This is a genomic window from Niveispirillum sp. (assembly GCF_017996735.1).
Taxonomy (GTDB): Bacteria; Pseudomonadota; Alphaproteobacteria; order Azospirillales; family Azospirillaceae; genus Niveispirillum.
The window spans coordinates 115,343-230,685 of record NZ_JAGOGJ010000001.1; the positions used below are offsets into that span (position 1 = coordinate 115,343).

Annotated in this window: 97 protein-coding genes (2 of these 97 running past the window's edge); 62 read left to right on the forward strand and 35 right to left on the reverse strand. The window is 65.2% G+C overall.

Going from position 1 to position 115,343, the window contains the following annotated elements; translation table 11 throughout:
* The 5 genes from KBA48_RS00490 to KBA48_RS00510 all read left to right on the forward strand — a co-directional run.
* Positions 1-22: the final stretch of an MFS transporter gene (locus KBA48_RS00490; RefSeq protein ID WP_292902653.1), read on the forward strand. The gene continues 1,364 nt to the left of window position 1, outside the view; only the last 22 of its 1,386 coding nucleotides appear in the window; its start codon lies beyond the left edge, outside the window; its stop codon occupies positions 20-22.
* Between the two features lie 270 nt (positions 23-292).
* Positions 293-2,023 (forward strand): IlvD/Edd family dehydratase, encoded by a 1,731-nt coding sequence (locus KBA48_RS00495; RefSeq protein ID WP_292902655.1) that lies wholly within the window; start codon positions 293-295, stop codon positions 2,021-2,023.
* 21 nt (positions 2,024-2,044) lie between these two features.
* Positions 2,045-5,551 (forward strand): indolepyruvate ferredoxin oxidoreductase family protein, encoded by a 3,507-nt coding sequence (locus KBA48_RS00500; RefSeq protein ID WP_292902657.1) that lies wholly within the window; start codon positions 2,045-2,047, stop codon positions 5,549-5,551.
* 83 nt (positions 5,552-5,634) lie between these two features.
* A complete protein-coding gene (locus KBA48_RS00505) occupies positions 5,635-7,434 on the forward strand; it encodes an acyclic terpene utilization AtuA family protein (protein ID WP_292902659.1) in 1,800 nt (599 codons plus the stop codon).
* 104 nt (positions 7,435-7,538) lie between these two features.
* Positions 7,539-9,917, forward strand: coding sequence for a TonB-dependent receptor (locus KBA48_RS00510; RefSeq protein ID WP_292902661.1), 2,379 nt, complete (start codon positions 7,539-7,541; stop codon positions 9,915-9,917).
* A gap of 183 nt (positions 9,918-10,100) precedes the next feature.
* On the opposite strand, the gene KBA48_RS00515 is transcribed toward KBA48_RS00510, so the two are convergent.
* Positions 10,101-10,874 (reverse strand): alpha/beta fold hydrolase, encoded by a 774-nt coding sequence (locus KBA48_RS00515; protein WP_292902663.1) that lies wholly within the window; start codon positions 10,872-10,874, stop codon positions 10,101-10,103.
* A 130-nt stretch (positions 10,875-11,004) separates the two neighbouring features.
* Positions 11,005-11,919 (reverse strand): LysR family transcriptional regulator, encoded by a 915-nt coding sequence (locus tag KBA48_RS00520; protein ID WP_292902665.1) that lies wholly within the window; start codon positions 11,917-11,919, stop codon positions 11,005-11,007.
* Between the two features lie 312 nt (positions 11,920-12,231).
* Here KBA48_RS00520 and KBA48_RS00525 point away from each other — a divergent pair, with 312 nt between their 5' ends.
* The gene (locus tag KBA48_RS00525; protein WP_292902667.1) at positions 12,232-13,974 is read left to right on the forward strand and encodes a gamma-glutamyltransferase family protein; all 1,743 of its coding nucleotides are present in this window, start codon (positions 12,232-12,234) and stop codon (positions 13,972-13,974) included.
* A 15-nt stretch (positions 13,975-13,989) separates the two neighbouring features.
* On the opposite strand, the gene KBA48_RS00530 is transcribed toward KBA48_RS00525, so the two are convergent.
* From KBA48_RS00530 to KBA48_RS00545, 4 genes are all read right to left on the reverse strand, one after another.
* Positions 13,990-14,766, reverse strand: coding sequence for an enoyl-CoA hydratase-related protein (locus tag KBA48_RS00530; protein WP_292902669.1), 777 nt, complete (start codon positions 14,764-14,766; stop codon positions 13,990-13,992).
* A gap of 130 nt (positions 14,767-14,896) precedes the next feature.
* Positions 14,897-15,895 carry an ornithine cyclodeaminase family protein gene (locus KBA48_RS00535; protein WP_292902671.1) on the reverse strand — a complete coding sequence of 333 codons (999 nt, stop codon included), beginning with the start codon at positions 15,893-15,895 and terminating at the stop codon, positions 14,897-14,899.
* On the reverse strand, positions 15,892-16,839 hold the full coding sequence (locus tag KBA48_RS00540; RefSeq protein ID WP_292902673.1) for a threonine/serine dehydratase: 948 nt from the start codon (positions 16,837-16,839) through the stop codon (positions 15,892-15,894). Before KBA48_RS00540 ends, KBA48_RS00535 begins: the two co-directional genes overlap by 4 nt.
* 3 nt (positions 16,840-16,842) lie before the next feature.
* Positions 16,843-18,072, reverse strand: coding sequence for an FAD-dependent monooxygenase (locus KBA48_RS00545; RefSeq protein ID WP_292902675.1), 1,230 nt, complete (start codon positions 18,070-18,072; stop codon positions 16,843-16,845).
* Between the two features lie 247 nt (positions 18,073-18,319).
* On the opposite strand from KBA48_RS00545, the gene KBA48_RS00550 reads away from it, so the two are divergent.
* From KBA48_RS00550 to KBA48_RS00600, 11 genes are all read left to right on the forward strand, one after another.
* Positions 18,320-19,612 (forward strand): MFS transporter, encoded by a 1,293-nt coding sequence (locus KBA48_RS00550; protein WP_292902677.1) that lies wholly within the window; start codon positions 18,320-18,322, stop codon positions 19,610-19,612.
* A 298-nt stretch (positions 19,613-19,910) separates the two neighbouring features.
* On the forward strand, positions 19,911-22,118 hold the full coding sequence (locus KBA48_RS00555; protein ID WP_292902679.1) for a TonB-dependent receptor: 2,208 nt from the start codon (positions 19,911-19,913) through the stop codon (positions 22,116-22,118).
* Positions 22,119-22,179: 61 nt separating this feature from the next.
* Entirely contained in the window at positions 22,180-22,608 is a 429-nt protein-coding gene (locus KBA48_RS00560; protein WP_292902681.1) for a VOC family protein, read from the forward strand.
* A gap of 304 nt (positions 22,609-22,912) precedes the next feature.
* Positions 22,913-23,311 carry a nuclear transport factor 2 family protein gene (locus KBA48_RS00565; protein ID WP_292902683.1) on the forward strand — a complete coding sequence of 133 codons (399 nt, stop codon included), beginning with the start codon at positions 22,913-22,915 and terminating at the stop codon, positions 23,309-23,311.
* Between the two features lie 100 nt (positions 23,312-23,411).
* Positions 23,412-24,599, forward strand: a complete 1,188-nt coding sequence (locus tag KBA48_RS00570) for a lipid-transfer protein (protein ID WP_292902685.1) — start codon at positions 23,412-23,414, stop codon at positions 24,597-24,599.
* Between the two features lie 10 nt (positions 24,600-24,609).
* Complete coding sequence (locus KBA48_RS00575; RefSeq protein WP_292902687.1) at positions 24,610-25,050, forward strand: MaoC family dehydratase N-terminal domain-containing protein; 441 nt, start codon at positions 24,610-24,612, stop codon at positions 25,048-25,050.
* Between the two features lie 19 nt (positions 25,051-25,069).
* Positions 25,070-25,489, forward strand: coding sequence for a MaoC/PaaZ C-terminal domain-containing protein (locus tag KBA48_RS00580; protein WP_292902689.1), 420 nt, complete (start codon positions 25,070-25,072; stop codon positions 25,487-25,489).
* A gap of 32 nt (positions 25,490-25,521) precedes the next feature.
* On the forward strand, positions 25,522-26,355 hold the full coding sequence (locus KBA48_RS00585; RefSeq protein WP_292902690.1) for an SDR family oxidoreductase: 834 nt from the start codon (positions 25,522-25,524) through the stop codon (positions 26,353-26,355).
* Between the two features lie 37 nt (positions 26,356-26,392).
* On the forward strand, positions 26,393-27,952 hold the full coding sequence (locus tag KBA48_RS00590) for a long-chain-fatty-acid--CoA ligase (protein ID WP_292902692.1): 1,560 nt from the start codon (positions 26,393-26,395) through the stop codon (positions 27,950-27,952).
* Between the two features lie 50 nt (positions 27,953-28,002).
* Entirely contained in the window at positions 28,003-29,148 is a 1,146-nt protein-coding gene (locus KBA48_RS00595; protein ID WP_292902694.1) for an acyl-CoA dehydrogenase family protein, read from the forward strand.
* A gap of 51 nt (positions 29,149-29,199) precedes the next feature.
* Complete coding sequence (locus tag KBA48_RS00600; protein ID WP_367273797.1) at positions 29,200-30,186, forward strand: bile acid:sodium symporter family protein; 987 nt, start codon at positions 29,200-29,202, stop codon at positions 30,184-30,186.
* Positions 30,187-30,930: 744 nt separating this feature from the next.
* Here KBA48_RS00600 and KBA48_RS00605 read toward each other — a convergent pair.
* Positions 30,931-31,842: a LysR substrate-binding domain-containing protein gene (locus KBA48_RS00605; protein ID WP_292902698.1), complete on the reverse strand. Its 912-nt coding sequence runs from the start codon at positions 31,840-31,842 to the stop codon at positions 30,931-30,933.
* Between the two features lie 334 nt (positions 31,843-32,176).
* Here KBA48_RS00605 and metC point away from each other — a divergent pair, with 334 nt between their 5' ends.
* From metC to KBA48_RS00645, 8 genes are all read left to right on the forward strand, one after another.
* Entirely contained in the window at positions 32,177-33,358 is a 1,182-nt protein-coding gene (gene metC, locus KBA48_RS00610) for a cystathionine beta-lyase (RefSeq protein WP_292902700.1), read from the forward strand.
* 26 nt (positions 33,359-33,384) lie between these two features.
* The gene (locus KBA48_RS00615) at positions 33,385-34,464 is read left to right on the forward strand and encodes an amino acid ABC transporter substrate-binding protein (protein WP_292902702.1); all 1,080 of its coding nucleotides are present in this window, start codon (positions 33,385-33,387) and stop codon (positions 34,462-34,464) included.
* Between the two features lie 11 nt (positions 34,465-34,475).
* On the forward strand, positions 34,476-35,636 hold the full coding sequence (locus tag KBA48_RS00620; protein WP_292902704.1) for an ABC transporter permease subunit: 1,161 nt from the start codon (positions 34,476-34,478) through the stop codon (positions 35,634-35,636).
* A complete protein-coding gene (locus tag KBA48_RS00625) occupies positions 35,633-36,742 on the forward strand; it encodes an amino acid ABC transporter permease (RefSeq protein ID WP_292902706.1) in 1,110 nt (369 codons plus the stop codon). Before KBA48_RS00620 ends, KBA48_RS00625 begins: the two co-directional genes overlap by 4 nt.
* Entirely contained in the window at positions 36,739-37,470 is a 732-nt protein-coding gene (locus KBA48_RS00630) for an amino acid ABC transporter ATP-binding protein (RefSeq protein WP_292902708.1), read from the forward strand. Before KBA48_RS00625 ends, KBA48_RS00630 begins: the two co-directional genes overlap by 4 nt.
* A 203-nt stretch (positions 37,471-37,673) precedes the next feature.
* Positions 37,674-40,274 carry a TonB-dependent receptor gene (locus KBA48_RS00635; RefSeq protein ID WP_292902709.1) on the forward strand — a complete coding sequence of 867 codons (2,601 nt, stop codon included), beginning with the start codon at positions 37,674-37,676 and terminating at the stop codon, positions 40,272-40,274.
* Between the two features lie 44 nt (positions 40,275-40,318).
* Positions 40,319-40,666, forward strand: coding sequence for a copper resistance protein CopC (locus tag KBA48_RS00640; RefSeq protein WP_292902711.1), 348 nt, complete (start codon positions 40,319-40,321; stop codon positions 40,664-40,666).
* A 14-nt stretch (positions 40,667-40,680) separates the two neighbouring features.
* Complete coding sequence (locus KBA48_RS00645; protein ID WP_292902713.1) at positions 40,681-42,141, forward strand: M20/M25/M40 family metallo-hydrolase; 1,461 nt, start codon at positions 40,681-40,683, stop codon at positions 42,139-42,141.
* A 110-nt stretch (positions 42,142-42,251) separates the two neighbouring features.
* Here KBA48_RS00645 and KBA48_RS00650 read toward each other — a convergent pair whose 3' ends face one another.
* Entirely contained in the window at positions 42,252-43,091 is an 840-nt protein-coding gene (locus KBA48_RS00650; protein ID WP_292902715.1) for a helix-turn-helix domain-containing protein, read from the reverse strand.
* A gap of 138 nt (positions 43,092-43,229) precedes the next feature.
* On the opposite strand from KBA48_RS00650, the gene KBA48_RS00655 reads away from it, so the two are divergent.
* Positions 43,230-44,513, forward strand: a complete 1,284-nt coding sequence (locus tag KBA48_RS00655; RefSeq protein ID WP_292902717.1) for an aromatic ring-hydroxylating dioxygenase subunit alpha — start codon at positions 43,230-43,232, stop codon at positions 44,511-44,513.
* Here KBA48_RS00655 and KBA48_RS00660 read toward each other — a convergent pair.
* Positions 44,510-44,959, reverse strand: a complete 450-nt coding sequence (locus KBA48_RS00660; protein ID WP_292902719.1) for a MarR family transcriptional regulator — start codon at positions 44,957-44,959, stop codon at positions 44,510-44,512. The two genes, KBA48_RS00655 and KBA48_RS00660, sit on opposite strands and share 4 nt — an antisense overlap.
* A 111-nt stretch (positions 44,960-45,070) precedes the next feature.
* On the opposite strand from KBA48_RS00660, the gene KBA48_RS00665 reads away from it, so the two are divergent.
* From KBA48_RS00665 to KBA48_RS00675, 3 genes are all read left to right on the forward strand, one after another.
* Positions 45,071-46,033: a fumarylacetoacetate hydrolase family protein gene (locus KBA48_RS00665; protein WP_292902721.1), complete on the forward strand. Its 963-nt coding sequence runs from the start codon at positions 45,071-45,073 to the stop codon at positions 46,031-46,033.
* 10 nt (positions 46,034-46,043) lie between these two features.
* A complete protein-coding gene (locus KBA48_RS00670; protein ID WP_292902723.1) occupies positions 46,044-47,030 on the forward strand; it encodes an amidohydrolase family protein in 987 nt (328 codons plus the stop codon).
* A 158-nt stretch (positions 47,031-47,188) separates the two neighbouring features.
* Positions 47,189-48,601 carry an aldehyde dehydrogenase family protein gene (locus tag KBA48_RS00675; RefSeq protein ID WP_292902725.1) on the forward strand — a complete coding sequence of 471 codons (1,413 nt, stop codon included), beginning with the start codon at positions 47,189-47,191 and terminating at the stop codon, positions 48,599-48,601.
* A 10-nt stretch (positions 48,602-48,611) separates the two neighbouring features.
* On the opposite strand, the gene KBA48_RS00680 is transcribed toward KBA48_RS00675, so the two are convergent.
* Positions 48,612-49,577: a fumarylacetoacetate hydrolase family protein gene (locus KBA48_RS00680; RefSeq protein WP_292902727.1), complete on the reverse strand. Its 966-nt coding sequence runs from the start codon at positions 49,575-49,577 to the stop codon at positions 48,612-48,614.
* A 78-nt stretch (positions 49,578-49,655) separates the two neighbouring features.
* Here KBA48_RS00680 and KBA48_RS00685 point away from each other — a divergent pair, with 78 nt between their 5' ends.
* The 4 genes from KBA48_RS00685 to KBA48_RS00700 all read left to right on the forward strand — a co-directional run bounded on the left by KBA48_RS00685 (position 49,656) and on the right by KBA48_RS00700 (position 54,899).
* Positions 49,656-50,684, forward strand: coding sequence for a hypothetical protein (locus KBA48_RS00685; RefSeq protein WP_292902729.1), 1,029 nt, complete (start codon positions 49,656-49,658; stop codon positions 50,682-50,684).
* A 114-nt stretch (positions 50,685-50,798) separates the two neighbouring features.
* Entirely contained in the window at positions 50,799-51,551 is a 753-nt protein-coding gene (locus tag KBA48_RS00690) for a helix-turn-helix domain-containing protein (RefSeq protein WP_292902731.1), read from the forward strand.
* A gap of 253 nt (positions 51,552-51,804) precedes the next feature.
* Positions 51,805-53,982 (forward strand): TonB-dependent receptor, encoded by a 2,178-nt coding sequence (locus tag KBA48_RS00695; protein WP_292902733.1) that lies wholly within the window; start codon positions 51,805-51,807, stop codon positions 53,980-53,982.
* A gap of 65 nt (positions 53,983-54,047) precedes the next feature.
* Positions 54,048-54,899, forward strand: coding sequence for a DJ-1/PfpI family protein (locus KBA48_RS00700; RefSeq protein WP_292902735.1), 852 nt, complete (start codon positions 54,048-54,050; stop codon positions 54,897-54,899).
* A 71-nt stretch (positions 54,900-54,970) separates the two neighbouring features.
* Here the strand turns inward: KBA48_RS00700 and argE are convergent, their stop codons facing one another.
* The 4 genes from argE to KBA48_RS00720 all read right to left on the reverse strand — a co-directional run bounded on the left by argE (position 54,971) and on the right by KBA48_RS00720 (position 59,721).
* Entirely contained in the window at positions 54,971-56,158 is a 1,188-nt protein-coding gene (gene argE, locus KBA48_RS00705; protein ID WP_292902737.1) for an acetylornithine deacetylase, read from the reverse strand.
* A gap of 4 nt (positions 56,159-56,162) precedes the next feature.
* A complete protein-coding gene (locus tag KBA48_RS00710; RefSeq protein ID WP_292902739.1) occupies positions 56,163-57,824 on the reverse strand; it encodes a thiamine pyrophosphate-binding protein in 1,662 nt (553 codons plus the stop codon).
* A gap of 138 nt (positions 57,825-57,962) precedes the next feature.
* The gene (locus tag KBA48_RS00715) at positions 57,963-58,469 is read right to left on the reverse strand and encodes a RidA family protein (RefSeq protein WP_292902741.1); all 507 of its coding nucleotides are present in this window, start codon (positions 58,467-58,469) and stop codon (positions 57,963-57,965) included.
* 7 nt (positions 58,470-58,476) lie between these two features.
* Entirely contained in the window at positions 58,477-59,721 is a 1,245-nt protein-coding gene (locus tag KBA48_RS00720; protein ID WP_292902743.1) for an MFS transporter, read from the reverse strand.
* A gap of 151 nt (positions 59,722-59,872) precedes the next feature.
* Here KBA48_RS00720 and KBA48_RS00725 point away from each other — a divergent pair, with 151 nt between their 5' ends.
* From KBA48_RS00725 to KBA48_RS00740, 4 genes are all read left to right on the forward strand, one after another.
* Positions 59,873-61,060 (forward strand): amino acid aminotransferase, encoded by a 1,188-nt coding sequence (locus KBA48_RS00725; RefSeq protein WP_292902745.1) that lies wholly within the window; start codon positions 59,873-59,875, stop codon positions 61,058-61,060.
* 136 nt (positions 61,061-61,196) lie between these two features.
* Positions 61,197-61,331 carry a hypothetical protein gene (locus tag KBA48_RS00730; protein WP_292902747.1) on the forward strand — a complete coding sequence of 45 codons (135 nt, stop codon included), beginning with the start codon at positions 61,197-61,199 and terminating at the stop codon, positions 61,329-61,331.
* On the forward strand, positions 61,328-61,648 hold the full coding sequence (locus tag KBA48_RS00735) for a 2Fe-2S iron-sulfur cluster-binding protein (protein WP_292902749.1): 321 nt from the start codon (positions 61,328-61,330) through the stop codon (positions 61,646-61,648). Before KBA48_RS00730 ends, KBA48_RS00735 begins: the two co-directional genes overlap by 4 nt.
* Positions 61,649-61,741: 93 nt before the next feature.
* Positions 61,742-62,680, forward strand: coding sequence for a DJ-1/PfpI family protein (locus KBA48_RS00740; RefSeq protein ID WP_292902751.1), 939 nt, complete (start codon positions 61,742-61,744; stop codon positions 62,678-62,680).
* Positions 62,681-62,738: 58 nt separating this feature from the next.
* On the opposite strand, the gene KBA48_RS00745 is transcribed toward KBA48_RS00740, so the two are convergent.
* Complete coding sequence (locus tag KBA48_RS00745; protein WP_292902753.1) at positions 62,739-65,120, reverse strand: TonB-dependent receptor; 2,382 nt, start codon at positions 65,118-65,120, stop codon at positions 62,739-62,741.
* Between the two features lie 471 nt (positions 65,121-65,591).
* Between KBA48_RS00745 and KBA48_RS00750 the strand changes: the two genes are divergently transcribed.
* From KBA48_RS00750 to KBA48_RS00780, 7 genes are all read left to right on the forward strand, one after another.
* Positions 65,592-66,869, forward strand: a complete 1,278-nt coding sequence (locus KBA48_RS00750) for an aspartate aminotransferase family protein (protein WP_292902755.1) — start codon at positions 65,592-65,594, stop codon at positions 66,867-66,869.
* An 11-nt stretch (positions 66,870-66,880) separates the two neighbouring features.
* Positions 66,881-67,882 (forward strand): phosphotransferase, encoded by a 1,002-nt coding sequence (locus KBA48_RS00755; protein WP_292902757.1) that lies wholly within the window; start codon positions 66,881-66,883, stop codon positions 67,880-67,882.
* On the forward strand, positions 67,879-68,418 hold the full coding sequence (gene def, locus KBA48_RS00760) for a peptide deformylase (RefSeq protein WP_292902758.1): 540 nt from the start codon (positions 67,879-67,881) through the stop codon (positions 68,416-68,418). The genes KBA48_RS00755 and def overlap by 4 nt, the downstream gene beginning before the upstream one ends.
* A gap of 110 nt (positions 68,419-68,528) precedes the next feature.
* The gene (locus KBA48_RS00765) at positions 68,529-69,941 is read left to right on the forward strand and encodes an aldehyde dehydrogenase family protein (RefSeq protein WP_292902760.1); all 1,413 of its coding nucleotides are present in this window, start codon (positions 68,529-68,531) and stop codon (positions 69,939-69,941) included.
* 98 nt (positions 69,942-70,039) lie between these two features.
* Positions 70,040-71,347 carry an MFS transporter gene (locus KBA48_RS00770; protein ID WP_292902762.1) on the forward strand — a complete coding sequence of 436 codons (1,308 nt, stop codon included), beginning with the start codon at positions 70,040-70,042 and terminating at the stop codon, positions 71,345-71,347.
* A complete protein-coding gene (locus KBA48_RS00775) occupies positions 71,344-71,817 on the forward strand; it encodes a nuclear transport factor 2 family protein (RefSeq protein WP_292902764.1) in 474 nt (157 codons plus the stop codon). The genes KBA48_RS00770 and KBA48_RS00775 overlap by 4 nt, the downstream gene beginning before the upstream one ends.
* Positions 71,818-71,846: 29 nt before the next feature.
* Complete coding sequence (locus tag KBA48_RS00780; RefSeq protein WP_292902766.1) at positions 71,847-72,599, forward strand: DJ-1/PfpI family protein; 753 nt, start codon at positions 71,847-71,849, stop codon at positions 72,597-72,599.
* Positions 72,600-72,646: 47 nt separating this feature from the next.
* Here KBA48_RS00780 and KBA48_RS00785 read toward each other — a convergent pair whose 3' ends face one another.
* The 9 genes from KBA48_RS00785 to KBA48_RS00825 all read right to left on the reverse strand — a co-directional run bounded on the left by KBA48_RS00785 (position 72,647) and on the right by KBA48_RS00825 (position 83,321).
* The gene (locus KBA48_RS00785) at positions 72,647-73,414 is read right to left on the reverse strand and encodes a crotonase/enoyl-CoA hydratase family protein (RefSeq protein WP_292902768.1); all 768 of its coding nucleotides are present in this window, start codon (positions 73,412-73,414) and stop codon (positions 72,647-72,649) included.
* 3 nt (positions 73,415-73,417) lie between these two features.
* Entirely contained in the window at positions 73,418-74,212 is a 795-nt protein-coding gene (locus tag KBA48_RS00790) for an SDR family oxidoreductase (protein ID WP_292902770.1), read from the reverse strand.
* Positions 74,190-75,677, reverse strand: coding sequence for an aldehyde dehydrogenase family protein (locus KBA48_RS00795; RefSeq protein WP_292902772.1), 1,488 nt, complete (start codon positions 75,675-75,677; stop codon positions 74,190-74,192). Before KBA48_RS00795 ends, KBA48_RS00790 begins: the two co-directional genes overlap by 23 nt.
* On the reverse strand, positions 75,677-77,911 hold the full coding sequence (locus tag KBA48_RS00800; protein ID WP_292902774.1) for a TonB-dependent receptor: 2,235 nt from the start codon (positions 77,909-77,911) through the stop codon (positions 75,677-75,679). Before KBA48_RS00800 ends, KBA48_RS00795 begins: the two co-directional genes overlap by 1 nt.
* Before the next feature lie 32 nt (positions 77,912-77,943).
* Positions 77,944-78,984: an NAD(P)-dependent alcohol dehydrogenase gene (locus tag KBA48_RS00805; RefSeq protein WP_292902776.1), complete on the reverse strand. Its 1,041-nt coding sequence runs from the start codon at positions 78,982-78,984 to the stop codon at positions 77,944-77,946.
* Positions 78,981-80,285 (reverse strand): cytochrome P450, encoded by a 1,305-nt coding sequence (locus KBA48_RS00810; protein WP_292902778.1) that lies wholly within the window; start codon positions 80,283-80,285, stop codon positions 78,981-78,983. The genes KBA48_RS00805 and KBA48_RS00810 overlap by 4 nt, the downstream gene beginning before the upstream one ends.
* Positions 80,286-80,547: 262 nt before the next feature.
* Complete coding sequence (locus tag KBA48_RS00815) at positions 80,548-81,408, reverse strand: succinate--CoA ligase subunit alpha (protein WP_292902780.1); 861 nt, start codon at positions 81,406-81,408, stop codon at positions 80,548-80,550.
* The gene (locus tag KBA48_RS00820; protein ID WP_292902782.1) at positions 81,401-82,552 is read right to left on the reverse strand and encodes an ATP-grasp domain-containing protein; all 1,152 of its coding nucleotides are present in this window, start codon (positions 82,550-82,552) and stop codon (positions 81,401-81,403) included. Before KBA48_RS00820 ends, KBA48_RS00815 begins: the two co-directional genes overlap by 8 nt.
* A gap of 13 nt (positions 82,553-82,565) precedes the next feature.
* Complete coding sequence (locus KBA48_RS00825; protein ID WP_292902784.1) at positions 82,566-83,321, reverse strand: SDR family NAD(P)-dependent oxidoreductase; 756 nt, start codon at positions 83,319-83,321, stop codon at positions 82,566-82,568.
* Between the two features lie 192 nt (positions 83,322-83,513).
* On the opposite strand from KBA48_RS00825, the gene KBA48_RS00830 reads away from it, so the two are divergent.
* From KBA48_RS00830 to KBA48_RS00870, 9 genes are all read left to right on the forward strand, one after another.
* Positions 83,514-84,593, forward strand: a complete 1,080-nt coding sequence (locus KBA48_RS00830) for an amidohydrolase (RefSeq protein ID WP_292902786.1) — start codon at positions 83,514-83,516, stop codon at positions 84,591-84,593.
* Between the two features lie 165 nt (positions 84,594-84,758).
* The gene (locus KBA48_RS00835; protein ID WP_292902788.1) at positions 84,759-87,134 is read left to right on the forward strand and encodes a TonB-dependent receptor; all 2,376 of its coding nucleotides are present in this window, start codon (positions 84,759-84,761) and stop codon (positions 87,132-87,134) included.
* A gap of 188 nt (positions 87,135-87,322) precedes the next feature.
* A complete protein-coding gene (locus KBA48_RS00840) occupies positions 87,323-88,159 on the forward strand; it encodes an enoyl-CoA hydratase-related protein (protein ID WP_292902790.1) in 837 nt (278 codons plus the stop codon).
* A gap of 54 nt (positions 88,160-88,213) precedes the next feature.
* Positions 88,214-89,833 (forward strand): acyl-CoA dehydrogenase family protein, encoded by a 1,620-nt coding sequence (locus tag KBA48_RS00845; RefSeq protein ID WP_292902878.1) that lies wholly within the window; start codon positions 88,214-88,216, stop codon positions 89,831-89,833.
* Between the two features lie 11 nt (positions 89,834-89,844).
* Positions 89,845-90,627 (forward strand): enoyl-CoA hydratase-related protein, encoded by a 783-nt coding sequence (locus tag KBA48_RS00850; RefSeq protein ID WP_292902792.1) that lies wholly within the window; start codon positions 89,845-89,847, stop codon positions 90,625-90,627.
* A gap of 2 nt (positions 90,628-90,629) precedes the next feature.
* Complete coding sequence (locus KBA48_RS00855; RefSeq protein ID WP_292902794.1) at positions 90,630-92,120, forward strand: 3-hydroxyacyl-CoA dehydrogenase; 1,491 nt, start codon at positions 90,630-90,632, stop codon at positions 92,118-92,120.
* 3 nt (positions 92,121-92,123) lie between these two features.
* Positions 92,124-92,876, forward strand: coding sequence for an enoyl-CoA hydratase/isomerase family protein (locus KBA48_RS00860; protein ID WP_292902796.1), 753 nt, complete (start codon positions 92,124-92,126; stop codon positions 92,874-92,876).
* Positions 92,877-92,924: 48 nt separating this feature from the next.
* Entirely contained in the window at positions 92,925-93,344 is a 420-nt protein-coding gene (locus KBA48_RS00865; protein ID WP_292902798.1) for a putative toxin-antitoxin system toxin component, PIN family, read from the forward strand.
* A gap of 3 nt (positions 93,345-93,347) precedes the next feature.
* Positions 93,348-93,602 carry a YlcI/YnfO family protein gene (locus tag KBA48_RS00870; RefSeq protein ID WP_292902800.1) on the forward strand — a complete coding sequence of 85 codons (255 nt, stop codon included), beginning with the start codon at positions 93,348-93,350 and terminating at the stop codon, positions 93,600-93,602.
* 7 nt (positions 93,603-93,609) lie between these two features.
* On the opposite strand, the gene KBA48_RS00875 is transcribed toward KBA48_RS00870, so the two are convergent.
* Positions 93,610-95,043, reverse strand: a complete 1,434-nt coding sequence (locus KBA48_RS00875; protein ID WP_292902801.1) for an NAD-dependent succinate-semialdehyde dehydrogenase — start codon at positions 95,041-95,043, stop codon at positions 93,610-93,612.
* 299 nt (positions 95,044-95,342) lie between these two features.
* Between KBA48_RS00875 and KBA48_RS00880 the strand changes: the two genes are divergently transcribed.
* Genes KBA48_RS00880 through KBA48_RS00895 form a run of 4 tightly spaced genes read left to right on the forward strand, consistent with a single transcriptional unit; the run spans position 95,343 to position 100,753 of the window.
* Entirely contained in the window at positions 95,343-96,443 is a 1,101-nt protein-coding gene (locus KBA48_RS00880; protein ID WP_292902802.1) for an acyl-CoA dehydrogenase family protein, read from the forward strand.
* A gap of 9 nt (positions 96,444-96,452) precedes the next feature.
* Positions 96,453-97,685: an acyl-CoA dehydrogenase family protein gene (locus KBA48_RS00885; RefSeq protein WP_292902803.1), complete on the forward strand. Its 1,233-nt coding sequence runs from the start codon at positions 96,453-96,455 to the stop codon at positions 97,683-97,685.
* Complete coding sequence (locus KBA48_RS00890) at positions 97,682-99,835, forward strand: acetate--CoA ligase family protein (RefSeq protein ID WP_292902804.1); 2,154 nt, start codon at positions 97,682-97,684, stop codon at positions 99,833-99,835. The genes KBA48_RS00885 and KBA48_RS00890 overlap by 4 nt, the downstream gene beginning before the upstream one ends.
* 24 nt (positions 99,836-99,859) lie before the next feature.
* A complete protein-coding gene (locus KBA48_RS00895; RefSeq protein WP_292902806.1) occupies positions 99,860-100,753 on the forward strand; it encodes a crotonase/enoyl-CoA hydratase family protein in 894 nt (297 codons plus the stop codon).
* Here the strand turns inward: KBA48_RS00895 and KBA48_RS00900 are convergent.
* Positions 100,750-101,661, reverse strand: a complete 912-nt coding sequence (locus tag KBA48_RS00900; protein WP_292902808.1) for an alpha/beta hydrolase — start codon at positions 101,659-101,661, stop codon at positions 100,750-100,752. The genes KBA48_RS00895 and KBA48_RS00900 overlap by 4 nt on opposite strands.
* Before the next feature lie 164 nt (positions 101,662-101,825).
* Between KBA48_RS00900 and KBA48_RS00905 the strand changes: the two genes are divergently transcribed.
* Together KBA48_RS00905 and KBA48_RS00910 are read left to right on the forward strand one after the other, a co-directional pair.
* A complete protein-coding gene (locus tag KBA48_RS00905; RefSeq protein WP_292902810.1) occupies positions 101,826-103,043 on the forward strand; it encodes a CoA transferase in 1,218 nt (405 codons plus the stop codon).
* 142 nt (positions 103,044-103,185) lie between these two features.
* Positions 103,186-104,382 carry an LLM class flavin-dependent oxidoreductase gene (locus KBA48_RS00910; RefSeq protein ID WP_292902812.1) on the forward strand — a complete coding sequence of 399 codons (1,197 nt, stop codon included), beginning with the start codon at positions 103,186-103,188 and terminating at the stop codon, positions 104,380-104,382.
* A 167-nt stretch (positions 104,383-104,549) separates the two neighbouring features.
* Here the strand turns inward: KBA48_RS00910 and KBA48_RS00915 are convergent, their stop codons facing one another.
* From KBA48_RS00915 to KBA48_RS00940, 6 genes are all read right to left on the reverse strand, one after another.
* Complete coding sequence (locus tag KBA48_RS00915) at positions 104,550-105,725, reverse strand: LLM class flavin-dependent oxidoreductase (RefSeq protein ID WP_292902814.1); 1,176 nt, start codon at positions 105,723-105,725, stop codon at positions 104,550-104,552.
* A gap of 51 nt (positions 105,726-105,776) precedes the next feature.
* Entirely contained in the window at positions 105,777-106,577 is an 801-nt protein-coding gene (locus tag KBA48_RS00920) for an alpha/beta hydrolase (RefSeq protein ID WP_292902846.1), read from the reverse strand.
* Between the two features lie 44 nt (positions 106,578-106,621).
* Positions 106,622-107,302, reverse strand: a complete 681-nt coding sequence (ribB, locus tag KBA48_RS00925; protein ID WP_292902848.1) for a 3,4-dihydroxy-2-butanone-4-phosphate synthase — start codon at positions 107,300-107,302, stop codon at positions 106,622-106,624.
* Between the two features lie 116 nt (positions 107,303-107,418).
* Positions 107,419-108,627, reverse strand: a complete 1,209-nt coding sequence (locus KBA48_RS00930; RefSeq protein ID WP_292902850.1) for an acetyl-CoA C-acetyltransferase — start codon at positions 108,625-108,627, stop codon at positions 107,419-107,421.
* Between the two features lie 11 nt (positions 108,628-108,638).
* Positions 108,639-109,466, reverse strand: coding sequence for a CoA ester lyase (locus tag KBA48_RS00935; protein ID WP_292902852.1), 828 nt, complete (start codon positions 109,464-109,466; stop codon positions 108,639-108,641).
* Positions 109,463-110,281, reverse strand: a complete 819-nt coding sequence (locus KBA48_RS00940) for an acyl-CoA dehydrogenase (protein WP_292902854.1) — start codon at positions 110,279-110,281, stop codon at positions 109,463-109,465. The genes KBA48_RS00935 and KBA48_RS00940 overlap by 4 nt, the downstream gene beginning before the upstream one ends.
* Between KBA48_RS00940 and KBA48_RS00945 the strand changes: the two genes are divergently transcribed.
* Positions 110,271-110,414 (forward strand): hypothetical protein, encoded by a 144-nt coding sequence (locus KBA48_RS00945; protein WP_292902856.1) that lies wholly within the window; start codon positions 110,271-110,273, stop codon positions 110,412-110,414. The two genes, KBA48_RS00940 and KBA48_RS00945, sit on opposite strands and share 11 nt — an antisense overlap.
* A gap of 93 nt (positions 110,415-110,507) precedes the next feature.
* Positions 110,508-111,533 (forward strand): LysR substrate-binding domain-containing protein, encoded by a 1,026-nt coding sequence (locus KBA48_RS00950; RefSeq protein ID WP_292902858.1) that lies wholly within the window; start codon positions 110,508-110,510, stop codon positions 111,531-111,533.
* Here the strand turns inward: KBA48_RS00950 and KBA48_RS00955 are convergent.
* The 3 genes from KBA48_RS00955 to KBA48_RS00965 form a co-directional block, all read right to left on the reverse strand.
* Complete coding sequence (locus KBA48_RS00955) at positions 111,434-112,804, reverse strand: MFS transporter (protein ID WP_292902860.1); 1,371 nt, start codon at positions 112,802-112,804, stop codon at positions 111,434-111,436. The two genes, KBA48_RS00950 and KBA48_RS00955, sit on opposite strands and share 100 nt — an antisense overlap.
* 5 nt (positions 112,805-112,809) lie before the next feature.
* The gene (locus KBA48_RS00960; protein WP_292902862.1) at positions 112,810-113,394 is read right to left on the reverse strand and encodes an NADPH-dependent FMN reductase; all 585 of its coding nucleotides are present in this window, start codon (positions 113,392-113,394) and stop codon (positions 112,810-112,812) included.
* Positions 113,395-113,498: 104 nt separating this feature from the next.
* Entirely contained in the window at positions 113,499-114,410 is a 912-nt protein-coding gene (locus tag KBA48_RS00965) for a LysR family transcriptional regulator (protein ID WP_292902864.1), read from the reverse strand.
* A 125-nt stretch (positions 114,411-114,535) separates the two neighbouring features.
* Between KBA48_RS00965 and KBA48_RS00970 the strand changes: the two genes are divergently transcribed.
* A protein-coding gene (locus tag KBA48_RS00970; RefSeq protein ID WP_292902866.1) for a phytanoyl-CoA dioxygenase family protein crosses the window boundary here: on the forward strand, positions 114,536-115,343 show its 5' portion. The gene runs 119 nt beyond the window's last position; only the first 808 of its 927 coding nucleotides appear in the window; its start codon is at positions 114,536-114,538; the stop codon falls past the right edge of the window.

Below are 115,343 nucleotides of genomic sequence, written 5' to 3' on the forward strand. Positions count from 1 at the left end.
CGGCGCCAAGCCGTCGCCCTGACCCAGTTCCCGGACGCTTCACGGGATCGCCCGCGCACGCACAGGCAGCCTGGCGGGCGGGACAGGGGGCGCATTGCCTTCGCCCAGAACCACGGGTGATCGAGATCAGCCAGTAATCGCAAGTCGCCCTGATAAGGAAGGCGTAGAATTCGCCGAGGACAGACAGATCATCCCGGCAATTCACTCCATAAAAAGGACCGGGCCAAGTGACCTCATGCCGCCTGAGCTGCCAGGCTGGTTGCCACGTGATCGATAGAGGAGGGCCAAGCGTATGTCCGACGATAAGAAGCGCATGCTGCGGTCGCAGGCCTGGTTCGAGGGAAGGGGCGCAAAGAATTTCGCGCATCGTAGCTGGGTCCGCAGCCGTGGCGTGCCGACCGATCATTTCGACGGACGGCCCGTGATCGGTATCTGCAATACCTGGTCGGAACTGACCCCCTGCAATTCGCATTTCCGGGACCTGGCGCAGCATGTGCGGGAAGGCATCCTGGAAGCCGGGGGCGTGCCGATGGAGTTTCCGGTCATCTCGCCCGGCGAGATGCTGACCCGGCCCACGGCGATGCTGCTGCGCAACCTGTGCAGCATGGATGTCGAAGAGACATTGCGCGCCAACCCGCTGGATGGCGTGGTGCTGATGATGGGCTGCGACAAGACCACGCCGGCGCTGCTGATGGGAGCGGCCAGCGTCAACCTGCCAACCATCGGCCTGTCGGCCGGTCCCATGTTCAATGGCAGCTTCCGGGGCAGGTCGTTCGGGATCAAGGATGCCTGGAACCTGGCGGCGGATCTGCGGGCGGGCCGGGCAACGAATGCGGATTTCGAGGAGGCGGAAACCTGCCTCACCCGCTCGGTCGGTGTGTGCAATGTCATGGGCACCGCGTCCACCATGGCGTCCATGGTGGAAGCCATGGGCGTCGGGCTGCCCGACAACGCTGCCATTCCAGCCCAGGATGCAAGGCGCCGGGTGCTGGCCCGCATGGTTGGCCGCCGTATCGTGGAGATGGTGCGCGAGGATCTGACGCTGGACAAGCTGCTGACGCGCAAGGCGTTCGAGAATGCCATCAAGGTCAATGCGGCCATCGGCGGTTCGACCAATGCCGTCATCCACCTGACGGCGGTGGCGCGACGCATGGGCGTGGAACTGACCATCGAGGATTGGCACCAGATCGGGCGCGAGGTGCCCACACTGCTCAATCTCCAGCCCTCTGGCCGCTACATGATGCAGGATTTCCATGAGGCTGGCGGTCTGCCGGTGATCATCCGCGACATGTGCGAGGCAGGCCTGCTGCATGGCGACGCGCTGACCGCTGCCGGCATCACGCTGGCCGAGGCCAATGAAGGTGCGGTGTGCCTCAACCCGGACGTGATCCACAGCGTGGCGCAGCCTTTCATGGCCAATTCGGGCGTCGCCATCCTGCGCGGCAATCTGTGCCCGGACGGTGCCGTCATCAAGCCATCGGCGGCCGCCCCGCGCCTGCTGAAACACAAGGGGCGGGCGGTGGTGTTTGAGAACCAGCAGGACCTGCATCGGCGTGTCGATGACCCCGCATTGGACATCGATGCCGATTCAATCATGGTACTGAGGAATTGCGGCCCCAAGGGGTTTCCAGGCATGCCGGAACTGGGCATGCTGCCGATCCCGGCCAAGCTGTTGAAGCAGGGGGTGACGGACATGGTCCGCATCTCCGACGCAAGGATGAGCGGCACGGCCTTTGGGGCCGTGGTGCTGCATATCTCGCCCGAGGCCGCGGTGGGCGGCGCGCTGGCCGTGGTCCGCGATGGCGACCTGATCGAACTCGACGTCGCCGAGCGGCGGCTCGACCTGCTGATCGCCGAACAGGAGCTGCAGCAGCGGCTGGCCGCATGGACACCGCCGCCCGCGCCAGCCAGCCGGGGCTACGCCAAATTATATGTCGATACCGTCAATCAGGCCCATGACGGCTGCGACCTGGAATTCCTTGTGGGCACGAGCGGCCATGACGTGCCGCCAGCCCAACACTGACACCCGATTGGGAGACAGACTTTGAATACCGCACTGGTCCGCGATGTCGCGACGCTGGATGACCGTTATCGCGTCAATGACGGCTGGGTCTACATGACCGGCATACAGGCCCTGGTGCGTCTGCCTTTGCAGCAGCGGGCGCGCGACGCGGCGGCCGGATGGAACACGGGCGGCTACATTTCGGGATATCGCGGCTCCCCCTTGGGTCGCTACGACATGGAACTGTGGGCGGCGCAGAAGGAGCTGAAGGACGCAAACGTGGTGTTCCGCGCCGGCCTGAACGAGGATCTGGCGGCCACGGCCATCTGGGGCTCGCAATATGTCGGCACATTTCCGGGTGCGCAGGTGGATGGCGTTTTCGGCATCTGGTACGGCAAGGGGCCGGGCGTGGACCGTTCGGGTGACGTGCTGCGCCATGCCAACCATGCCGGTACCTCGCCCAAGGGCGGCGTGCTGTGTCTGGCCGGTGATGATCATGGCGCCAAAAGCTCCTCGGTCGCGAATTTCTCCGATCCGATCTTCATGGCGGTGGGCATGCCGGTGCTCTATCCGTCCACCACGCAAGAACTGCTGGAATACGGTCTGCATGGCATTGCCATGAGCCGCTTCTCCGGCTGCTGGGTCGGCATGAAGGTCGTGACCGATGTCGTCGAAGGCGGCGGGTCGGTCTATGTCGGGGCCGATGCGCCTTCCATCATTCTGCCTGAGGTGCCAAGCCAGCCCAAGGACATGTTTGGCACAGGCTATCACATCCGTGGCTTCGACCTGCCGCTGCCCCAGGAAGACCGGCTGTATAACCACAAGCATGGTGCCGTGATGGCCTATGCGCGGGCCAACCGGATCAACCAGATCGTGGCGGCACCGGAGGGTGCCGGTGTTGGGATCATCGCGGCGGGCAAGGCCTGGCAGGACGTGCTGCAGGCACTGGGGCGCGACCGGGAGGCGGTCGGCGGAGGGCAGGCACGCTTTACCGACTTGAAGCTGTTGAAGATCGGCATGGTCTGGCCGCTGGACCCCGAGATCATCCGGGAATTCGCCAAGGGCCTGCACACCATCGTCGTGGTGGAGGAGAAGCGGCCGGTCCTGGAGGATCAGGTGCGCACCATCCTCTATGGTCAGGCGAACGCACCGCGTCTGGTAGGCAAGCTGTTCGCGGGCGGCCTGTTCGAAGCGGGGCCGGCCGACATCGCCTTTCCCAATGCAAACGAGATATCGCCCACGCGGGTCGCCACTGTGCTGGCGCGGGTGCTGGGTCGCGATATGCTGGCACCTGCACAGGCAGCCTCCACGCTGGCAAAGGCGCCCATCCCGTCACGCCAACCGGGCTTCTGCTCCGGCTGTCCGCATAACCGCTCGACCAAGGTGCCCGATGGCAGCCGGGCGCTGGCCGGGATCGGATGCCATGGCATGGCCATGCTGACCAACCCGAAGCAGACCACCACCATATCGCATATGGGGGCCGAAGGGGTGATGTGGCTGGGTCAGCAGCCTTTCACCGCCGAACGCCACGTCTTCGCCAATATCGGCGATGGCACGCTGGCGCATTCGGGCTATCTGGCCATCCGCCAGGCGGTGGCGGCGAAAGTGCCGATCACCTACAAGGTTCTCTATAACGGCTTTGTCTCCATGACCGGGGGACAGCAGGTTGAGGGCAATCTCAGCCCGCCGCAAATCCTGGCCGGTTTCGCCGCCGAAGGCATCGCCAAGATGGCGGTGGTCACGGATGAGCCGGAACGCTATGCAGGCGTAACCCTGCCGACGGGGGTCACCGTGCACCATCGCACGGCCCTGGATGCCGTGCAGCGCGAGTTCCGCGAATATCCCGACGTCTCGGTGATCCTCTATGATCAGGCCTGCGCGACGGAGCGGCGACGCCTGCGCAAGCGGGGCAAGCTGCCCGATCCTGATCGGCGCCTGTTCATCAATGCGGCCGTCTGCGAAGGCTGTGGGGATTGCGGTGTGGCGTCGAACTGCATGTCGGTCGAACCGCTGGAAACCGAACTGGGCCGAAAGCGGCGCATCAACCAGGGTTCCTGCAACAAGGACTTTTCCTGTGTGGAGGGCTTCTGCCCCAGCTTCGTAACGGTTGAGGGCGGCAGACCACGGCGGGGGAGCACGGCCGGCACCGTTGCGGCGTCAAAGCCCGAATATTCCAAACCTTTGCCCGAACCCGTCATCCTGCCGCTGCGGCAAACCCACAGCGTGCTGATCTGTGGCATCGGCGGTACGGGGGTGGTGACCATCGGCCAGACCCTGGCCATGGCGGCCCATATCGAGGGTCTGTATAGCTCCAACCTGGACGTGACCGGGCTCTCGCAGAAATATGGCGCCGTGACGTCGCATGTGCGCTTCGCACCCCAAGCCCAGATGCTGCACGCAACGCGCATCGCTGAGGGGGAGGCCGATGCCTTGATCGGCTGCGACCTGATCGTGGCGGCCTCCGACGATGCGCTTTCACGCCTGCCGCCCGGTCATGGACGCGCGGTGGTGAGCACGGACCTTGTGCCCACCAATGATTTCGCCCGCAACCCAGACTGGCAGATCGACCCCAAGGCGCTGATCGTGCGGATCGAGACGGCGGTCGGTAATGTCGGTCTGGTGCTGGTCGATGCCCAGCGGCTGGCGGCGGCCCTGGTCGGCGACCCGATCGGGGTGAACATGTTCCTGCTGGGTCTGGCCTGGCAGCGCGGGCTGATCCCGTTGAGCGCGGCGGCGATCGAGCGGGCCATAGAGTTGAACGGCGCCGCCGTGCCCATGAACAAGCAGGCCTTCTTGTGGGGGCGCCGCGCCGCCCACGACCTGCCGGCGGTTGAGCGTTACATTCAGGCCCAGCAGCCCGGTCAGGTCGTGACGCCGCTGCCGCCGCAAAGCCGGAGCCTCGACCAGATCATCGCGCATCGCGTCGAGCATCTGCGTGCGCATAGCGGCGAGGCGCATGTGGCCAAATACCTGGCCCTGGTGGAAAAGGTGCGCAAGCTGGAAGCCGGCGTCACGGATGCTGACGCGCTGGCCCGGGCGGTGGCGCATAATTATCATCGCCTGCTGGCGACCAAGGATGAGTGGGAGGTTGCGCGTCTCTACACGCATCCTGACTTCCGTTCCGCGTTGGAGAAGGAGTTCGAGGGGCCGATCCGGCTCCGCTTCCACCTGGGGGCCTGGCCCTTCGCAAAGCGTGATCCCCATACCGGCAAGCCGATCAAGGGCGAGGCGGGGCCCTGGGTCCTGCAGGCCATGAAAATCATGGCGTGTCTGCGGGGCCTGCGGGGAAGCTGGCTGGATCCATTCCGCAACAATGCGGAGCGCGTGCTCGACCGCCAGATTCTGACGCAGTACGAGGCCGACATGGATGCGGCGGTGACCGACCTCAACCCGTCGACGCTGGGGATCGTCACCCAGATCGCGTCGCTGCCGCAATCGATCCGGGGTTATGGACATGTCCGGCAGGCGCAGGCCGACATTGCGGCGGCGAAGCGTGAAAAGCTGCTGGGCCAGTTGGATGAGGCGCGCCGGCAACGAACCGCAGCGTGAGCTTGCCTGCGGGCCTCCCTTCGGTTTCGGGGGGCATACCGGTAACCAATATCAATCAAAATAATCAAAGGGGAGTTCTGATCATGACCGGCAAGATCGTCAGGATCGGTGGGGCTTCCGGCTTCTGGGGCGACAGCATGGTCGGTGCGCCTCAGTTGGTGGCGTCCGGGATGATCGATTATCTGGTGTTCGATTATCTGGCGGAGACCACCATGGCCATCCTGGCCGCCATGCGTGCGAAGAAGCCGGACATGGGCTATGCCACCGACTTCGTCGATACCGCGATGCGCCTGGTGTTACCGGACGTGATGAAGCGCGGGATCAAGGTCATCGCCAATGCCGGGGGCATCAACCCGCAAGGCTGCGCAGATGCTCTGGCCGCGCTCGCCGCATCAATGGGCCTGTCGCCCCGGATCGCCGTTGTAGAGGGCGATGACGTAAGCGGCCTCATGGCCACGCTGCGCGAAGAGGGCGTGCGCGACATGTTCACCGGCGAGGCCTTGCCACCGCGTGTGTTGAGCGCCAATGCTTATCTAGGGGCCTTCCCGGTGGCGCATGCGCTGGCGGCGGGTGCCGACATCGTTATCACCGGTCGCGGCGTGGACAGTGCCGTGACGGTGGGGGCATTGATCCATGAATTCGGATGGACCCCGGCGGATTATGATCGGCTGGCCGGTGGCAGCTTGGCGGGACACATCATCGAATGCGGCTGTCAGGCTACCGGTGGTCTGTTCACCGATTGGCAGCGCGTTCCCGACTGGTCCCGGATCGGCTATCCGATCATCGCGTGCGCTGAGGATGGCAGCTTCGAGCTGACCAAGGCCGAGGAGACAGGCGGGTTGATCGACCGGGCCTGCGTGATCGAACAGATGCTCTATGAGATCGGCGATCCCGGCGCCTATCTGCTGCCCGATGTTAGCTGCGACTTCCGCCATGTCGCTGTTGAACAGGTAGCGCCCGACCGCGTGCGCGTCAGCGGTGCGCGGGGCCGCATGCCGACCAGCACCTATAAGGTTTCCGCCACCCAGCTTGACGGTTATCGCTGTGCCGGAATGACGGCGATCGTGGGCATCGACGCACAGGCCAAGGCGCAACGTACCGCCGACGCGATTGTCGAGCGCACACGGGAAATTTTCCGGCAGAGCGGTCTACCCGACTACACCAATGTCCAGATCGAGTTCTTCGGCTGCGAATGGCTGTATGGGGCCAATTCGCGCGCGCGCGATGCCCGCGAAGTGATGGTGCGCATCGTCGTCGATCATGCCGACAAGAAGGCGCTTGAGATTTTTGCCCGCGAGATTGCGGCGGCGGGCACCTCCTGGTCGCCCGGCACGACGATGCCAGCCGGCGGACGGCCGTCACCGTCCCCGCTCATCAAACCGCTATCCTTCCTGCTGGACAAGGGCCGTGTGCCGGTGGGCGTCCGTCTGGATGGCGTCACGACCCTGATCAACATCCCGGCTGCTGCCGCCCCGGTCTTCGCGGCCGAGGATGTGCCCGGCGGCCCTGACGCCTGGATTGATCCCCCCGGCGAGTCACAGGTGGATATCCCGCTGGTCCGTCTGGCCTGGGCGCGCAGTGGCGACAAGGGCAATATCGCCAATATCGGTGTCATCGCGCGCCGGCCGGAATGGCTCCCGCTGCTTTGGTCCCGGCTGACACCCGACGCGGTGGGGGCCTGTTTCGCCCATATGGTGAAGGGGCCTGTCGAGCGCTTTTATCTGCCGGGCACGGCGTCGCTGAACCTGGTGATGCATGATGCGCTGGGCGGCGGCGGGCCCGCGTCGGCGCGGTTCGACCCGCTGGGCAAGGGCAATGCGCAAATCCTTCTCGATATGCCTATCCGCGTTCCGTCGTCATTGGCGGCCGAAATTAGCCAGTAATCGCAAGCCATCGCGACCGGCATGACCTACCGTCGGTAAATCAGAAGAAATCACACAATCGTCCACAGGCTGGACGAAAAGTGTCAAGTTTTGGGGAGGAATAAATGATCCGACATAAGAAGAACGCCGTTCTGCTGACCTGTTCGGCCCTGGCGCTCACCATGACATCGCAGGTCAGTGCCCAGGAGGCGCGGCCGGCCTCGGCTGCCGTAGAGCCGGTGGTGCTTGAGGAAATTGTGGTCACCGCACAGAAGCGCTCCGAGCGCCTGAGCGACGTCGGTATGGCCATTACCGCCGTGACGGGCGATCAGTTGCACCTCCAGAATATCCGTGACGTGAACGGGCTGGTGAAGATCGACCCCAGCTTCGTCGTGACCGAGAGCAATTACGGGGCACCGGTCTATTCGATCCGCGGGATCAATTATAATGACTATTCGCTGTCGGCCAGCCCGACCGTCAGCGTCTACCAGGACGAGGTGCCATACTCCTATCCGGCGCTGACCAAGAGCGCCACGCTCGACATGCAGCGGGTCGAGGTCCTGAAAGGTCCGCAAGGAACATTGTACGGGCAGAACGCGACCGGCGGCGCCATCAATTATATCGCGGCGAAACCCACTACCAGTTTGAAGGCGGGCGTCAATGCCACCTATCAGTCCTATAACGAGGTCAATCTTGCCGGCTTCGTCAGCGGTCCCCTGACCGACACGGTCGGTGCCCGCGTCGCCTTTGAAGCCAATCGGGGCGGGGCTTACCAGCACAGCTACAAGCGCGACGATACGCTGGGCGACAAGGAACTCTACAAGGCCCGCGCCATTTTCCAATTCGAGCCGTCTGACGACCTCCAGGCAACCCTCACGCTTAACGGGTTTCGCGACAAGTCGGAGAACCGCACCGGTCAGGTCTTCGCGTTCATTCCGACCCGCCCGCAGAATATCGCCAACGTACCGGGCCTGGGCGCGGTGACGCTCGCCCCGCACAGTAATCGGGCCACCGATTGGTTTACGGGGGTTCGGCCGCGACTGGACCAGAAGTTCGGCCAGGTTTCCGGACGCGTCGAATATGGTTTGAGCGACACCGTCCGGCTGACATATCTGGGTTCGTATGAAAACTACAAGCAGCGCGATATTGCGGAACCGATTGGCGCGAATGTCGAACAGATCATCTACAATAATGGCGATGTCGAATCCGTGTTCCAGGAAGCCCGTCTGGGCGGGGAATTGGCCGATGACCGGCTGAAATGGCTTGTCGGCGCCAATTATGCGCGCGATCTGGTTCACGAGGACCAGATTCAGAATTCAAAGGGGACAACGGCCGTCTATGCCTTCTATGCAGCGACCGGCAAGATCCAGACGGCCTTTGCCAATACCGGGCGCAACCTGTCTGTCAGCAAGGCGGGCTATGCCAATGTCGATTTCGATCTGTCGGATACGGTGAGTGTTCATGCCGGTGGCCGCTATACCTGGACCGACATCGACCATGGCGGCTGTACACGCGATGTCAACGGCGAGGCATATGCCGTCACCAATTTTCTTCAGCAATCCCTTCAGAGCCGGGCGGGTATCAACAACTTCGTGCCGGCCGTGCCAGGTGGCTGCCTGACGCTGGGTCCGGGCCTGACCCCGATCTATCTTGAGCAGGAACTTGACCAGGGGAATTTTTCCTGGCGGGCGGGGCTGGATTTCAAGCCGCAAGCGGGCACCTTGCTCTATGCCACGATCAGCAAAGGGTATAAGGCCGGCAGCTTCCCCAATATCACCGCCAACACATTCAGCCAGCTTCGGCCGGTTGAACAGGAATCCCTGCTTGCGTATGAAGCGGGCGTCAAATCGCGGGTGTTCGGCAATCTGGCTGAGATCGATGGAAGCGTATTCTATTACGACTACAAAAATAAGCAGCTTGCCGGGCGTGCGGTCGATCCGTTCGGATTGTTCGGCGTCTTCAATCTGCTGGTCAATGTTCCCAAATCCCGCGTCTATGGCGCGGAGATGGGGTTGAAGGTGCGCCCGGCAACGGGACTGGTGGTCAAGGCGCAAGGCACCTACCTGAACTCACGGGTGCAGGGCGACACGCCCGGTTATGATGGTTTCGGTGTCGCAACCAATCTGGAGGGTTCATCCTTCCCGGACGCACCAAAATATTCGCTGTTGATCGATGCCCAGCAGGATTTCGCGATTACGGGTGATCTGTCCGGCTTTGTCGGCGCCAACTACCGCTATCGTTCGGGTGCCCTGTCCGCGATGGCAACCTATACCGGGTTCACGTCGGGTGCGTACAGTTCGCCTTCGACCAGAGTGCCGGCCTATGGTCTGCTGGGCTTCCGTGTCGGCGTTGAATCGGGTGACGGCCGGTGGACTGCCCAGGTGTTCGGTGAGAATGTGACCAACAAATATTACATCACCAAAGCGCAGAAATTCAGCGACTTCGTCACCCGGTTCACCGGTGCTCCCGCCACCTACGGTGTGTCTGTCGGATACCGTTTTTGATAGGGACGAACGCCAATGCGATGGAAGTGGTGCTCGTGCATGTCCGTCGTCGACACAATGCAACGGCGCCGCTTTCATCGCTGGGAGGTGGCTATCGATGAACACAGTCCTCTCAACCGGAAACTATTCCGGTGACACAAACACCCAACACCACACAAGTTGGTACAAGGTCCAAACCGACGGTTAGGCCGGGGCCAGGACATGATCTCGGATCAGACGGGCGATATGAACAATTCGTTCCATCGAAATGCCGTGCCGCACCCCTGGCAGGATGGAAAGCCACGCGCCAGGGATCGCCCGAGCCAGAGACCGGCTGACCTCCAGCGAGATGATCGGGTCGAATTCACCCTGCAGTACCAGGGTCGGCGCGCGGATATACGACAGCCGGTCCCGCAGGTCATGTCCCCTCAACGCCGCCATGCGCCGGTTTCCCGCCTCCGGTGACCGTTCGCAGAAACTGTCGGCCACCGCCTGCATCAGCGCCCGATCATGGTCGATGGCGTCGGGCGTGAAGAAATGTTCCATCACGAAGCGCCGGACCGCATCCGGGCCCCGATCCGCGACCGACGCCATGTCCGGTGCCTTGAACTGGTCGAAACAGGGAGCGGCAGCGCCAAGCGTCAGGGTCTTCACCCGTTTCGGATGCCGGATGGCCAGCGTCATTGCGACGGCGCCGCCATACGACGTGCCGAAAACATGGGCAGCACCATCACAGAGCTGTGCGATCAGGTCGGCCGCGTCGTCGGCATGGTCGACCATTGCATAGGGGGCGTCGAACGGGCTGTCCGGCCCATCCCGCTGATCAGGGGCGATGGCGCGGATGCCGTCGCCCAGATGCGGCCGGAAGCAGTCGAACTGCCGGCGATCGGCATTGAAACCGTGCAGCAGCACCAGGGGTTCACCCGCGCCGCTTTCATCATAGCGCAGCGACACACCATTCACTTCGACCTGCGCCATCGCACCGGCCCCCTTCAATCGTTCCCACGATGCGTGACCCTATCGCGGCGGGCTGCGGCGCGTCCAAAAGCTTCGGGCAATGCATGCCATGAGCGTCCGGCATTGCCGGCAGCGTCCGATCCCCAGGTGCCTATAGAGGCGGCTGCGCCGTCGGCCAGCTACCCTGGGCCAACTGCGCTTTCACGCTCTCGATCAGCATGGCCTCCACCTGTTGGACGGCCCGCAAACCCCGGCGCTGCCAGTTGGTCGCAATCACCCAGGCAACCCCCAGATTCTCGACGGGAACAAAGGAGAGGCCGGTGGGGGACTGTGCCACCACACAGCAGGGGGCGACACCGAACCCGACCCCCCTCAGGACCAGATCGACCAGGGAGGTGGAACTGTTGACCTCGCTCCTGAATTTCAACCGGTCGGCAAGGTGCGGCGCCTGACGCTCCAGGAACAGCCGCAAACTGTCGGGATAGCCGGTCAGGATCAAGGGAAGGGTTAGCAACTCCTCCACTGCGACCACGGGACCGAAGGCGGACCGGTCCTCTACCCGGCAGATCAGGCAGATCTTCTCGCGCACCAGCGGCGTCAGATGCATGCCCGCATCGATGCTGTGGGGCAGGACAGCCAGGTCCAGGGTACCTTCAAGCACCTGCTCCTTCAGGCGCGCACCTGAATTCTCCACCAGATCCAACTGGCAACCGGCATGCGCCCGCAGGAAATCCGCAGCGACGGGCATGACCAACTGGGCAAGGATGGAACGCGGCGCGCCCAGCTTCACCATGCCGCTCAGCTCCGTCTCCTCGGCGGTGACACCGTCCATGAGGTCGCGCACGCTGGCCAGCACGCGTTCCGCATGCTCATAGACCCGCCTTCCGACATCGGTCAGCGTCACGCCCGCGCTGTGACGGATGAACAGGCTGCGCTGCACCTCGTCCTCCAGCTTGGCAATGGAACGGCTCAGCGCGGGCTGCGCCACCCGGAGTTGCTGCGCACCGGCCGCGAAGCTGCCCGCATCGGCGATTACCTTGAAATAGCGAAGCTGGCGTAGCTCCAACGCATCTTCTCCCGATCATCGCTTTCCAGCATCCCAGGCCGCGGGGCGGCCGGCGATCATGGCCATGATGCTCGCGGGTAGCCGCATCACGCAACAGGTCTTGGGCAATTCCTTCGCTATTACAATGCTGAATGACGTCGATGAGGAAGAGGTCTTGGCGCTGCCGAAACCTCTTGAGGATACTCGCCCCTATTCATGCAAACAAATCCAGACAGGGGTTTAGACTAGATGAAGCGGTTCACGGCCCGGCCTGAGCTCAGTGGAACTTTCGGCGCGGTCGCTTCGACCCACTGGATCGCATCGGCGGTCGGAATGCGCATCCTGGAAGCGGGCGGCAATGCCTTCGATGCCGCAGCGGCAGCCGGCTTCACCCTGCAGGTGGTGGAACCGCACCTGAACGGCCCCGGCGGCGACGCCCCCATCATCGTGGCCCGCGCGGATGACGAAGCACCCACGGTGATCTGCGGGCAGGGCGTGGCGCCTGCCGCCGCAACGATCGAGCATTTCCAATCCCTGGGCCTCGACCTCATCCCGGCGACCGGTCTGCTGGCGGCCTGCGTCCCTGGTGCCTTCGGGGCCTGGCTGACGATGCTGCGCGACTGGGGCACGGTTCCGCTCCGCCAGGTTCTGGAACCGGCCATCCATTATGCACGGCACGGGCACCCGCTTCTGTCCAATACCGCCAGCACCATCGCGTCCGTGCGGGACCTGTTCGTCGATGAATGGCGCAGTTCCGCCGCCATCTTCCTGCGCAACGACGCGACGCCACAGGCCGGCAGTCTGTTCGCCAATCCGGCGCTGGCCGATTTCTATCAGCGCCTGCTGCGGCAGGCGGAAAGCGCCTCCTCCTCGCGCGAGGGGCAGATCGATGCCGCGCTGCGCTACTGGTACGAAGGCGGGGTGGCAGAAATCATGGATGATTTTTGCCGCACCACGGAGGCCATGGATGTCAGCGGCCGCCGCCATGGCGGGTTGCTGCGCGCCACGGATATGGCTGGCTGGCGCCCCCCGATCGAACAGGCATGCGGCGTCGATCAGGGCGATTACACCGTCTACAAATGCGGGGCCTGGAGCCAGGGGCCGTCGCTTCTACAGGCGCTGCGCATCCTGGACGGGTTCGATATCGGGCAATATGCGCCAACCAGCCCGGACTTCGTCCATCTTGTCACCGAAACCCTGAAGCTGGTCATGGCGGACCGCGATGCATTTTATGGCGACGATCCGGATGTGCCGCTGGAGACCCTGCTGAGCCGCGGCTATGCCGATGAACGCCGGGCTTTGATCTCCGATCAGGCCAGCACGGCATTGCGACCAGGGGCGATCGCCGGCCGCCAGTTCCCTTTCCCTCCCGTGGTGTTGCCTGGCGGCCGCCGACCGTCGGCCGCCGCCGGCGGCGGGGAACCGACCATGGCCCGCACCGCCGACATGGACAGGACCCCGGCCGAGGACGGCCCCAGACTGACGGGCGATACCTGCCATCTGGATGTGGTCGATCGCTGGGGCAACATGGTTTCGGCCACACCGTCGGGCGGCTGGCTCCAGTCCAGCCCCGTGGTTCCGGCGCTGGGATTTCCGCTGGGCACCCGCATGCAGATGTTCTGGCTGCAACCGGGTCTGGCCAGCAGCCTGCGCCCGGGCCGGCGCCCGCGTACCACGCTCACCCCCTCAATGGCCTTCCGGCAGGGGCGGCCCTATCTCTCCTTCGGAACGCCCGGTGGCGATCAGCAGGACCAATGGTCGCTGCTGCTCTGGCTCTATCATCGTCAATGCGGCTTACCCCTGCAGGCGGCGATCGAGACCCCGGCCTTCCACACCGACCATATGCTGGCCAGCTTCTGGCCGCGCGAGGCGGCATTGGGAACGCTGACCGTTGAAGGACGCTATCCGCAGCAGACGATTCAGGAACTGCGGCGCCGGGGACATGCGGTCACGGTCGGCGGCGACTGGTCGGAAGGCCGGCTTTCCGCTTGCGCCTTTGATCGCGACGGCGGCGATCCGATCATCCGCGCCGCCGCCAACCCGCGCGGCATGCAGGGCTATGCCGTCGCCCGCTGACAGGGGACGCAGACATCAGGCGCAAAAGCTGGGCCGCCGCTTCTCCCGGAACGCGGCGATGCCCTCGGCGGCGTCCGGCTCTCCGGCGCACGCAGTCAGCGCCTGCACCTCGCGGTCCAGATGGGTCTCCAGATCGGCCAGGGGTGCGTCCAGCAGCAAGGCCCGCGTCCGCTGGAGGGCCGGCAAGGAGGCGTGGGCAAGACGCCCGGCCGCCGCCATGGCAGTGGCCATCAACTGGTCGTCCGGGACCATCCGCGTCACCAGGCCGATCCGTTCGGCCTCCACCGCATCGATCCTCTCGCCCAGCAGCAGCAGGCGTTGCGCCTGACGCAGACCGATCAGCCGGGGCAGCCACCAACTGGCCCCCACGTCCGGCGACAGCCCGATGGCGCCATAGGCGCCCACGAAGGTCGCCGACGCAGCAGCGATGGCTACGTCTCCCATGACGGCCAGGCCCAGACCCGCCCCGGCGGCGGCACCGTTGATCGCCGTCACCAGCGGCTTGCGCATCCGGGCCAGCCGCACCTGTGCGGCATGGACCGGCCCGGTCAGCCGTTGCATCAGCCCGGGCGCTTCCGCCCCGGCCTGGGCAAAGGCGTCAATATCGCCGCCTGCGCAGAACAGGGCTCCGGCACCGGTCAGTACCACGGCGCGAATGGCAGCATCGGCCTCGCACGCCGTCACGGCGGCCAGCAGCGCATCCGCCAGCTCGATGTTGATTGCGTTGCCCTTGTCGGGCCGGGCCAGCGTGATCATTGCGATCGCGTCCGTCCGTTTCAAGTCGAGGCACATGGGTGGGCTCCGGATATACCAACAGTCGAAATATTCGACCGTTGGTTCGGGGGCGACCGCCGCCGCGCGCCACGTGGCGCGTAGCCAAGCCCACGGATGTGGGCGCCGGCGATTGAGGGGGGAAAAATTTTTACAGTTCGGCTTTAAGGCCCAGATTCCCTGCCTGTGCGGCGGCGAGCACGGCGGTGCAGGCGGCCAGATCCTGGGCGGCGATGCCCAGCGACTTGTAAATGGTGATGTCGCCGCCGTCGGCCCGGCCTGGATGGCGGCCAAGATGGACCTCGCCGATCTCGGCAGCGATATGGTCCCAGCCGACCTGTCCAGCCTGCACCGCGCGGGCCAGTTCCCCCGCCTGCGCCAGTGCCGACGGGCGGTAATCCACGAAATAGCGGGCCCGGCGGACACCATCGACATCGATTTCGGCGGCGGACTGGACGCTGGCCCCCACCAGGCTGACATGCGCGCCGGCGCTGATCCACCGGCCCTGCAGGATGGGCTCCGCAGAGGCGGTGGCCGTGCAGATCAGGTCGGCCCCGTCGACTGCCGCCTCGACCGACCCGCAGACGGTGATGGGCGCGGCGATCGAGGGTTGCGCCCGGGCGGCGAAAGCCCGGGCCTTTTCCAGGTCACGGCCCCATAATCGGACGCTGCGCAACGGATGGACAAGCGCCAGAGCCTTCAGGTGGGTGAACGCCTGCTCACCGGTTCCCAGCAGGGCCAGATCGCCGGCATCCGGCCGGGCCAGCACGCGGCTGGCAGCAGCCGTCGCCGCCGGCGTGCGCAGTGCAGTGATCTCGGCCGCATCCAGCAGCGCCTCCAACTGCCCGGTGATACTGTTGAACAGCAGCACGACGCCGGTATGGGAGGACAGGCCCCGCGCTGCGTTGCCGGGCATCAGGCACAGCAGTTTGGCGCCCAGCGCCGCCGGGTTTTCCATGAAACCGGGCATCAGTGCGAAGGCGCCGGTCTCCCCCGGCAATGGCATGACCGTGCGCAGGGGAAGCCTTGCCTCCCCCTTGGAGACAGACATCATCGTGTCGCGCATCAGGTCGATGCAGGTGGCCAGCGGCAGTGCCGTCCGGATGGCCTCCCGCCCCAGGATGCGGAAAGGGACCGGCGGTGTCCTCATGGCACATTCCCTTGCAGGATACTGACCAGATGGCCGGTGTCGAGATGCCCGCCGGACAGGATGCAGACCACGGGGCCGGGAAAATCCCGGTCCAGGGCGGCGGCCACCGTCGCGGCACCCGCTCCTTCCGCCACCAGGTGATGGCGTTCCACCAGCAGCCGGATGGCGCTTGCCACCTGGGAAAGCGACACCACGGCCGTGTCCGCCACCAGCGTCCTGGCCAGCGGCCACATGGAAGGCAGGACGGCGGGGCCACCCATGCCTGTGATGAAGGTCCTTGGATTGAAATCGATGGTGACGGGACCACCCGCCGCCCGTGCCGCCGTCAGCGGCGCCCCGGCCTCCGTCTCACACGCGATGACCCTGGCGTCCGACCCCGCCGCCCGCAGGGCCGCAGCGATGCCGACCGACAGGCCGCCGCCGCCATAGGGTGCCAGGATGGTGGCGGCACGGGGCAGATCCTCCAGGATCTCCAACCCGATGGTGCCGTTGCCGGCCAGCACGTCGGGATCGGTCACGGGATGGATGAAGGAAGGATCGTCGCTGGGCTGGGCCAGCATGGCCCACCAATCGTCATAGGGTACTGCAATGACGCGGGCACCCAGCCGCGTCAGCGCCTCCACCTTGCTTGACGCCGCTGTTTCGGGAACATAGCTGGTGACGGGGCAGCCCAGCGCCCGGCCGGCATAGGCCAGCCCTTGCGCGAAATTGCCGGCACTGGCGGTAAAGACCCCCGACCGTGCCATCTCGCGCCGCCGCAGCAGGGCGTTGGCGCCGCAGCGGATCTTGAAGGATCCGATGGCCTGCAAATTCTCGCATTTGATATAGATGTCGGCCCGGTCCGCGACGTGCAAGCGCAGAAGCGGCGTATGCAAGGCCAACTCCCGGATGCGTTCGCGGGCCGCTGCGAAGATCTCCGGGCGGAGATCAATGGGTGCATCCATGTCTCACGCCGATCCGCTGGTGATGGGAGCCGGCTGCGGCACGCTGGCCACGTCCAGCAGACTGTGTACCTTGCGGGAATTGCGGCTGACCAGGCCCAGCCGCGACAGGATCGGCGACAGGCGGATCATGCTGTTGCGCAGCCATAGCTTCGTGGGATTGTCCGGCACCATGATCGAACTGCCATCCGCCGCCGTCGCCTGGTTGGCCTCGATGAAGGGGCGCGCCAGACGCTCATATTCCTTGAAGGCCTCCTCGTGGCTGGCGTGGCTGGCCAGGGCGTTGGCCAACACATAGGCCCCGACCAGCGCGATGCTGGTGCCTTGCCCGGAAAAGAAGGACGGCGCGAAGGCGGCATCCCCGACCAAGGCCACCCGACCCCGCGACCAACTGGGCATGCGGATCTGCATCATCGCATCGAAATAGAGGTCGTCGCTGCGGTCCAGGCCCTTCAGCAGGCTCGGCACCATCCAGCCTTCACCCGCGAACCCGTCATGCAGCGTCTGGCGCTGCCAGCCGGCGTCGCCCAGCGCCTCACGCGACGGCTCCGGCATCTTCATCACCATGATGCCATGGATACAGGCTTGGTCGCCGATCGCGTACAGGCCGGCCATCTTCTGGTGCGCGTTGAAAATGCAGCCTTCACGTACCATGCCGAACTCGTTCGGCATGGTGAAGACGCCGAAACAATAGCCGAGATAACGGCTGAACCGCTCCTCCGGTCCGAAAACCATGGCGCGGGTACGCGAATGCAGGCCATCGGCGCCGATCACCAGATCGAAGCTGCGTTTTTGCCCGCTCTGGAAGGTGACGGTGACCTCGTCGGGACCGTCCTCCAGCGCCGTGACATGGTCTGAGAATATATATTCGAACTTGTCGCGGGTGAGGTCGTGCAGGATCGAGGTCAGGCTGCCGCGCGGCAGTTCCACATCCTTGTGCGCCTCGGCCCCCATCAGCGAGTCCGGATCAATGGAGCCGACCTTACGGCCATCCTGCCGGATGAAGGTGAACTTGCGGGTGTGGACATGCGCGGCCTTCAGCGCCGGCAGGATGCCCATGCGCTCAATTACATCGATCGCCGTGCCACGGACATCGATGGCATAGCCGCCCAGACGGATGGTCGGGGCCCGCTCCACCAGCGTGACGTCGAACCCATGCCGATGCAGCCAATAGCCCAGCGTCGGACCCGCGATGCTGGCCCCGGAAATGAGAACACGTCGTCTGATCCCGTTCAAAGCACCGTTCCTCGTTCTGATGGGATGGTTCGATAGGCGGGCGCCGCCCCCCTTGAGCCGACGCTATCCGCCCGCCGCCACCGCCGTCCAATCCTACCTGCTCATGCGGACCATTCCCGCGCGGCATCGCCCCCCTATGTCCGGGATGAATAGGGACGATGAGGAGATGGTCTTTGCCGTGGCAGCGGGTGATGGACAGGATCGTGCTGAACTTGGCACCATGCGTCATCCTGGAAGGAAAATATCCGTGGGAACACGTTTCACGCTTTTCGCGCTGTTCGTCGTGTCGGTACTGGCCTTCCTCGACAGGCAGTTGCTGAACATCCTCGTGGCCCCCATGCGCGCCGACCTGCGGATCAGCGACGCCCAGTTCAGCCTGTTGCAAGGTGCCGCCTTCGCCCTGACCTACTGCCTGGCCGCGTTTCCCATCGCCTGGCTGTCCGACAGGGTCAGCCGGAAGACGGTGATCATGGTCAGCGTCGCCGTCTGGAGCATCGCCACGCTGTTGTTCGGCCTGGCCAGTGGCCTGGGGCTGCTGTTGGCTGCGCGCATGGCCGTGGCGCTGGGTGAGGCCGGCCTGTCGCCGGCCGCCATCTCCATCCTGCGCCAGAGCTATCCCGTGGACCGGCAGGCCTTTGCCATGGGAGCCCTGACGCTCAGCGTCTATGTCGGCGGCGGGGCGTCGCTGGCCATCGGTGGCCCCGTGCTGGATTGGCTGACGACCCAAGCGTCGGATCCGGCGCCCGGCCTGTCCTGGTTGTCGGCACTGGCGCCGTGGCGTTGGCTTTTCGTCGCCTGTGCGGTCCTGGGTATCCTGGGCGTGGTCCTGATGGCATTCATGCACGAACCGGAGCGCCAGCCGGTGCCGAAGGAAAGCACCTCGCTGGCCGCGTTCCTGACCGTGATCAAGGATGACCGTGCCGCGATCATGGCCTATCTCTTGGCCTTTACCGCCATCGCGGCACTGGTCACCGCCGCCACATCCTGGACACCCACCCTGTTCATCCGCGACCACGAATGGAGCGCCAGGCAGACCGGCGCCGCCTATGGCGCGGTCTATCTGGTGTGCGGGGCGATCGGCGCGCTGGGCGGCGGCAAGCTGATCAGCGATCTGGCCGCGCGCGGGCATCGCGATGCGCTGATCCGGACGGTCAGGGCATCGATCCTGCTGCTGGGCGTGGCGACCATGGCCTCCTGTCTGGTTCCCCATCCCCTGGCGGCCCTGGCGGCAGCGGGAGCGGGGATGCTGGCGGTCGGCGCGGTGATCGCGGCGGGACCCTACGGGTTCCAGGCGCTGTTCCCGCGACAGTTCAGCGCCCGTGCGGTCGCCCTTTATTTCCTGGTGCCGGGCACCATCGGCACGGTGCTGGGCCCATCCTCCGTGCCGTTGCTGGCGCGGCTGCTGGGAGCGCCGGAGAAGATCGGGATGCCGTTGGCCTTGTGCGCGGTGGTGACGATGGTTTGGGCTTGGGCCTGTCTGACGATCTTCCTGCGTCTCCAGGCGCGCAGGCCAGCCCGGCCGGCAACAGTCACTCCCTGACGGGGCATGTCCCCCCCTTTGAGTATCGCGTCCACACGCCACGCGCCGAGCCATCGGCGCGTGGCGTTTTCATTCCGGCTAATGCCGCTCCGGCATGGGAGGGACGGAGCGGACCTGCAACTTCCGCGCAAAACAAGGCAGATGATTCCGATACCCTCCAATCCCCTATACCTCACGTGAATGGATTGGATGAACACACGGTGTTGGCATGCCGACGCGCTTTACCTCCTATTTGGCAGCACATGATCGGCCAGGAAGCAGTCAAGCATCCGGCGACGTCTCTCAGGGGGACACGGGAATGAAGGTTTCAAGTTTCAAGTCGGCACCATCGTGGCGGCCTCTGTTCATATCGGCATCGGTGCTGGCAATCCTCGCCTCCTCCAACGCCGGGGCGCAGCAGGCTGCCGGCGAAAGCGATATGCTGGAGGAGATCGTGGTGACTGCGCGCCAGCGATCGGAAAACCTGCAGGACACGCCATTCTCCATGGTGGCCGTGACCGGCGACAAGTTGCAGGCGCAAAACGTGGTCAGCACCATGGACCTGGACAACAAGGTGCCGGGCCTGGTGCTGCGCGCCGACAATACCCGCCCGCAACCCTTCATCGGTATCCGCGGCGTGGGCGACATCTCGCGCAATCCCGGCATCGACAACCGGACGGGCATGTATCTGGACGGCGCACCGCTGGGCCGGTCCTCCTCCATCAACTATCCGATCTTCGACATTGAAAGCGTCGAAGTGCTGCGCGGGCCCCAGGGCACGCTGTTCGGCAATAATTCCCTGACGGGCGTCATCGCCATCCAGTCGCAGAAGCCCAGTTTCCAGGACAGCAGCCGCACTACCGTCTCGACGGGTGAGCGAAACCTGTTCGCCGGCTCCGGCTATGTGAACAAAGCGGTGACGGATGATCTGGCCGTGCGCCTCACCGCGGCCGGCAGAAGCCAGGACGGCTACTACAAGAACGCCTATGACGGGTCGACGGCCGGCGGCGGCACCAACTATGCGGGCCGCGTGCAGGTTCGCTATGTGCCCACCCCCGACACCACGATCGATTTCTCGGCTGACGGTGTGCGCGCCAAGGACGAGATCCTGCTGGGCGTCGGCAAGTTCTCCACCGGGCCCATGGCGGGAATGGCGGATTATACGTTCAATGCCAACACAAAGCCGTTCCGCGACCGCACCATCTGGGGCCTGGGCCTGAATGTCGAGCAGACCCTGCCCGAGGATTTTGTGCTGACCTCGATCAGCTCCTACCGCCGGTCGCGCGACAGCTTCAATTATGATGGCGATGGCTCGCCGGCATCGCTGATCAATGTCGGCTTCCGTTATGCCGACTGGGCACTGAGCCAGGAACTGCGTATCGCCTCGCCCAAGAACCCTCTCTACGATTATGTGGTCGGGGCCTTCTATTATCATCAGAACCCGAGCGAGGTGCAGACGGTCCGGTTCGGGCCGGACTATCCCGTGGTTCCCGTGCGGGGCTCCATCATCGGCGGTACCGGCGTCGTCGCCACCGACCAGGCGGCCCTGTTCGCTCATGGCACGCTGCGCCCAACCGAATGGCTGGCGCTTGACGCCGGGCTTCGTTACCAGCGGACGACGAAGTCGGCCGACAAGGTGCAGGATAATACTGCGATCCTTCTGGGTTATCCGCCATTGAAGGCCCATTTCGGCCTGTCCGACCCCACCCTCAACCCGATGGCCAGCGTCACCGTCAAGCCGACATCCGACATCAGCATCTATGCGCTCTACAGCACGGGCGACCGGGCCGGCGGTTTCAACATGGACGTGGTCAAGACGCTGAGCGGTGTCACCTTCGATGCCGAATCCGTGGTCAATTACGAAGCCGGCGTGAAGACCGAGCTGTTCGGCCGCCGGCTGCGCCTGAACCTCGCCGCCTACCGGCAGAGGTTCAAGGATTTCCAGCAGGCCCAGAACATCATCGATCCCAACCCGGCGGCTGGCACGCTGCCTACCGTCATTAATGTCATCACCAACGCTGCCCGCGTGCGCAGCCAGGGCATCGAGGCTGATTTCGATGCGTCCCTGCTACCGGGCCTGCGGTTGTCCGGCGGCGTCGGGTTCAACCATGCCTATTTCCGATCCTTTCCCGATGGTGGTGGGCCGGGCGTGGACTATACCGGCAGCCCGCTGGTCGAGGCGCCGCGTTTCCAGGGGTCGCTGGCGCTGGACTACCGTCACCAGATGACGGAGGATTTCGACGGCCGCATCTCGTTGACGGCGACCAACCGCAGCAAGGTCTATTCCCAGCCGGGATCCACCGTCGCGCCGTTCAACGACGGGCGCTATCTTCAGGACGGCTATACCAGCGTCGGCATGCGGCTGGCACTGGAGCGCCGTGACGAAGGCCTGGAACTGGCGCTTTGGGTCCGCAACCTGACCGACGAGCGGCATGCCGACGGTGCATCGCCGGTGGCGGCGGGCTATCTGTTCAAGGGTCTTAACGAGCCGCGGACCATCGGCGTCGACCTCACGCTGCGCCTCTGACGCCGTTTGCGGACTGTCGCAGCCTTGGCGGCAGTCCGCGTATACACGAAGGAAGTGGGAAATGAAGGGTGTCCGACTGGACCACGCGACCATCAACACCGACGATGTGGCGGCCAGCGTGGCCTTCTACGGTCATTTCCTGGGGTTGAAGCCGGGATGGCGACCCGACTGGAGCGTCGGGGGGGCCTGGCTGTACGCCGCCGATGGCGACTATCCCATTCTGCATCTGCTGGAAACGCCCCGCAACCAGGGGATCAGCATGTTCAACCATGTGGCCTTCCGGGGAGAGGACCTGCCGGCCTATATCGCCAAGCTGCGTGAGGCGCGGTGCTGGTTCGAGGCGCGGCCGGTCGACCAGACGCCCTATACCCAGGTCCACCATTTCGACCCCAACGCCGTCCGCATCGAAGTCATCTTCGAGGAGCCGCTGGGCGCCGACCGGGTGACCTCCGACCCGGATATCGTGCCGGGCCGCGGGATATTGACCTGATACTCATTGGCCTTGATCGCCGGCGCCAACATGCCAACGGCTTGGCTTCACGCGGCACGGGCCGCGCAGCGGCGGTCGCGGCCGTACCAAGTTGCGAAGAGCTCTACTCATCGCAACTTGGTCTGATACCGATCTTCCTTGATCGTGACCGATCCAGGAAGATTGCGTGTTCCCTCAGACGCCGGGCGCCGCCATCCGGCGGCTTGGCTTACGGCACCACGCGGTGCCGGGCCGGCAGTCGCCGGCCTCCAATCTGCCAAGCGTCAAACCCTCGGCGGATTGGTATGACAAGGAGGTCCAGGACATGGCAACCGAGGATGACCGCGCGGAAATCGCCCGGATGGAGAAGGCGCGGGCGCACGCCATCGTCGCGGCCGACCATGCGATCCTGGCGCGGATCACCGATGACGATTACGTGCATGTCGAGGCGTCGGGCCGGACCCGCGACAAGGAAGCTTTCCTGGCCGGTGTCGCTCCCGATGGCGGACGGTTCGACCGATATGAGTTGATCGAAACAATGATCCGCCTGTTCGGTGATGCCGCCGTCGTGACCGGCACTTTTGAGAACAGTTTCATTAGCGGGACGGCCCCGGCGCTTGTGAAGCGGGGGCGCCATACCCGCGTCTATATCCGCCGTGGCGGCACCTGGCGCAACGTATCGCACCATGCCACCGCCATCACATCCCCTTTGCCGGAAACATAAATGACGCGCGGTCCGTCACGGGAACGGCCGCGCCGGCAAGACATTGTGGGCGTGGTGCCATCACAGAACACGCCACCACAAAACACCAGGGAGAACGACCTTGTCCGCAACGAGAGAAGTGCTTGTCGCAGGCGTGGGCATGGTGCCATTCGCCAAACCGGGAAAAAGCCCGCCCTATGACGAGATGGGTGCGGCCGCGATCGGGATGGCGCTGGCCGATGCCGGCATCGATTACGGCACGGTGGAACAGGTCTATGCAGGCTTTGTCTTCGCCGGCAGTTGCGCCGGGCAGCGCACGATCTACAAGGCCGGCATGTCCGGCATTCCGATCATCAATGTCAACAATAACTGCTCCACCGGCTCCTCCGCCTTGTTCCTGGCCCGGCAGGCCGTTGCCAGCGGCATGGTGGAATGCGCCCTGGCTGTCGGGTTCGAGGAGATGGACCCCGGCCCGATCCCTGACGCGTTCCCGCAGCGCATCAGCCCCTTCGCCGATTTCGATACGGCGTGCGACACGCTGGTCGATGTCGATCTGCCCCTGGCGCTGCGCTATTTCGGCGGCGCCGGTAAGGCGCATATGGAAAGATACGGCACGACCCTGCGGGATTTTGCCGAGGTCCGCGCCAAGGCCAGCCGCCATGCGGCCCGGAACCCGCTGTCGGTCTTCCGCAATGTGATGACCGCGCAGGATGTGCTGGACGCCCCGCTCATCTGGCCGGGGGTGATGACCAAGCCCATGGCCTGCCCGCCGACCTGCGGCGCCGCTGCTGCTCTGGTCGTCTCCCGCGACTTCGCCAGGAAGCACGGGCTTGATCCCAAGGTCCGCATCGCGGCCCAGGTGATGACCACCGACCGCCCGGTCACACTGCAATCGCGGGACATGATCCAACTGGTCGGCAAGGACATGACGGAGCGCGCCTCCGCCCAAGTCTATGAGCAGACGGGCGTTGGGCCAGAGGATATCCGCGTCGTCGAGCTGCATGATTGCTTCGCCCATAACGAGGTCGTCACCTATGAGGCTTTGGGCCTGTGTCCGGAGGGCGGCGCCGCCCGGTTCATCGCCGACGGCGACAACACCTATGGCGGGCGCGTTGTCACCAACCCGTCCGGCGGCCTGCTGTCCAAGGGGCATCCGCTGGGCGCCACCGGTCTGGCGCAATGTTATGAGCTGACGCATCAGTTGCGCGGCAGTGCCGACGGACGCCAGGTCGACGGGGTCCGTCATGCGCTGGCCCACAATCTGGGCCTGGGCGGCGCCTGCGTCGTCACCCTTTACGAACAATGCTGACGGGTGCGCGATGATCGAGAAATCATGGATCGGCCGTGAGCTGAAGCCATCCGTCCTGGAAATCGAACGGGGACGGCTGCGGTCCTTTGCCAGGGCCATCGGGGAAACCGATCCGGTCTATCAGGATGTCGAGGCCGCGCGGGCCGCCGGCTATCCGGACCTCCCGGTTCCGCCCACCTTCCTGTTCGCCGCCGACCTGGACAGCGGCGCTCTGGACGCAATGCTGGCGGATATGGGCATTCCCATCGCCCGCATCCTGCATGGCGAGCAGGGCTTCACCTACCACCGGCCGGCCTGCGCCGGGGATGTGGTCACGGTGACGTCCAGCATCGCGGACATCTATGACAAGAAGAACGGTGCCCTGGACTTCATCGAGAAACGGTCCGAGGCCCGTAACCAGCATGGCGAGCTGGTCGCCGAAATGCGGACCGTCATCGTCGTTCGCAACTGATACCTGTTGGAGTCCGGTCATGAGCACAGAAATCCCTTCCGGCCTGGCGCCGGGGCGGGAATTGCCGCCGCTTGCCCTTGAACCCGTCAACCGCGCCCTGCTGGCGATGTTCGGCTGCGCGTCGGGCGACCTGAACCCTATCCATCTCGATATCGATTTCGCGCGTAAGGCCGGCATGCCGGACGTATTCGCGCAGGGCATGCTGGGCATGGCCTGGATGGCCAGGGCGATCACCGCCTGGGTCCCGCAGGACCGGCTGCGCAAATTCGACGCCCGGTTCCTGGGCATCACCCATCTGGGCCACCGGATCACGGTCACCGCAACGGTGAAGGATGTGGTGACTTTCAATGGCGAGACCTGCGCACGGATCGAACTGCGCAACACCAATCAACATGGGCAGACCCGGATCGCCGGCGAAGCGCTGGTCGCGGTCGGCTGACCATCACAAACATCCCTGGGAGGGAGCAGCACATGTCTTTGAAACTGGAGGGCAAGGTCGCCCTGGTGACCGGATCGGGCCGCGGCATCGGGCGGTCCATCGCGCTGAAGCTGGCCGGCGAAGGCGCTCGCCTGGTTGTCAACGATCTCGACCCCGAACCCGCGATGGAGACGGTGGAGGCGATCCGTGCAGCAGGCGGCGAGGCCATCGCCTGCGCCGGCAGCGTCAGCGCCCCCGACTTCGCCGAGCGTTTCATCGGGACGGCCGTCGAGGGCTTCAAGGGCCTGGACATCATCGTGAACAATGCGGGCTATACCTGGGACAGCGTGGTCCAGAAGATGACCGACGAGCAATGGTACGCCATTCTCGACGTTCACCTGACGGCACCGTTCCGCATCCTGCGCGCGGCACAACCCGTCATCCGGTCGCTGGCCAAGGCGGACGCCGACGCGGGCCGGCGCAATGTCCGCAAGATCGTCAACATCTCCTCCGTCGCCGGCCTGTTCGGCAATGCCGGCCAGACGAACTATGCCGTCGCCAAGGCCGGCATCACCGGCATGACCCGGACGCTGGCCAAGGAATGGGGGCGGATGGATACGACGGTCAATTGCGTCGCCTACGGCTTGATCCGGACCCGCCTCACCGAAGCCACGGCCGACGCACAGAGCACCGCGACGATCGACGGCCGCGACATCAGGATCGGCGTCAATCCGGACGTCATGGAGATGATGGCGCGGTCGATCCCCCTGGGACGCGCCGGCACTGCGGAGGAAGCGGCGGGTGCTGTCTATCTCTTCTGCATTCCGGAAAGCGACTACGTCTCCGGCCAGGTGCTGATGTGTACCGGCGGCCTGACGGGAATATGAGCCGCCATCGCCCGTGCATCACAGGATGAGGATCGGCATGTACATCACCCAACCCCTCCACCGTGCGCTGCAACAGCATCCGGACCGGACCGCGCTGATCTGCGGTTCCCGGCAGACCAGCTTTCGCCAGTTGGCCGACCGCGTCGCCCGGCTGGCGGGCGGGCTTCGTGGACTGGGTATGCAGGATGGCGATCGCGTCGCCATCCTGGCCCTCAATTCGGACCGGTATTTCGAATATCTGATCGGCGTGCCTTGGGGCGGAGGTGTCATCAACCCCTGCAACACACGGTGGAGCGTGGCGGAACTGGCCTATTCGCTCAGTGATTCCGGCTCCCGGATATTGCTGGTCGACGACATGTTCCAGGCACTCGCTCCCGAACTCAAGGCCCTGTGCGAAACCCTGGACGTGATCATTCATATCGGCGATGCCGCCACGCCCCCCGGCATGGTGCCGTACGAGGCGCTGGTCGCCGGCTCCGACCCGATGGCCGACACTTTGAGACGGGACGAGGATCTTCTCGGCCTGTTCTATACCGGCGGCACCACCGGGGCGCCGAAGGGTGTCATGCTCAGCCACGCCAACTTCATGTCCTCGGCCCTCGCCTTGGCTGCTGAGGGCATCATCACTCCGGGCGGCGTCTTCCTGCATGCCGCGCCCATGTTCCATCTGGCGGACCTGGGCTGTTCCAGCGTGGCCTGGATCCTGGGGAATGCACATAGTTTCATCCCCTGTTTCTCTCCGCCGGCGGTGGTGGAGGCCATAGAGCGTGACCTTGTCACCGATACGCTGCTGGTGCCCACCATGGTGCAGATGCTGGTCGATCACCCGGTCATGGCGGAAGGCCGGGACATCAGCAGCCTGCGCACCATCCTCTATGGCGGCTCCGCGATTTCCGAAGCCGTCCTGGACCGGGCGCTCGCAACGCTGAAGAATGTCTCCTTCTGCCAGGCCTATGGCATGACCGAGCTGGCACCCGTGGCCGCCATCCTGGCCGCCGCCTATCATCGGCCTGAAGGCCGCAGGGGGGATAAGCTGCGGTCCGGAGGAAGGGCCGCCTATTGCACGGAAATCCGTGTGGCCGATCTCACCGATAATCCTCTGCCGGCAGGTGTGAAAGGTGAAGTGCTGGTCCGTGGCCCCAATGTGATGAAGGGCTATTGGAACAAGCCCGAGCTGACGGCGGCCGCCCTGCGCGGCGGTTGGATGCATACCGGCGACGTGGGCTATATCGACGGGGATGGCTTCCTGTTCATCATCGATCGCTTGAAGGACATGATCATCAGCGGCGGCGAGAACATCTATTCCGCCGAGGTGGAGAATGCGCTGGCCCGGCATGCGGCTGTTCAAACCTGCGCCATCATCGGCATTCCCAGCGACAAATGGGGTGAAGCCGTCCACGGCTTCGTGATCCTGAAGCCCGGACAAACCGCCACTCAGGACGAGTTGATCGCCCATTGCCGGCAGATGATCGCCGGCTACAAGTGCCCGCGCAGCATCGAATTCGTCGACGCGCTGCCCCTGTCCGGCCCCGGCAAGATCCTCAAGACCGAACTGCGCAAGCGCTTCTGGAGCAGCCGCGACCAGCAGGTCTCCTGAGACCAGCGGCGCCCCCCCCCAGTCAAAAATCAAAACAATGGAGGGATTCCATGCCCCCGAGGCTCTATCAATTTCCCTGGATGGATGCGGATATCGAGGCGTTCCGGGAACAGGTCAGCCGCTATATAAGGGCCGAACTGGCCCCCAGGCTTCCCGAATGGCGCAAGCAGGGCTACATCCCGCGCACGGTATGGCGGGGCATGGGGGCGCTGGGCTTCCTCCTGCCCGAATTGCCGGCCGAATATGGCGGGGCCGGCACCAGCCCGGCCTATCAGTTGGTGTTGCAGGATGAACTGGCCAAGGCCGAGATGCCGGGCACCCTTACCGTGCATGCCATCGTGGCGCACTATATCCTCGACTATGGCACGGCGGCGCAGAAGGCCCATTGGCTGCCCAAGCTGGCCAGCGGAGAGCATCTGGGCGGGATCGCCCTGACCGAACCGGGCCACGGGTCGGACCTGAAAGCCCTGCGCACGGCTGCCCGGCGCGATGGTGACGATTATGTCGTCAACGGCTCCAAGATTTTCATCACCAATGGCTCCACCGCCAGCATGCTGGCCGTCGCCTGTCGGACCGATGGTGAGGGCGCGCGCGGCATCTCGCTGATCCTGATGGAGACGGAGAACCAACCGGGCTTCAAGGTCGGCTCGCGGCTGGAAAAGCTGGGCCAGCATGCCTCCGACACGGCCGAGCTGTATTTCGACAATGTGCGTGTGCCTGCGTCGAACATCCTGGGCGCGGTGGAGGGTCAGGGCTTCGCACAGATCATGAGCCAGTTGCCGTTCGAGCGCCTGCTGATCGCCGTGCCGGCCGCCGCCCAGATCGAACGCGCGCTCGACCATACGATTGCCTACACCAAGGAGCGCCGCATGTTCGGCGGCTGCCTGTTCGACATGCAGAACACCCGCTTCAAGCTGGCTGAGATGGCGACCACGGCCCACACCGTTCGCGGCTTCGTCAATGACTGCGTCCAGCGCCTGGTTGACGGCACGCTGGATAATGAAGCCGCCTATATGGCGAAATGGTGGTGCACGGAGCAGCAATGCCGCGTGACTGACGAATGTCTCCAGTTGTTCGGCGGCTACGGCTACATGGTCGAATATCCAATCGCCCGGCTGTTCGCCGATGCGCGCGTACAGAAAATCTATGGCGGTGCCAATGAGGTGATGAAGGACCTGATTGCGCGCAGCCTGTAGCAGTTTTCGGCTGACCGGAAAGCTGTCTGTATCCGTTCAATGAGAGAATTGATGTTCCACCGTCTGCGCCAATTGTTCGATCCTTATATCGCCCTCATGCTGCTGGTCGTGGCCATAGCCGCTATCCTGCCGGCACGGGGGCAGGGGGCTGCCATCGCGGGTATGGCGGCGGACGGTGGAATCGTTTTTCTGTTCTTCCTGTATGGCGCGCGCCTGTCCCCACAAGCGGCCTTGGGCGGGCTCCTGCAATGGCCGCTGCATCTTTGCGTCCTGACCAGCACCTTCATCCTGTTTCCCCTGCTGGGCAAAGCGCTTGAATATCTGTCGCCGGCCAGCATGCCGCCGGAGATCGTGACCGGCTTGATGTTCCTTTGTGTGCTGCCGTCGACGGTTCAATCGTCCATCGCCTTCACCTCGATCGCGCGCGGCAATGTGCCCGCCGCCATATGCGCGGCATCGGCATCGAACATGCTGGGCGTCTTCATCAGCCCGCTGCTTGCGGGCTGGCTGTTGAAGACACAAGGCCTGGAACTGTCGTTCGGCATCTTCCGTGACATCACATTGCAGCTTCTGGTGCCGTTCCTGGCTGGTCAGGTGCTGCGGCCCTGGATTGGAAGATGGGTCGAGACGAGGAAGAAGCTTCTGGGCTATGCGGACCGCGGCTCCATCCTGCTGATCATCTATGTCGCCTTTTCCAAGGGCGTCGTGTCGCATATGTGGAGCCAGTTCGAACTGCCCGACCTGCTTGTTCTCGTTGTCATGCTATCGGTCCTTCTGGCATCGGTGCTCATCGTCACCGGGTTCGTCGCGCGCCGGATCTTGCGGTTTTCCCTCCAGGACGAAATCGTCCTGCAATTTTGCGGCTCCAAGAAATCACTCGCCAGCGGTTTGCCGATGGCCAGCATTTTGTTTGCCGGGCCGCAGGTTGGTATTGTTGTTCTGCCGCTCATGCTGTTCCATCAATTACAACTGATTGTCTGCGCCATCCTGGCCCGGCACTATGCGAGCCGCCGCGAGGATATCGGGGCCAATCTGTGAACGCGTTCCGGAAGCGTACTGGAGCGTCCGCCTTACGATCAGGCGTCAGGCAGTTCCCCCCAAATACCGCCATCGGCATTCAACCGCGCGGTCGCTTCGATGAGGCCCAGGCCGTGCGGCCCAGTGCGGGGTCCTGTCGCTCAGCGGGAAGGCTTGGTGGGAAAGGTGGCATGCCGGTCCGGCATCTCTATATGGTCCTTTATTGCCCACGGCACGCCGTCATGGATCGCGGCAAAGGCCAATGCCATCCCCGACTGGGTCGATTTCCGATCTTTCTATTGGTGGCAAGGCCTTAGGCCGGGCGGGGAGTTGATCCGAGCTGCACGGCCCGTTGGGGTTGGGGCCGATCAAGGCACTGTCGCAGCCTGCATCTCGTGGTATCAGGGGGCCACCCCAAGCCCCTGTAACCCAGCCGCTCGGCGTGACGAGATATGAGGGTGGTGTCTGACATGGCGTCAGAATGGCCCGACAGAGCTTGCGATGCCTTGCTCTACTATGGAAGCGGCGGCTGGGCCTGTATATCGACCATCGGTCCCCGGAGAAGCAGGATGCCGAGAGCAAGCAACATATCAGGCTGGCATGGCGCCGCGGCGCATTCTGGTATTGCTATGTTAGGCAGAATTGGAAAGCCGGGCTGACCCTTGGCCAAATCCTGCCCCCCGTATCCGAAAAAGCCCCGCCGCAAATCCGGCGCGGCATCTTGCTGTCCGGGTGTTATCACAGCCTTCCGTCCTGGCGATCATGTCAATCCGCTTTCCCGGTCCCCGGCAGGGTGACACGGTCGCGGAAGTAAAGCAGTTCGGCCACCAAGCCTTTGACGAGGCGAGCCTTTTGCGCATCGGGGCGAAACAGCAGATAGGATTTGAACTGGACGTCCGGCTTGAAAGGCCGGAATACCAGCCCCCGTTCGGCATAGCCGTCGGCAGCGGCCGGGTTTACCAGGCCGACCCCAACCCCTTCCAGCGCCAGGGCACAGATGGTCCCCGCGCTGGGGGTTTCCACGATGATTTCGGGCCTGGACCCCGCGCTTTCCAGAATCTCAGTGATCCGGTGGCGGGCGCGGTCCTCCGGTGCCAGGGCGATGAAGGGCTGTCCATGCAGGTCAGCGGGGGTGATCACCGATCGGTCTGCCAGCTCATGCCCCTGCGGAATGGCCAGAACCGCGCGGAAACTGCTGAAAATGCGATGTTCGACCCCTGACAGATCCACCTCGTCGGCGGCAATGCCGATGTCGAACTGCTGGTTGGCGACCAGATCGCGCACCGTGGAGGAGGAGAGAACCTGCAAAGTGATGGCGATCTGCGGGTTCTTCTGCCGGAAAGTGTGGACCGCCTTTGGCACGACCGTGGAACCGAAGGCGGCCATGCTGGCGACGCGGAGGCTTCCCGATCCGAAATCGCGGATACGCGCCGCCGATGCCCGCAGCCGGTCCAGACCCACAAAACTGCTATTCACATCCCGGAAGAACATCTGCCCTTCCGGCGTGGGGACAAGCCTGCCCTTCACCCGGTCGAACAGGGCGAAACCCAGGCTTTCCTCCAGTTCCACCAGGGCCCGGCTGACCGCCGGCTGCGTGATCCGCAACAGTTCGGCCGCGCGGGAGGCGGAGCCGCTGATCATGGTGGCGCGGTAAATTTCCAACTGCCGGAAATGCATACGGAGGGCCTCACTCGCAACTCACTCCATAACATCAGTGCATGTCGTGGCGCTGGATGGTCAATTGAATTTGTATCCCCATCCCCGTAGCCCCGGCCCGGCTGTCCACCGTTCGACCGATGCGGTGACGGGCAACGTTCCGGTGGCGGTTTCGGGCGTGTCGCATTGTTCTGCGAGACGAAATTGGCCCCACCTATGCGCGCCGCCGAGCCGGCACCCCCAGGCTTTGAGGGGAAAAGCCATAATGTCTGGTTATGGACCTGTGCTGACAGGTCAATTGAAATTGTATGTCGGTGCCGACATGCTGATGTCATCAAACTTGAAGAGGAAGATCATGCGCGACCTGTCCCGTTGCGTCATCCATCCCGCCGTCTCGCATGAAGGGTTTGCCAGCATCGGTGTCCCCACATATCGGGCGTCGACCATCCTGTTCGACGATGCCAAATCCTACACCAACCGCAAATATCGGGGGCCGGACGGCTATACGTATGGGCTGCATGGCACGCCGACGACCCGCACCCTGGAGGCGCAACTGACGGCGCTGGAGGAAGGGGAGCGGACGGTAATCGTGCCGTCGGGCCAGGCGGCGATCACCATCGTCTTTCTGACGGTCCTGCTGCCCGGCGACCATGTGCTGATCCCGGATACCGCCTATCCGCCCTGCCGGGGCTTCTGTGAGAATTACCTGAAGCTGCGGGGCGTCGAATACACGGTCTATGATCCGCTGATCGGGGCGGGGATCGATGCGCTGGTAAAGCCGAACACCAAACTGATCTGGATGGAAAGCCCCGGCTCCACCACCATGGAGTTCCAGGATGTGCCGGCTATCGTAAAGGTGGCCAGGGAACGTGGCGGCATCCTGACCGGCTGCGACAATACCTGGGCCACGCCGCTCTTGTTCAAGCCGCTGGCCCATGGCGTCGATTTCTCCAGCGAGGCGCTGTCCAAATATGTCGGCGGTCATTCCGACCTGCTGATGGGGTCGATCAGCGTCAAGGATGTGGCCCTGTTCCGCCGGCTGAAGGACACGATGCGCATGATCGGCATCGGCGTCTCACCGGACGATTGCGGCCTGGCCCTGCGCGGCCTGGAGACAATGGGCGTGCGTATGCGTCATGCCGATGCGGTGGCGACCGAGTTTGCACGCCGTCTGGTGGAATTGCCGGCGGTGGAGCGGGTGCTGCATCCATCGCTGCCCACCTGTCCGGGGCATGAGGTCTGGAAACGGGATTTCACCGGAGCGTCCGGCGTCTTCTCCGTGGTGCTGAAGGCCCCTGCCAATGCGGTGATCGAAGAGGCGTTCGGGGTTCTGAAGACCTTTGCCATTGGCGCTTCCTGGGGCGGCACACGCAGCCTGATCGTACCCATGGCGATCAAGGCCGACCGGGTGGCCACCGATTGGACTGATGAGGGCGTGATCCTGCGCATCTCTGTCGGCATGGAGGATCCAGAAGATCTTTGGGCCGATCTTGCGGCCCTGTTCACGGCGCTGGCCGTACCCGTTCTGGGCGGTTGAGAGCGGCCAAGCGGGGAGGGCAGGGCATGCGCGGAATGGTCAAACGGCTTCTGGCGGGAATGTGCCTTCTGGCGCTGACCGCCTGCGGGCAGACGGCGGCAGAGAAGAAGCCGGCGGCAGGTGGTCCAGTGAGTGGCCCGGTGGGCGGCGCCGTGGGAGGCACGCTGAAGGCCGTGCGTGACCGCGGCTACGTCTCCTGCGGGGCCAGTACGGGAACCGTGGGGTTCGGCGCGCCGGACAGCCGGGGCTACTGGCGCGGGCTGGATGTGGAGACCTGTCGTGCGGTCGCTGCCGCCGTTCTGGGCGATAAGGACAAGGTGCGGTTTGTCCCCCTGACGGGGCAGCAGCGCCTGACGGCCCTGCAAAGCGGGGAGATCGACATTCTGCCCCGCACCACCACCTGGACCCTGTCGCGCGACGCCAATGGCGTGAATTTCACCCTGCCCAATTATTACGACTATGACGGGATCATGGTCCGCAAGGACCGGGGTGTGACCAGTTCCCGTGAACTGGACGGCGCCTCGGTCTGTGTGCAGACGGGATCGACGACGGAGGTGACCTTCACCAATCTGGTGGCATCGGTGGCCCCCAACCTGAAGGCCGTGATCTTCGACAGCACGCAGGCGACAAGGCAAGCCTTCTTTTCCGGTCGTTGCGATGCGCTGATCACCGATGCATCTGGTCTGGCGTCGGTGCGGGCCACCATGGCCAGTAATCCCGACGATTTCATCATCTTCCCGGCTGATGGCAAGCTGTCGCCCCTGACACCCGCCGTCCGGCATGGCGACGATCAATGGTTCGACATTGTGAAATGGTCGTTCCAGGCGCTTCTGATGGCGGAGGAACTGCGCATCACCCAGGCCAATATCGACGAGATGCGCAAAAGCCAGGACCCGACCATCCGCCGCTTCCTGGGCGTGGAGCCCGGTAATGGGGTCGCCTTGGGCCTGGATGAGGAATGGACCTATCGTATCGTCAAGCAACTGGGCAATTACGGCGAGATGTTCGACCGCAATGTCGGGGCCGGCAGCCCGCTGAAGCTGGATCGCGGCCTCAACCGTCTGTTCCGCGACGGGGGCCTGATGGTTCCCATGGCGTTCAATTGAGGGGGGCGGGGATGACAAGCCTTTCCACCCTTCTGAATGACACGCGTACCCGGCAGATCGGGTTGCAGGCCCTGATGCTGGCCGCGGCTATCGGTGGTATCGGCTGGTTGGTCCTCAATACCGCCGGCAATCTGGATGAACGCGGCATCACCGGCGGGTTCGGCTTTCTGGAACGCGCGGCGCGTTTTCCTATCGCGGAGAGCATCATCCATTACCGTCCCACCGACAGTTTCGGTTGGGCCTTTCTGGTGGGGCTGGGCAATACGCTGTTCCTGGCCGTCACGGCGGCGCTGACGGCGACATTGCTGGGGTTGGGCGTGGCGCTGGCGCGGCGGTCGACCCATCCGCTGACCAGCGGGGCGGCCACCGTCTATGTGGAGGCGATGCGCAATACGCCGCTGGTGGTGCAATTGCTGTTCTGGTACGCGCTGCTCACACTGGGGTTGCCCAATATCCATATGGCCTTCACCCCCATCGATGGCGTGATCCTGGCCGACCGGGGGCTTTACCTGCCCCGGCCCGTGATTGCCGGCGACAAGGGGCCGTTCGTGGCAGCCTTGCTGCTGGGGCTGGCGGCTACTGCTGCAGCATGGCGGTATGGGCGGATACAGAGGCTGCGTACGGGTATTCCCAATCATTATGGCTGGATCGCCGTTTTTTCCACCCTGCTGCTGGTGGGGCTGGTCTGGATCTCATCAAGCCTGGCGTTGTCGCTGGACCGGCCCGTGATCGGGCGGTTCAACGCCACGGGCGGCATGGGGCTGTCGCCGGAATTCACGGCGGTGTTCGCGGGCCTTCTGCTCTATTCAGCCGCCTTCATCGGGGAGATCATCCGTGGCGGCATCGACGCGGTGGACAAGGGACAGTGGGAGGCGGGGCGCGCCCTGGGCCTTGAGGAAGGCAAGATCCTGCGCCTGATCGTCATCCCGCAGGCCCTGCGCGTGATCATCCCGCCCATGACCAGCCAGTACATCAACATCACCAAGAATACGACCCTGGCACTGGCTGTCGGTTACCCCGACATCGCCCTGGTGGCGGCCACTACCATCAACCAGACGGGCCAGGCAGTGGAGGGCATTCTGATCCTGATGCTGGTCTTCCTGACCCTGTCCGTCACGGCGTCGCTGTTCATGAACTGGTACAACCGGCGGATCGCCCTGGTGACGCGATGACGGACATGACCCAACCCACACCCGTCTTCGTACGCACCGCGCCGACCCCGGCCCGTGCCGCCCCCCTGGCCGAACGCCGGCCCCTGTGGCGACTGCTGTTCGGCGACATGGTCAGCGCGGCCATGACCCTGGTCGGGCTGCTGGGTCTGGCCTGGATGCTGCCGCACCTGCTGTCATGGGCGGTGATCAACAGTGTATGGACCGGTGGCGGCGACGAATGCCGGCAGGCCGGCGCCTGCTGGGCCTTCCTGGCGGAAAAGTATCCGCAGATCCTGTTCGGCATCTATCCCCCGGCGGAGCAATGGCGGCCCATCGCCGTCTGCGCCCTGATCCTGGGGTTGGGATTGTGGAGCCTCCCGCCACGCAACTGGACGAAGGCGACCCTGGGCCTGTGGGTGGGCGGCGTGCTGGGAAGCCTGTTCCTGATGGGGGGCGGCGTGCTAGGGCTCAAATCCGTGCCGACATCGGCCTGGGGCGGGTTGCCCGTCACCCTGCTGCTGACCGTCTGGTCACTGGGCCTGGGCTTTCCGTTGGCTGTGCTGCTGGCATTGGGGCGGCGGGCCAGCCTGCCTGTGCCCCGATATCTCTCCATCGGCATCATCGAGCTGATCCGGGGCCTGCCGCTGCTGTCGCTCCTGTTTATCGCCTCCATCCTGCTGCCCATCATGCTGCCCGACGGGGTGAGTATCGACAAGCTGGCCCGTGCGCTGGCCGCCATGGTGCTGGTATCGGCCGCCTATATCGCCGAGGTGCTGCGTGGCGGGTTGCAGGCGATCCCCAAGGGGCAGACAGAGGCGGCGCAGGCCCTGGGCCTGAACTGGGGACAGACGACCCGCCTGATCGTCCTGCCGCAGGCCATCGCCAAAGTCATTCCGCCGCTGACCAGCACCATCATCGTCATGGTCAAGAATACCAGCCTGGTCCTGGTTGTCGGCCTGTTCGACCTGTTGAGTGCGGGGCGCGCGGCGCTGGCCGATCCCGACTGGCCGGCGCCCTTTGCCGAGACGTACCTGCTGATCGCCCTCATCTATTTCACGATCTGCTTTTCCATCTCCCGCTATGCGCGGTGGCTGGAAATGCGGATGTCCAAGGGGAGCCGCCGATGAACGCCGTGGAACTGTCCCGCGTCAATAAATGGTATGGCGACTTTCATGTCCTGCGCGATGTGGACCTGACCGTCGCCAGGGGGGAGCGCATTGTCATCTGTGGCCCGTCCGGGTCCGGCAAATCCACCCTGATCCGCTGCATCAACCGGCTGGAGGAACATCAGGCGGGAAAGATCGCGGTGGAGGGCAATGAGGTGACCGGCGATGCCCGCAGCGTGGAGGCGGTGCGCCGCCGCGTGGGCATGGTGTTCCAGCAGTTCAACCTGTTCCCGCACCTGACCATCCTGGAAAACTGCACCCTGGCCCTGACCCAGGTGAAGCGCATGCCCAAGGCGCAGGCGGAAGAGATTGCCATGACCTATCTCACCCGCGTGCGTATTCCCGATCAGGCCCGCAAGTTCCCCGGCCAATTGTCGGGCGGGCAGCAGCAGCGGGTTGCCATTGCGCGGGCGCTGTCGCTCTCGCCGGAGATCATGCTGTTCGACGAGCCGACCAGTGCCCTTGACATGGAGATGGTCAAGGAGGTGCTGGACATCATGGTCGAACTGGCGGGCGACGGCATGACCATGCTGTGCGTCACGCATGAAATGGGCTTTGCCCGACAGGTGGCCGACCGCGTCATCTTCATGGATGCCGGCCAGATCGTGGAAGCCGCCCCACCGGCCAGTTTCTTCACCAATCCGCAGCATGAGCGGACCCGGACCTTTCTGGGCCAGGTGCTGCATTGACGGGAATGACCACGCCAACCTGATGGGGGAACCATGACCTCATAAACACCCCCGTCATTCCGACCTTACCGAACCCTTTCGCCATGGAAGCCCGCCTTCCATGAACGGGCAACCCTTGCCCAAAACCCAGGCGCATTTCCAAGACAGCCGCAAGAGCCGTCGTCAAGCCACCGACCAACAGACGAGAACAGGGAACCATCATCATGGGTAAAGAACTGAAATATTTCGCCTTCACCGGCGTTTCCGTCCTGGCACTGCTGGCGGCGGCCCCCGTCCTGGCGCAGCCGGCGGACCTGGAGGAGATCATTGTCATCGGGTCGCGCTTTGAACCGCGCGTGGTGACCAAAAGCCCGACCCCCATCGATAGCATCTCTGCCGAGGAGTTGACGCGCGGCGGAGCGACCGATCTGCAGAGCATGCTGAAGGTGGCTGTGCCCAGCTTCAGCACGCCGCGTCCCACGGCGGCGGGTGCCCTGGATTTCCTGACCCCGCCCACCATGCGTGGCCTGTCGACGGGGCAGTTGCTGGTACTGGTCAATGGCAAGCGCCGGCATACGGCCCCCGGCGTCAATGCCGGCAATCAGATCGGGCGCGGCGACGTCGCCTATGATTTCAACGCCATCCCCTCCGCCGCCATCTCCCGGGTGGAGGTGCTGCGTGATGGTGCTGCCGCCCAGTATGGGTCCGATGCCATCGCTGGCGTGATGAATGTGCAATTAGCCAAGGGCACGGACGGCACGGCATCGGCCATGTATGGCATCACCGAGGAAGGTGACGGCGAGCATGTGGAAGTGTCGATGGCAAAGGGCATCGACCTGGGCGATGACGGCTTTGCCCGCCTGACGGTCCAGTACAAGGACCATGAGGAGACCAATCGCGCCACCCCCGACACCCGCCAGCAATATTTCGGCCGCAACGCCGCCGGCGCCCTGGTCATGCCGTCGGGCAATTACGGATCGGGTGTCGGTCTGACACCGTCGAACGGTACGCTGGACCCGCGTGAGGCGACCATCGACCGCGACATGTGGAATTTCGGCGAACCGAAATATGAACAGATCGCCCTGTTCCTGAATGCTGAAAAGCCCTTGTCCGATGCGGTCACGGCCTATGGTTTCGGCGGTTACAGCCGGTTGAAGGGCAACAGCTTCAACTTCTTCCGCCGCGCCGGCCAGGATGAGACGCTGCGCAGCCTCTATCCCGACGGGTTCATGCCCATCCAGGAGATTGAGATCATCAATGGTTCCGGCGCTGTTGGCCTGCGCGGTGACGATCTGGCCGGGTTCGGCTGGGATCTCTCCACGCTTTATGGCGGATCGCGGATCAACACAGGCTATTCCAATACCGCCAATGTCTCCCAGGGCGCGGCCAGCAAGACCAGCTTCGATCGTGGCTTCAACGATTTCCGGCAATGGACGACCAACCTGGATTTCACCCGCGAAATCCCGGTCGGCAATGGCGAGCCGCTGAAATTCGCCTTCGGGTTTGAATATCGCAAGGAAATCTATGAGCTGGGTGTCGGCGAGCCCGACAGCTATGCCAATGGCGGCGTGCCCATCCTGGACGGTCCCAATGCGGGTCGCCCGGCCCCTGTGGGCGCACAGCCTGGCGGCGGCAACACGCCCGAAGATGCCACCAAGAAGGACCGCAACAGCAAGGCCGCCTATGTCGAGCTGGAGCGTGATTTCTTCGACGAACGCCTGACCCTGTCGGGCGCCCTGCGGTACGAGGATTTCTCCGATTTCGGTGACACCACCAATTACAAGCTGGCGGGCCGGTTCGAGATCACCGACGAACTGGCGCTGCGCGGGTCGTTCGGCAGCGGGTTCCGTGCGCCGGCCCTGGCCCAGTCCTATTTCAGTTCCACCAATGTAAGCTTTGTGAACGGCCAGCCACTGCGCACGCGCAACATCTCCGTCAACCATCCGACCGCCGCTCTGGTGGGTGCCACGGCGCTGAAGCCGGAGAAGTCGGACAATATCTCCACCGGTGTGGTGTTCAGCAGCGGCGATTTCGATGCCACGGTGGATTACTACCGGATCGAGATCACCGACCGTATCGCCATGTCATCCAACTTCCAGTCGACGGCGCTGACCAGCCTGCTGGCGGCACGCGGGTATCCGGGGCTGGGCGCCATCTCCTACCTGACCAATGCTGTGGATACCACGACCAAGGGTCTCGATATCACCCTGCGATACAAGCATGATCTGGATGAATGGGGGGAGGTGACGGGCACCTTCGCCGCCAATTTCAACGATACAAAGTTCGACCGTATCGCCGGCACCCCGGCGGCCCTATCAGCCATCGGCATCACCACGGTTCTGTTCGACCTGTCACAGCAGGTGCGTTTCACGGACAGCATGCCCAAGGACAAGTTCACGGCCAACCTGAACTGGCAGAAGGATGCCCTGCATCTGAACCTGACCGGCACCCGCTATGGTGAGGTGGCGCAGGTGGCTCTGACCAACCGCACCCCCGCCCAGGTCGCGGCCCTGACACCCGGTTACAAGGTGAAGCTGGTGCCGGTATCCGCCACCTCGGCCAATTCCGACATCATCCAGTATTACCGCGCCGATATCGTGGTCGATATCGAGGCCGGATACGACCTGACCGAGGATTTCACCCTGTCGGCCGGTGTGTCGAACCTGTTCGACCAGTACCCGGAAAAACAGATCGCCTCGACCGCCGCGTCCGTTGCCGCCGGGACCAATGGCGCCGACAATAACGGCACCTTCCCCTACGCCTATATCGCGCCCTACGGCGTCAATGGCCGAGCCTTCCATGTGAAGGCGACCTATCGGTTTTAAGTGCTGCACCTTCCCTTCTCCCTACCCCTGAAAGGACCATCCCCATGCGTATGACCCGCATCATCCCCGCTATTGCCGTGTCGCTGCTCCTCGCCGTTCCCGCCTTTGCCCATCCTAAGTTGAAGGCCGCTGATCCGGCGGTGGACAGCACGGGTCCGGCCCCATCCACCCTGTCGCTGTCCTTTTCGGAGAAGCTGACGCCGGGTGCCGCCACCGTGACCCTGTCACCGGCGCCTGCTGGTGGCGTCAGCATCGCTGACGGGGCGGACGGCCAATCGCTGACCGTCACACCGAAGGCGAAGCTGGCGACCGGTTCTTACAAGGTGGATTGGGCGGTGACGGCGGCCAATGGCCATCAATCCACCGGCAGCTACCAGATCACCGTGAAGTAACGGAGCACCAGACGATGAAGCGCACCCTCCGCCACCTGCTGGTCCCGGCCTTGCTGCTGGCCCTGTCCGTGCCTGCCGCGCAGGCTGCATCCGGGTCGGTGGAGGGTGATGCCGCCGTCGCCCTGTTGCAGGACCTGATCCGCTTCGAAACCGTGAACGCGCCCGGCGACACCACGAAACTGGCAGCCTATCTGGAAAGCCTGTTCAAGCCGCTGGGCGTTGAAACAGAGATCATCCTGTCGCCCAATGGCAAGGCCGCCCATTTCATTGCACGCCTGAAGGGTGATGGCAGCCTGGAGCCTGTGCTTCTGGCCGCCCATACAGATGTGGTGCCGGTGGAGCGTGAATTCTGGACCGTCGATCCCTTCGCCGCCACCATCCAGGATGGTTTCGTCTATGGCCGTGGCGCGCTGGACAATAAAAGTGCGGTCGCCGTCTTCGCCCGCGCCGTCATGCGGTTGGCACGGGAGAGGGTGAAGCTTAAACGCGACATCATCTTCCTGGCAGAGGCGGACGAGGAACAAGGCCGCTTCAATACCGGTTGGCTGGCCCAGAACCATTGGGACAAGATCAAGGCTGCCGTCGCCCTGAATGAGGGCGGGAGCACGATGCTGGACCCTGATGGCAAGGTCCGGCAGATCAACATCTCCGTTGCGGACAAGCAGACCTTGAATTTGAAATTGACCGCGCGGGGCAAGGCCGCCCATTCGTCGCTGGCGGTGCCGCCGCTGGAAACCGCAAACGGCCAATTGATCGCAGCCTTGGGCAAGATCGCCTTCGCCGAAACGCCCATCCGCCTGACGCCGCCCGCCGTGACCTATTTCAAGGGGCTGGCCAGGCTCAATCCCGGCCCCTTGTCGGGTGCGGTTGACCGGCTGCTGGCGGCGGGTGACGATGCCGCCCGTCTGGTTGCCGCCAAAGAGGTATTGGAAGCCCATCCCAAGGAGGCGCCGACCCTTTCGGCCCTGATGCGCGACACGATGGTCGTCACGATGATCAATGCCGGGGTGAAACCGAACATCATCCCGGGTGAGGCCGAGGCCATCATGAATGCCCGGCTGATGCCGGGCGTGGATGTGTACCAGTTTGTGGAACAGGTGAAGGCACTGATCGACAATCAAGCCATCGCGGTGGAGATCGTAAATTCCCGGCCCAAGGAGGAACAGGCTGAGTTCTTCCGTCAGCGTAGCGCCATCCAACCCTCCAGCATCGAGACCGACCTGTTCGGCGCGCTGGAGAAGCAGGCCAAACGCGTCTGGCCGGGAGCGCAGGTGCTGCCGATGATGCTGCAGGCCTCCACCGATGCCGGTGCCTGGCGGGCGCGGGGCGTTCCGGTTTATGGGATCAGGCCGTTTCCGACCGACCCCGATACATCGTCGCGCGTTCATGGCCATGATGAACGCGTTGCCGTGAAGTCCATCCATGAGGGTGTTGATTATGTCTATGGTGTGCTGAAGCAGGTGGCGGCGCGATAGCCCCAGCTTGTTTTGTCTGCTTTGTCGTCTCGTCGGGTCGAAAACCGCTAAGTCGTTGATCCCCGAAAAGGATCAACGGCTTTTGTCATTTCTGCGCCAGTGGTGACTTCTCAAACAGAACTGATCTTGGCTCCGGGCAGGCTGGGGTACCTCATCTTTGAGCCCAGATGGTAGCTGCCCTCCTGGCAGCGCCGCAGCAACGCGTCAATGAGTGCGGGCGGTGGCTTTGGCGATGAGAGTTCTTCGCTGGGCATGATCAGGGCGATGATTGCCGCCAATGTCTCGTCCTGGCCGAAGACCGGGGCGGCGATGGCGCCATAGCCGACATTGTACTTGTTGCTGTCCCAGCAATAGTACAGGCGGTGGATATCCGCGATCTGGCGGGTGAATATCTCTTCGTTCTCCACCCGGAAATCGGTCTCGCGCTGCTTCAGGTGGGCCAGCATCTCGCGCCGCCATTCGCGCGTCTGAAATGCATAGGCGATGCGGGCGCTGGGTGAATGGGGCAGGGACAGGACCAGCCCGACACTGACATCAATGCGGATGGCTGTCGTGGCCGGCAGGCATTTGCTGACGATCGCATCGCCGCCGGCGGGTGCGCATAGCAGCACGGTCCGTCCCGTTTCCCGGTTCAAGGCCTGAAGGACCGGATCCAGCAGCGCCGACAGGTTCTGGCGCCCCGCGCCGATCTGCCCCCAGCGCACAACACGCCAGCCCAGCTTGAACCCCCGCCCCTGCGCCAGACGGGAGACGAGCCCCAGTGCCTCCAGGTTGGCCATGTGGCGCGATACGCGTGACTTGGTCATCGCGAGCGCGTCGGCGATCTGCTGCACGCCCTGCGGCTGTTCCGCTTCGGCCAGGAAATCGATGATGGTCGAAGCCGTGGCCACGGCTTCGATCTTGGGCGGGGCGGATTGTGGGGCGCGGCGGCGCGGGTCACGGTCGATCATGGCAAAAGCCTATCCGGCTGTTGCGGCCACTGCAACAGGGGCCGGTGGCATGTTGCGGCTGGCGGTACACGGCGCCTAGGGTCCAACCATCTGCCCGGGCATCAGTTGGCAAGCAAAACCGGCAAGAGAGGCGACAAGATGGTCAGTTCCGCACAGAATGAACGTCTGGTCCGGGTCGGTCCGGGCACCCCGATGGGCGCTTTGCTCCGGCGCTACTGGCATCCGGTCGCGGCCATTTCGGAGCTGGAGGACAATCCCATCAAGCCCTTGCGGTTGCTGGGCGAGGATCTGGTCCTGTTCCGCAATGCCGATGGCAGTCATGGGCTGGTTGACCGCCACTGCCCGCATCGTGGTGCCGACATGTCCTATGGCATCCTGGAGGAAGATGGGTTGCGCTGTTCCTATCACGGCTGGTGCTTTGCCAAGTCCGGCCAATGCACGGAACAGCCGTTCGAGGATATCGCCAATCCCCGCGCCCGGTTCCGCGACAAGATCCGCATCAAGGCCTATAAGGTGGAGAAGCGGGCCGGCATGCTCTGGGCCTATCTGGGGCCCGACCCGGCGCCCCTGGTTCCCAACTGGGAGCCCTTCACCTGGGATAATGGCTTTACCCAGGTGGTCTTCGCCGACATCCCCTGCAACTGGTTCCAGTGCCAGGAGAACAGCTGCGATCCTGTGCATTTCGAATGGATGCATCGCAACTGGTCATCCCGCCTGTTCGGCAATGGCTCCTATGGTCCCACGCATCTGGAATTGAAGTTCGACGAGTTCGAATTCGGCCATATCTATCGCCGCGTGCGGGAGGATACAGACAGGGACAATCAGCACTGGACGGTGGGCGCTACGGCGCTTTGGCCCAACGCTTTCTTCCTGGGTGACCATATCGAATGGCGCGTGCCGGTCGATGACGAGAATACCCTGTCCGTCACCTGGATGTTCCATCGCGTGCCCAAGGACCGCGAACCCTATGTCCAGAAACGCGTGCCCTGGTGGAAGGGGCCGATCAAGGAGGCGGATGGCCGCTGGATCGTCTCCCACGTCATGAACCAGGACATCGTGGCCTGGGTCGGGCAGGGCACCATCGCCGACCGTACCGCCGAACATCTGGGCCAGAGCGACCTGGGCATCATCATGATGCGCCGCTGCTTCGAACGGAACATGAAGCTGGTGGAGGAAGGACAGGACCCGATGGGCGTGATCCGCGACGCGGAACGCAACCGCTGCATTGAACTGCCCATCAAGCATCGCGAACTTTTTACCCAGTCCATGACGCTGGAGGAGAGCCGGGCCCTGTCGCGCAAGCTGGCCTACAACCTGAACCAGCCGCATTACCAGCATCAGACCGGCCAGCCCGACGCGGTGAAGCGCGAATACCAGATCGCCATGGGCATGATCGCCGAGGACGCGGTGGAAACCATTTAATCCAACCGGTCGAGATGCACCTGGATACGGTCGAGAATGTCATGGAAAAGGGCCAGTTCGCCGGCGGACATCAGGGAAGCGATCATGGCGTTTTCGTCCGCCCGCATGGGCAGGATTTCGTCATGGATGGCCTGGCCCGCCGGTGTCAGTTCGAAATGGATGGTGCGGCGGTCCGCCGGGTCGGGCAGGGCGCTGACCAGCCCCTTGTCCAGCAAGGTGGCGGTGGCGCGGCTGATCTGGCCCTTGTCCGAACAGGTGCGGGTGGAAATGGCCTGTACGCTGGTGGCCCGCCCGGTGGCGATCTGCGCCATGGCCCGCCATTCGGCCAGGGTCAACCCGTGCCTTTCGGTGAAGTATCGCGTGGAGCGCCGGTTGATCAGCCGGGACACGATGGAAAGCCGGTAGGACAGAAAAGTTTCGATATCCGCGGGTTCGGGGCTGGTCATGGCTCTGCTGCCGGTGGGCTCTGTGGTTCCTCAAGGGCTTAGTGCGCCCCTAAGGTTGAGAAGTCAACAATACATCGGTGGCGAGGCTGCCGGTCAATGGAGGGTCAAGGCATGAAACTGGGCACGATCCGGCTGAACGGAAAGCCGCAGGTGATCGCACGGGTGTCGGACGACAAGGGCGTGGCGCTGCCCTTCACCTGGATGGAGGATCTGATCCTGGCCGGCGATGCCGGGCTGGACGCGGCCGCCGATGCCATTGCCAAGGCAGTGGCCGGCAGCCTGCCGGTGATCGACCTGACCCAGGCCGACTGGATGGCGCCCAACCCGCGCCCGTCGAAGATCCTGGGCTGTGCGGTCAACAACAACAATCTGAACAGCAAGGCCTATAAGCCGATGACGGCCCCGATGTTCTTCATCAAGGGCCGCAACGCCCTGACGGGGCATAACAAGACCATCGACATCCTGAAGGAGCATGGCCAGTCGATCCCGGAACCCGAACCGGTGATCGTGTTCGGCAAGACGGCCAAGAACATCCAGCCCGAGGACGCGCTGGATCATGTGTTCGGTTACACCCTGACCAACGACGTCACGGCCAGCGGCGTGAAGTTCAGCCAGGATGCCATCGCCCTGAAGCAGACGCCCGATCTGGTGAAGCCGCACCATCTGGCCTGGCGCGAGACGTTCGGGCCGGAGGATACCTATCTCTACTTCATCTATCACGCCAAGTCGAAGGCGGCCGACACGTTCGCGGCCATGGGCCCCTGGCTGACCACCAAGGATGAGGTTGAGGATCCCAACAAGCTGTCGGTGCGCGGCTATATCGACGGGGAATGCTATACCGACGACAGCACGGCCAATTATTTCTTCCCCATCGAGCGGGTGATCGCCGAAGCGTCGAAATGGTTCACCATGGAACCGGGCGACTGCATCCATCCCGGTACCGCGTCCAAGGGCACGGCAAAGCATCCCAAGGGCAATGTCGGCACCTATCTGGGCCTTTATGACGGCAAGCTGACCGATGTGGAGATCGAGGGGCTGGGCCGCCTGTCGAACCGCGTCAATCTGGTGAAGTGAGGGACGGACGATGAGTGTGATCGACGTCCATACCCATATGATCGGGGCCGAATGGCTGGAGATGCTGCGCCGTCACGGTGCCCCGAAATATGAGGTGAAGAATACCAAGGCCGGGCAGGAAAGCATTTTCCTGCATGGCGCCCCCTTCATGACCCTGTTCCCGGAGATGCTGGATTTCGATCTGCGTATCCGCAACATGGACCGCGCCGGGGTCGATCTGGCCATCGTGTCGCTGACCTGCCCCAGCGCCTATTGGGGCGGGGAAGAGATCAGCGCCCAGGCGGCCCGCATCATGAACAGCCTGATGGAGGAGCAGCAGGACCGTTATCCGCAACGGCTGCGCTGGTTTGCGACCCTGCCCTGGCAATATGCCGGCTCGGCTGTGGCGGAACTGGACCGGGCGGTTGTGGCCGGGGCGGCCGGCGTGTTCGTGACGGCCAATGTCGATGAGCGCAACCTGACCGACCCGCAATTTGCCCCCATCTGGGATGCCATCGACCGGCATGGCCTGCCCGTGCTGGTGCATCCCACCGCCCCGCAGGGCGCGTCGCAGATGGGCATGGATGAATATGGGCTGGTGCCGCCCGTGGGCTTCATGTTCGACACCACGCTGGCCATCGCCCGCATGATCTTCGACGGGTTCCTTGAGCGTTACCGCAATCTGAAGATCATCGCCGCCCATGGCGGCGGCACCTTGCCCTATCTGGCCGGACGCCTGGACCGCTGTCACGAGCGGATTCCGGCCTGTGCGGAGAAGATTACGCTGCCGCCCAGCCATTACCTGCGCCAGATCTATTATGACGCGGTGGTGTATGAGAAGGCGGCGCTGGACCTGTGCGTTCATGTGGCGGGTGGGCCGGAACGGGTGATGTATGGCTCCGACTATCCGCACAATATCGGTGACATGGCCGGCTGCCTGGAACGGGTGAACGCCATGGGCGGGGCGACGGCCCGCAAGATCAAGGGCGAGACGGCGGAAAAGCTGTTCGGGCTTTAATACCGTGTCCCGGTGATCGCAACCGATCACCGGGCTTCAATCGTCAGCGCCCACGTCCGTGGGCTCGGCTACGCGCCACGTGGCGCGCGGCGGCAGTCGCCATCGTCCAGTTCCCGGTGAGTTGTACTCACCGGGAACTGGAGCAGCAGGGGAACATGATGACAGTTGAACCATGCTTGATCATCGACGGACAGGCCCGCGCGACAGCGGCGCGGTTCGACGTCATCAATCCCGCCACCGGTGTCGCCTTCGCCACCTGTCCGCAAGCGGGGGCGGAGGATCTCGACGATGCCGTCGCGGCGGCGCGGCGGGCCTTTCCGACCTGGGCGGCGACACCGATTGAGGATCGGGCCGCCCGGCTGCTGGCTATCGCCGATGCGGTGGAGGCGCGCAAGGCGGAGATCATCCGGCTGCTGTCCACCGAACAGGGCAAGCCCATGGCGGGCGGTGCGGCGGGGGAGGTGGGGGCCGCCATCATGTGGACCCGCTTCACGGCGGGTCTGCGGCCAGAGGTCGAATTGATCCAGGATGACGCCACGGCGCGCATCGAACTGCATCGCCGGCCGCTGGGTGTGGTGGCCTCCATCACCCCCTGGAACCATCCCGTGCTGATCGCGGTGTGGCACATTCTGCCCGCATTGCTGGCCGGCAATTGTGTGGTGATCAAGCCGTCCTCCTATACGCCGCTTTCCACCCTGCTGCTGGTGGAGATCGCGGCGGCCCTGCTGCCGCCCGGCGTGCTGAATGTGGTGACGGGGGAGGGGGCGATGGGGCAGGCCATCAGCGGCCATCCCGGCATCGACAAGATCGTCTTCACCGGATCCACCCCCACCGGGCGGCGCATCATGGCCAATGCAGCCGGCAATCTGAAGCGTCTGACCCTGGAACTGGGCGGCAATGACGCGGCCATCATCCTGCCCGACGCGGATGTGGACGTCGTCGCGCCCAAGATATTTGCCAAGGCCTTCGGCAATAGTGGCCAGACCTGCGCGGCGCTGAAACGGCTTTATGTGCATGACAGTCTGCATGACGCGCTGGCCGGAAAGCTGGCGGACCTGGCCCGCGCGGCGAAGCTGGGGCCGGGCGACGACCCGGAAAGCCAGTTTGGCCCCGTGCAGAACCGGGCGCAGTTCGACCGCGTCTGTGAACTGGCGGCCGATGCCAAGGCACGCGGTGGACGCTTCCTGGCGGGTGGGGAACCTCTATCCGGCCCCGGCTATTTCTTCCCGCTGTCGGTCGTGGTCGATGTGACGGATGGGATGCGTGTGGTGGATGAGGAACAGTTCGGCCCCATCCTGCCCGTCATCCGCTATCACGATGTGGAAGATGCCCTGGCCCGTGCCAATGCGGGGGAGAATGGTCTGGGCGGGTCCGTCTGGTCGTCCGACGTGGCGGCGGCGACGGCGCTGGCGCAGCGGCTGATCTGTGGCACCGCCTGGGTCAACGACCATGCCAGCCTGTCACCCGCCGCCCCCTTTGGCGGAGCCAAGCAGTCGGGCATTGGCGTGGAATTCGGCCTTCACGGCCTGCAGGAATATCAGCAGGTGCAGGTGCTGCGGGTGGCGAGGTAGGGAGATGCCCCTACCGCCGCTCCCCGATCACATTGCGCAGCGTGCCGATGCCGTCGATCTCGATCTCCACGACGTCGCCCGGCTCCAGATAACGTCCCGTTTCGAACCCGCAGCCATTGCCCATTGTACCCGAACCCAGCACGTCGCCGGGATAAAGCGTCTCGTCCCGGCTGATGAAGGCGATGCAGGCTTCGAACCGGTGCTGCATGTCACCCGACAGGCCCACGCCCTGGGTTTGCCCATTGATGCGGCAGCGCATGGTCAAGCCATAAGGATCGGGCAGTTCGTCGCGCGTCACGATCCAGGGGCCCATGACGTTGCCCGTGTCGAAATCCTTGCCCTTGGCCGGCCCCATGCGGAACTGCTGGTCGCGGACCTGTTCGTCGCGTGCGCTGAAGTCGTTGTAGATCGTGTAGCCGAAAACATGGTCGGGCGCCCTGTCGGCCGGGATATCCACGCCCTTGCGGCCGATTATGGCGGCGAATTCCACCTCGTAGTCGAGCGTCCGGCCGAAGCGCGGCCATTGGATCGTGCCGCCATGGCCGGAACAGGTCATCCGGTTGCCCTTGAAGTAGAAGGGCCGTTCGTACCAGATCGCGGGCAGGGCATAGGCGCCGCTGGCCTTGTAGGATTGATAGGCAGCCTCCGGATCGGGCTGCGCGGCTGCCCGCATGCGCATGCTGGTTTCCAGCGCCTGCAAACAATGCAGCTCAAAATTCGCGAAGTCGCGGATGGAATTGGGCACAGGCAGCGGTGCCAGAAAGCGCACCACATCGGGCGACAGCAGATGGTCGCCCCGGTTGCGGGCCAGAAGGTCGGCGATGACCGGAAGGCTGCGTTCCTCCGCCTCGATGATGGATTGCATGCTGGTCAGGAAGGGGGCGGCATCGGCCGCCGTCAGGTCCAGCAGCAGCCCGTCCGCCGTCACCACGGCCGTGCGTATACGGCCCTCATGTTCAATCGTCGCCAGCTTCATGGGTCGGTTCCTCATCCTTGCTTGCTGGTTCTGGCTTAAACCTGATACCGTTGACTTGTCAACTAATGGAGTTTGGAAATGGCGGAAATCGTTCTGGGCATCGGCTGCGCCCACACGCCGCAACTGCACACGCTGGCCCGCGACTGGGATATAAGGGCGGCCCGCGACCGGCAGGATGGCGTGCCCTTCTGGTACAAGGGCCGCAAGCTGCCCTATGCGGAGCTGGAGGCGCTGCGCCGGCATGAGGATATCGCCAGCCAGCTTTCCATGCCGATCCGGGAAAAGGCGCTGGAGAACAGCTTTGCCGCCATGGACCGGCTGCATGCGCTGTACCGGCGGGTGGACCCGGATGTGGTGGTCATTGTCGGGAATGACCAGAAGGAGATTTTCGGCAGCATCATCCCGGCCTTCGCCGTCATCGCCGCTCCGACCATCGCCAACCTGCCGCGCACAGCGGAGCAGAATGCGCGCCTGCCGGCGGGGATCGAGATTGCCGACCATGGCCATCTGCCCGACAGCCACACTGACTATCCGGGCCACCGCGCGCTGGGCCTGCATCTGGCCTTGCATCTGGTGCGGGAAGGCGGGTTCGACGTGACCCTGTGCCATGAGAAACCGACCATCCATGGCGCGAATTCGCTGCTTTTTGGCATGCCGCACGCCTATGGTTTCCTCTACAAGAACGTCATGCGCGACCATGTGAAGCCGCATGTGCCGGTTGATGTGAACTGCTGGTACTACGAAAACAGCCCCACCGCTGCCCGCTGCTATGATTTCGGTCTGGGTCTGGCCAGGGCGATCGAGGCCTGGGACAGCGAGGCGCGGGTGGCCCTGTTCACCACGGGTGGCCTGACGCATTTCGTGGTGGATGAGGAGTGGGACCGCCAATTCCTGGCCGCCATGGCATCGGGGCAGGCGGACTGGCTGCGTTCCATCCCGCAGAATGAGCTGATGGCCGGTACGTCGGAATGCAAAAGCTGGATCGCCACGGCGGCGGCGATGAACCAGGCGGGTCTGAAGATGGAACTGGTGGATTACCAGCGTCTGTACCGCACGGAGGGGGGGACGGGTTCCTCCTGCGGCTTCACGGCATGGTTACCCATGTAGGAATGCAGGGCGAGACAGAATATCATGAAGCGTGACAATCGACTTCACCCCTGTCCGGCTCTGTGTTAAGCCTCAATATAGGCGTGTCCTTGCCGGACACGCGGGAGGGGCGTCATGTCGACGATGGAAGAAGAACAGGAGGAGGGCAAATCCTCCTCCACGGTCAAGAGCGTTGAAGTCACTGTCCAGATCCTGGAAGCCATCACGGAAGCCACAGGCCCCGTGCGTGTCACCGATCTGGCCAAGCGTCTGGGCATGACCAAGGCGCGTGTGTCGCGGCATCTGCAGACCCTGACCAGCCTGGGTCTGGTGGACCGGGCGCGGGAAGGCGAAGGCTATGTTTTTGGGCGCAAGCTGCTGAAATTCGGCCGTGCCGCCGTCTATCGCAGCAATATCGTCGAGATATCGCGGCCCTTCCTCACCGATCTTCGGGTTTCCACCGGGCATACGGCTATACTGACCACGCCGACGCGCGGGGGCGCCATGGTGGTGGCGGCCGTGCCGAACCCGTTCGAACCCGGCGTCATGGTCCATCCCGGCATGGTCCTGTCCCTGCCGGGATCGCCCGCCGCGCGGTTGATCCATTATTTCGAACGGTTGAAGCCCACGCCGCCACGCGTGGAGGAGAACCTGCGCAAATATGGCGTCGATTTCGAGGCCAATGCCAGCGGCAACGGCCTGGGTGGCATCGCCGCCCCCATCTTTGAGCCGGATGGTCTGATCGCCTCCACCGTGGGCGTCATCCTGTCTTCCTCTTTGCTGTTGCCGGAACCCGATCCGGGCCTGTTCGCGCCGGTGAAGGCCATCGCCCAGGAAATCCAGGCCCATTATGCCGAGGGCGCAACCTCTCCCCTGATGCCGCGCTGACCGGCCCTCATAATCCTCCCTGCCTGACAAACGCGGCCCCATCCGGCGCCGCGTTTTTTTGCGTCGATGAGGGAGTTGCGCTGTGCGAGACTATGGCTCGTTAGATGGAATTAATCGCAGGCCGCATCGTTGACAATGCAATCAATATAGTCTCGTATAGCGTTACAACGTCACGTAAAATGCATCACGCCGGAGTGTGGCCTGCACCTGTGGGCACCTGGAACGGGGTGAGCCGATAACAGGGGGTCTGAGCATGTCGAAGAGTGAAGGTTCGCGTCGCCTGCGATGGTCGGTGGCTTCCACAGCATTGTTGCTGGCCGCCGGTGTTCTGCCGGCTGCGGCAGAAGAACTGCTTCAACTGGAAGAGATCATCGTCACGGCCCGGCGGATGGAAGAAAATCTGCAGCGCACGCCCGTCGCAGTGACGGCCGTGTCAGAGGCCGACCTGCGCGACAAGAATATCGAAAGCCTGCTGGATATCGGTGCCGTGGCCCCGAATGTCATGGTGGGCAGCCAGTCGGCCAATGGCGGGCTGAATGGCGGCTTCTTCATCCGTGGTATCGGTCAGGACCGATCCGGCATTGGCTTCGATCAGGGTGTCGGCATCTATGTCGATGATATTTATCAGAGCCGCAGCGACAATTCCCTGATCGACATCGTGGATGTGGAACGGGTGGAGGTGCTGCGCGGCCCCCAGGGTACGCTGTTCGGCAAGAACACGATCGGCGGCGCCATCCGCTATATCACCAAGGCACCCAGCAGCAAGGCCGGCGGCTATGTCGATGCCACCGTCGGTTCCTATGACCGGGCCGATATCAAGGCCAGCGTCAATGTCCCGCTGACGGAGACCCTGTTCGTAAAGGCCACGGTCGGCAGCCTGAACCGCGACGGCTATATCAAGCATGTGGTCGACAATGACCGCGATGGCGACCAGGACACCCAGGTGGGGCAGGTGCAGGTGCGCGCCCTGCTGTCGGACCGGCTGACGGTCGATCTGTCGGCTGCCAAGACCCGCAGCAAGAATAGCGGCCGCGCCTATATCATCGACTATATCGATGCTGCCGACACGTTCCCCACGCGCTTCCGCGCCAAGACCGGCCTGCCCTTTGACAACCGCTTCGCCAGCACCGGTCCCTATACGCGCTATGGCGGTGACAACACCTCTTATTCCTATGATGGCTACACGCTGTCCGGCGTCATCAATTTCGACGTCACAGACGATATCAGCCTGAAATCCATCACCGGCTATATGCAGGCTGACATCATGTCGGCCAATGACTGGGATGGTACGCAATATCAGGTCTATGACATCGTCAATGACCGCAAGATCGACCAGTTCTCACAGGAATTCCAACTGTCGGGCGCCGGCTTCGACAACCGTTTCCACTATGTCGGCGGTCTCTATTATCTGACCGAGAGCCCGGTGGACAATGCCATCGTCTATACCGCCTTCGATGCGCAGTTCCCGGCCCCGCGCCTGACCAGCCAGAGCCAGACGGTGGACAGCTATGCCGCCTTCGCCCAGGGCACCTACTCGCTGACCGAGCAGCTTTCAGTGACGGGCGGCCTGCGCTACAGCCGTGACGACAAATCGGCCAAGGGATCGCGGGCCGATACGCGGTTCAGTGGGACGGGGGAGGGGAGCTGGGACGATGTCTCCTCACGCGCCTCCATCGAATATCAGTGGAATGATGATGTGATGACCTATGCCGCGGTGACCAAGGGGTTCCGCAGCGGCGGCATCAATATCGGCACGGCGGCACCGGTCGTATTCACCAAGTACGATCCGGAGACCGTATGGAATTACGAGGGCGGTATCCGCTCCGATCTGCTGGACCGCCGGTTGCGACTGAACATTACCGGCTTCCACATGGATTATACGGATCAGCAGCTGACGGCGCTGAATCAGGCGACCAACACCATCTTCATGCAGAATGTCGGTTCTTCCCACCGCACGGGCCTGGAGGTTGAAACCCAGGCCCTGGTCGCGGAAGGCTGGCGCCTGGAAGGTACCTTTGGCTATCTGGAGGCCAAATATGACGATGTCGGCACAGCCACCGGCATCACCAAGAACAGCCGGGTGCTGCGCTCGCCCAAATATACCTACACGCTGGGCTCCAGCTATACCGTGCCGGTTGGCGCCGGCACGATGACCAGCAACCTGAACTATAATTACCGGTCCAAGCAGTCCACCACCTCCACCGACACCAATTCAGTGCTGCTGGACGGGTATGGGTTGTTGAATGCCCGCATCCAGTATGACGCGCCGGATGAGGCCTGGTCCGTGGCGGTTCAGGCCACCAACCTGGCCGACAAGGTCTACTACATCGGCGGCATCGACTTTGCCCGCAGGGAAGCGCTGACGGGCGTCAGCCAGTTGGATGTCGGCCGGCCGCGCGAATTCGCGGTGAATTTCCGGTACCGGTTCTAAGGACGGGCCTTTGACGGGGGTGGGGAGATGATCCCCGCCCCTTATCCGCTTTCAGGGGGAACGAAATGGAAGAGCAAAACATGGGTGGCGAACCGGTCGCGGATCGCCGCCGGTTTCTGATGGGGATGGCCATGACGGCAGCAGGAACGATGTCGGCCCCGGCCCTGGCGCAATCCACGAGCGGTGGTGCCGCCCCGGACCCGCATCAGGGCCACAAGATGCCACCGCCACCCGACACGCCGGTCATGGCCCTGCTGGTCCATCCCAAGATGGTGATGCAGGATCTGATTGGCCCGCTGACGGTGTTCAACCTGATGCGCGGATCGCAGATCCATCTGGTCTGGAAGGACAAGCAGCCGGTGACGACCGAGCTTGGCATCACCGTGGCTCCGACCACGACATTCGCAGACTGTCCCCAGGATGTGGACGTGCTGTTCGTGCCGGGCGGGCTGGATGGTACCATCGCCCTGATGGATGATCCGGAGGTGCTGGCCTTCCTGGCCGACCGGGGATCGCGGGCGAAATATGTCACGGCCGACTGCACGGGATCGCTGCTGCTGGGGGCGGCCGGGCTGCTGCGCGGCTACAGGGCCACCTCGCACTGGATGGTGCGGGACGAGCTGCGCTCCATGGGAGCCATTCCCGTGCATGAGCGCGTGGTGATCGACCGCAACCGCATCACGGGCGGCGGAGTTACGGCCGGGATCGATTTCGGTCTGACCATCTGCGCCCTGATGCGCGGCGAGGCGGCGGCGCAGAATATCCAGTTGGTCATCGAATATGCCCCGGCCCCACCCTTCAACGCCGGTACGCCGGAAACGGCGCCGCCTGACATCGTCAATACCCTGCTGTCCCGGCGTGGCGGCACGATTGAGCGGGCGCGCGTCAAGGCACAAGCTGCGGGTGCGAAGTTCTGACCGCCCCGGCGGACAAGGAAAGGCCCCGGACGGTGCGGCCGTCCGGGGCTTTTTCTGTTTGCTGCGATCGTTCAAACTGCCGCCAGTGCCGTCACCGCCAGCCGGTCCAGGAAATCCTCGCACAGGGCCAATTGTTCCAGCGCCACATATTCATCGGGCTTGTGCGCCTGGCTGATGGAGCCGGGGCCGCAGATGACGGCGGGAATGCCCGCCTGCTGGAACAGCCCCGCCTCCGACCCGAAGGTGACATAGGCGGGGGCGGCGTTGGACCGTGCCAGACGCTGCACATGCCGGGTCAGCGGGGCGTCCACGTCCAGCGCGAAGCCCGGCACGCGGCCCTTGCGTGTCATGCGGATGCCGGCGCCCGGATGCACCAGTCGCATTTCCGGCACCAGCACATTGTCGATATAGGCCTGGATCTCCGCGACCAGCTCATTGCTGTCGGTCCAGGGCAGGGCCCGGATATCGAAGCGCAGGGTGCAGGACCGGGGCACGATATTGGCCGCGTGTCCGCCCTGGATCACCCCGGTCTGAAGCGTGGTGTAGGGTACCTCGTACCCTTCGTGCCAACGCTCCGTCTGCTTCAGACGCTGCCCCATCTCCCAGACCTTCATGACGATGCGGGCGGCATATTCGATGGCATTCACGCCCTGTGGGGCCAGGGAGGAATGCACCTCCAGCCCTTCCACCTCGACATTGTAGACCGATCCCTCCTTGTGCCCGACCACGGCGCGCATGCTGGTGGGTTCGCCTACGATGCAGGCGGCGGGGCGGATGCCGGCCTGCTGCAGATCGGCCAGAAGATGGGGGATGCCAAGGCATCCCACCTCCTCGTCGAAGGACAGCGCCAGGTGAAGGGGCTGGGCACGTGGGGCCTGGATGAAGGACGGGACCCTGGCCAGCGCTGCGGCCAGGAAACCCTTCATGTCGCAGGTGCCGCGCCCGTACAGCAACCCGTCACGCTCGCTCAGGGTGAAGGGATCGCTGGTCCAGTTCTGTCCATCCACGGGCACAACGTCGGTATGGCCGGACAGGACGATGCCGCCATCGCCGGCACCGATGCTGGCGAACAGGTTGGCCTTGCGCCGGTCGGCGCTGTAGGTCAGGCGGCTTTCGATCCCGAAGCCGGCCAGATAATCATAGACCCATCCGATCAGGTCCAGATTGCTGTCGCGGCTGACGGTGGGGAAGCCCACCAGGGTGCGCAGGATGTCGATGGTGGCGGCATCGGGCCGGCGTGTCATTTCGGCAGGCATCATATCCTCAACGCACCTTGCGCCCATGCACATGCTTCCACGGCGAGGCCGTCTTATCCAGTTCGAACGGCACTGCGATCAGTACGGGACCGTCATGGCCCTTGGTATCGGCCAGCGCCTGTGCCAGCGCCGCCGGTCCGTCGGCCAGGATACCCTTCATGCCGAAGCTTTCCGCCAGCTTCACAAAATCCGGGTTGTGCAGTTCCGACGCGATCAGGCGACCCTGGTACTTGTTCTGCTGGATGCGCCGCACATTGCCGAAATTACCGTCGAAGAAGACGATGGCCGTCAGCGGGATGTTGTGCAGCATGGCCGTGGCCAGTTCCGGCATCGTGTAGAGGAAGCCGCCATCGCCATTGACGGAGATGGTGCGCCGCCGGCCCGCCCCCACCTGCGCCCCCAGCGCCGTGGCAAAGCCATAGCCCAACGTGCCCTGGTAGCTGGAATTGACATAGGTGCGCGGCGTGTGGATAGGCAGGCCGTAGCGGCTGGCATAGCCGACCTGGGTCATCTCATCCACGAACACGTCATCATCCGCCATCGCGGCGCGGATGACGTCGAGATAGGACATCTGGGGCTGGATATCGCGGCTGATCTCTTCCCGGAAGGCCTGTTTGATGGCGTGGAATTCCGCGCGCCGGTCGGGGCGGGAGACACCGACGGCATCCAGGGCCGCGACCAGGGCCGCCGTGCCATCGGCGGCATCGCCGAAGAGGGCGACGGTGGGCGGCACAACCCGCTGCATCTCCGCCTGATCCAGATCGATGCGGATGATCTTCAGCCGGTCATCATGGCCCCATTCGCGCAGTTGCTGCAGACGCGTGCCGATGCCGATCACCAGATCGATATCGGCCCAGTGGGGCAGGGCGGCGGCGGCGGGTAGGGCGTAATCATCATCGTCGCGCAAGGTGCCCCGTCCCATATGGCGGCTGACCACGGGGGCCTGCAGCCGTTCGGCCAGGGCGCGGATTTCGTCGCGAGCCCCCAGGGCGCCGCCGCCGACCACGATCATGGGATTGCGGGCCGTCGTGGCCAGCCGTGCCGCCTGTTCCACGGCGACGGGGTCGATCACGGGCTTTTCCAGCGACGGCATGGCCGCGTCAAAACGGATCATCGCCACCTGGGCCAGGATGTCGGGCGGTATTTCCAGCGCCACGGGCTGCGGCCGGCCAGTCAGCAACTGGCGGAAGGCTTCATCCACCAGACGCGGGATGTCGCTGGCATGGCTGGCCCGGCCGCTCCACTTCGTCAGATTGCGCAGCAGGCCCGTCTGGTCATTGATCTCGTGCAGGGCGCCGTGGCGGCGGTCCAGCAACGCGCTGTTCACCGTGCTGGTCAGGCACAGGACGCGGGCATTGCAGGCATAGGCGGTCGACAGGGCCGCCCCGGCATTCAGCACGCCCGGCCCCGGCACGACGGCACAGACACCCGGCCGGCCCGTCACCATGGCATAGCCCAGTGCCATGTACGCGGCCCCCTGTTCATGACGCGTATGGATCAGCCTGATGCCGTCATGGTTGCGGTACAACCCGTCGAAGAATTCATCCAACTGCACCCCCGGCACGCCGAAGACCGTGTCCACGCCCCAGCGGTGCAGCCCGGCCACCAGCGCGTCGCCCCCCGTCATGCGCGTGGCGGTGCCTGCTTCCATGCCCCGGCTTTCCGTCATGCTGCCCATCATCCTGTTCCTTCATTGAAGTTCATGTCGTGAACGGGGGATACCCGCCTGCGCCATGCTGCCATCCGGGGATGGATATGTAACGTATTGCAAGACAATGTTTCGTGTAGCGATACTTTTGGGCCCCGATCAACCGGGCGGCGGGGCACCACGGCCATCGCCATCAGGCGTCACTTCAAAGGTCGCCTCCACCATGGTGGCGAAGTTGAAGGGCAGCATGGAGACGCCGACGGAACTGCGTGTGTGCCGGCCCCGGTCGCCGAACAGCCGGACCATCAGCGCCGAGGCCCCGCCCATCACCCGTGCCTGCCCGTCGAACGGTTCCATGGAATTGACGAAGCCGCCCATCCGCTGACAACGGATCACGCGGTCGGCATCGTCGTCTACGGCCTGGGCCAGCCACATCAGGATGTTCAGGGCCGACAGTTCCGCCGCCTTGATCCCATCCTCCAGCGACAGGTCGCGCCCGACCTTGCCGACATAGCGCCGCTCCCCCTGCCATTGGCAGACCTGACCGGAAATATGCAGCAGGCGGCCGCATTGCTGCCAGGGCATGAAATCGGCCTGGGGGATGCGGGGGCTGGGCAGTTCCAATCCCTGTTCGCGCACCAGCGCCGTGATGCTGTTGACCGCCACGATCGACTTATCCCTTTGTCTTGAAGGCTGAATGATAGCGCGGGTCCAGCGTCAGGGTCAGAATGCCCGACACCAGGGCCGCCAGGGTGAACAGCAGGAAGGCCACCGTGTAGTTGCCCAGCAGGTCGTGCAGATACCCGGCCATGGCGGGTCCGGCCGAACTGCCGGCCATGAAGACGGTGGTCAGCACCGCGATGGCGCGGGCCATGGCGCGGGGGCCAAACACATGCTTGGCCAGCACCGGCACGCTGATCAGCATGCCGCCCTGTGTCGGACCATAGACCAGGGCGAAGGCGACCAGGGTCACCACCCCTTCGATGGGCAGTGTCATCAACACGCCGATGGTGACCAGAAACCAGCAGGCCGCCACCCCCTTCAGGGAGAAACGGTCAAACACCCAGCCATAGGCCAGCTTGCCGATATTGCTCATCACCATGACGACCGAGAAGCCGATGGCGGCCACGCTGGCGCCCAGATGCAGGTCGCGGTCGAAATAGATGACCAGATGCGCCGCCAGACCATGATCCACCGCACCGACCAGGAAGCAGATAAGCGCCGTCACGATGAAGGCACGGGTGAAGCGCACCTCCTGAAAGCTGGGCGCGGCGCCGTGGGTGGCGGCGTCATGCCGGGCAGTGGCGGCCACCTGATCGCTGCTGCGTTCACGCGCGCGCCAGATGAAGAAGGGCAGGGCCACCAGCCAGATCACCAGGCTCATCAACGCGCAGGTCATGCGCCAGCCCACGGCCTGCGCCAGGATCGTCGTCGTATAGGGCACGATGACGCCGGCACAACTGGTGCCCATCAGCGAGACGCCGATGGCCAGCCCCTGGCGCCGCGAAAACCATTGCGAGACGAATATCTTCATGGCCGTGGTCACGCCCAGCGCACTGATGCCCAGCAGGGCGCCGACGACATAGAGCGTCCACAGACTGTGAACCAACGGCATCAGCAGCAGCGCACAGCCGGAAATGACGGCACAGGAGATGGTGACGGGACGCACCCCGAACCGTTCGACCAGATGCCCGGTCAGATAGGCGGCGACGGCCCCCACCCCGAACTTGACCGAGGTCAGCAGCGCCACATCGCCGCGCGACCAACCGGTTTCATCAATGATCGGCGCGTACAGCACCGGGATCATGATGGCGGGAATACCCAATGTTGCAAAGAAGATCAGGAAGGCGCAGGCCACATTCCAGCGCGCATCCAGCAATTCCCGCCGATCCTCCGGCGGATGCCCAGCCTCAGACATACCCAGCCATCTCCATGCCACGGCACCGGTGCCCCCTTGGGTCGGCACCTTTATTGTTGTTGCCGATTGGTTTTTGCACTGAAACACGTTAGCTTTGTCACGTCAATCAAGATAACGTCTCGTAATGCGATACAAAATGGAGGTTTTAGATATGTTCACCCATCTGGCTGAACCGCCCCAGGACCCGATCCTGGGCCTGTCGCGGCTGTTCGCGGCCGACCCCAGCCCGCATAAGGTCGATCTTGGCATCGGTGTCTATAAGGACGGGCAGGGGGAAGTGGCGATCCTGCCCAGCGTCAAGGTGGCAGAGGCCTGGCTGCTGGCCAATCAGCATAGCAAGCGCTACCTCTCTTCGGCCGGCAATGCCGATTATAACCGCCTGATGCGCGATCTGCTGTTTGGCGAAGGGACCGATCTGGCCGGTCGGGCGCGGACGGTGCAGGCGCCGGGCGGAACCGGCGCGCTGCGTCTGGCGGCGGAATTTCTGCACCGGCTGCGGCCGGGTGGGCGGGTTTTCATCCCCGACCCGACCTGGGCCAATCATCGCGCCATCTTCGCGGCCGCCGGGCACACGGTGGTGACATATCCCTATTACGACGTGGCGCGGGGCACGCTGCGCTTCGATGCCATGATGGAGGCGCTGGGCGGTATGGAATCAGCCGACGTGCTGTTGCTGCACGGATGCTGCCACAACCCGTCGGGCGCCGACCCGGACGCGGGGCAATGGGCACAGATCGCCGACCTGCTGGCCCGTACCGGGGCCTTTCCGCTGGTCGATCTCGCCTATCTGGGATTTGCCGATGGTCTGGATGCCGACGCGGTGGGTACGCGCCTGCTGGCGGCCCGGCTGCCGGAGATGCTGGTTGCCAGTTCCTGTTCGAAGAATTTCGCGCTGTACCGGGAACGGGTGGGGGCCCTGACGCTGGTGGGGGAAACTGCGGCGGCGGCCGAACTGGCGCAGGCGCATCTGATGCCGATCATCCGCACCAACTATTCCATGCCGCCTGACCATGGGGCCGCCATCGTGGCCCATATCCTGGGCGACGCCGCGCTGAAGGCCCAATGGCGGGAGGAGTTGCGCCAGATGCGCAATCGTATCAACGCCATGCGGAGCCAATTGGTCGGTCTGCTGGCGGACCGGTGCGAGCGGGACTTTGGCTTCCTGGGCCGTCAGCGCGGCATGTTCGCCCTGCTGGGTATCGGGCCGGACGCGGTGGCGCGGCTGCGGTCGGATCACCATGTGCATATCACCGGCACGGGCCGCGCCAATGTTGCCGGTCTGACGGAGGACAATGTCGAGCGGGTGGCGGATGGTATCGCCGCCGTGTGCCGCCTCTGACAGAACAGTTGCGGCTGTCGCGACAGGCCGCCTTACGGGTTGCGCCCTCTGATCCATCTGGGTCAGGTTCTCTGTCTGCAAGGCGGTCTGCGCCCATATCGTTGACTAGTCATCCATCAAACCGGAGGGCCAAGGCATGGCCAAGGCATTCGCATCGTTCACCGATCTCGCGGAGAAGCGGGAAACGTTGGAGATCGTATCGGACGGGTTCTATGCCGAACTGCTGCGGCAGGCGCTGGGCATGACGGCCCGCAGTGGTGAGGCGCCATGAGCATCCGGCTGACCGTTCAGGATTCCGACGGTACCATCCTGTCGCTGGAAGGGACGGAGGGCGAAAGCCTGATGTCCGTCATCCGCGATGCCGGGGCAGAGGGGCTGCTGGCCATGTGCGGCGGTTGCTGTTCCTGCGCCACCTGCCATGTGGTGGTGACCGGCGGTCCCGTCGATGCACTGGCGCCGCCTTCGGTGGATGAACAGGACCTGTTGGCCGGCCTGTCCAATGCCACACCGGCGTCGCGCCTGTCCTGCCAGGTGCCCCTGTCCCCGTCCCTGGACGGGCTGTGTGTCACGGTGATGGCGGAGGAATGATCCGATGGCGGTGCGCCGCAGGATTCCTTGGGCCTGAAATCGGCCATTGCCGGCTGAGTTGCATGCCGGATGGTCCACTGGTAACGTCCGATCATGGCACAGACCAAGCCGCTGCATATCGCGTTCGCGATGTATGAGGACGTCAACTTCCTGGATGTTGGCGGCCCGCTGGAAGCCTTCTGGCTGGCCACCAATGACAGTGGGGAGGAGAACGACCCCCGCTACCGCCTGACCATCGTGTCGCTGAAGGGCGGGCAGGTCCGCACCTCCAGCGGCATGCTGATCGAAACCGTGCCCTGCAGCGCCTTAGGCCCGGTTGATACAATTATCATCCCCGGTGGCGGCAGCCCGCAATCGCCCAAGGTGCCCGACGACATGGTGCGCTGGATCGCCCAGATTGCGCCTGATGTCCGCCGCCTGTGTTCGGTCTGCACGGGCGCCTTCCTGCTGGCCGCATCCGGGCAGTTGGACGGGCGCAAGGCCACCACCCACTGGGCCGCGGCCCGCCTGCTGCGCAAGCGGGCGCCGACCACGCAGGTGGAGGATGACCGCATCTATCTGCGCGACGGCAATGTCTGGACCTGCGCCGGCGTCACCGCCGGCATCGATCTGGCTCTGGCATTGATCGAGGATGATTATGGGTTCGAGGCGGCGATGGATGTGGCCCGATATCTGGTCGTCTATCTGCGGCGTCCGGGGTCGCAGTCGCAATTCAGCAAGCCGCTGTCCCTGCAGGTGGCCGATGACAGCTTCGCCGCCCTGCACGCCTGGATCCGCGAGAATCTGGCCCAGCCGCTGACCGTGGAACGGATGGCGGAGGTGGCGGGGATGAGCGTGCGCACCTTCTCCCGCCGCTATCGCGACCAGACCGGACGCACGCCGGCCCGCGCCATTGCCGCCCTGCGGCTGGAAGCAGCACAGAGCGCCATTGAACGCGGCACCTCCACCCTGAAACGTATCGCCCGCGACTATGGCTACGGGGACGAGCGCAACCTGCGACGGGCGCTGCAACGCGGGCCCGACGATGAATGAAAAACCCCGCTTCCGAAGGAGCGGGGCTAGTCATGCCCATCTCAGGACAGCAGTGACGTCAGTGCCGCGCGGTCAGTGTCACACCGATGGTGCGTGGCCGCAGGGTGTTGGCGTAGTAGGTGGTGTCGGTGGGGAACGCGTTGGAGATGTAGTTCAACTGCGGGGCCGAGTTGAACAAATTGTCCACGAATATCGACAGGTCGAAATCCTCGTTCCGCCAGCCCACGCGCAGGTTGGTCAGATGGTAGCCCTGGTTGCGACGGCCATTGACGTCATAGCCGGACGAGGTCGGCGTGTCATACTTGGCAAACAGGCCGCCGGCGCGTGACGCATATTGATGGATGCCCCGGATATAACCGTCGCCATCATCCAGCGGCAGGGAATATTCCACCGTGCCGGCGATCTGCCAGGGCGGGCTGTCACTGACCAGCGCATCCTTCTGTGCCAGGATGATGTTGTTCGAGGTCACAGTTTCGGCAAAGCGCGAGCGGTTGTAACCCGCCGACAGCGACAGGAACAACGCATCGGTGGGCTTGGCGCTGATCGCCAGGTCGAAACCGTCGCTATTGGCCGATCCCAGATTGGTGGTGAAGGCGCCGGGGCAGCCGCTCAAGGTCACGCCGCTCTGGATGTTGCTCCAGTCGATGTGATAGGCGCTGGCATTGACCTGCATGGCCCGGTCGAACAGGCTGATCTTGCTGCCAACCTCGTAATTCCACACCGTATCACTGTCATAGGTCTGCGGCGCGCTGGACATGCCCAGTTGCGACAGCGCGGCCAGACAGGGCGGGGTTGGGGTGATGGGGATATTGGCGCCCCCGGTACGGAAGCCCTTGGCGGCGGACGCATAGACCATGGCGTCGTCGCTGGCGTTCCAGGTCAGGCTGACCTTTGGTGTGATCGGGCTTTCCTTCTGCTTGCCGGTGGTGAATTGCCGGCCGCGGGTAAACGACCCGTTCAATTCCTCCTCATAGGAGAATTTCATCGATGCCGCCCGGATGCCGCCCGACAGCTTCAGGTCGCCCAGTTGGTAATCTGCATTGGCGAAGGCCGCCAGTTGCTCATCCTCGCCATGGTAATCACGAAAATAGCGGGTGATGCCGTTGACGTTGCGGAAGCCCAGCAGGGTTTCGAACTCGTCGGCATAATAGGCGTCGTTGACGGCGATGGTGTTGACCTGTTTGGCGCGCTGGAAGAAGCCACCGACCAGCCAACTGAACGGCCCGTCGCCATCGGATTGCAGGCGGATTTCCTGGGTGAAATTGTCCTGGCGGTTGCCCACAACATTCTCTGCCCCGCCGGCGGCCACGAACGCCTCTGGCAGCAGGATGGGCAGGGGCAGCACGCCGATGCCGGGCAGCGGCCCGCCGACGCGGTTGGTGTTGTACAGCCGGGCCACACCTTCATCCAGATTGCTGTAATCCAGGATCACCGACTGGCGCCGCGTGAAGTTGGAGGTGACCGACGTGGCCGTCATCCCGTCCAGATAGGCCTCCAGCTTCAGGGCCGGCAGGTAGAACCGGTCCTTGGACGGCTGGGCGAGGGTGCGGCCGCTGATCAGCTTCTGGTCCGACCGGTCGGACAGGCGGGCATAGAACTGGGACGAGTCCTTGGCGCGGGTTTCCTGGAAATTGACCGACGGCGTGATGCGCCAGACATCATTGGGCGCGAACAACGCCGCCGCCTTCATCGTATGCGCGCTGGAACTGTTGGCATCCTTGTCGACCATGGCGCCCGTGCGCTCATTGATGCGGTCGACATAGCCCGCCTCGTGGCGGTAGGAGGCGCTGAGCCGCACGGCCAGTCTGTCCTCGATGATCGGGGTACCGGTGGCCACACCGCCTTCATACCCGATGCCGCCGCTGTCGGTGGAGGTGATCTCCGCCCGCGCATAGGCCTTCACATCGTTCAGATCGGGGGTGGGGGAGATGAAGCGCACCGACCCGCCCTGGGAGCCGGAGCCGAACAATGTGCCCTGGGGGCCGCGCAGCACCTCCACCCGGTCCAGGTCGAAGATGGTGGGCAGGGCGTCACCGGCATTCTGCGGTCCCGTGTTGCGGGCCTGGATCGGTGTATCGTCGATATAGATGCCGGTGGTGGCGCCACCCACCGTGGACCGCACGCCACGGATGGCGATATTGGCCGGCTGGAAGGTGCTGGGCGGCGCGAAGGACAGGCCCGGCGTCTGGGCCACGATATCGGTGAAATTGCGGATGCCCTGCTTGTCCAGGGCCGCCTGATCCAGGGCCGCGACGCTGGCCGCCACGCGGTTGACGCTTTCCACACGCCGGTTGGCGGTGACGATGATCTCCTCAAGGATGGACGCACCGGCCGTTTCCGCTGTCGCCCCGGCCTGCGCCAGGGCCGGTGCCGCCATCAACGCCGCCGTGCAGACGCCGAGCGACAGCCAGGTCATACGCTTTACTGACTCCCCGTTCATCACTAACCCCCGTTCGTTCATTTGGATTTGGATTGGAGCGTCGCCGGCCGGGTTCAGCATGCTGAAACCCTGTCTTCTGTCACGGCGAAACTGCTGCTTTTGTGATTGCGAGGTTACTTGAAGCCGGATTGGCCGGTGGGCCAAACCACGGGCAATTTCGGCCAGTTTTGGCCGGATGATGCGTGACCACGGGCGTCTTCCATCCATGGAACGGTCCCGGGAATGATGCGAAATATAGTCACAAACTATTGATATGGATAAGATTATTTGGGCGTTGTGACGACCCCTTCCATATCCGGCCGGCAGAGGCCCTGGCTGGCCCCGTGGCCGAATTTTGTCAGTAAGTGGCGTTGTATTGTGCGCCCTTATCCGTGATCGTTCTTTTCAAGGAACATCGCAGTCCCCGGCCCCAAAAGCCGGGACCCGCACACGTCCGTGTGGTTAATTCGTTGGCGGTTGGGGAAGAGATGAATGTCTGATATCGACGCGCTGATCTTGCGCCGGCAACGGGTGCTGGGCCGCAACAGCCCGCTTTTCTATGATCGGCCGCTGCACCTGGTGCGGGGCGAGGGTGCCTGGGTCTATGACGCGGATGGCCGTGCCTATCTGGATGTCTATAACAATGTGCCCTGCGTTGGGCATTGCCATCCCCATGTCGTGGACGCCATCGCCCGGCAGACAGCGACGCTGAACCTGCATACCCGCTATCTGGACGAGACCCTGGTGGCCTATGCGGAGCGACTGACATCCCTGTTCGCGGACCCGCTCGATACCGTGATGCTGACCTGTTCCGGGACGGAGGCCAATGAACTGGCCCTGCGGCTGGCGCGGTTCGTCACCGGCGGGCAGGGGATCATCGTCAGCGACCTCTCCTATCACGGCAATTCCACCATCCTGGCCGGCATGGCCAGTTCCTTTCCGGGTGGGGAGCCGTTTCCGTCCTTCGCCCGCGCCGTGCGGGTACCGGACCCGGCCCATGACCGCCAGGGCAGGACCGACGCCGAACTGGCCGCCGCCTTCGCGGCCCAGGTCCAGGCGGCGGTGGACAGTCTGAAGGCCGAGGGCATTCAGGTGGCAGCCTTGCTGCTGGACAGTTTCTTTGCCAATGAGGGATTGCCCGACCCGGTGCCGTGCTATGTGGAACAGGCGGTGGAGATCGTGCGCCGGGCCGGCGGCCTGTTCATCTGTGACGAGGTGCAGTCCGGGTTCGCCCGCACCGGTGATGCGATGTGGGGGCATCAGTTGACCGGCGTCACGCCGGACATCGTGACCCTGGGCAAGCCGATGGGCAACGGCTATCCCGTGGCCGGCATGGTTACCCGGCGCGATTGGGTGGACCGGTTCGGCGCCGCGTCGCGCTATTTCAACACCTTCGCCGGTAATCCGGTGGCTGCTGCCGCTGGCATGGCGGTGCTGTCGGTGATTGAGCAGGAGGATATCCAGGGCAATAGCCGCCGCGTCGGCGCCCATGTCCGCGCGGGGTTGGGGGCGCTGGCGGCCAGACACAAGATCATCGCCGGGGTGCGCGGACGCGGGCTGTTCTTCGGGGTGGAACTCATCCGCCCGGATGGCACGCCGGCGGATGTGGAGACCAAGCGGCTGATCAACCGGATGCGCGACAATGGTGTTCTGATCAGCCGGATCGGCCGCAACAGCAATATCCTGAAAATGCGCCCGCCCCTGGTCTTCTCCACCGACAATGCCGATCATCTGCTGTCCGTCATGGACGATGCGCTGGCCGCCTTATAGGGGATCGATCCGTGGCCGATTTCTATCAACTCTGCGACGCGGACCAGGCGGAATGCCTGACGGGGCTTGCCCGGGCGGCCCTTGCCCGCTGGGATGGGCGGTTCAGCGATCCGGTGCTGTTCAAGTACCGGGAGAATGCCGTGTTTACGACCCGTCGCGAGGACGGCGTCCGGTTCGCGCTGCGTGTCCATCGCGCGGGTTACCACACGGATGGTTCGCTGCGCTCAGAACTCTATTGGATGCGGGTGCTGGGCGAGGCCGGCATTCCGGTGCCGCCGGTCCTGCCCGCCGCCGATGGCAGCCTGTTCGTGCATGCCGGTGCCGATGGCGTGCCGGAAGTGCGGCAGGTGGACATGCTGGGCTGGCTGTCCGGCGGCGACGGGCCCAGGGAGGACCCGGCCCGTCATTATTTCAAGGTCGGCCGGCTGGCGGCCCGGCTACACAGGCAGGGATCGGCGATCACGCTGCCCGCCGGTTTCGACCGGCATAGCTGGGATGCCGATGGTCTGCTGGGGGACAGTCCGGTCTGGGGCCGGTTCTGGGAACTGCCGGCCCTGTCGGCGGACCAGCGCGACCTGCTGCTGCGGGCGCGGGGCCAGGCGCGGGCCGATCTGGCGGACTATGGCAAGGCGGGCGACCGCTACGGCATGATCCATGCCGACCTGATCCGTGACAACCTGATCCAGGACGGCGACCGGTTGCAGGCTATCGACTTCGATGATTGCGGGTTCGGCTGGTACATGTTCGAACTGGCGACGGTGATCAACGCCATGCCCGATGGGGACGACGCGGTGCTGCGTGAGCAATTGTTTGAGGGCTATCGTAGCGTCCGGCCGCTGCCCGACCTTGATCGGCTGCCGCTGTTCCGTTTCCTGCGGGCGACGACATATCTGGGCTGGCTGCAGACCCGGTCGGAAACCCGGACGGCGCGGGAAAAGGCGCCGATGCTGATCGACAATTGCTGCCGGCTGGCGGCGGATTATCTGAAGAATGCAAGCGGAGGGCGGCCATGATCCGTGAAATTTTGAAGCTGGGCGACATCCGCCTGCTGCGTGTCGCCAAGCCGGTGGATGATGTCCACGATCCGGCCGTGAAGGCCGTGATCGCCGACATGTACGACACGCTGCACGCCGCCAATTCCTTCGGGCTGGCGGCCCCGCAGATCGGTGTCGATTTGCGTGTTCTGATATTCGGTATCGCGCCCAACAAATACCACCCGGATGAACAGCCTGTGCCGCTGACCGCGCTGATCAATCCGTGGCTGGAAATCCTGACGGAGGAGACGGTGCAGGCGCCGGAATCCTGTCTGTCGGTGCCGGGCATGCGCGGTCTGGTGCCGCGCCACACCCATATCCGCTATGGCGGCACGGCAGAGGATGGCAGCATGGTGGAGCGCGAGGCCAAGGGCTTCCACGCCCGGCTGTTCCAGCATGAATATGACCATCTGGACGGCATCCTCTATCCCCAGCGTATCCGCGACATGACGAAGTTCGGTTTCACCGAGGCCTTGTTGCCCGGCAATGACTGGGCCAAGCACGCGTCTGAATAGATCCGCCGCCTGAACGACAATTCCAGAATACCGGCCGGCCCCATCGGGGCCGGAAGGACGCTCCACGCCCGGACCATGGGTCGGCGATGGGGTGCCAAGGAGAGGACCCGATGGAGAATATTCCGTCCCTGATCATCGATGGGCGCCCGCTGGCGACCGGCCAGACGCAGGACGTCATCGATCCGGCCACCGGCCGGGTTTTCGCCCGCGCTCCGCTGGCCAGCCTGGCCGATCTGGACCGGGCTGTGGCGGCGGCCAGACGGGCCTTTCCGGCCTGGGCAGCAACCCCGATCGACGAGCGTGCGGCGGCCGTCGAACGCATTGCCGACGCCATCGGGGCAGCGCGCGACAGCCTGGGCGCGCTGCTGTCGCGTGAACAGGGAAAGCCCCTGCACAGCAGTGCGGTGGGGGAAATTTCCGGCGCTGCCGCCTGGGCCCGCGCCACTGCCGCTCTGCGTCCGCCTGTCGAGTTGGTCAAGGATGGCGCCGATGAACGGGTCGAGGTGCATCGCCGGCCGCTGGGCGTCGTCGCCTCCATCACCCCCTGGAACTATCCGGTGCTGATTTCCGTCTGGCATGTCATGCCGGCCCTGGTCGCGGGCAACACTGTCGTCCTCAAGCCCTCGCCCTATACGCCGCTTGCCGTCTTGCGGATGATCGAGATCGCCAATGCGCATCTGCCGCCGGGCGTGCTGAATTCGGTCTCTGGTGATGCGGTGCTGGGCCAGGCGATGGCCGAGCATCAGGGCATCGACAAGATCGTGTTCACCGGATCAATTCCGACGGGCCGGCGCATCATGGCCAGCGGTGCCGGCAATCTGAAGCGCCTGACCCTGGAACTGGGCGGCAACGATGCGGCCATCGTTCTGCCCGATGCCGATATCGACGCCATCGCGCCCAAGATCTTCGCCAAGGCCTTCAGCAATAACGGCCAGACCTGCGCCGCCCTGAAACGGCTCTATGTGCATGACGCCGTGCACGACGCGCTGGCGGACAAGCTGGCCGGGCTGGCCCGTCAGGCGCGCACCGGCCCCGGCAATGATCCCTCCACACAGTTCGGCCCCGTGCAGAACCGGGCACAGTTCGACCATGTCTGCGCACTGGCCGCCGATGCCCAGGCCAAGGGCGGCCGGTTCCTGTCCGGCGGGGCGCCACTGGACCGCGAGGGCTATTTCTTCCCGATCTCGATCCTGGTCGATGTCTCGGACGGGATGCGCATCGTGGATGAGGAACAGTTCGGCCCCATTCTGCCCCTCATCCGTTTCACCGAGGCCGAAGACGCCCTGGCCCGCGCCAATGCCAATGAGAATGGGCTGGGCGGTTCCGTCTGGTCGTCCGATCTGGCCAAGGCCCGCGCGCTGGCCGAACGGATGCAGGTGGGCACGGCCTGGGTCAATGATCACGGCACCATTTCCCCCGATGCGCCGTTCGGTGGCGCCAAGCAATCCGGCATCGGCACGGAATTCGGCCTGCACGGGCTGGACGAATATATGCAGCTTCAGACCGTCCGGGTCAGCCGCTGACCAAACTGGCCGAAATTGCCCGTCCGGCGGCCTTTGCGCGAGGCTGGCCGGCTGACACAATCGCTCGATGACCCGTCCCGAGGGAGTGCCGATTGCCCATGACCGATCCCACTGCGACAGACGCGCCACCCAACCCGCTCTATGCCTATTATGTGCTGTTCATCCTGGTGCTGATCTTCGTTCTGAACTGGATCGACCGGCTGGTGATCTCCATCCTGCTGGTGCCGATCCAACAGGAATTTGGATTGTCGGACACCGCCATGGGGCTGTTGAGCGGGTCCGGCTTCGCGGTGCTATACGCCATCGCCACCTTGTGGATCGCGCGCTTTTCCGACCGGAACAACCGGCGCAACCTTGTCTCTCTGGCGGTCACAGTGTGGAGCGTGGCGACGTCGCTCTGCGGCGTCGTCACCGGCTTCGGTCAGATGCTGGCGGCCCGTGCCGTCGTGGGCGTGGCGGAGGCCGGGGGCGGGGCGCCCACCTATTCCCTGATCGCCGATTATTTCGCGCCCCGGCGCCGGGCGCTGGCCATGGGCATCTATTCCAGCGGCATCTATATCGGCATCATGCTGAGCTTTCTGCTAGGCTCCTTCCTGGCGGAACGGTTCGGCTGGCGCATGACCTTCCTGATGCTGGGGCCGCCGGGCCTGCTGCTGGCCCTGGTGCTGCGCCTGACGGTGAAGGAGCCGCTGCGCGGCCGGTTCGAGCCGGCGGCCTTGCGCGGGGACGAACCGATGGGGGCCTCCCTGCGCTTCCTGGGACAGCAGCGCGCCTATCTGGCCGCGGCCGGTGGCCTGACCATCACGGCGGTGACGCAGGGTGCCTATGCCGCCTGGGCGCCGGCCTTCCTGATCAAGGTGCATGGGTTGGGCCTGACGGAGGTGGGGCTGCATCTGGGGCTGGTGCTGGGCATCGCCGGCGGTATCGGCACCTTCGTGGGTGGCGGGCTGTCGGACTGGCTGTCGGAACGCAACCCGCGCATCCGGCTGTATTTCCCGGCCATCGTCACCCTGCTGACCACACCGTTCTTCGCGATGTTCTGCCTGGCCGACGACCTTTATACCGGCCTTGGCATCTATGCCGCCGGTACGGTCATTTCCGCGATGCATTTCGGCCCGGCCTTCGGTCTGACCCAGAACCTGGCCCGGCCATCCATGCGCGGGCTGGCCACCGCCCTGGTGATGGTGGCCACCGTCCTGACCGGCCAGGGCATCGGCCCCGTCCTGACCGGCATGCTCAGCGACGGTCTGCGTGACAGTATGGGTGTCGATGCGCTGCGCTATGCGCTCGCCATCATGGCCGGCTTCGCGACGCTGGGTGCCTTGATGTTCGCCTATGGGGCGCGGTTCGTGGCCCAGGATATCGAGCGGGCAACCGGCGCCGACCTTTCCGGAGACAGACAATGATCGATCGCCGATCCCTGGCCGTGATGGGCGGCGTTCTGCTGGCCACGGCGGCCCAGGCTGCACCAGTGCCCGGCCGCGACACCATCCTGGCGCAGACTGGAGAGGCCCGTCGCCGGTTCGCCGAGATCCTGTTCACCCGCGACCATGCCGCCCTGCCGGGCCTGTTCACCGCCGATACGCTGGTGCTGCCGGCGGGCCGGCCGCTGGTGCGCGGCCGCGACGCCGCCATCGCGTTTTGGACCGCGGCGACCAGCAACCCGGCCCGGCGTCTGCGCAGCCAGTTCGACCTGGTCGACCAGATCATCGAAGGACCGCTGGTGATCGAGACCGGCCTGGCCACCGTCTCTGCCGTGGAGGAAGGGCGGGAGCAGGTCATCGACCACGGCAAGTACATCCTGGTCTGGAAATGGGAAGACGGACGCTGGAAGCGCCATCGCGACATCTTCAACAGCGACGCGCCCAAGGCGTGAAGCAGATGCACAGAGAAAAGGGGAATGCCATGAACCACATGATTGATCGCCGGTCCTTCGCTGCCATGGGGCTTGCGGGCAGCGCAGCTCTTATCGCCGGCAGCGGCGCGCAGGCCGCCCAGCCGCAAGCGGCAGACGGGCCTGCCCTGCGCACCGGCAAGAAGACCCAGGTGACCATGCTGCTCTATCCCGGGACCACGGTGCTGGATTGGGTCGGTCCCTATGAGGCGCTGCATCGGGTGGAGGGGATCGAGGTCGTGCTGGCCGCAAAAACCACCGATCTGATGAAAAGCGACAGTGGCATCATGGATTACAAGGCCAATGTCCGGTTCGACCAGATCGACCGTACCGACGTGCTGCTGGTTCCCGGCGGGGCCAAGGGCCTGATGGAGGCGTCCAACGACCCTGTCACCATGGACTGGCTGCGGCGCATGGACAGCAGCTCGATCTATACGGTCGGCATCTGCACTGGATCGCTGATGCTGTCCCATGCCGGCCTGCTGAAAGGCAAACGCGCCACCACCTATTGGAAATTCACTGGCATGCTGGATCAGGCCGGTTCGACCTTCGTGCCGGAACGATGGGTCCGCGACGGCAAATACTGGACCTCTGCCGGTGTCTCCGCCGGCATCGACCTCACTTTGGCCCTGATTGCCGACCTTTATGGAGCCAAGCGCGCGATGATGGCGCAGTTGGCCATCGAGTATGATCCCCACCCCCCATTCAATGCCGGTTCGGTCCGTACCGCCCCACAGGAAGTGATCAAGGCTCTGGGCGGTTGAGTGACCTGACGCTGCGGGCCGATCTCGACGGTGACGGCACGCTCTGATCAGCATCCCTGCCAGCGGGGCGCGCGTTTTTCGGTGAAGGCGCGCAGACCTTCGGCCCGGTCCAGGGCCGTCAGGGCGGCCTGGGCCTGTTCGCGGGCCCAGTCCCAATCCGCATCCCCGGTGCCGCCTCCCGCGCGGCGCAGGATGGCGATCGTGGCGGCCAGGGCTGTTGGGCCGTTGGCAAGGATGTCGGCGGCCAGCCGGCGGGCGGCATCCAACGCCTGTCCCGGTGCCGATAGCCGGTTGACCAGTCCCCAGTGGTGCAGGTCCCCGGCCCCGACCGCCGTCCCCGTCAGGGCGATTTCTGCCGCGACATGGTAGGGCAGGCGGTGGGGCAGGCGCAGCAGGCCGCCGCCAAGCGCCACCAGATTGCGCTTCACTTCCGGCAGGGCGAAGCGTGCGTCGCCGGCAGCGACGATCAGGTCGCAGGCCAGCGCCATCTCGAACCCGCCGCCGACTGCATACCCTTCCACGGCCGCGATCAGCGGCTTGGCAGGCGGGCTGCGGCAAAAGCCGAAAGGGCCGCGTGCCGTGACGGCGCCGCTATGCCCGTCGCGCGCCGCCGCCTTCAGGTCGGCCCCGGCGGAGAAGATGCCGCCGGCCCCGGTCAGGATGGCCGCAAAAAGGGCCGGATCTTCATCGACCCGGTCCATGGCCGCGTGCAGGGCCGCCGCCGTCGGTCCATCCACGGCGTTGCGCACGGCTGGCCGGTTGATGGTGATGATCAGCAGATGGTCCTGTTGCTCGACATGCACGGTCTGTCCCATGGCTCAGCCACCATTCGCCAATTGCCCGCCATCGGCCAGGATGGTCTGTCCCACCACCCAGCGCGCCGCATCCGATGCCAGGAACAGGACCACGCCGGCAATATCGTCGGGATGGCCCATGCGGCCTGTGGGCTGGCTGGCCAGCGCCGCCGCATAGGCGGGGTCGCCGGACAATCGGCGCTTCTCCCAGAAATGGCCCGGCGCCTCCGTCGATCCCGGCGCCACCCCGTTGACCCGCACCCCGCGCCCCAGCAGGGCCAGCGCCTGGCTACCCGTATAGTTCATCAGCGCGGCCTTCATGGCGGCATAGGCGGGCGCGCTGCGCGACGGGCGCAGGGCCGTGATGGAATTGACATGCACGATGACCCCGCCACCCGGTGCCCGTTCCAGCCAGGGCAGGGCGGCATGGGACAGGCGCACGGCGCCCAGCAGGTCGGTCTGCACTCCGGCCAGCCAGCTTTCCTCCGCATCGCTGCGCGCGAAGGCGGAGACATTGCTGACCAGCACGTCGACACCGCCCAGCGCCGCAGCGGCGCCGGCCACATAGGCGGCGACCTGATCGCCGTCGGCCACGTCGCAGATTGCGGCATGCACCGGGCCGCCATGGGCAGCCAGTGCCTCCCTTGTCTCCTCCAGCTTACGCGGATTGCGGGCGCAGATGGATATGCCGGCTCCGGCCCTGGCGAAGGCCTCCGCGATGCCGCGCCCGATGCCCCGGCTGGCCCCGGTGACGATGACGCGCGACCCCGTGAAATCGAAACGGGCCTGCCCGCCCTCACCCGATATCGGCAAAGACACTTTTCTGCTCCGTATAGGCATCGATGGAGGCGCGGCCCAGTTCCCGGCCCAGGCCGGATTGCTTGAACCCGCCGAAGGGCGACATCTGGTCCACCACCAGATAGGTGTTGATCCAGACCGTGCCGGCGTCGAGATCGCGCGCCATGCGGTGGGCGCGGGCCCCGTCGCGGGTCCAGACGGCGGCCGCCAGCCCGTAGATGCTGTCATTGGCCTTGGCCAGGGCGTCCGCCTCATCCTTGAAGGGGATCAGGGCGATGACAGGGCCGAACACTTCTTCACGTGCCAGGGCCATGGCCGGCTGGACATCGCCGAAGATGGTCGGGGCGACGTAGAAACCCGGCCGGTCCAGCGCGCCACCGCCCAGCAGCAGGCTTGCCCCCTCCTGCCGGGCCCTGTCGATATGTCCGCCGACGCGCCGCTGCTGTTCGGCCGATACCAGCGGACCCATATAGGTGCCGGGGTCGAACGGGTCGCCCACGCTCACCCCGCGTACGGCGGACACCAGCCTTCTGGCGAATTCATCATGGATATCCTGCTGCACCAGCAGGCGGGACCCGGCCACGCAGATCTGGCCCGACAGGGTGCAGAAGCCGGTGACGGCCCCGGCCACGGCCTTGTCCAGATCGGCATCGGCGAAGACGATGTTGGGCGACTTGCCACCCAACTCCATGGTCACCCGCTTCATGGTGTCCGCCGCCGCCCGCACGATGCGCTTGCCGACCTCGGTGGAGCCGGTGAAGGCGATCTTGTCGACGTCCCCGTGCGCCACCAGCGCCGCCCCTGCCGTCTCCCCGAAGCCGGTGACGATATTGACGATGCCGGGGGGCACGCCGGCCTCCAGCAGCAATTCGCCCAGGCGCAGGGTGGAAAGCGGCGTCTGTTCCGCCGGCTTCAGCACCACGGCATTGCCGCAGGCCAGGGCCGGCGCCAGCTTCCAGGAGGCCGACGAAAGCGGTCCGTTCCAGGGCACGATCTGGCCGCATACCCCCACGGGCTGGCGCAGCGTATAGTTCAGCAGATCGCCGCCCGCCGGGTTCGTTTCCCCCTGGATCCTGGTCGGCCATCCCGCGTAATAGCGGAAGGTGCGCGCGACGTCGGCCACCTGTGCCCGGGTGAACAGCAGCGGCACGCCATTGTTCAGAGTCTCCAGTTCCGCCAGTTCATCGGCATGGGCCTCCACTGTGGCGGCGATGCGCAGCAGCAGGTCGCCACGCGCATGGGGGTTCATGCGCCGCCAGGACTTTTCCTGAAAGGCCGCGCGGGCCGCCGCGACGGCGGCGTCGATATCGGCGGCATCCCCGGCCGCGGCGCGGCCGATGATGCTGCCGGTTGATGGATCGAGGGCGGCAAAGCTCCGTCCGGACCGCGCCGCTCCCCATTGGCCGCCGATCAGCAGGCGACCCTCCCCCTGTTCCAGCCAGCGGCGGGCGGCCGGACCCAGACGGTCGAATGATGTCCCCGCCATCAGAAGTCCACCCCCGCCGCCAGCCCGTAGGTCAGCGGCATGATCTGCTGGCGGGACTGTTTCAGGGCCGACAGGTTGGTACCGATGACGGTGCGGTCGGTCAGGTTGTTGCCGAACCCGCGCACATACCAGTCCTTGTCGGGGAAACGGTAGGTGACCGAAGCGCCCAGGCTGTCATATTCGTTGACCTTGTCGGCCGGCCCGACACCCACCTTGAAGCTGGCGGTGCGGTAATAGCTGCCGGAGAAGACCAGTTCCCCGCCATCGGCCAGATCGGCCGTATAATCGGCCCCCAGCGTGAAGGACCAGCGGGGCGCATAAAGGCCGCGCATGCCGCTGGCATCGATGCTGGACTGTGTGCCATTGCCGAACATGTCGGGGATGAAGGCCGTGGCATTGGGGAAATCCTGATATTCCGCGTCCAGCAGGGTGGCGCTGGCCCGTAATTGCAGGCCCCGGCTGGCGCGCAGTTGCAGGTCGGCATCCAGGCCGTAGATGCGCTCATTGGCGGCGTTCTGCAGGACGGTCGTGCTGGCGCCTGATCCGGCGGCCACGATCGTGTCCAACTGGATGTTCCGGTAATCATAATAGAAGGCGGCCAGATTGATCTGCAGCCGCCGTTCCATGAACTGCCCTTTCAGGCCTGTCTCATAGGCGTCCAGCACTTCCGGCTTCACCGGGGTCTGGCCCGGCGTGAAGTCGTTCATGTTGAAGGTGCCGCTCTTGAAGCCGCGGTTCCAGCTTATATAGCCCATGATGTCGGGCGTGAATTGCTGATCCAGCGCCAGCCGCCAGGTCAACTTGTCGAAGGTCCGGCCCAGATTGCCCTGATCCGACACCAGCGGGATCAGCACGGGGGAGGAGAAGCCGGGCGCGATCTGCCCCACCCCGGACACGGTGAAATCATAGCGGCGCCGCTCGCTGGTATAGCGCAGGCCGCCGGTCAGCCGTGTTGCTTCGGTCAGGTTGAAGGTCGCCTGGCCATAGCCGGCCAGGGCACGGGTCGGACCCTCCGTGCTGATGCTGGTGATCGACCCGCCGGGCACGCCGGGCACCGTGGCGAAGGTGCTGTTATAGGGGGCGGCCTGGATCAGGTTGAGGGGGTCGATATAGGCCTTGCCCTTGAAATAATAGGCACCCAGAACCCATTGCAGCGGGCTGTCATCGGCCGACAGCAATTGCAGTTCCTGGGAGAAATCCTTGGTGCCCTGGATTTCGTCGAAATAGAGCACGTTGGCGGTGGTGCCGTCATAATCCAGCTTGGAAATATCCTGCGTATGGACATAGCCGGTGATGGCGACCAGATCGACCTTGTCCAGCGACCAGCGCGCCTGCAGGCTGGCGCGGTAGGCTTCCGTCGCGAACAGATTGGGACTGCCGGCATAATGGCGGTCGCGCGCATCGAAACTGCCGCCCAGCAGCATGCCGACCGGGGTCGTGCCCGGTACGGGCGCCAGGTTGGAATTCAGGTCCGTCGTGCTGCGGTCCACATACATCAGGCCCAGCGTGGCCTCGAAATTGTTGCCCGGCCTGAACAGCAGCTTGCCATGGATGGCGTCGCTGTTGGTGCCGCCGAACCGGCCGGGATCCTCCGTGCCGGTATTGGTGAAATAGTCGCCGCCGCCGATATGCTGATAGCTGAGGCTGGCGGCGATGGTGTCGGACAGCGGCCCCGTGACATGGGCCTTGGCCGTCCAGCGGTCGAAGCGGGCGTAGGAGACCTCGGCGGTGCCGCTGGCCGTGAATTGCGGCTTCAGCGTGATGATATTGATGGCGCCGCCCGTGGCATTCCGGCCGAACAGGGTGCCCTGCGGGCCCTTCAGCACCTCGATCCGTTCGATATTGGAAAAATCGAAGACGTTGGCGGCCTTGTCGGACTGGTAGATGCCGTCGATATAGACGGCGATGGAACTGTCATTGCCCGTGGCCGGGGAATTGGAACCGACACCGCGGATATAGGGGATGAAGAAGGAATTGGCCGCCGTGGGGGCCGTGGTGACGCCGGACGCGATGCGTGGCAGATCCAGGCTGGAGGCGATGCCCGCCGTCTCGATCTGGTCCATGGATACGGGCGTGACAGCGATAGGGACCTTTTGCAGGTTTTCCGACCGGCGCTGGGCCGTGACGATGATCTCCTCCAGCGTGTCCGGCGGGTCCTGGGCCATGGCTGGTACCGCTGTCGCGGCCAGAACCAGAAGGGCCGGGATCAGCGACTTCCCGTCGACCTTGTGCATTGTTGCCTCCCTGATTGTTTGTTTGTGTTTGGCTAAGCGTGGGGCACCAGAACGGCCCGGCCCCTGATCCGGCCGGCATCCAGTCGGGCATAGGTGGCGTTCAGTTGGTCGTAACCGATGCGCAGGATCTGCGAATGGACGGACCCGTCCCGCGCCAGATCGACGGCCGCCCGCAAATCATCCAGGGTGCCGGCATAGGGTGCGCCGACGCTGGCGTCGCGCGGCATGGTGTGGAAGCGCAGCGGCAGCATGCCGCCGCCCACGCCCACGATCTCCAGCCGCCCTCCCTGGGCCAGCGTGCCGGCCGCCAGTTCCAGCGTCGCGTCATTGCCCACGAAATCGAGTACCAGATCGGCCCCCCGCCCGTCGGTCAGGGCCCTTATGTCCGCAATGCTGCCGGGACCGGCGGTCAGCGCCTGCGCGGCACCCAGTGCCAGGGCCTGTTCCAGCTTTTCCGGCAACCGGTCGATGGCGATGATCCGGGCCGGTGTCAGCGCCTTCAGCACCTGGATGGCCAGATGGCCCAGCCCGCCTACGCCGATGACCAGCGCCGTCGAACGGGGGTCCAGCAGGGCGGCCGTCCGCCGCACCGCATGGGTGACGGTGATGCCGGCACACATCAGGGGGGCCGCCTCCACCGGGTCCAGCCCGCCGAGCGGGATCAGGTGGCGGGGATCATCAACGATAAAGTAATCGGCCATGCCGCCATCACGGCCCGTGGCAAAGCCGGGGGTACTGCCCGCCCGCTCGCAGACATTCTCCGCCCCTCTGGCACAGGCCCGGCACCGCCCGCAGCCCCAGGAGAAATAGACGCCATAGGCATCGCCGATCCTCAATCCCTCCACCCCCGGCCCCAGCGCGTCGATGAAGCCCGTGGCCTCGTGCCCCATGGTCAGGGGCAGGGGGAAGAAGGACGGATCGGCATGGATGACCAGCAGGTCGGAATGGCAGAGCCCGGCACCGGCCGTGCGCAGCCGCACCTGGCCTGGACCCGGTTCCGGCACGGGGATCTCCATCACCTGGGGCATCCGCCCTGCTTCGGTCAGGCGATAGGCGCGCATGGTCCGGGTCATGTCCCTTCCTCCCGCAGGGCCTTGCCGCTTTTGGCGCGGAAGCGGATGGGCAGGTGCTTGATGCCCCAGAACAGGTTGGAACTGGCCATCTCCACCGGCCCCGCCGGCTCGACATCTTCCAGATGCTCCAGCATGGCGCCCAGCATCACGGCCATGTCCAGCCGCGCCAGATGCATGCCCAGGCAGAAATGCTTACCCACGGCAAAGCCCAGATGCTCGTTCTTCTGCCGCGTCACGTCGAACCGTTCGGGATCGGTGAAGACGGCCGGGTCGCGGTTGGCGCCGTGGAACCACAGGACCACTCGGTCCCCTTCGGCGATCCGCTGGCCGCCGATCTCCGTATCCTCCGTAGCGGTGCGCAGCGTGTGGGTGAGCGGGGAACTATAGCGCACGCATTCCTCCCCCGCCCGGCGCAGGACCTCGCGGTCCTGGCGATGGTCACGCAGATGCCGCCACTGGTCGGGTGCCGCCATCAGTTCGACCAGCCCCGTGCTCATCGACGCGCGGGTCGTCTCATGCCCGGCGGCGAAGAACATCAGGCCGTTGAAACCGATCTCCGTATCGCTCAGGGGCCGGCCATCAATCTCGGCTGTGGTCAGTGCCGTCAGCAGGTCGGCCCCGCCCTTGCCGCGCTTGGAGGCGGCCAGGTCGATGCAGGTGCGCATGATGTTGCTGACGCCTTCCGTCTGGGTGGCCAGCGCGTCGCCCATGGCGAATTCCGGGTCCTCCGGTGCCGCCAGCATGTTGTTCCAGCGGTAAAGATCGGCCCAATGGCTTTCCGGAATGCCCAGGATGGCGGCGATGACCGCCGTCGGCACCTTGCCAGCGAAATCGGTGGTGAAGTCACACGATCCCTGTTCCAGCAGGTCGGCCAGCAGATTGTTGGTGATGCGCCGGACCATCGCGTCCAGGTCACGCACCCCGCCGGGGGAGAAGAAGTTCCAGAACTGGCGGCGCAGGTCGGTATGGGGCTGGCCGTCCATGATGGCCAGTTGTGCGCCGCTATGGCTCAGTTCCGTGAACAGGGCGTCTTCCGGCGCTTCGAATTCCGGCCCCGCCGGCAGGTTGGCGCCATGGCGCTGCACGCTGAAGATACGGGTGTCGTTCATCAGGACGAAGCGCATGTCGGCATGGCGGGTCACGGACCAGAAGCCGTGACGCAGGCGGCCCTGGGTCCAGCGTACCGGCTCCTCCGTCCGCCATCGCCGCCAGATCGTGTGCGGATCGTTGCCCCCGAAGAAGGAGGGGGTGGTCAGATTGATGTCATCCGTGCGGCTATTGCTGTCGGGCTGTGCGGCCATGAACGCTCCTTCCCCGGTTGCGTCGGGAAGTCTTGCCGCCGGCCGCACGCCGCCATTCCGCAGCATGGTTTCCGCTGCGGTTGCGTCTCGTGTCCTGCCGTTGCTGGCCCGGCGGCTATGGCGCCGCTGCTTCCCGGATCATCCCTGTCGGTGCCTATTTTTTTGCCCCACAAAGGGCGGCACCATTTCTTTGAACCAGGACAGGATGAACCTCAGGGCATGGTTAACAAGCGAGTTTTCGCCCCGTCCGTATGATCGCTGCTCATGGGGTGGGGGTGATGGCCGCCACCAGATCCCGGATGCGCGTGAAGACCTGTGCACCGGCCGCGTTCAGGGCCTTGGTCTTGCTGGCCACCGTCCCCGTTTCCCCATGGATCAGGGCGCCGGCATGGCCCATCGTCACGCCCTCGCGCGACGATTGTCCGGCGATCAGGGCATAGACCGGCTTGGCGAAGCCCTGTTCCGTGATGGCGGCGGCCAGTTCCTCTTCCTCATCCCCGCCGATCTCCCCGATGATGACCAGGGCGCTGGTCTTCTCATCGGCGGCATAGAGCGGCAGCAGATCGGCGAAGCGCGTCCCCTTCACCGGGTCGCCGCCCACGCCCACCCACAGGCTTTGCCCCAGACCGCGCGCTACCAGCCGGTGACAGACCTCATAGGACAGAGTGCCGCTTTTCGACATGACGCCCAGGCTGCCCGGTGCCAGCGACACGTCGGGCAGGAACCCCATCTTCATGCGGCCCGGAATGGCCAGGCCCGGCGTGGAGGCGCCGATCCAGGTCGCCCCCGCCGCCCTTACCACCGCCTTGGCCTTCACCGCGTCATGGATGGGCATGCCTTCCGTCAGGGTGACGATGGTGCGGATGCCCGCTTCCACCGCCTCCAGGATGGCGGGCAGGACGGAGAGCGGGGGCACGATGGCGACGCTGGCCGTGGCGCGCGTAGCGGCGACGGCGGCGGCGCAGTCACGGAACAGCGGCAGACCGTCCACATCCTCTTCGCGGGGCGATACGCCGCCCACGATATTGGTGCCATAGGCCCGCATGTGATGCGTATGGGTGCGGCCGGCACGGCCGGTGATGCCCTGGACGATGGTGGGCGTGTCGGCATTGATCTCAAGCATGGGCGTCTTCCGCTCGGGCGATGGCCAGGTCGATGGCGCGTTCCAGGTCGGTCTCGATCAGTATGGGATTGCCGGCCTCTTCGATGATGGCGCGGGCCTTGTCCAGGCCGTTGCCGATCATGCGGGCGGTGATCGGCACCTTCAGGTGCGGCACAGCCTTCAGTGCGATGATCAGCAGCCGCGCGATCTCTCCCAGATCCGTATGACCTGCAAAGAAATTGATCAGCACGGAGCGGATGGACGGGCCGGCCGCGATCCGTTCCAGCACCTGGATCAGGCGGGCCGGATCGCCCTTGAACTGGCCCGTGCGGATGTCGCAGAAATTGAACGGCCGCCGGCCCCGCGCCACCAGTTCGTCGATCAGTTGCATCGACAGGCCCGCGCCCGTCGTGACCAGCCCGATATCGCCGCCGGCATCCAGCGGCACATAATCATAGCCCTGGTCCAGCTTCAGCGCGGCTTCGGGATAAAGGTCCGGATTGTTCTGCACGATGACGGCCAGATCCGGTTGCCGGGGAAAGGCATTTTCGTCCACGGCCAGCTTGGTATCGCCGATGATCCAGGATTGATCGGCGCGGATGAACAGGGGATTGATTTCCAGCAGCAATGCCTCGTGCCGGAAAAACAGCGGCGCCAGGCTGCGCGCCGCATCCGTGACCGGTTTCCGGACGGTGTCGGGCAACCGGGGCGACAGCGCATCGATGCCGGCCAGCAGGCTGTCCAGGTCCGGCGCCACGGTGGCGGACAGAAGATGCGGCCGCAGGGACGGGTCTTCCACATCCATACCCCCCTGCGCCGACAGCAGCAGGCGGATCGTGCCGGCCCCGGCATCCAGCGTGAAGGACAGGTAGGCCTCCGCCACAAAATCGATCGCGCCTTCCAGCCGGCAGGCCTGGACCCGGTGTCCCTTGATCTCCATGCCCAGCAGATCATCCAGCCCGGCGGCCAGGGCGCCGGCCTCGCGCACCAGCCGGATGCCGCCGGCCTTGCCGCGACCGCCCACGGGCACCTGCGCCTTCACGACCTGGGGCAGGGGCAGGGCGGGAAGGGCGGCGATGTCGGTGCGCCGGACCAGCCGGCCGGGCGGCACGGGCAAACCCGCCACCGACAGCAGCATCTTGGCGTCATGTTCAAGCAGCATCATGATGAGGGACCTTTCAAAGCCACCAGCGGCCGCCATTGATGAGGATGGTCTGGCCCGTGATGTACCGGCCTTCATCGCTGGACAGCAGCGCCACCATGCCGGCAATGTCCTGCGGTTCGCCCAGGAACCCCGCCGGGATGGAGGCGACGGCCTTTCGCGCCTCCTCCCCCGCGCTGCGTTCCAGGGCGCGGGTGCGCACCGGTCCGGGACAGACGGCGTTCACGGTCACGCCGCGCGGCGCCAGTTCGCGCGCCACGGCGCGGGTAAAGCCGATGATGCCGGCCTTGGCGGCGGCATAATCATGGCTGCCGACGGGGCCGATCACGGCCGATTCCGACGACATATTGATGACGCGGCCATATCCGCGCGCCGCCATGCCGGGGGCCAGCAGGCGGGTGAAGCGCATGGTGGTGAACAGGTTGATCTCCACCACGAAGCGCCAGACATCCTCCGTGCTGTCCAGGAAGCTGGTCTTGCGCTCCCGCGCGCCTTGACCGACATTGTTGACCAGGATATCGGCCGGGCCCAGTGCGGTCTCCGCCGCCGCCACGAAATCACCGGCCTGTGCGGGGTCTGTGCAGTCGGCAGCCCTGGCAAACACGGCCGTGCCCAACGCCGCCAGTTCATCGCGCAAGGCGGCCAGCGGTTCGGGTTCCAGATCAATGATGGCGAGTTTTGCGCCTTCCGCCGCCATGCGCAGGGCGCAACCACGGCCGATGCCGTTGGCCCCGCCCGTGATCATGGCGACACGGCCTTCCAGACGTTTCATGCGTCCGCTCCCTTATGCGTCGTTGCTTCAGCAGTGCCGACAGGCCGTGATCCGCGCAAACGAGTTTTCCGCATCCGTATGACGTCAGGTCATGTGGCGTTCCCCGGATGAGATCCGGTCATTCCGCCGGCCGATAAATGCAGTCGGCTTTGTCGCCCCCGGTGTTAGCCTCAGTCTCGGGAGGACGATCGTATGAGTGATCGAATTGCCGGGAAGCTCCGGTCCATGTCGGAACTGGACATATGGTTGGCCCAGTGGCGGGAGGAGGTGATCGAACCCTCCCTGCCCATCATCGACGCCCACCACCATCTGTGGGACCGCCCGCCCGAAACCTATCAATTGCCGGAACTGCTGGCGGATATCGGGTCGGGTCACGATGTCCGCGCGACGGTCTTTGTTCAATGCAACGCGATGTACCGCGCCGATGGGCCGGAGGAAATGCGCTGCGTGGGGGAGACCGAATATGTGAACGGCATCGCGGCGGCCAGCGCCAGCGGCATCTACGGACCGCAACGGCTGTGCGCGGCCATCGTGGGCCATGCCGATTTGCGGCTGGGTGCCGCCGTCATTCCCGTTCTGCAGGCCCATCTGCGCGCCGGCGGCGGGCGGTTCCGGGGGATCCGGCAGCAGGCGCAGCATGATCCCGTCCTGGGCGCGATGAGCCGGGTGCCGCCGCCGCCGGGTCTGCTGCACGATTCCGGGTTCCGCCGGGGCTTCGCCGAACTGGCGCCCCTGGGCCTGTCCTTCGATGCCTGGGTCTATTTCACGCAATTGCCCGATCTGGCCGACCTGGCCCGCGCCTTTGCGCAAACGGACATCATCCTGAACCATCTTGGCGCCCCCCTGGGCATCGGCCCTTATGCCGGCCGGCGCGACGAGGTGTTCCGCCAGTGGGCGGACGGGCTGCAACAACTGGCCCGGTGCCGTAATGTCGTGGTGAAGCTGGGCGGGCTTGGCATGCCGTCTTACGGTTTCGGTTTCCATGAACGCGCGGTGCCGGCATCGTCGCTGGAACTGGCCGCCGCCTGGCGTCCCTATGTGGAGACGTGTCTGGACCTCTTCGGACCGGACCGCTGCCTGTTTGAAAGCAATTTTCCCGTCGACCGGCAATCCTGTGCCTACCGCACCTTATGGAATGCCTTCAAACATATGGCCGCCGGCTGCACCACGGCGGAGCGGACGGCGCTGTTTTCCGGCACTGCCGCACGGGTCTACCGGCTGGGCAATGGTCAGGTGACGGGACCGGAAAAACAGGGTGCTGCCTTGGGATGAGCAATGCTCATCCCCGCACGCGGAAAACTCGATTCCTGTGGCCGGCATACGGCCATACCTTTCCATTGCGCCGAAATGGTAATGCCATTGTATTCAGCCAGGCAGGCACGGCGCATTCCAAAAAAAGACGCCGCAGGCGATAAATACCAGGGAGGAAAAGTGCCCATGCGCACCGCCATCTTCTGCACGCGCAGCGCGTTCCGGCGATCCACGGCGATCGCCCTGCCCATGATGCTCGGCGCCCTGGCGGCACCGGCCGCCGCCCAATCCGCGCCTGCATCGTCAGGCGCCATCCTGCTGGAAGAGATCATCGTCACGGCGCAGAAGCGCAGCGAGAACCTGCAGGACGTGCCGATCTCGGTAACGGCGGTGACCGCCGACATGCTGGATACGGCGGGCACCTACAATGTCCTGGACCTGGAGAAAATCTCACCGGGCCTGCAGGTCTATCAGACGGGTGCGTCCGTCCTGCCTTTCATTCGCGGCATCGGTTCCAACCAGTCGAACCCCGGCTTCGAAAGCCCGGTCGCCGTCTATCTGGATGGGATCTATCAGGCCAACAAGGGTGGCAACAGCTTCGATCTGGCCAATATCGAGCGGATCGAGGTGCTGAAAGGCCCCCAGGGTACCTTGTTCGGCCGCAACGCGACCGGCGGCGCCATCAACATCATCACCAAGGACCCCGGCGAGCGCCCGCGCATCGAAGCCGAAATCGGCTATGGCAAGTTTAACGAAAAGCGGGCCCGTGCCTATGCCGACGGCCAGGTCACCGACACGCTGTCGGCGTCGGTGGCCTTCACCGGCCGATGGGACGATGGCTATATCGACAATATCTTCCTGGATAAGAAGGCCAACCCGTCGGAAAACATGGTGGGCATGGGCAAGCTGGTCCTGAAGCCCAATGACAATTTCACGGCCCGGCTGTCCGGTTCCTACTATTACCATGATAGCGCGACCTTCCTGTCGCCGCATGTCAAGGCGGGGACCCTGCCGACGGCGGCCGGTGCGGGCTATGCGCCCATCTATGGCCTTTACGATACCTCCACGGCGCACGACACGGGCGTGACCAACAAGGGTTATCGCGGCACCTTGAACATGGATTACGACTTTTCCGACATGCGGCTGGTGTCCTACACCGGCTATGTGAAGGGATCGTCGCGGACCCTGTCCAGCAGCGATATTTCCGAGGCGACGATCGGCTATTCCGGCAGCCGCAACCAGCCCGGCGAGCAGTTTTCCCAGGAATTCCAGTTGCAATCGACCGGCAATGACAAGGTCAACTGGATCGGCGGCCTTTATTACATGTGGTTCAAGGAGGGGTTCGACAATCTGATCTCTGCCTCCAACGTGCCGTCGCCCATCCGGCCCATCGACCTGACCCGTCCGGGGGCCGGCGTGGTTGCCTTCAATTCCTTCATCACGACCGAGGCCTATGCCGCCTTCGCGGAGGCCAATGCCCGGTTGACGGACGACCTGCGCGTTACCGCCGGCCTGCGCTACAGCAGCGAGGAGAAGGGGGCGAAGGGTGAGATGTTCCGCTTCGCCGCCGTGCCCTATGCCGGCAGTCCGGGCGAGGATTTCTATAATACGGTGCTGGGGCCGGCCAGCGACAACCTGGCATTCGGCAAGACGCCGCTGGCCGCCATGGACCTGTCGAAGAATTTCGACAAGCTGACCTGGCGCCTGGCACTGGATTATACAATCAGCGACGACGTCATGGCCTATGCCAGTTATAATCGCGGCTTCAAGAGCGGCACCTACAATCCCAGCGTGGTCAGCCCCGCGCAGATCCCCGTCAGCCCGGAAATCCTGGATGCCTATGAAGTCGGCTTGAAGACGGAATTGCTGGACCGCCGCGTGCGCCTCAACAGTTCGGCCTTCTATTACGATTATTCCAACATCCAGGTCGGTCTGATCTCTGCGGCGGGCGTCACCACGGTGCAGAATGCGGCAGCGGCCCGTGTCTATGGCCTGGATGTCGATCTGACGGCGCTGCTGTCGGACCAGTTGACCTTGCGCGGTGCCGTCAATCTGCTGGACAGCAAATACAAGAACTACGCCAGCGCGCAGGTCTTCCTGCCCCGTACCACGGCGGCCTGCTCGGCGCCCCCGCCCGCCATCACCTATGCCCAGGCCCAGACGCTGGCGGCGGCGACCAAGCTGCCGGGAAGCTGTTCATATGCATTGAACGCCACGGGTCAGGACCTGATCTTCGCCCCGAAGATCAGCGCCAATATCGCCCTGGACTATGACGTGCCGATGGGCGATGCCCGCATGGTGCTGACCGGCGCGCTTTATTACAATGGCGGCTACGACATCGTGCCGGGCGGCCTGTTCGGCCATATCCCCGCCTATGAGTCACTGAGCCTGTCGGCGACCTATCATGCGCCGGGCGACCGTTATTTCGTGCGGCTGTGGGGCGACAACCTGACTGACAGCAACCACGCGATCTACATTTCGCCGCAGGCCCTGGGCATCCAGGAAGTCAACGCGCGCCCCCTGTCCTTCGGCGTGACGGTGGGCTTCAAGTTCGGGGATTGAGTGGGCTTCCCCTGTTCCCGCCGGTTCCACCCTCATCCCGGCTTGCACCGGGATGAGGGTGGAGGGTGCCCAGGCGCACCCCGATGAGCCGCCCTCATGCCGGCCCCCCAAAAGTGGTTTGCCGGACCCGGCAGTGCCCCGGCAGTTTTCAATCGACCTTAAAGAAACGAAATATCCGGAGTTTGATCATGGCCGCATCGCAGGTCGCTAAATCGATCGAGGAGATGATCCTTGTCCGCCTGGAGGAAAGGGCGGAGGGTGGCCGCGTCGCTTATGTGACGGTCGACAATGTCGAAAAACACAACGCCCTGCCGGTGCAGGGCCGCGCCCTTCTGGCCCGCACCATGCGGGACCTGGCGACCGATCCCGAGTTGCGCTGCGTTGTGCTGACCGGGGCGGGCACAAAATCCTTCATCGGTGGCGCCAACATCGCCGAGATGTCGGAATTCCCCGACCACAATATCGCCGAAAGCGGCAGCGCCACCACCCATGCGGCGTGTGACAGCGTGCGGCGCATGCCTGTGCCTGTCATCGCCCGTATCGCCGGCTATTGCCTGGGGGCGGGCATGGAGATCGCGACCGCCTGTGACATGCGGGTGGCCGCCGACAATGCCAGGTTCGGCATGCCGGAGGTCCGCTATGGCGTGCCGTCGGGCATGGAGGCCTGCCTGATCCCGTCGCTGGTCGGCTGGGGAAAGGCACGCGAACTGGTCTATACGGGCGATATCATCGACGCCGAGGAAGCGTACCATTTCGGCTATATGGAAAAGCTGGTCCCGCTGGAAAAGCTGGACGAGCAGGTGGAGAAATGGGTGCGGTCCATCTGCATCTCCGGCCCCCGCGCCATCCGCCTGCAAAAGGAACTGATCCGCGACTGGGAACAGATGTCGGTATCCGACGCCGTGCAGGCCGGCATCCGCTCCGTCGGTCGCGCACATACCACGGACGAGCCGCGCCGCCTGATGACGGCCTGGCGCGAACAGCAACGGTTGAAGAAGCTGGCGCGGCAGCAGCGGGGGGATTGAGGGATGGGTGTCCCCGATCTTTCCGCAGCGCTTCTTGCCGATTGCCGGGCGGCCATGATGGCGGCGGGCCAGTATCTGGCCATGGCCCGCCATCGGCTGGTCCGGCGGGTGGCGCCCCAGGGCGGGGTGGATGCAGCCCTGCTGACCCGGCACCAGCATGCCGCCCACGGCCTTGCCTGGATCGCCACCTATGTGGCGGCCCTGCGCAGCCTGCTGGATTGGGCCGAGGCGTTGGAAGGCCAGGGCGCCTTGTGCCTTCCCGAACGCCTGATCCTGTCCATCGGTTTTGGTGAATATCTGGCGCAACTGGCCGGAGGCATCCCCATGAGCCAGGGTGAATTCGCCCGGCCGGCCGATCTGGATCTGGTGACCGAGGCGGCGATGCTGCACGCCAATCCGGCCTGCGCCCGGCTGCTGTCGGGCGACGGGCCAACCCTGCGCGCCGCCCTGTCCACCGCCCTGGCCGACGGGCATTTCGGTGACCCGCGCCATGATGACGAGATGCTGACGGTCATGGCGGGGCAATTGCGCCGCTTCGTGGCCGACCGTGTGGCGCCGTACGCCCATGGCTGGCACCGTGACAATGCCTATATCCCCATGGATGTCATCGCCGAAATGGCGGCCCTGGGCGTGTTCGGCCTGACCGTGCCAGAGGAATGGGGCGGGTCGGGGCTGGGCAAGCTGGCCATGTGCATTGCGTCGGAGGAATTGTCGCGCGGCTATATCGGCGTGGGATCGCTGGGCACCCGGTCGGAGATCGCGGGCGAACTGATCCGCCTGGGCGGGACGGACGAACAAAGACGTCGCTACCTGCCACCGATCGCCAGCGGTGACCTGCTGCCTACGGCGGTTTTCACGGAGCCCGACACCGGCTCCGATCTGGCATCCCTGCGCACCCGGGCGGAACTGGTGACCAAGCCGGATGGAAGCCGCGTCTGGCGCGTGACCGGCAACAAGACCTGGATCACCCACGCCGCCCGCGCCGACATCATGACCCTGCTGGTCCGCACCGTTCCGGGGCAGGAGGGATACAAGGGCCTGTCCATGCTGCTGGCGGAAAAGCCGCGCGGCGACGATGCCAACCCGTTTCCGGCCGGCGGGATGAGCGGCGGAGAGATCGAGGTTCTGGGCTATCGCGGCATGAAGGAGTTCGAGATCCGCTTTGACGGGTTCGAGGTGCCGGAGCAGAATTTGCTGGGCGGTGTGCCCGGCCAGGGTTTCAAACAACTGATGGAAACCTTCGAAAGCGCGCGCATCCAGACGGCGGCGCGTGCCGTGGGCGTGGCGCAGGACGCGCTGGAGGAGGGGCTGCGCTATGCCCTTGACCGGCGGCAGTTCGGCCAGCCGATCATCGCTTTCCCCCGCGTGTCGGACAAGCTGGCCTGGATGGCGGTGGAGACCATGATGGCCCGCCAGCTTTCCTATACGGCCGCGCGTGCCAAGGATGGCGGAAGGCGCTGCGATATCGAGGCGGGGATGGCCAAGCTGCTGGCCGCCCGCGTGGCCTGGAGCAACGCTGACAACGCTTTGCAGATCCATGGCGGCAATGGTTTCGCCCTGGAATACCGCATCAGCCGCCTGCTCTGCGATGCCCGTATCCTGTCGATCTTCGAAGGGGCGGCCGAAATCCAGGCGCAGGTGATCGCGCGGGGATTGCTGGCGCGGGACAAGTGATGGAGGCGGCGATGACCCACGACAATCCACCCCCCCTGCGCCTGGACCGTGACGGTGCCGTCGGCATCGTCACGCTGGACCGGCCGGAGCGGATGAATGCGCTGGACATGGCCATGCGACAGGCCCTGGCTGCCGCCTTCACCACTCTGGCCGGCGACCCCGCCATCCGCGTCATCATCGTTACCGGTGGTGACAAGGTCTTTGCAGCGGGCGCCGATTTGCGGCTGCTGGCCGACAAGGGGCCGTCGGGGGTGCGCGATCTGGGCTTTCCCGACCTGTGGCGGCCCATCGCCGACTGTCCCAAGCCCGTCATCGCCGCCGTGGCCGGTCCGGCGCTGGGGGCCGGGTGCGAACTGGCCCTGATGTGCGACATCATCATCGCCGACCGCACCGCCCGCTTCGGCCAGCCGGAGGTGCGGGTCGGTATCATGCCGGGGGCGGGCGGCACCCAGCGGCTGCTGCGGGTGCTGGGCAAGCATATGGCCAGCCACCTGTTGATGACGGGCGGCACGCTGGAGGGCGAGAGGGCCTTTGCCCTGGGCCTGGCCTGCGAACTGGCTGAGGATGGCGCGACCCTGTCCGCCGCGCGCAAGCTGGCGGGCAGGGTGGCGGCCCTGCCTCCCCTGGCCCTGGCCGCCATCAAGCGTACCCTGGCGGCCGGCGCCGACCTGCCGCTGGCGGCGGCCAATGCGCTGGAAAACCGGGAGTTCCTGCTATTGTTCGATACGGATGATCAGAAGGAGGGTATGGCCGCCTTCCTGGAGAAGCGTCCACCCGATTTCCACGGAAGGTAGGCATGGCCAGAGAGATCATCGGTATTGTCGGCGCCGGCATCATGGGCCGGGGCATCGCCCAGTTATTCACCCAGGTCGGGCATGTGGTGCGGCTGCACGACAGCCGGGACGGTGCGGCAGGTGCCGGCCGGACCTATGTCCTGGCCATGCTGGACAAGCTGGAAGCCAAGGGGGCGATGAGTGCCGACGACCGGCGCGCGGCCGAGGGGCGGCTGAGCACCGTGCCGTCCCTGTCCGACCTGTCCGGCTGTACCCTGATCATCGAGGCCATTGTCGAGGAACTGGAGGCCAAGCGGTCGCTGTTCGCGGCGCTGGAAGGCATCGTGGGGGATGATTGTCTGCTGGCCAGCAATACCTCCTCCCTGACCGTGTCGGACATCGCCGCCGGGTGCCGCCGGCCGGAGCGGGTGGCGGGGCTGCATTTCTTCAATCCGGTGCCCTTGATGAAGCTGGCGGAGGTGATCCCCGGCCTGCTGACCGATGCGGCCGTTACCGACCGGTTGCTGGCCCTGGTATCGGGGACCGGTCACCGCGCCGTTCTGGCGGCTGACCAGCCGGGATTCCTGGTCAACCATGCCGGCCGCGCCCTCTATACGGAGGGGTTGCGGCTGTTGGAGGAGGGGGCGGCAACGGTGCCGGAGATCGACCGCACCCTGCGGGAGACGCTGGGCTTTCGCATGGGGCCGTTCGAACTGCTGGACCTGACGGGGCTGGATGTCTCCGGTAAGGTCATGCAGTCCATCTATGAGCAGTTTCAGCATGAACCCCGCTACCGTCCTTCCTCCCTGATCCCGCCGCGTCTGGCCGCAGGCCTCTATGGCCGCAAAACGGGAAGGGGGTTCTATCCCTATGCCGACGGTGTGAAGCAGGAACCGGCCGAACCGCCGCCCCCGCCCGCCCGCGCCGGTACCGCCTGGGTCGCGGAAGGCGACGGAGCGGATGCGTTGCGGGCGCTGCTGTCGGCGGGTGGGGCGGAGTTGCGGGACGATCCGTCCACCGCCGATATCCTGTTCGTGCTGCCCTGGGGGGAGGATGTGACGGCGGCGGCGGTGCGCGCCCGCCTGGATGCCCGCCGTCTCGTTGGTGTCGACCCGCTGGGCGGGCTTACGGGACGGCTGGTGCTGATGGCCAGCCCTGCCACCGATCCGGTCTTGGTTGACAGGGCCCATGGCTGGCTGGCGGCAACCGGCCGTGCCGTGACCCGCATGCAGGACAGCCCCGGTTTCATCGGACAGCGCGTGCTGGCCATGATCGTCAATACCGGCTGCGAGATCGCCCAGCGCGGCATCGCCACCCCCGCCGACATCGACGCCGCCGTGCGCCTGGGTCTGGGCTATCCACGGGGGCCGTTGGAATGGGGCGATCTGGTGGGGCCGGCCAGGGTGCTGTCGATCCTGGAGCGGCTATTGGCCATCACGGGTGATCCGCGTTACCGGCCCAGCCCGTATCTGCGCCGCCGTGCCCTGCTGGGCCTGTCGCTGCGGGAAGGGTGAGGCATGGACAGTCTGCTGATCGACGACCCCCGCCCCGGTGTGCGCCGCCTTCGCCTGAACCGGCCGGCGGCCCGCAATGCCATCGACGCCGATCTGCGCGCGGCCCTGCGCGCGGCCGTGACGGCGGCGCAGGTCGACCCCTCCGTGCGCGCCCTGCTGATCGGCGGAGAGGGCGGCGTGTTCTGCGCCGGGGGCGACCTGGCCAGCCTGGAAGGCATCGCCCATGACGCCGCGCTGGCCCGCATGCGCGACGGCCATGCCCTGGTGGAACAGCTCTGGCATTTTCCCAAGCCGGTGGTGGCCGCCATCGAGCGCTATGCCATCGGTGCCGGCGCCGGTCTGGCGCTGCTGGCCGACCGGGTGGTCATGGGCGACGACGCGCTGCTGGGTTTCCCCTTCCTGAAGCTGGGACTGGTGCCCGACTGGGGCCTGATGGAAACCCTGCCGCTGCGGGCCGGCTTGCCGCAGGCCACCCGCCTGTTCCTGGATGCCGGCAATCTGAAAGCCACCGATGCCCTGGCCGCCGGCGTGGCGGATGCGGTGGCGCCGGCCGGCACGGTGATGGAGGCGGGGCTGGACATGGCCGGACGGCTGGCCGCCCTTCCCCCCGCCGCCTTCGCCCGGCTGAAATCCTGCCTTCGCCCCGCTGGTCTTGACCTTGATGCCGAAGCCCATGCCCAGGCCGACTGCCTGACCGGGCCGGAATTCAGGGAAGGTTACGCCGCGCTGAAGGAAAAGCGGGCGGCGCGGTTTTAAGGCTGCCAGCCGATTGCCGGATGGAGTGATGTCATATACGATATCGCGATGCTGCGTATCGTGATCGACACCGATGTGATGGTTGCGGCGTTTGACAGCGACACCGGCGCGTCAAGGCGGCTGTTATTGTCCGCTCTTGACGGGCATTTCGGGTTGTTGCTGTCGACATCTTTGATGGTGGAATATGAGGCCGTGCTGACCCGCCCCGCCATGCTGGCCAGAAGTGGATTGGGTGTCGGGGACGTACTGTCCATTCTGGATGATTTGGCAGGCCTGTGCATCCCGGTCGGTTTCGATTTTCGCTGGCGCCCCATGGCGGGAGATGCGGACGATGACCATGTGCTTGAGACGGCGGTGAATGGCGTGGCGGACGCTATTGCCAGCTTCAATCTGAAGCATCTTGCCGATGCGGGGCGCCGGTTCGGTATCCCCGTGCTGCGTCCGGGCGATCTGCTCAAAAGGATGTGACGAATGACGAGTTTTCCCCTGCGCCTTCCCGATGACCTGAAGAATGCCGCAATGGCCCAGGCCGAAAAGACCGGTGTAAGCCTGAACCAGTTCATCGCTACGGCGGTGGCGGGGCGTGTGGGTGCGCAGGCCGAGGCTGAACGCTATTTCGCCGCCCGCGCGGCGCGCGTACAGCCTGGAACGGCGAAAGCGATCCTTGCCAGGGCCGGCGTCGGCAATCCACCGCGTGAGGATGACCGGTTGGAAAGTGTGGACTGATCAGCCCTCACCCGACCGCCGATTGCTGCATCACCGACTTCACGAAGGTGTAGCCTTCCAGCCCCTCCGCCCCGCCTTCACGGCCATAGCCGCTGTCCTTCATGCCGCCGAACGGCATGTCGGGGTAGGTGGAGTTGAAATGGTTGATGGCCAGGCTGCCGCTTTCGATCTCTTCCGACAGCCTTGTGGCCACGCCGGCCCGGTCGGTGAAGGCATAGGCGGCCAGGCCGAATTCCAGGGCGTTGGCCCGTGCGATGGCTTCATTCAGATCGGATACCCGGCTGACCAGGGCCATGGGGCCGAACGGTTCCTCCAGCATGGCGCGCGCGTCGGCCGGCATGTCGGCCAGGATGGTCAGGGGGAACTGGAACCCGTCCCGGCCGATGCGCCGGCCCCCAGCCACCAGCCTAGCGCCGCGCCCGATGGCGTCGGCCGTCAGCGTCTGCATGGCGGACAGGCGCCGTTCATTGGCCAGCGGCCCCATTTCCAGCGCGGGGTCCAGTCCGGTGCCGATCTTCAATGCCTCTGCCGCGGCCCCCAGACTGTCCACGAACCGGTCATAAACCCGCTCATGCACGAAGAAGCGGGTGGGGGCGACACAGACCTGTCCGGCATTGCGGGCCTTGGCGCGTGCCGACAGGGCGGCCACCTTTTCCGCCTCCGCGTCATCCCAGATGATGACCGGGGAATTGCCGCCCAGTTCCATGATGGCCGGCTTCATATGCTGACCGCACAGCGCCGCCAGATGCTTGCCCACCGGCACCGACCCGGTGAAGGTGACCAGCCGCACCGCCGGCTGCGGGATCAGATAGGATGAAATCTCCGCGGGCTTGCCGAACACCAGATTGACCACCCCGTCGGGCACCCCCGCCTCCTGAAAGGCGCGGACCAGGGCCATGGCGCCGCTGGGCGTCTCTTCCGCCCCTTTCAGGATGATGGAGCAACCGGCGGCCAGCGCGCCCGCCACCTTGCGGGTGGGCGAGGCCAGCGGGTAGTTCCAGGGGGTGAAGGCCGCCACCACGCCCAGCGGGTGGCGTGTCACCATCTTGCGCATGCCCGGCGCCGCCGGGACGATACGGCCATAAAGCCGTCGTGCCTCCCCCGCATCCCACAGGATACGGTCATGGGCCACGCGCACCTCGTTCAGGGCTTCCTTGATGGTCTTGCCCTGGTCCAGCACCAGACCCACGGCAATCTCCTCCCGCCGTGCCAGCAGGTGGGCGGCGGCGCGGACCAGGACCTGTTCGCGCTCCGCCGGGTCGGTGGCCCGCCAGAGGCGGAAACCCTTCCCCGCTGCCGCTAGCGCGTCGTCCAGATCATTGCGCCCGGCATGGGGCAGGGTGCCCAGCACTGATCCGTCGGCCGGGTTGATCACGGGTCCGCCTTGCGCCGCGCCGCGCCATTGGCCACCGATGAACAGCTTCAGTTCGGGATAGTGCATGGGGGTTCCTCCTGCCGGGCTGTCGCCGTTTCTCCACGAATAGGCTTGCGCCGGCCCTGGGGGCAAGCCCCGGCGGGCATGTCGGGCAGGGGGCATGATAATTCGTCAGTGATTTGATTTGTAAGGATAATATCTCTCATCCGGACATCCGGGATGACCCCGCTTCATCGCCGCATTCCAAAAATTCGTATCCCCGCCGGGATGAGCCCTGGTCATGCTGCTTCCGGAAAACTGGCTTGCCGTGATGCGGGGATGGCCCAAGCTCTGGGCCAACAGATGCCAGCGGATGGTGAGGGCGCATGAATTTCGATTTTTCCGACGATGTGACGGCGATGCGGCGGGAGGTTCAGGCCTTTCTGGCCGACCGTCTGCCCGTCGGCGCGGTGCGCCAGTTCCTGGAAAACGGCCCGGCCGTGGATGGCGCGCTGTGGGCCGAGATGGCGGCCATGGGCTGGCTGGGCCTGACCATTCCGGAGGAATATGGCGGGTCCGGCCTGGGGCACGAAGCCCTGTGCATGCTGGCGGAGGAGGTGGGTGCCTTCCTGCCGCCCGTCCCGTTTGCCTCCACGCTCTATCTGGCGGCGGAGGCGCTGCTGGGTTTCGGCAGCGACGCGCAGAAGGCGGCCTGGCTGCCGCGGTTGGCCGACGGGTCGGTGACCGGGGCCTTCGCCCTGGCCGAAGGGGCGGGGGAACCCGGTGCGGACGGCATCCGGGCGCTTGTCGAACAGGGGCGCCTGTCGGGCAGCAAGGCCCCCGTCTTCGACCTGGATGGCGCCGGCCTGCTGATCGTGGCCGCACGGGATGCGGCGGGACAGGTCGGGCTGTACCTGATTGATCCCGCTGCCCCTGGTATGGAGCGCCGGAAGCTGCGCACGCTGGATCTGGCGCATGGGGCCTGGAGCGCGGAATTCCACGATGTGGCCGCCGAACCGCTGCCCGGTGCCGTCGGCTGGCCCGCCATTGCCCGGCTTCTGGACCGGGCCGCCGTGTTGTTCGCCTTCGAACAGGTGGGCGGCGGGCGGGCGGCGCTGGAGATGGCGACATCGTTCGCCATGGATCGTTTCGCCTTCGGCCGGCCCATCGCGTCGATGCAGGCCATCAAGCACAAGCTGGCGGATATCTATGTCGCCGTCGAACTGGCTCGTTCCAACGCCTATTTCGGCGCCTGGGCCCTGCATGAGGATGCGGCCGAGCTGCCGCGTGCGGCAGCATCCGCCCGTATCGCCGCCATCGACGCCTATCAACTGGCGGCGCGGGAGAACATCCAGACCCATGGCGGCATGGGCTTCACCTGGGAAGCCGATTGTCATCTGCATTACCGCCGCGCCGCGACGCTGGCCGGCATCATCGGCGGGGCGCGGCACTGGCGCGACCGCCTGTTCGACCAGTTGGCCGCGTGAGGCGAAGCGATGGATTTCAACGATACTCCCGAGGAAGCCGCCTTCCGGGCCGAGGTCCGGGCCTTTCTGGACGCCCACGCCCCGCTGAAATCGGCCGAGGCCCGCACCTATCGTTCGCGGGAGCTGAATGCCGAGGATGTGCGGCTTTCCAGGCAATGGCAGGCGACCAAGGCGGCGGCCGGCTTTGCCGGCATCCACTGGCCCCGCAAATATGGCGGGCGTGACGGCACGCAGATGCAGGCTGCCATCTTCGCGGCGGAGGAGGAACGTTACGTGGTTCCGCCCAGCGTCTTTAACCAGGGCGTGGGCATGGCCCTGCCCACCATCATGACGCATGGGACCGACGCCCTGATCGACCGCTATGCCCGCCCCGCCCTGTTCGGGGAAGAGGTCTGGTGCCAGTTGTTTTCCGAGCCCGCCGCCGGGTCCGATCTGGCGGGCCTGCGTACCCGTGCCGTGCGCGATGGCGCGGATTGGGTGATCAATGGCCAGAAGGTCTGGACCTCCAACGCCCATTTCTCCCAGTTCGGGATGCTGGTGGCGCGCACCGACCCGACGGTGCCCAAACATGCCGGCCTGACCTTCTTCATCCTGGACATGGCGACGCCGGGCATCGAGGTGCGGCGCTTGAAGCAGATTTCCGGCACCGCCAATTTCTGTGAGGTGTTCCTGACCGATGTCCGCATCCCCGACCATCATCGGCTGGGTGGCGTGGGTGACGGCTGGAAAGTGGCGCTGACCATGCTGGCCAATGAACGCTTCACGGTGGGCAAGGCGGAAGGGCCGGATGTCGAGGATATCCTGGCGCTGGCCCGGACCCTGACCATCGACGGGCGCCCGGCCATCGACGACGCGTGCGTGCGGGAAAAGATCGCCCGCTGGTATGTGCAGTCCGAAGGTCTGAAATATACCCGCCTGCGCACCCAGACCGCCTTTTCCCGCGGCCGCGCACCGGGGCCGGAAAACTCCATCGGCAAGCTGGTCAGCGCCACCAAATTGCAGGAGATCGCCGCCTACGGCATCGAGTTACTGGGACAGGCCGGCGCCGTGATGGACACGGAAGTCGCGCCGCTGAATGCCTGGTTTCAGGAGGCGCTGCTCTATGCCCCCGGCAAGCGTATCGCCGGCGGCACGGATGAGATCCTGCGCAATATCATCGCCGAACGCGTCCTGAAGATGCCGGGCGAGATGCGGGCCGACAAGGACGTGCCCTTCAACCAGATCCCGACGAGCCGGCGATGAGCATCATCGCGCAGGAGACCCCCTTGTCCCGTTCCGTCTATACAAATGCCGATCTGCGCCGCCTGATCGATCCCGCATCGGTGACCATTGTCGGCCTGTCGCGCAATGAGAAATCCTTTGGGGCGCGTACCGCCGCCAACCTGTCGGGCTTCACGGGCCGCACCTGGGGCGTCAATCCCAACGCGGCAGAGCTTTATGGCATTCCCTGCTTTTCCGGCCTGTCGGCACTGCCGGCGGTGCCGGACTGCGCGGTGCTGGCCGTGCCGGTCGATGCCGTTCTGCCGCTGGTGGAGGAATGCGCGGCCCTGGGCGTGGGCGGCTGTGTCATCTATGCCTCTGGCTTCGCCGAGACCGGGCTTGCCGAGCGTATCGATCTGCAGAACCGGCTGGCCGCCATCGCGCGCGGATCGCAATTGCGCATCGTCGGGCCCAACTGCATCGGCCTGATCAACAATATCAGCCGGGCCGGCCTGTCCTTTGCCGCCGGTTATGGTGCCCGCCGCCCGGCGGCGGGGCCGGTGGCCATCGTCAGCCAGTCGGGCGGGCTGGGCCAGGCCCTGGCGCAGGTGGCGGAACGCGGCGGCTCCTACAGCCATTTCATGGCGGCCGGGAACAGTTGCGATGTCGATGTCTGCGACTATGTCTCCTATCTGGCGGACGATCCCGGCTGTTCGGTCATCACCTGCATTGCCGAGGGGTTGAAGGACGGGGAGCGGTTGCTGCAGGCGGGCGAACGCGCGCTGGCAGCGGGCAAGCCCATCGTCATGTACAAGATCGCCACCGGTACAGCCGCCGCCAAGGCCGCTATGTCGCATACCGGCACGCTGGCCGGTGCGAATGCCGCCTATGAGGCCGCCTATCGCCGGCTGGGCATCGTTCAGGTCGATAATATCGAGGATGTGTATGAAACGGCCGCCTTCCTGGCCAAGGCGGGGCGGCCCGGCGCCAGCGGTGTGGCGGCGGTGGCGGCATCGGGCGGGGCCTGCGTCATCACCCTGGACAAGGCCGAACAGGCGGGCGTGCCCATGCCCCGGCCGGCCCCGGCGACACAGGCCGTGCTGAACGCCAATGTCCCCGATTTCGGCAACCCGTCCAATCCCTGCGATATCACGGCCCAGGTGGCGACCAATCCCGCCTCCTACGCCGCCTGTCTGGAAGCGATGCTGGCCGACCCCGGCTATGCCGCCGTGCTGGTCATGGCGCCCAGCATCAGCGAACCCGGCACACCCAATAATGTCGCCTTGTTCTCTGGACTGGCGGCAAAGGCCGGCAAGCCGCTCTGCCTGTCCTGGATGTCGGAATGGAAGCATGGGCCGGGGGCGGCAGCGGCGGAGGCCGATCCGCATGTGGCCCTGTTCCGCTCCACCGCCGGTGCCTATCGCACGCTTGCCGCCTGGCTGGAACGGGAACGCCGCATCACCGGCCCGGCACCGCGTGCGCGCGGGGGCAGCCCCAACCCGGCCGCGATGGGGGCGCGGGCGCTGCTGGCGGCGGCCGGGGAGCGGCTGACGGAGCGGGAGGCCAAGGAAGTCCTGGCCGCCTACGGCATTCCCGTGGCGACGGACCATGTAGTGCAGGATGCGGACGCGGCCGTCGCGGCGGCGGATCGGCTGGGCTATCCGGTCGTGCTGAAGCTGGAAACGCCCGACATCGCGCACAAGACGGAGGCGGGGGTGGTCCGTTTGGACCTGCGTGACGCGACGGCCGTGCGCGGGGCGTTCGCCGCCATCATGGATGCCGCCGGCCGTGTGGAACCCGCCCCGCGCATCGTGGGCATCCTGGTACAGCCCATGATCGCACCGGGTCTGGAAATCGTGGTGGGCAGCCAGTTGGACCCGACCTTTGGTCCCATGGTGGTGGTGGGCCTGGGCGGCATCATGGTGGAACTTCTGCACGACAGCGCTGCCGAACTGGCGCCCGTCAATCATCAGCAGGCGCGGGCCATGCTGGACCGGCTGAAAGGGGCGGCATTGCTGCGCGGCTTTCGGGGACAGGCGGGGGCCGATATCGACCGGCTGGCCGGCATCATCGTGGCCCTGTCGGAACTGGCCGCCGACCTGTCGGACCTGATCGCGGAAATCGACGTCAATCCCATCATCTGCGGCCCCGGCCGCGCCATCGCCGTCGACGCACTGATCGTGCGGCGGTGAGAGCATAATCCAGGAGGAAAAATCATGGCCAAATGGCTGAAGACCCAGGAATTCCTGACTTTCGACGTTCGCGACCGCGTCGCCTATGTGACGATGAACCGGCCTGGCAAGCGCAACGCCCTGTCGCCGGAACTGATCAAGGAAATCCACGACGCCATGCTGGAGGCTGATGACCGCACCGATGTGCATGTCATCGTGCTGGCCGGGGCGGGGGATGATTTCTGCGCCGGGTATGACCTGGGCTATGGCTATAATCCCGACAATCAGCAGGATGCCACGGCCACCTATCGCAGCCGCATGGGCAGCTTTGACGACGATATCTGGACCATGACCCGCAAGATGGGCCAGATGCACATCATTCCGGATATCCACAAGCCGGTGATCGCCAAGATCCAGGGCCGCGCCCTGGCCGGCGGGGCGGAACTGGCGCTGGCCTGCGATCTGATCATCGCCGCCGACGATGCCCGCATCGGCCATCCCGGCACGCGCGGCCTGGGTTCCCCGCCCGTCAATTACTGGTTCTACCATGTCGGGCCGCAATGGGCCAAACGCCTGCTGTTGACGGGGGACAGCATCACCGGCATCGACGCCGCCCATATCGGCATGGTGCTGGACAGCGTGCCGGCGGCGGAACTGGATGCGGAAGTGGACGCGCTGGCCCGGCGTATCGCCCTGATCGATCCGGAGATAGCGGCAGCGCAGAAGCGCATCGTCAACACCGCCATGGACCTGTCGGGCGCCCGTGTTCTGCGCCAGTTCGCCATCGAGGCCGATGCCAAGGCGCATCTGTCCCAGGGGCCGGGCCGCAGGACCTGGCGCGAGAATGTGAAGGCCCATGGCGTGCGTCAGGCCATCCGCATGCGCGACGCCACCTATGGCAGTGACCCGGTGCGCATCCGCTCGAAGGAGCCGCGTTAAACGGTCAGCGCCCGCGCCACGTCAAGGACGGCGGCGCGGGCCAATGGCGCATGCGCCGTCATCTGCAGGAAGCCGTGGGTGGCACCGGGCCAGGTGACGGTCTGCACGCGCACCCCCGCCGCCCGCATCCGCTCCGCCATCATCCGGTTCTCATCCGCCAGCACGTCGCATTCGGCGATGCCGATGAAGCAGGGGGGCAACCCCTGCATATCCGCACCCAGGGGGGCCGCCAGCACCGGCGGCGCATCGGCCAGGGCGCCCAGATACTGCCGCCAGTACCAATGCATACGAACGGTGGACAGGCCGTAGCTGCCATCCCCGAAACGGCGTTGCGAGCCCGTGTCCAATCCCGGCGCATAGCATCCATAGGCCAGTGCCGCCGTCGTCGGCAGGGTGCTGCCCGCATCACGTTGCGACAGCATCAGCGCCAGGGCCAGATTGGCGCCGGCACTGTCCCCGGCCAGGGCCGGCACGCCCATGCCCAGCCCCAGGACCCAATCCCAGACCGCCCGCGTATCGTCCAACGCCGCTGGAAACGGATGTTCGGGCGCCAGCCGGTAATCAAAGCCGATCACCGCCCGCCCGCTCGCCAGCGCCAGCCGCCGCATGACCGGATCATGGGTATCGACGTCGCAGGCAAACCAGCCGCCACCATGCACAAACAGGATCGCCCCGGCCGCCGGTCCCGGTGCGGGATGGTAGAGGCGGACGCGGAGGGGGCCACCGGGACCCGGCACGGTCAATGTTTCCACCCGGTCCGCCACGGCGCCGGGATCGGTGAAGACCATGGCCAGCCGGTTCATGCCCGCCCGTGCCACCGCCGGGTCCATACGGGTGATGTCGAAGCCCGGTGGGGCCTGGGAAGCCTGGAGCAAACGGGCGGCCTGGATTTCCGGATCGATGCTCATGATGCCTCGGGCTTGGGGGTGGCGTGCGGGAGTGGGCAGTATCGCGCGTGCCTCCGGCCGCAGGCCCCTGAATTATTCTCCGGCCCGATACGCAATTCTCCGCTGCCCGCAGGGGCGCGGCGGGCGCCTTATGGGATTGAGATCAAACAGGAAGCGGGAACATCATGGCCATCCTGTCCGGCCTGACCATCACCGAATGCGCCGCGTTCATCGCTGGCCCGTTTGCCACCGGATCGCTGGCCCGGCTGGGGGCGGACGTGATCCGCATCGACCCGATCGACGGTGGCATCGACCAGCATCGCTGGCCCGTGACCGCAGAGGGGCGCAGCCTTTATTGGGCGGGGCTGAACAAGGGCAAGAAATCCGTCTGTGTCGATATCCGCCGGCCGGAAGGGCGCGAACTGGCCCAGGCCCTGATCACGGCGCCGGGCGACGGCAGGGGCCTGTTCGTCAGCAATTTCCCCGCCACGGGCTGGCTGGATTTCGATGGCCTGCGGCAGCGGCGGGCGGACCTGATCATGGTCAACATCCTGGGCAACCGCGACGGGTCGACGGCGCTGGATTACACGGTCAATTGTGCCGTGGGCTTTCCGTTGGCCACAGGGCCGGAGGGTGGCGACGCCCCCGTCAACCATGTGCTGCCGGCCTGGGATTTCATCTGCGGTCAGACGGCGGCTACGGCCCTGCTGGCGGCCGAACGCCATAGGCGCCTGCGGGGGGAGGGACAATTGCTGCGCATCGCGCTGTCCGATGTGGCGCTGGCCGTGGTGGCCGATATGGGCCTGCTGGCGGAGGTGGAGATCAACGGCGCGGGGCGGGAGCGGCATGGCAACCATATTTTCGGCGCCTTCGGCTGCGACTTCGCCACATCTGATGGCCGGCGTCTGATGGTGGCCGCCGTCAGTGCCGGGCAATGGCAGGCGCTGCTGCGCGCCACGGGCATGGGGGAGGCGATGGCGGCCCTGGGTGCCGCGCGGGGGCTGGACCTGTCGCTTGAAGGCGACCGGTTCCGGGCACGCGATGCCGTGGCCGGGCTGCTGTCGCCCTGGTTCGCGGCGCGCACCCTGGCCCAGGCCGGCCATGACCTGGATACCGCGCGGGCCTGCTGGGGCCCGTATCAGAGTTTCGAACAATTGCTGGCCGACGACCCGCGCTGTTCGCCGGCCAATCCCCTGTTCGCCCGCGTGGATCATCCCGGTATCGGAACGATGCTGACGGCCGCCAGCCCCATCGATAGTTCCGCCTGCGATCCGGTTCCGCACGCCCCCGGCCCCATCCTGGGCCAGCACACGGATCAGGTCCTGACCGAGATTCTGGGCCTGAGCGGCGGGCAATTGGCCGACCTGCATGACCGTCGCATCGTGGCCGGCCCGGCGGCATGAACAGCGGTCATGCAGGCGCAGATAAAATGCGCCCGGATCGCCAATCCGTAAGGGTTGTTTTGATGGACGGGATACGTTCCATATTCTAGCTTTATCAGGAGACGGTGGCCGCCCAAGGGACCGCCGGCACGGGAGGATTGGAATGTCGAAGACACGACTGCGCCACGGGGTGTTCCTGGCGCCGCTGCATCCGGTGGACGAGGATGCGCACGCGCTGATGCATCGCGATCTGGAACTGATGGAATGGCTGGATCGGCTTGGCTATGACGAGGCCTGGATCGGGGAGCATCATTCCGGCGGGTATGAGACGATCGCGTCACCCGAACTGTTCATCGCGGCCGCCGTGGAACGGACGCGGCATATAAGGTTCGGCACCGGCGTCATCTCGCTGCCCTATCACAACCCGCTGATGGTGACCAACCGCATCATCCAGTTGGACCACCAGTCACGCGGACGGGTGATGTTCGGCTTCGGGCCGGGTCTGCTGGTGTCGGATGCACGCATGCTGGGCATCGATCCCAAGACCCAGCGTGACCGAATGGCCCAGGCTCTGGACGTCATCCTGCGCCTGCTGGACGGGCAGATCGTGACGGAAAAGACCGACTGGTACGAACTGAATGAGGCGCGCGCCCATCTGCTGCCCTATACCCAGCCCAGACCGGAAATCGCGGTGGCCAGTGCCGCCACCCCATCCGGTGGGCGTCTGGCCGGCAAGTACGACCTGGCCATGCTCTGCGTGGCCGCCACGGACGCCTCGGGCGGGTTCAACGTGCTGGACGTCAACTGGAAGCATGCCTGCGACGTGGCGGCCGAACAGGGGCGCACCATGGATCGCGGCCGCCTGCGTCTGATGGGCCCCATGCATATTGCCGAGACGCGGGAAAAGGCACGCGAGAATGTACGCCACGGGCTGGAGAAATATCTGGACTATGCCCGCACCGTAACGCCCGGCCGCTTCGGCAATCTGGCCGGCCGCGACCCGGTGGATGTGCTGCTGGAAGCCGGCCACATCGTCATCGGCACGCCTGACGATGCCGTGGATGTGCTGAAGAAGCTGCAGGCCAAGCAGGGCGATTTCGGGGTGTTCCTGCACCAGTGCCATGACTGGGCCGACTGGAACGAGACCAAGCGTTCCTATGAGCTCTATGCCCGTTTCGTGGCCCCACATTTCAGCGGATCGAACCGGGCACGAGCGGAATCCTTCGATAACTGGAAGGCCCATTCGCTGGATTACAGCAGCCAGTCGCACGCCGCCGCCAAGGCGACGTTCGAGAAGTTCGGCGGCACCGGCGCCATTGAGAGTGCCGTCAAGACCGGCATGATCGGCACCAAGGACTGACCCTCTTCCGGCTTCGGGGCAGACAAGGGCGGGTTTCCGGGCGACCGGGAACCCGCCCTTTGTTTTTGGGGGCAGGGGTGCAGTTATCCGGGCGGGACCTTCCCCGCAAAACACAAAAATCCCCGCCCCTGTCACGCAGGGAGCGGGGATGTTCTATGGCCCCGGTTTCAGGCCGCGTCGCTCATCTCGGCATTCTTGGCCTTGGCATAGGCCCGCAGGCGCGGGGCCACCTGTTCGGAGAACAGGGTCAGGCTGTCCACCGTTTCGTCATGCGACAGGTATCCGGCCTGACCCAGCATCAGCATATGGCCGATGCCGCCCACCTTGTCGGAGAAGCGGGACATCTGGTCATAAAGCTGGTCCGGCGTGCCGGCGAACATGATGCCGCCATCGGCCATCTCGGCCAGGCTGGGGTTGGGCGGCAGGCCGAAATTGATACGGCCGGTCTTGCCCATGCGCAGCGCCGTGGCGTTCAGTTCGACGCTTTCATAGCCGGGCGGGTTGATCCAGCCCTTGGGCGTGCGCGGCTGCACCTCCAGGTACGGTTTTACCTTGGCCACGCGTTCCTGCACTTCTTTCTCCGTGCGGCCGCAGACCATGATGGCCAGATAGGCGAAGCGGTCGATGGCCGCCGGCTTGCCATGGGTGTTGCGATATTCCTCCTTATAGGCGTCGAACAGCGGCCTGGTGCCGGCGCCGTTGAAGAAGGTGGCGCAGACATAGCCCAGTTGCGCGATACGCCGGCCGGTGGACGCACCCGATGCCGTGATCCACATGGGTGGCATCGGCTGCTGCACGGGCCGGGGCCAGACATTGACGTTGCGGTAATTGTAGAACTCACCCTCCCAGGAGAAGGGGCCGCCCTTGTGGGTCAGCGCCTTGACCACGAAATCATGCGCTTCCCAATAACGGTCCATGATGCGGGCCGGGCTCTGGTTCGACAGGGCCAGTTCGAAGGGCGAGGCCTTGACCAGCCCGATTTCCAGCCGCCCGCCGGAAATGCTGTCGATCATGGCCAGTTCCTCGGCCACACGATAGGGGTCGGTGCGGTTGGTGATGGGCACGCCCAGGCAGAGCAGGCGGGCCTTGCTGGTCTGCCGCGCCAGGATGGCCAGCGTCAGCAGGCAGGAGGCCGACATGCAGTTGGCTGAGGCATGGTGTTCATTCACCATGATGTTGAAGCCCAGCCGGTCGGCCACCATCCATTCATCCAGATAGCGGTTGTACAGTTCGTGCGCTGTCTGCGGGTCGCAATGGGCGTTATCGACCAGCACCTTGGTGGGACCGTCGATCTTGTCCCAGGCCGGATGCATCGATTGTTCGCTGAAATGCCAGAATTCCATGTTTTTTCCTCCCTGTTTGCTGGGGGCGCCGACGCCCCCCGAGGGGCCGTGTCAGGCGGCCAGGAACGTGTCGATGCGGGCGGCGAAGGCGTCGGGCTGTTCCAGATAGCCGTAATGGCCGGCGCCCTCGATCACCTCGAACCGCGCATCCAGGAAGGCGGCGGCATAGCGGCGGCCATAATCAACGCCGACCACCTTGTCATCGGCCCCCCAGAGCAGCAGCACGGGCACCTTGACCCGGTGCAGCCGGCCCAGCAGCTTGGGATTGTACAAGGTGGGCGACCAGCCGAAGAGCAGCAGGCTTTCCCGGTTGCGCACGAAGCGGGTCACTTCGGCGTCGGTCATGTTCTTGAAATCGAAACCGCCGAAGCTGGCCTTGCCCTTCTCCGGATCATGGAAGAACAGGCCAGGAATATCCTCCACCGTCGTGGCGAAGATATCCTTGATATCGCGGGTTTCCCGGTCGGAGACTTTTACGCCGACCGCGTCGATCAGGACCAGCCGGCTGATACGGCCGGTGCCCATGGTGGCCAGTTCTGCGGCGATCCAGGCGCCGAAGGAAACACCGACGACGATCAGGTCGCGCAGGTCCAGGGCTTCGATCAGGTCCAGATAGACATGGCAGATATCATCCACGCCCGTCACGCCGACGGGCCGCGAGCTGGCGCCGAAGCCGGGATGGGAGGGGACGATGACCTTGTGGTCACGGGCCAGCCGTTCGACCAGCGCATCATCCGCATCCACCCCGTGGCCGGCATGCAGGAACAGGATCGGCGATCCCTCTCCCTTGGTCAGCAGTTCGATGGACGCTCCCGCGACGTCGATTTTTTCCGGGAAAGCGGTTCGGAACATGGCGCTTCCTGTTTCCTTCCTGTTCTTGTTCCGGCCGGGGCGGGTCAGGCCGATGCCTGGCGCTTGCATGCCGCCTGCCGGTCGATGGTTTGTTGTCCGGCCCCGCGCAGATGCTGGGCCAGGTCGGCGATGGTGATGATCCGCAGCCCGTGACGGCGGGCGAAGCGCAGGAGTTCCGGCGTGCGGGCCATGGACCCGTCCTCGGCCACGATCTCGCACAGGACGCCGGCAGGACGGCATCCGGCCAGCCGCGCCAGATCCACCGACGCCTCCGTATGGCCCGGCCGTTCCAGCACCCCGCCGGACCGGGCCCGCAGGGGGAACATGTGGCCGGGGCGCATCAGATCGTCCGGCCGCGTCGCCGGATCGACCAGGGCGGCGATGGTGGCGGCGCGGTCGGCGGCCGACACGCCTGTGGACGTACCCTGGCGGGCATCGACGGACACGGTGAAGGCCGTCTGGTGCCGGTCGCTGTTACTGGTCACCATGGGCGGCAAGGCAAGGCTGTCGATCCGTTCCCCTTCCAGCGCCACACAGACGATGCCCGTCGTGTGGCGGACCATGAAGGCCAGGGCGGCCGGGGTCGCATGGTCGGCGGCCATGATCAGGTCGCCTTCATTCTCCCGGTGCTTGTCGTCCAGGACCACGACCATCTGTCCGTCCGCGATGGCGACAAGGGCGTCGTCAATCGTGTCGAAGCCGATTTCCACCACATTATCCGTCACGATCCGCCTCATGTTGGAATGAAATACGCAATACATGCCATTTAATAGAACATACCCAAGGGCGTCAACCGGCTTTGGCGTGAAGATTCTGAATGACGGCATGCATTCCAGTTTTGTCACGCCTGCTCGAAAATGGCCGTCAGCCCCTGGCCGCCGCCGATGCACATGGTCTCCAGCCCGTATCGGGCGCCGCGCCGTCGCAGGGCATGCAGCAGCGTCGCCAGGATGCGCCCCCCCGTGGCGCCGACGGGATGGCCCAGGGAGATGCCGGAGCCATGGATGTTCATCCGGTCGAAATCGCCGGGCGCGAAGTTCCAGGCGCGGGTGCAGGCCAGGACCTGGGCCGCGAAGGCTTCGTTCAGTTCGATCAGGTCGATATCGGCCAGCCGCAGCCCGGCCCGGTCCAGGGCGCGGGCGGTGGCGGGGACGGGCCCGATGCCCATGCGGTCTGGGGCGACGCCGGCCACGGCCCAGGAGACCAGCCGTGCCATGGGCACCAGCCCCAGCGCGTCCGCCCGGGCCCGCGTGGTGACGATGCAGACCGACGCGCCGTCATTCTGCCCGCTGGCATTGCCGGCCGTGACCGTGGCGTCCTTGTCCTGACGGCCCAGGATGGGTTTCAGCATGGCCAGGCTGTCGGGCGTGGTGCCGGCGCGGGGGTGCTCGTCACGCGATATCAGTGTGTCGCCGGCCTTGCCGGGCACCGGCACAGGCACGATCTCCGCGTCGAACAGGCCGTCGCGTTGTGCCGCCACGGCCCGTTCATGGGAGCGGCAGGCGAATTCATCCTGTTCCAGCCGGGAAATGGCATGGTCGCGGCGCAGATTCTCCGCCGTTTCCAGCATGCCGCCCGGTACCGGGAAATTCACCCCGCCGGCCGTCACGCGGCCGCGCGCCAGCGCGTCATGGAAGATGGCGGCGTCCCCCTTGATGCCCCAGCGCTGGCCCGCGCTGTAGAAGGGGGCGTTGCTCATGCTTTCCGCGCCGCCGGCCAGGACAAGGTCGCTGGCCCCGGTCTCCACCTGCATCACGGCATTGATCACGGCCTGCAGTCCCGATCCGCAGCGCCGGTCGATCTGCAGGCCGCCAATGCCGATGGGCAGCCCGGCATCCAGGCCGACGACACGGCCCAGGGCGGGCGCATCCATGGATGGATAGCATTGGGCGAACAGCACATCCTCCACCGCGTCGGGCGGCAGGCCGGTGCGGTCCAGCAGGCCGCGCAGCAGGGCGGCCCCCAGGGCATGGGCCGAAAGCGTCTTGAACTGGCCGCCGAACCGCCCCACGGGCGTGCGCAGCGGCGTGCAGATGACGGCATCGCGCATCTGTTCCTCCCTCATTCTTCTGTCAGCAGCCGGCGGGCGCGTTGCACCACCGGCAGATCGATCATCCGCCCGTCCAGGGCGACCACGGACTGTCCCTGCCCCTGTGCTGCGTCCCAGGCCGACAGCACGCGCCGCGCCTGATCCAGCGCCGCCGCATCCGGCCGCCAGCTTCGGTTGATGACGGGCACCTGGGCCGGATGGATGCAGAGCGCGCCCGTCATGCCGACGGCGCGCGCTTCTTGCGCCGCCGCCTCATACAGGGTGAGGTCACGATATTCGGTCAGCGACACGGGCAGGCCCAGCGCCATCAGCCGCCGGGTCGACGCCGCCAGCGCGATCAGGCGACAGGGCAGGTCCAGGCTGCGCGCGCTGGGCGGGGCGCCCAGTTCCAGGCTGAAATCCTCGCTGCCCAGCGCCAGACCGGCCACCCGGTCCACCGCCGCGATGGCGGGCAGATGGGGCAGGGCAGCGGGGCTTTCGATCAGGGCGATCAGGCGGGTGGCACCGGGCAAGGTCTCTGCCTGACCGATCATGTCCGACAGCACGCACAGGCGGGCCGCGTCCGCGACCTTGGGCACGATCAACAGGTCGATGCCGGCGGCCAGTGCCGCATCGATATCGGCCAGCGCCGGCCGCCAGGGGGCGTTGATGCGCACCGCCACCCTGGTGCCCGCGGCGCGCAGGGTTGCGGCCGATGCGGGCAGGGCAGCGCGCGCCGTGGGCTTGGCGGCGTCGGCCACCGCATCCTCCAGGTCGATGATGACGGCGTCGGCCCCCCTGGTACCGGCCTTGGCGATGCGGTCGGCACGATCGCCCGGCACGAACAGGAAGGATCTCATAACCCCGTCTCCACCCTGGCCGTCATGGTCGCCTGTCCCGCCGCATCCAGGGTCCACACATCGTCGCCGGACAGGCACAGATCGAAGGGGTGAAGGTCCAGCAGCGGCCGCCGGCCGCGGAAGGTGAAGCGGTGGACCGGTGCGTCCGGCCGGTGACGCCGGAACAGGTCCAGCAGCAGCACCGCGATAAAGGGGCCGTGCACGACCAGGCCGCCATAGCCTTCTTCCGTCACCGCATAGTCGCGGTCGTAATGGATGCGGTGGGCATTGAAGGTCAGGGCGGAGAAGCGGAACAGCCGCACCGGGTCTGCCGTCAGCCGCTCCGTCACTGCCCCCGGTGGCATGTCCGGCCCCGCGGCCGGGGCGCCGCCACCGGCACCGCGATAGACGATATCCTGCTGTTCCCGGATGGCCAGGACGTCACCGGCAAAAATCTCATGCATCAGGGTGACAAAGACCAGATCGCCGCTTCCGCCCCTGGTATGGCGGATATCCCTGATGGTTGACCGGCGGTGCAGGGGGCTGCCCAGCGGTACCGGCGCCAGGAAGTCCAACGCGCCCCCCGCCCACATGCGGCGCGGCAGGTCGACGGGCGGCAGGAAACCGCCCCGCACTGGGTGCCCGTCATGGTCCAACCGCGATTGCCGGGCGCGCGGCAGGAAATAGAGCCAGTGCCACAAGGGCGGCAGCGTGCCGACGGGGGCGGACGGATGGTCCAGCAGATCGGCCATCCCGGCCACGGGCGCCAACGTCGCCTGATCCCGCCTTTCTTCCGTGCGGCCGATCCAGGGCCGCAGAAAATCCATGTCGATCATCGCCGATGCACCCGCCAACAAGGCTGTCGATACCGACAAGTTATTGATTTTTATGGTTCTGGCCCGCCGAGATTTTCTCATTCCGGATGGAGAAAACCGGCGCCGGCGCGTCGTGCTGGGTCCGATGCTGTGATGCAATATGGAATGTATTCCAGATTGCTTGCGTAAGACACATGCATGAGCTAACCTCACATCCAGGGAGCGAAACCTTGAAAAGAGGTGCGATATGTTTGCTGGCAAAGGCCGTTCGGCCCGCCGTATTCCCCCCTTGAACCCCTTGCGTGCATTCGAGGTGGCGGCCCGCCACCTTTCCTTCACCCAGGCCGCCGACGAACTGTGCGTGACGCAGGGGGCGGTCAGCCGGTCGGTGAAGGCGCTGGAGGATTATCTGGGCGAGCCCTTGTTCGAGCGCACGGGCTATGGCCTGGCGCTGACCGAACGCAGCGAGGCGTTTGCCATGCGCCTGTCGGACGGTTTTGTGCGCCTGTCGGAGGCGACGGACGAATTCCTGGGCGTGCAGCCGCCGCCGGTCCTGACGGTGCGGGCCTATACCAGCTTTCTGATCGGGTTCCTGATCCCCAACCTGCCGAACTTCCAGGTGAAGCATCCGGATATCAAGGTGAAGCTGATTTCCGCCACCGACAGTACGGAATTCGGGCGTGATCAGGTGGATGTGCGCATCCGCTATGGTCGCGGGCATTGGAAGAATGTCGACAGCACGCTGCTGTTCCATGACGAATTGCGGCCGGTCTGTTCGTCCAAGCTGCTGGACCCGGCGAAGCGGCCCTATCCGATCGACATCCTGAAGAACCATGTGCTGCTGCATCAGGAACTGCGCCGGGCGGACTGGCCCAACTGGCTGGCGCTGAACGGGGCGGAGGGGCTGACCCCGCGTGACCATCTGGTGTTCGATGAATTGTCCGTCGTCTACCAGTCGGCCATTTCCGGCGTGGGCATCGTCATGGCGCAGAAGGCCTATTTCCAGCGGGAAATCGCCGATGGCCATCTGTTCGAACCGTTCGAGGGCGTGCTGAAGCGCGACCTTGGCTATTACCTGACCGTGCCGCACAGCCGGCGGGAGGCGCACCATGTGCGCGTCTTCAAGAAATGGCTGCTGGATACGCTGGCCGCCGCCGGGGTGGGGGAGCGCGCTCAAGTCCCGCTGGTGGAACTGGGCGTGCGCAGCCCGCTGATGAAGGCGGCGAACAGCGCAATGCCGGATGCCAGGAACAGGGCGATGACCGCGCGCTGATCGGGCCAGCCGGCAAAGGCCATGGCCACCAGGGCGGCCCCCGACGCCTGGCCCATCACCCGGCCCAGCGCCCCGGTGACGCTGGCCGTCGGCGCCTCCGCCACGGGGATCGATGCCACCAGGGCGCGGGTATTGGGTATCTGGAACAGGGCATAGGAACCACCGCACAGGGCGATGCGCCACAAGATGTCGAGCGTTCCCGCATCCTTCGGTGTCAGGGCCAGGATCGTCAGTCCCGCCGCCACCAGCAGCAGCCCGACGGCGCACAGCCGGCCGGGCGCAAAGCGGTTGGCCAGCCGCACGGCCAGGGGGGAGGCGGCGGCCAGCGCCAGCGGCCAGGCCATGAAATGCAGGCCGATCTCCGCCTGCGTGCAGCCCCGGTCCAGCAGCAGGAAGGGGATGCCGATATAGGAGATCAGTTGCGTCGCAGCGGCACAGAAGGTGGTCGCCACGGTCAGCCTGTAACCCCGACGGCGCAGCAGCGACAGCGGCAGCAAGGATGGCCGCCGCCGCCGGACTAATGTCCACAGGCCGGCGGTCATGACGGCCAGCGTCAGCACCACGGCCATGTCCATGTCATGGGCCAGACTGTTCAGCAGCAGGATCAGCGCACCGATGGCCCCGGCACAGAGCAGCGCCTCCCCCTTGTCGAAGGCCGGGCGGCTGCCCCGTACCGGCGGCGGATCGGCGGGCAGCATCCGCCGGCCCAGAAGCAGCAGGCCCGCCACCACGGGCAGGTTGGCGATGAACAGCCAGTGCCAGGAGACGAAGCCCAGGATGATGGCCGCGATGACCGGTCCCGCCGTCAGGGCCAGGGCCACCGCCATGGCGTTGACGCTGACCCCGCGCGCCAGACCCGATGGCGGGTGGATGGAGCGCAGCATGGCGTTGGTGATGCCCATCATGCCGGCCCCGCCGCATCCCTGGGCGAAACGGGCCAGCGACAGGGTGACGACATCCACCGACAGGGCACAGGCCAGCGATGCCACGCCGAACAGGGCGATGCAGGCCAGATAGATGTGCCGTGGTCCCTTGACCAGGGCCAGCCGCCCCATGGGCAGCAGCACCATGGCGATGGCCAGTTGATAGGACCCGACCACCCAGATGGAGGCGGCGGCGGAGATGCCCAGTTCCCGGCCGATGGCGGGCAGGGCCACCGTCATCATGATGCCGTCCATGACCGCCATGGCCACGGCCGTGGCGACGATCCCTGCCGCCCATGTCCGTTGCGGCCGTGGCAGGCCGGCTTCCGTTCCCTCGGCCGGTTGCATGGCGGTCAGGCCGCCGCGTCCCGCATCGCCACGCGCGTCTGGGCGAACCAGACGACCTGCCGGGCCAGGATCGACAGGTTGCCGGCGGTGGAGGCGTCCGAACAGGTGCCGTCCTCCGCGAACTTGGTCCCCATCGAATTGATGGCGACGCCCAGCGGCGTGGGCCAGGCGCGCAGGGCGTGGGTGATGGACCGCATGGCCGCCAGCGTCGACCCCGTGGCCTGCCAGCCATAGGCGCAGGCGATGGACCCCACCGCCCGCCCGTCGAGATAGGGCAGGGGATCGCGGGCCATATCCTCCACATAATCCAGGGCATTCTTCATCAGGCCGGAGATGGAGCCGTGATAGCCGGGAGAGGCCAGGATCACCCCGTCACAGCGGCGCAGCAGATCGACCAGCCGCAGGGCCGCCGGCTCCCGCGCCGGATTCTCCGGCGCATAGAGCGGCAGGACCAGTTCCGGCCCCGTCATGATCGCCGTTTCCGCCCCCAGCTTCTCTGCCTCTGCCAGCGCCATGCGCAGCGCCATCTCAGAGGATGAATTGGCCCGCGTGGTGCCGCCCAGGCCCAGGATGAAGGGATGTCGGGACATGTCCTCGCCTCATGTTCTGAATTATGGGATCTATTCCATAATACGTCAGGAAGGCGGGCGGAGGGGGATGGTTTGTTGGAATGGGGGCAGGACTTTTCTTCCCGTCAGGTCCCGCTGACCGATGCCGCAGCGCCACGGGCTACGGCCAGAAAATTCGCGACCAGCGGCCGTTCATCGTCGCCGCGCCGCGACAGGGTGATGTTGCTGCGGGCATCCTCCGCCAGCGGGCGGAAGACAACGCCGGCCAGGGCCAGGCTGGCGGTGCAGGCGGGCAGGATGGTGATGCCCATGCCGGCGCCGACCAGGCTGATGGCCGTCTGCCAACCCGGCACCTCCTGCACCCCGCGCGGCATGAAGCCTGCGGCCAGACAGATTTCGACCAGCCGGTCATGGTATCGGGACACCCGGTTGCGTGGGAACAGGATGAATTTTTCCGCCGCAAGGTCGGCCAGTCTGACAGGCCGGTCGGGCACCGCCAGCCGATGGTTGGCCGGCAGTACCGCCACATAGGCCTCGCGCAGCAGCGTGACGACATCCACCCCCGGTTCCGGCACCATTTCCCGCGACAGAGCGATATCCACACGCCCGGCCCGCAACTGATCCCATAGCGGTTCCGGCAGGATCTCTACCAGCCGCAATTCCACCAGCGGGTAACGCTGCCGGTTGGCCTGCACGATGGCGGGCAGGATATGCAGCGCGGTGGTGGCTGTGAAACCGATGGTCAGCAGCCCGGCCTCACCCCGGCCGACCCGCCTCACCCGGTCCAGCCCTTCCTCCATCTCCAGCAGCATGCGATGGGCGAAGGTGTGCAGGGCCGTGCCGGCATCGGTCAGTTGCACCTTGCGGGTGTCACGGTCGAACAGCTTATGACCCAACGCCGTCTCCAGCCGCTGGATCTGCTGGCTGAGCGGCGGTTGCGCCACGCCCAGCCGGGCGGCGGCCCTGCCGAAATGCAGTTCCTCTGCCACCGTGACAAAGGCCTGGAGTTGCGCCAGGCTGATTCCAGGGCGGAGCATTGATATCTCCAGGCGTATAAATAAACCTTAACATTATATTGGACGATGCATAATTGCACGACTTAACCTTCGCCCCGTAACCGGCGCCTTGATGCGCCGGACCTTCAGGGAAAAGGAAATCCAAGATGCGGCAGGAGCTGGGAACCAGCGTCCAGGTGGACGCGCATGCCCTTATCAGCGACGCGGATATCACGCATTTCCGGGAACAGGGCTTCGTCTTCCCCCGGATGGGCCTGCCGGCGGAGGATGCCGCCTGGATGCGGGAGACGATCGAGAAGGTGTTCCGCGACAATAGCGATTGGGCCGGGATCACCCGCATGCCCCATATCCCCCTGCGCGAGGGGCAGGAGGAAGGGGTGAAAGGGGGCGAGGACCTGTTCAAGATCGCCATCCACCCGACCCTGATCGCGGCGGCCAGCCGCCTGATAGGCCCCAACCTGATCATGTGGGGCGGCGAGATTTTTGCCAAGCCGGCCGGCACGGGCAAGCGCACCCCCTGGCATCAGGATTGCTACAACCCCGCCGTCAAGGCCGGCCCCGGCCGCAAGCTGCCGCAAAGCGCCCAGATCTGGATCGCGGTGGATGATGTCGATCCCGACAATGGCAGTCTGTCCTTCGTGGCCGGCACGGGCCGCGACGGCCCCATCCATCATGAACAGCGCAAGGAAATGCGCGACCTTTTGAATTTTGAGGTCGATACGTCCGGCATCAACGAACATCGTATCGTGCATTCGACCATGCCGTCAGGCCATTTTTCGGTCCATGACCTGTTCGTGGTTCATGGCGCCAACGCCAATGTCTCCGGCCGCCGCCGCGCCGGCCTGACCTTCCATTACATGGCGGCGGAGGATGTCTATGACCGGTCGTTCGGGGCGGCCATCGGCAGCGGGCGGGACAAGCCGGCCCCCATCGCCGCCCGCCCCATCTGGCTGG

Coding starts and splice junctions, on each gene's coding strand:
- KBA48_RS00495 (WP_292902655.1), top strand. CDS start 293: ATGTCCGACGATAAGAAGCGCATGCTGCGGTCGCAGGCCTGGTTCGAG.
- KBA48_RS00505 (WP_292902659.1), top strand. CDS start 5,635: ATGACCGGCAAGATCGTCAGGATCGGTGGGGCTTCCGGCTTCTGGGGC.
- KBA48_RS00510 (WP_292902661.1), top strand. CDS start 7,539: ATGATCCGACATAAGAAGAACGCCGTTCTGCTGACCTGTTCGGCCCTG.
- KBA48_RS00515 (WP_292902663.1), bottom strand. CDS start 10,874: ATGGCGCAGGTCGAAGTGAATGGTGTGTCGCTGCGCTATGATGAAAGC.
- KBA48_RS00525 (WP_292902667.1), top strand. CDS start 12,232: ATGCGCATCCTGGAAGCGGGCGGCAATGCCTTCGATGCCGCAGCGGCA.
- KBA48_RS00530 (WP_292902669.1), bottom strand. CDS start 14,766: ATGTGCCTCGACTTGAAACGGACGGACGCGATCGCAATGATCACGCTG.
- KBA48_RS00535 (WP_292902671.1), bottom strand. CDS start 15,895: ATGAGGACACCGCCGGTCCCTTTCCGCATCCTGGGGCGGGAGGCCATC.
- KBA48_RS00540 (WP_292902673.1), bottom strand. CDS start 16,839: ATGGATGCACCCATTGATCTCCGCCCGGAGATCTTCGCAGCGGCCCGC.
- KBA48_RS00555 (WP_292902679.1), top strand. CDS start 19,911: ATGAAGGTTTCAAGTTTCAAGTCGGCACCATCGTGGCGGCCTCTGTTC.
- KBA48_RS00560 (WP_292902681.1), top strand. CDS start 22,180: ATGAAGGGTGTCCGACTGGACCACGCGACCATCAACACCGACGATGTG.
- KBA48_RS00565 (WP_292902683.1), top strand. CDS start 22,913: ATGGCAACCGAGGATGACCGCGCGGAAATCGCCCGGATGGAGAAGGCG.
- KBA48_RS00575 (WP_292902687.1), top strand. CDS start 24,610: ATGATCGAGAAATCATGGATCGGCCGTGAGCTGAAGCCATCCGTCCTG.
- KBA48_RS00580 (WP_292902689.1), top strand. CDS start 25,070: ATGAGCACAGAAATCCCTTCCGGCCTGGCGCCGGGGCGGGAATTGCCG.
- KBA48_RS00585 (WP_292902690.1), top strand. CDS start 25,522: ATGTCTTTGAAACTGGAGGGCAAGGTCGCCCTGGTGACCGGATCGGGC.
- KBA48_RS00590 (WP_292902692.1), top strand. CDS start 26,393: ATGTACATCACCCAACCCCTCCACCGTGCGCTGCAACAGCATCCGGAC.
- KBA48_RS00595 (WP_292902694.1), top strand. CDS start 28,003: ATGCCCCCGAGGCTCTATCAATTTCCCTGGATGGATGCGGATATCGAG.
- KBA48_RS00600 (WP_367273797.1), top strand. CDS start 29,200: ATGTTCCACCGTCTGCGCCAATTGTTCGATCCTTATATCGCCCTCATG.
- KBA48_RS00605 (WP_292902698.1), bottom strand. CDS start 31,842: ATGCATTTCCGGCAGTTGGAAATTTACCGCGCCACCATGATCAGCGGC.
- metC (WP_292902700.1), top strand. CDS start 32,177: ATGCGCGACCTGTCCCGTTGCGTCATCCATCCCGCCGTCTCGCATGAA.
- KBA48_RS00615 (WP_292902702.1), top strand. CDS start 33,385: ATGCGCGGAATGGTCAAACGGCTTCTGGCGGGAATGTGCCTTCTGGCG.
- KBA48_RS00620 (WP_292902704.1), top strand. CDS start 34,476: ATGACAAGCCTTTCCACCCTTCTGAATGACACGCGTACCCGGCAGATC.
- KBA48_RS00625 (WP_292902706.1), top strand. CDS start 35,633: ATGACGGACATGACCCAACCCACACCCGTCTTCGTACGCACCGCGCCG.
- KBA48_RS00630 (WP_292902708.1), top strand. CDS start 36,739: ATGAACGCCGTGGAACTGTCCCGCGTCAATAAATGGTATGGCGACTTT.
- KBA48_RS00635 (WP_292902709.1), top strand. CDS start 37,674: ATGGGTAAAGAACTGAAATATTTCGCCTTCACCGGCGTTTCCGTCCTG.
- KBA48_RS00640 (WP_292902711.1), top strand. CDS start 40,319: ATGCGTATGACCCGCATCATCCCCGCTATTGCCGTGTCGCTGCTCCTC.
- KBA48_RS00645 (WP_292902713.1), top strand. CDS start 40,681: ATGAAGCGCACCCTCCGCCACCTGCTGGTCCCGGCCTTGCTGCTGGCC.
- KBA48_RS00650 (WP_292902715.1), bottom strand. CDS start 43,091: ATGATCGACCGTGACCCGCGCCGCCGCGCCCCACAATCCGCCCCGCCC.
- KBA48_RS00655 (WP_292902717.1), top strand. CDS start 43,230: ATGGTCAGTTCCGCACAGAATGAACGTCTGGTCCGGGTCGGTCCGGGC.
- KBA48_RS00660 (WP_292902719.1), bottom strand. CDS start 44,959: ATGACCAGCCCCGAACCCGCGGATATCGAAACTTTTCTGTCCTACCGG.
- KBA48_RS00665 (WP_292902721.1), top strand. CDS start 45,071: ATGAAACTGGGCACGATCCGGCTGAACGGAAAGCCGCAGGTGATCGCA.
- KBA48_RS00670 (WP_292902723.1), top strand. CDS start 46,044: ATGAGTGTGATCGACGTCCATACCCATATGATCGGGGCCGAATGGCTG.
- KBA48_RS00675 (WP_292902725.1), top strand. CDS start 47,189: ATGACAGTTGAACCATGCTTGATCATCGACGGACAGGCCCGCGCGACA.
- KBA48_RS00680 (WP_292902727.1), bottom strand. CDS start 49,577: ATGAAGCTGGCGACGATTGAACATGAGGGCCGTATACGCACGGCCGTG.
- KBA48_RS00685 (WP_292902729.1), top strand. CDS start 49,656: ATGGCGGAAATCGTTCTGGGCATCGGCTGCGCCCACACGCCGCAACTG.
- KBA48_RS00690 (WP_292902731.1), top strand. CDS start 50,799: ATGTCGACGATGGAAGAAGAACAGGAGGAGGGCAAATCCTCCTCCACG.
- KBA48_RS00695 (WP_292902733.1), top strand. CDS start 51,805: ATGTCGAAGAGTGAAGGTTCGCGTCGCCTGCGATGGTCGGTGGCTTCC.
- KBA48_RS00700 (WP_292902735.1), top strand. CDS start 54,048: ATGGAAGAGCAAAACATGGGTGGCGAACCGGTCGCGGATCGCCGCCGG.
- argE (WP_292902737.1), bottom strand. CDS start 56,158: ATGATGCCTGCCGAAATGACACGCCGGCCCGATGCCGCCACCATCGAC.
- KBA48_RS00710 (WP_292902739.1), bottom strand. CDS start 57,824: ATGACGGAAAGCCGGGGCATGGAAGCAGGCACCGCCACGCGCATGACG.
- KBA48_RS00720 (WP_292902743.1), bottom strand. CDS start 59,721: ATGTCTGAGGCTGGGCATCCGCCGGAGGATCGGCGGGAATTGCTGGAT.
- KBA48_RS00725 (WP_292902745.1), top strand. CDS start 59,873: ATGTTCACCCATCTGGCTGAACCGCCCCAGGACCCGATCCTGGGCCTG.
- KBA48_RS00730 (WP_292902747.1), top strand. CDS start 61,197: ATGGCCAAGGCATTCGCATCGTTCACCGATCTCGCGGAGAAGCGGGAA.
- KBA48_RS00735 (WP_292902749.1), top strand. CDS start 61,328: ATGAGCATCCGGCTGACCGTTCAGGATTCCGACGGTACCATCCTGTCG.
- KBA48_RS00740 (WP_292902751.1), top strand. CDS start 61,742: ATGGCACAGACCAAGCCGCTGCATATCGCGTTCGCGATGTATGAGGAC.
- KBA48_RS00745 (WP_292902753.1), bottom strand. CDS start 65,120: ATGAACGGGGAGTCAGTAAAGCGTATGACCTGGCTGTCGCTCGGCGTC.
- KBA48_RS00750 (WP_292902755.1), top strand. CDS start 65,592: ATGTCTGATATCGACGCGCTGATCTTGCGCCGGCAACGGGTGCTGGGC.
- def (WP_292902758.1), top strand. CDS start 67,879: ATGATCCGTGAAATTTTGAAGCTGGGCGACATCCGCCTGCTGCGTGTC.
- KBA48_RS00765 (WP_292902760.1), top strand. CDS start 68,529: ATGGAGAATATTCCGTCCCTGATCATCGATGGGCGCCCGCTGGCGACC.
- KBA48_RS00770 (WP_292902762.1), top strand. CDS start 70,040: ATGACCGATCCCACTGCGACAGACGCGCCACCCAACCCGCTCTATGCC.
- KBA48_RS00775 (WP_292902764.1), top strand. CDS start 71,344: ATGATCGATCGCCGATCCCTGGCCGTGATGGGCGGCGTTCTGCTGGCC.
- KBA48_RS00780 (WP_292902766.1), top strand. CDS start 71,847: ATGAACCACATGATTGATCGCCGGTCCTTCGCTGCCATGGGGCTTGCG.
- KBA48_RS00785 (WP_292902768.1), bottom strand. CDS start 73,414: ATGGGACAGACCGTGCATGTCGAGCAACAGGACCATCTGCTGATCATC.
- KBA48_RS00795 (WP_292902772.1), bottom strand. CDS start 75,677: ATGGCGGGGACATCATTCGACCGTCTGGGTCCGGCCGCCCGCCGCTGG.
- KBA48_RS00800 (WP_292902774.1), bottom strand. CDS start 77,911: ATGCACAAGGTCGACGGGAAGTCGCTGATCCCGGCCCTTCTGGTTCTG.
- KBA48_RS00805 (WP_292902776.1), bottom strand. CDS start 78,984: ATGACCCGGACCATGCGCGCCTATCGCCTGACCGAAGCAGGGCGGATG.
- KBA48_RS00810 (WP_292902778.1), bottom strand. CDS start 80,285: ATGGCCGCACAGCCCGACAGCAATAGCCGCACGGATGACATCAATCTG.
- KBA48_RS00815 (WP_292902780.1), bottom strand. CDS start 81,408: ATGCTTGAGATCAATGCCGACACGCCCACCATCGTCCAGGGCATCACC.
- KBA48_RS00820 (WP_292902782.1), bottom strand. CDS start 82,552: ATGATGCTGCTTGAACATGACGCCAAGATGCTGCTGTCGGTGGCGGGT.
- KBA48_RS00825 (WP_292902784.1), bottom strand. CDS start 83,321: ATGAAACGTCTGGAAGGCCGTGTCGCCATGATCACGGGCGGGGCCAAC.
- KBA48_RS00830 (WP_292902786.1), top strand. CDS start 83,514: ATGAGTGATCGAATTGCCGGGAAGCTCCGGTCCATGTCGGAACTGGAC.
- KBA48_RS00835 (WP_292902788.1), top strand. CDS start 84,759: ATGCGCACCGCCATCTTCTGCACGCGCAGCGCGTTCCGGCGATCCACG.
- KBA48_RS00840 (WP_292902790.1), top strand. CDS start 87,323: ATGGCCGCATCGCAGGTCGCTAAATCGATCGAGGAGATGATCCTTGTC.
- KBA48_RS00845 (WP_292902878.1), top strand. CDS start 88,214: ATGATGGCGGCGGGCCAGTATCTGGCCATGGCCCGCCATCGGCTGGTC.
- KBA48_RS00850 (WP_292902792.1), top strand. CDS start 89,845: ATGACCCACGACAATCCACCCCCCCTGCGCCTGGACCGTGACGGTGCC.
- KBA48_RS00855 (WP_292902794.1), top strand. CDS start 90,630: ATGGCCAGAGAGATCATCGGTATTGTCGGCGCCGGCATCATGGGCCGG.
- KBA48_RS00860 (WP_292902796.1), top strand. CDS start 92,124: ATGGACAGTCTGCTGATCGACGACCCCCGCCCCGGTGTGCGCCGCCTT.
- KBA48_RS00865 (WP_292902798.1), top strand. CDS start 92,925: ATGCTGCGTATCGTGATCGACACCGATGTGATGGTTGCGGCGTTTGAC.
- KBA48_RS00870 (WP_292902800.1), top strand. CDS start 93,348: ATGACGAGTTTTCCCCTGCGCCTTCCCGATGACCTGAAGAATGCCGCA.
- KBA48_RS00875 (WP_292902801.1), bottom strand. CDS start 95,043: ATGCACTATCCCGAACTGAAGCTGTTCATCGGTGGCCAATGGCGCGGC.
- KBA48_RS00880 (WP_292902802.1), top strand. CDS start 95,343: ATGAATTTCGATTTTTCCGACGATGTGACGGCGATGCGGCGGGAGGTT.
- KBA48_RS00885 (WP_292902803.1), top strand. CDS start 96,453: ATGGATTTCAACGATACTCCCGAGGAAGCCGCCTTCCGGGCCGAGGTC.
- KBA48_RS00890 (WP_292902804.1), top strand. CDS start 97,682: ATGAGCATCATCGCGCAGGAGACCCCCTTGTCCCGTTCCGTCTATACA.
- KBA48_RS00895 (WP_292902806.1), top strand. CDS start 99,860: ATGGCCAAATGGCTGAAGACCCAGGAATTCCTGACTTTCGACGTTCGC.
- KBA48_RS00900 (WP_292902808.1), bottom strand. CDS start 101,661: ATGAGCATCGATCCGGAAATCCAGGCCGCCCGTTTGCTCCAGGCTTCC.
- KBA48_RS00905 (WP_292902810.1), top strand. CDS start 101,826: ATGGCCATCCTGTCCGGCCTGACCATCACCGAATGCGCCGCGTTCATC.
- KBA48_RS00910 (WP_292902812.1), top strand. CDS start 103,186: ATGTCGAAGACACGACTGCGCCACGGGGTGTTCCTGGCGCCGCTGCAT.
- KBA48_RS00915 (WP_292902814.1), bottom strand. CDS start 105,725: ATGGAATTCTGGCATTTCAGCGAACAATCGATGCATCCGGCCTGGGAC.
- KBA48_RS00920 (WP_292902846.1), bottom strand. CDS start 106,577: ATGTTCCGAACCGCTTTCCCGGAAAAAATCGACGTCGCGGGAGCGTCC.
- KBA48_RS00930 (WP_292902850.1), bottom strand. CDS start 108,627: ATGCGCGATGCCGTCATCTGCACGCCGCTGCGCACGCCCGTGGGGCGG.
- KBA48_RS00935 (WP_292902852.1), bottom strand. CDS start 109,466: ATGAGATCCTTCCTGTTCGTGCCGGGCGATCGTGCCGACCGCATCGCC.
- KBA48_RS00945 (WP_292902856.1), top strand. CDS start 110,271: ATGTCGATCATCGCCGATGCACCCGCCAACAAGGCTGTCGATACCGAC.
- KBA48_RS00940 (WP_292902854.1), bottom strand. CDS start 110,281: ATGATCGACATGGATTTTCTGCGGCCCTGGATCGGCCGCACGGAAGAA.
- KBA48_RS00950 (WP_292902858.1), top strand. CDS start 110,508: ATGTTTGCTGGCAAAGGCCGTTCGGCCCGCCGTATTCCCCCCTTGAAC.
- KBA48_RS00955 (WP_292902860.1), bottom strand. CDS start 112,804: ATGCAACCGGCCGAGGGAACGGAAGCCGGCCTGCCACGGCCGCAACGG.
- KBA48_RS00960 (WP_292902862.1), bottom strand. CDS start 113,394: ATGTCCCGACATCCCTTCATCCTGGGCCTGGGCGGCACCACGCGGGCC.
- KBA48_RS00965 (WP_292902864.1), bottom strand. CDS start 114,410: ATGCTCCGCCCTGGAATCAGCCTGGCGCAACTCCAGGCCTTTGTCACG.